Below are 85,001 nucleotides of genomic sequence, written 5' to 3' on the forward strand. Positions count from 1 at the left end.
ACCCATTTCAAATCGAAAAATCCAAAAACAAGGTATAACATCTTTAATTACAGTAGATTATATAGATATAAAAAAGCAACGTTTGGACACTAATGATTTAACTTATCAAAATTATAGTGGAGCATCCTTCCGGGCACAACCAGGCTTCAATAAAGTAGAGTTATTAAACATTTAGTTTGGACAAATTTGAGCGAACAAGTTTGTACAGGGAAGCCGGATCTGGTTCATGTTTTACCAAATTAGCAGGCGCTGTTCCAGACGAGGGAACAGCGCCTGCTTCTGTTCTTCACAAGTTTATAAGTCTGCTTCTACAACACCTCCATTTTTGTAGATGGCAAAGCAGGCAGCTCAAAGAATACTGCTTTCCTACCATCCACTTTCACATTTCTTCCTTTTACTGTTTGTGCTTTTCCGTCTACAGTCAACTTCAAACCTTTTTTAGCAGAGGCTATGGTGGCAGGTACAGTTAATGCTACAGGCGTATCGGCGGTAATGTACCAGGCGTCGTTTTCTTTGGACAGGGCTGCGGCTGTTGCTTCTTTGCTTTCCAGGCTCCAGCCTTCTTTTCCTATTCGGTTACCCTTGCCCAGGAAGAGGTAGCGCAGGCCTTCGCTGTTCTCGCTGATGATGCCATAAGTTCCCGTAAAGCGCATGTCCGCATGTACAATGGGTTTGGTGGCATCTACAGCAGAAAAAATATACTCGCGGCTGTTGTTTTTGCTTTCTACAGTCAGGCCTACAAAGTCGGCACCGACACCCTGCGGAACGAAGGAAGTAATGGCGGCTATATATTTAGGCTCTCTGGACGTAGAAGGTTCATACACGGCTACAAACGGACGGTTCCAGGCTTCGCCAGTCTGGCGGGCCACGATGGTATGCAGGGGCAGGTCAGCTATTTCAGCAGGAACCATACCACCTGTCCCGAACGATTTAGACGGCGGGGCTTTTACGGCAAAAATTTCGCGTTCCGGGGCGCCTTTCATCCACATGTTCATCAGCACCTCGTCTTTACCTGGTATGTTCAGTTTATAGGTGGCCTGGTAATCCTGCTCCAGCTTTACAGACTGCTTGTTCCAGAGGTAGTCGTAGGCAAACATATCGCCGTCGGCGAAGGCCAGTTTGCGGGTGGGTTGCAGCGGAAGCGGCTTGCCTGCGGCATCGGCCAACGTCAGCTCCTGGCCCAGGTTGTGGTAGAAGTAGTCGTGCCGTTTGTCGCCGCCTTCTTTCTTTCTGGAGCGGAAAATGTCGATGTAGTAGCCGGTAATTTCACTGGTGCGCACAATGCTCATCAGGCGGTTCTGGTCGGCGTTGGTCTCGGGCTCGCGGAAGTAAAGGTCGGAGAAGGTTACACCGGAGAAGTAGCCGGTTTTCTGCCCCGGTGCCGGGTAAGCAGCCCGTACCTCAAAGCTATGGTTGCTCTTCATAACCGGGTAAGCCGAAATGCCGTCTACCACCACGGTGTTGTGCGCAGGGAACTGCGAGTAGTACTCAGCATAGTCGGGCTGGAAGTAGCTTGTGCCGATGCCCATTTCCGGCGCCAGTACCAGTCCTTTTCCATACAATTCCATGGCAATGCCATTGGCATGGGCGTGGTTGCCCATAGAGCCCGCCTGCGAAATCATGAGGCCGTGCTGCGGGTCGAGGCCGTTGCGCTGCACGAAGTAACTTACATTGGGCGCATGAAACGTAGGTGTTAGGAACTCCTCTAGTTTACCGGCTGGTATAGTGGCATTCAGATGCATGGGTGCTGTATTGAAGAGCAGCTTGTATGAACTTCCCTGTGGTTTGCCGGCACCACCCTTGCTGCTTTCGCCTGCCACCATTTTGTACATGCGGGTAAATTGCTCCTCCTGTTCTTTTTTCTGGTGCTTCTGGGCATTCAGAATCAGCTGCTGCATGCCCGCCGTCGGCAGGCCCACGTATTTGGTATCACCAAAGCCCACCATGTAGCCATTCGGCCAGAGGTACTGCGCCGTAGCTGTTACGGCTTTGGGCACGATGGGCAGCGAAGGCAGCAGGTCAAAGTTGAGCGTTCTGTCGAAGAGGGTGACGAACTTGGAAAAGTCGTTCACTACCATGGTGGAATAGCTGGGGCTTTCGTTCCAGAAGCCGGTATTGGCATCGAAGCCTTTGTTTACCAGGTCGGTGAGCGCCCATTGGCGGAGCGTGGTGCGGTTCAGAATCTGGTCGAGGTAGAATTGGGTGCCTTTGCCATCTTTATAGGCATTATTGTCCTGTAGCACCAGGGCAATGTGCGCCACAAAGTCGGCCTGCATCAGGTTCCAGTTGTTGTGCGGCACACCGTTTTGAATGATGATGTCGGCCCATTTCTTAAAAGCTTCGTCGTAAACAGTTTGTTTGGAAGGGGCTTTGGTCAGGATGTAATCGTGCAGGAAATCGTAGGTGGCGGTAAGCTCGTTGAGGATGTCTTCATGAATCACTTCAAAAGAAGACAAGCCTACGAGTGTCTGGTGGTGCCCACGTGCCAAATCGAAGGGTTCTTTGCGGTAGTACATGCCGGTCATGTAGGTATCGAAAAGGTCGTAGGCAAAGCGGGCGTATTTTTCCTCGCCGGTGTACCAGTGCATAAAGGCAGCGTTTTCGGCAAGCTCCATAATTTCGCAGTTAATGGCCTCCACAATGCGACCGGTCTTGGACTGCTCCGCCCATTCCCACGGGTTGCCTTCTTTGGTGCCGTTCTGCAGGTACAGCCCGCGCTCATCGTCCATGTAAGGTTTTATGTCATTCAGCTTTGGCCGCTTATAGGGTGTTGTGGCGTCGCGGGTGCCGGTAAAGCGAGGAGTTGGTACGGGCGCTTTGCCAGTAGCATGTGCGTAAACGCCGCCTTTGATGAAGACATCGGTGGCGTGGCTGTTCCAGTACATCTGCAACCGAGACACTATCCACTTCGGGTCTTTCACATGCCGGTTTACATAAGGGTTAATCTTGGCTTTGGTCTGCTCGTACACCTGCTGCGCCCACGCTTCCGAGTCCAGAAGCTTATTAACAGCTGCTCTGTCGGATGCTTCGGTTCCAAGAATGCGCGGATGCGCCGCCGTGTATTTTGCAGGAATTTTGATATCCTGTGCTGAAACGTGAAAGGTAAAAATACAGGTAATGAGGAGCGTAAGTGTTGTCGTAAATCGGGAGGAGGTTTTCATCTTTATCAGTTTTCTTTTAACTCTCTGTTTATATCCTGCTAATGCGAAGGATTATAATTATTGAGCATCAAGAATTTACTTTTGGACACTATTCCTTATAATATACCTTCAGATGTTTATTGCACCAGCAACCATTGCCACTGCTTCTCATGCTGCTGAGAGAGGAACATGAGAGATGAAAGTAGAAAGGGAGGCTTAGCAATTTGAACTAATTTTCAAGAACAGTGCTGTGGTCGTCTATCCTCCCGATGCTCTCCACTTCCACCTTCTCAGTTCCCGGCAGGTAAATAACAGGGGCAGGTGTTTTATTGATTAACTTAATGTTTTTTGCACTGGGCTGGCTACCATTGCGGGGACCACCATAGCCTTTGGTGGTAGAAAGTTCGATTACCATTGGTGCCGGAATGAAAATTGGGTTTGCAGTTGTCAGCTTTATATGGTGGTTCTCCCCGTTGATTTTTGCAAGCAGATTGTTTGCTACTCCGCCCCTGCTGTCGAGAATCTCCAATTCAACTTCTGCATGCTGCGCCCGTACATAAGGCACTGAAAGCGCTTCGGCATATTTGGCATCCGCCCGGCAGTTCACCAGTTTGTCGTTGGCCCCTACATTAAAGCCCGATGCCACACAATTCGTCACCTGGCAGTTTATTACCAGGTCGCCGATAGCATTAAGGCCGGTGCAGATACCACGGCGCATATTGGTTACTGTACAATTTCTGATGGTAGCAGTTCCTGTTACCTTTCCGCCGGAAGCCTCTGGATAAATACGAATGCCGTCCTCGCTGAGCGAAACCATCTCGCCCGGCAGAATTTTACCGTCCTCTCCCACTATCACACCTTCTATATAATTTTTACCTCCGGCTTTAAAATCTCTGTCAAAAGCATATCCTGATGTTTCGGCCAATATTTCGTCGGTTTTCCGGAGCAGACCGTCTACATGGCAATCTTCTATGAGCGTATTTTCAGCGCCCTGCACAAAAATGGCATGCCCCATGGCACGCATGTGCACACGGCAGCCGATGAGCTTCACATCCTTGCCAGGCCAACCAATCCGGATGCCGTTCATTTTCCGGACATCGCCACCACTTATACCAAAGAGGCTCCCGTACCCCCAGGGATTGGAGCCTTCCGTGGTCACCTCCACATTCCGAAGCGTTACGCCGATTCCGGTAATATTGAAAATCTTGTTCCTACTCTGGATTCCGGGTTTGTTGCCGTATGTTTCTACCTGCAGCCCCTCCATGACGATGTTATTTCCTGACAATGTCATGGCACAATACATCAGGGCATCGCCACCACCCGGCGCTACTCCAAACTGACTAAACAACTTTGTATCAACCTGAAACTTCACGCCTTTCAGGTCCCAAGTAGAGTTGTTTCCGGTAAACTCGATGAAGTGGCGGAACAAAGCTTTATCAATCCTGTAAGTGCCAGGTTTCAGCCTGACTTTTACATTATCCTCACCAGCTAATCTGCGGAGTTCGTCTACATTATCAATCAGCATATAACCATCAGCTGCCAGAACAGGAGCTTGCTTGTCTTCTGTTACCTTAAGTTTACGAATGCAGTGTGACCAGTCACCGGCTGATGTTCCTGCTTTATCCTGTCTGACCTTAAATACCAGTTGTCCTCGTATTTTCAGGTTTTTGAGCTTTACCTTCTCAGGTGCTTTTTCACTGCCATCGTACTGCCACAATACATTGACTGCTGCATCGTAAAGAGTGATGGGTACCTGTACAGCCTTGCCTTCCGGCCTGTACTCAAACGACAATTCCTTAATTGGTTTATCCAGCTTAAAATGGCAAAAGACATAAACATCTTCTGCTACCGTTGCAGCTGGCTTTTTTTTTATAATTATACCATCAGATGCAGGTGCAACCTCAAAAACTTCCTGGGCAGCTGGCTGATTATACCGGATAGTCCAGGCGCCGTTGGCAAACTGGGGAATTCCCTGAATAGATGCCTGGGCGAACATTTTTGTGCTACTACTTAAAATGCTTAAAAGCAGAAAAGTCCGGAATAGCAATACAACTTTGATATTATAATTCATCTTCGTTCTGTTCTTATAATTAAATAATGCCTAACATGGTGTTGTAAAGGCGCTAACTTGAGTGTATAGGCCCAGTTATTAATAGCAAGTGCATCAGAAAGGAGAACTTTGAAAATTACCTAATGTAATCTCTAAAAATGAGCACTTTACAGAAGCCAAAGCAGAATTTCCCAAAGCAATATAAGGGAACAGGGAAGTTCACACGAATACTGCTCTGGGAAAATTATACTATTTCAGGCAAAGGTGTACTCACTACACAGTAGTACCTTTATCACACCCTTACCAGCCTGGATTGTTGGAAAGCTCACTCTGATTCGAAAGTGAGTTTAACCACGAAAGCGGAATGGGGCGCAGATTATATTTTGTAGAGTTCAGGGCAAGCTGCGTCGGTACACCGCCATTTATGTTTGTTACATCCCAGTTATATTTGAGCACTCTTTCAGCCAGCTTCTTTGTTCGCTGCAGGTCGTTCCAGCGAGGCACTTCGCCAAACAATTCCAGTGCACGCTCATCCAGAATATCATCCAGTGTTACCTGCCCTGTTTTCTGCAAAGCACCCGGTACTTTTTCCGCTCTTCTTCTTACGGCGTTCAGGTAGGTTAATGCATTCCCATTGTCCCCTTTCTTCACAGCAGCCTCCGCAGCAATGAGGTATGTTTCTGCTAAACGAAAAATATAAATATCGCGTGTTCCTGATGCCGCACCACTCTCGTTGAAGATAGTATTGGCATCCTTGAACTTCCAGACAGGCAGCCAGGCCCTGGTGGTGGCATTTGAGGTCTGGTAAGCAACTTTAAAATAGTCGTCATTCGAGAAATCCTTAGGGTCGCCTGTTGGGTAGTTATAAATGACATACTTTTTCCCACTTTTTTCAGCCTCTGTCCAGTACTTGAATTTAGAATCTGTCGGAACAGGAAAATAAATCACTGTATCGCCTACTGCAAATTTTCCGGCTACAGCTGAAGTTGCCTGAAACCAGTTCTTTCCTGTATTTCTTCCATCAATAGAGGTGGCAGGGTTGGCGTTCATAGGGCTCATAAATGTAACTTCGGCCCTTCTGTCCTTGTGCCAGTCGAACAGCAGATACAGGAATTTAGTAGGCTGGCCGAATACGTCATCGTTGCTGTAATAGGCGCTCTTTGTCAGCCCCGCCCATCCCTCACGGTAGGGAAACAAATACCATTTAGGAAAGTTGTTCACGTTGTTGTTGGCAGTTGCCGAAAAACCAACCGAAAAAATAATTTCTGCATTCGTTTCATTAGCCTGCCGGTGCACCTGCAGATAATCAGGCAACAGCGTATGCCCTGAATTCTGGATAACATCTACGGCATCATTATAGGCATTCGTAAAATCATTGGCATCAGCATAGCTTTCGTACCCTCTTGTCAGGTAAACAAGTGCTCGGAGGTGTTTTGCAGCGGAGGCTGACATTCTGCCGTAATTTGCACCTGTTTGCTTTTTAGGCAAAACAGCGATGGCATCGGTAAGGTCTTTCAAAATCTGCTCATAAAACTTGGGGCCTTCTGTTAATTCCGCTGTCGTAGTTGGAGCCATTGGTTCAGCTATCATTAGCGGTGCTTTACCCCAGTTCCGTACAAGTTCAAACAAGTAGAGCGCTCTCAGTGCCTTGGCCTCTGCTACTCGCTGCTCTAAAACAGCAGTTTCAATACCATCCGGGTCCTGGGCTTTGGTGAGTACCTGTGGCGCCCTATCTATCGCAGCATTTACGTTCTTCAATGCGTTATATAAATCGTTCCAGTAGCCCAATAGACTTCCCTGGTTAGCATCATAGGTAACGGTATACTGATTAAGAGGATTTATACTTCCTGTAAAATTCTGTGTAACAATATCGGTTCCCAGCTGCGTAACGTTCTGATAGTCCTTACTGTTGTAGATTCCCCTCAGATTTGAGTAGCACCCGACAATCAGGTTTTCAAACCCTGACCTTGTAGCAAAGAATTCTTCTGCTGACTGGCTGGAATGGTTGACCTCATCCAGAAAATCATCTGAACAGCCAGCACTCCCCATAAGTAAAGACAATGCCAGCATTCCTTTTATAAAAAATTTATTGGTTTTCATATATCTTAAAAAATTTACTTAGAATGAAGTGTTTAAACCGAAAAGAATATTGCGGGTCATGGCATCACTGGAACCGATACCCGTAGAAGGTTGCTCAGGGTCATATCCGCTGAAGTTGGTTAAAATATAAGGGTTTTGAACTGTTGCATACACGCGCAGGTTGCTCATCTTAATTTTGCTTAACAAATCGCTTCTGAAAGTGTAACCAAATGTAGCATAAGCTACTTTCAGGAAATCTGTACTGTGCATTACATGAGAAACTGAAGTTGTACTGCTATTTGCGTCTCTGTAGGGCCCCATATTGGAAGGTTGCGCCATTGTATTGGAAGGATTTTCAGGAGTCCAGTAATCTTTTTTCATGTTATTGAAATTCGGGTTATTGTTCTCCAATGCCCAGGAAACATAAAACTGGTTTCTTTCTCTTGCACCAGTTCTCCAGTAGCTATGGACAGCAAAATCAAAATTCTTGTATCGGAGAGTGTTGGTAAAGCCTCCTATCCAATCTGGCTGGCGCTTACCATCAAGGAATCTATCTTTATCAGGATGAATCGTACCATCACCATCAAAATCTTGCACTCTGAACTGACCCGGTCTTTGGCCGTATTTGGCAGCTTCTGCTTCTTCACCTAATTGCCAAACACCTATGTTCATCAGGTTCCAGTTTGAACGGATAGGCTGCCCGATAAACCACTTGTTGGTATAGTCGCCCTCCATTCCTGCCAGTTGAGGCGAATATTTGCCCAAATCTTCCTTAAACGCCAAGTCTACTATGGCATTTTTGTTATACGCTAGTGTTAATGTAGAATTCCAGCTGAAATTACCCGACTGCACATTTACAGTGTTTAAAGTTAATTCTACGCCTTTATTTCTTACTGAGCCTACATTATCGTCTATGCTAGAGTAACCTAGGTGTGTCGGAATGCTTTTTCTCATTATCAGGTCTCTGGTCAGGCGATTATAGGCTTCCACACTACCTGAAATTCGGTTCTGGATAAATCCGAAGTCCAGCCCCAGGTTATATTCTGATGTTTTTTCCCAGGTTAAAGCATCGTTACGCAGGTTGTTTGGAACGTTTCCTATCACATCTGAACCAAATGAATAATACTGTGACCCGGAAATTGTTCCGTTTGTGGAATAAGGACCTACTGCATCATTACCGGTGTTACCGTAGCTGGCACGCAACTTCATATTAGATAACCAGGTTACATCTTTCAGGAATGCTTCCTCGCTTACCCTCCAACCAATAGCAGCAGACGGGAAAAGCGCCCATTTGTGACCAGATGCCAGTTTGGATGACCCATCGTAACGTGCACTTACTGTGAGGAGGTATTTATCCAGGAATGTGTAGTTTGCACGTCCCAGGTAAGACATCAGGCTTGTTTGAGTGTAAGCAGAGTTAAAACCTGTTATTTCACCACCCTGCAGATTATACCACAGCGAATTATACTTCAGGTTGCGGGATGCAGCATACAAGTTCTCATATTGTGTCTGCTGCAGCGAGTACACACCTGTAACATCGACTTTGTGTTTGCTGTTTTCCCATTTATAATTTGCAATATTGTCCCATACCCAATCGGTGTTACTGAACCTTCTCATGTTGTTTGTTCCACCAGCTGCTGTACCTTGTAGTGCTTTCGTATACACGCCCCGGTACTGGCCGGCACGGACATCTTCCAGCGATGGCGAGAAAGTGGATTTTATCATCAGGCCCTTTAGCGGAGTTACTGCTAGGTAAGCATTTCCTAAAATATTCGTACTCTTTACATTGTTAAACTCATTTTCCTGCGTTACCAGTGGGTTGAACAAACCATTGCTGGGAAACCGCCATTGCTCTTCTCCGGTTACCAGACTATTGGGGTGCTGCGTCGGACGCATCCGGAAAGCGTCCTGTAACAAATCAGAGTTTCCCGTTTCACGATTATCATGTGACAAATAGATGCTGGCTCCAAAACTAAAAAGTTCATTGGCTTTTAAATCCAGCGTTGCTCTTAGGTTATAGCGGCGGTAATCCTGTGGGTAAAGCATACCTTCTTCACGGTAATATCCACCTGATACAGAATACCTGGCCTCTTCAGTACCACCCGAAGCAGAAAGGCTGTGATTGGTCTGCCTGGCAGTTTTAGAAACCGCTTTTATCCAATCATAATAATTACCATCCTGTACCGCTTTTAATTCCGAAGCATCTGTAAAAATCTTTTCGTCGGCTACGTATTCATTGTTGTTGGTTGCCCTCCTTGCCTCACGCGCCAACTGTACGTATTCTTCTCCGGACATCATATCCGGCAGGTTGGTGTACTGTTTAAACCCTAGGTAGTTGCTGTAACTGATTTTTGGTTTACCTACCACACCTCGCTTTGTTGTTACGATAACCACACCGTTTGCTCCACGCGACCCATAAATAGCAGTAGCAGACGCATCTTTCAGAATATCAATTTTTTCAATATCATCCGGATTGATTTTATCTATATTGGCGCCCGGAATTCCATCCACAACGATCAGGGGCGCATTACTGCTCGAAATCGAACTCAGGCCCCTGATATCGATGCTAAAGCCACCCCCTGGTTTATTGTTGGAGCGGATAATATTTACCCCAGACACATTGCCCTGAAGCGCACCAACCGGGTTAAAATTACCTCCTCTAACTAAGGTTTCGTTTGATACGCTTGATATGGCACCTGTCAGGTCAGACTTTTTCTGAGTGCCATACCCTACTACAACCACCTCCTGAAGCGCCTTCTGGTCTGTACTCAACTGCACGTTCAGCTGTGTCCTGTTACTAACAGTCACTTCCTTTGAAACATACCCCACAAAAGAAAAGATCAAGGTACTACTTCCGTCAGGTAGTGCCAATGAGAAATTCCCTTCAGAATCTGTAATTGAACCAATACCAGGTTTTCCTTTAACAGCAACACTTACACCAGGTAGTGGTGTACCGTCCTCCTGTGCCGTAACTTTGCCTTTTACAAGAACCTGCCCTTGTTTTACATTAACAAATTCAGTTATGGCAGTAGTATACAGGCCTGACCTATAAGCTGTACTACCCGCGTATACAGCACCATGTGCTTTAGGCTGCACAAGCCCAAGGCTTAGCCCCATAGCCATCAGTAGCCATTTTTTTCTCCGTAATTGTAAATCCATATTGTTTACTTTATAGGTTAGAATTGATTTATAATTGCAATAACAAGGCGCATGAAGCACCAGGAGCGGCGGAACATTTTTTCATAGCTATTTTTCGCTTATGTTGCATACCCTTATGGTATCATTTTCTGCAACCAGTCAGACCACTAAACACATATAGTGATCAAACTTATCTCCACTGACTATATGCAAAATAGAGTACAAACAGTTGTTAGTTTAGACAAAAAGAATTCAGATTTTCCAGAAAATTTGTTACAATAAAAATATTAGCAGCTACAGGTCTTTCTAAAAGAGGAAGGGTTGAAAAGCCTAATGCAGTTAAGGAAAATATTCTACGACACAGGGTATTACTTTTTTAAACACAGCTGTTGCACCAAATTTCCAGAATGACTTGGTAGGAGCATACAACAGTAGTAGATGTGGCTTTTATTGGAAGTGTTGCACAATAAGCCTGTCTCAAGGTGTACTGAATGAAATAAGGGCAGGAAAATGCTGAGATAGCTGAAAGTTAATCGTAAGCAGAAAACACTACTATGACTATGGTAAGGCTTTTAGAAAATTAGTATGTAAAAAAAATGGGCGCATTAAATTCTTATGCTTAAGAAATTAATGCGCCCATAATATATTAAATTTATTAAAGATGAGCAGCTCCGGTATTCGGATGCTCTATTCAGTGGGTATTAGTTAAGTGGGTATAGCGCTGACTCGGTGGCCGATATTAAAATTTTATTCCACAGCGCATCTACTTTAGCTGCCGGCAATTCTTCTTCAATAGTATTCATCGCCAGAACCATTTGCTTGGCCTGCTCTATTTCCTGCTGCTTCTCCGGGTACACGTTCTGCACCTGTTGCCAGAATATTTGCTGTGCTTCGTCGTTTTCCAACACCCAAAGCCAGAAACCCTCCTCATTCACAAATTCGTCAGCTGAATAATATCTATATTTCTTTAAGTCCATTTCATTTTTAATTAGGCATTCAAACCAGGAGTTCTCAGAAGGCTTCTTGCTGTTTCCTTCATATAGGTAGACCTGAACCTACCCATTTTTGGACAAAAAAAGTAATGAATCTTTACGCAGCACCTAAAATCATGTTTTAACGCAGAACCAGTAAAAGACATGCAGCGAAATAAGTTTAATGAAACAACATTTATACAACACCTGCAACTTTCACCCCTCTATTGTAAAGCGGCTCAGGTAAATATAGTAGATTTTCTGCAGTTTGTAAACAATTTATGCAGCAAAAGGAAATCGGGTAATGCTACTTTAGCAAAAGTAAGCTAGTATCACCACTTACTTAGCATGTACCTGATTTATACCCCAAATCATCTTTACAAGCTAGCATAGAACTTCTCTTCATTTGCCAGCAGCAGTGGGAATGGTGGCAGAGGCAGTATATAAAACAGGGCGAGCCGTCTATCTCTCGCGGCTCGCTCTCCGGCCGAAGAAGCCAGAGGAGCTCAGACAACCGCTCCATCCCTCACTCTTTGACCTTTTGCTCAACCACAACCCACACCTCAGCATCGGAAGGCACTTTTTACGAGGTGGTATAATTAATCATTCCCATACCCCGAAGCTATAAAATAATAGCCTTGCCAATTGTACTGAGCACACAATACGGGCAAGGCTATAGGAAGTTAGATGCTCTGACAAGATTTACTATTGCCTGCAGCCGGTTAATTCTTCAGCAACCATGCAGCCAAAAGAAAGGGAGTTATACAGGTTCCTTTACGTGTGCCTCTTTCTGAAGAGAACGGGAATTTTCCAGGCGTGATTTCAGGGCTGCATAGAAATAAAAGGAAACGGAAGCGGGTACAGGCAAGGTCGCCCTGTTGGTCCACATCTCGACAAACAACTGCTGTATGGCGGCATCTACGAGGTCATTGGCAGCACCGAGGCTTTTTGCATACTGGTAGAGGATGCTAATGTTGCGCTGGTAAATCTGGGCGAAAGCAGCTTTATCACCTGATTGAAACTTTACCCAAAGTGCTTTTTGCTCCTGATTGTTATTTAACTGAACTACCTTCATCTGATTAAATAGAATTGTGGTCTGGTCAAACTTATAGTAAACTTACTTCGGCATCACCGCCTACCTGGACGCCGCCAGTACGGGTACAGATGAGGCTCTCTCGTACAAGGTGGTACTTAGCTCCACTTTTTTATAGTCGTTCTTTTTAGCAGCTCCCGTTAACTTATCGAGCAGGAGGCTCACAATACTTTTAGCTATTTCCTTGATAGGCTGTGCAATGGCCGTAATGGGTGGCCTGAACAGGCGGAAGAGCTTTTCGTCGTCAAACACCACCACGCCTATGTCGGCAGGCATTTCCAGCCCCAGGTTCTGTATCGCCTCCAGACCGCTGTCGGCCAGGTAGTTGGTCGCAAAGAACACGGCATCAATGTTTGGGTGCTGCTCCAGGAATGCTTGTATCTCTTTGGTTATCTTTTTAGGCTTAAGGTCGAAGGGTATCTTCTGGATGTAGTGCGCCAGGTGCTGCTCTTCCATGGCCTCTTTATATCCCTGCAAGCGGTCCTGCATCTGCACCTGCTCCGACGCTAGCGTGATAAAGGCTATCTGCTTGTACCCGTTATGTAGCAAATGGTTTGTGGCATTGTAGCTACTCCTTTGGTTTTCCACCACCACTGTGTCGGTGGCAACCTCCGGGAAGTAACGGTCGAACAGCACTACCGGCAGGTTACTCTTCTGGAGCGCCTGTATTTCTTTTTCGATGCCAGGTGGCGGTGCAATAATGAAGCCGTCTACCTGGCGGCTTTTGTATACCTCTAGCAGCTCCTTTGTTTTATCTGCATTGTTTTCGGTGCTGCAGTACACAATCTTGTAGCCTTTGCTGTTGGCTTCTTCTTCAATGCGGCGGGCGATACTCGAGAAGAAGGGGTCAGAAATATCTTCCACCAGCACTCCTATCACTTTAGTTTCGCCTGTTCGCAAGCCCCGGGCAAGTTGGTTCGGCACATAACCTACCTCCTCCACATACTTTAGGATCTTCTGCGTGAGGCTTTCGCTGATGTGGTTTTCCTTTGCTTTCCCGTTCAGCACAAATGATACCGTGGTTTTAGAAACCTCCAGCTGCTCTGCAATATCTTTTAAAGAAATCTTTTTCATTATCCTTCCGCTGTTACACTTACAAATACTTGTTAGTACGTGCCTTATGTTGTTTAGCGCCTGCCATACCTTAACTGATTCAAAGATAAGTATACTAAATCGATTTAGCAAGCATTATTTTATCTAAATCGATTTAACAAAAAGCCGTTAAAAAACCCAATACATGTTTTATTGAAGTATAGGAGCAACAGCACTGCAAACAAATTCATCCTACGGCCTTGAGTGTTCAGACAGCTGAAATTGAAGCGAGAATTGAGTCTGAAAGGGGATTATAATACGCAGGTCTATGGCAAGCTAATTTCACCCATGAGGGTAGCTGTTTACTAAAAGCAAAGAAGGTAGCTGAAAAAAATTAATAAAGGATATGCTTAGTGGTTTAACAGGTAGAACGTCCGCTCCACCTGTTCCGCCGACTGTAGCTTAGGCACCATACTGCGTCCGTACTGCCAGGCAACCACCGTTACCTTTACTGGATACTTTGCTCGGGGCGGTATTTTAGTAAATTTCAGAGTATTGCCCTCCAGCACGGCCGGGCCTTCGCGCACATAATACTGAACCGGCACGCCAGCATCAGAGGTAGCTTTCAATTCGATGGACTTTGTTTTCTTCGCCTGCTGGTTAGGGATAACAGGAAAGGTAATGTGTTGGGCTGCTCCGTCCTTGTTTTGTAACGGAAACTTCAGGTTTGCCTGCTGCACGGCACTTTTGTAGTTTTTGTCACCCGGGTGGCTCGCCAGCAGCCAGATATCATTAGACCGTTTGGGGTTATTCATCCCCATGCGGTAGAACTGAATTCGAAAGGTTTCCGGACCTGTCTGCACCAGGGGACCGGTGATGCGGGAAAGGCTGACCGGGCCTGAGGCGTGACCAATGGGAGAACCAGCTGGGAGCTTGGTCCATTTGGCCGGGTTCGGGTGGCCGGCCGGCACTGTATCCAGAAAAGTACTGCCTACCCTGAAGCTGATGCCGTCTTCCAGGGGAATAAACTGCAGGCTGACTTGGGCATGCGACTTATTTTGCGGCAACACCATTTCGTGCTGCACCAGGCCAAGCAGCTGCGGCTTTTTGCCCCGTACCCGGGCATAATGCGTTTCGGTAGCCTCCGCTAATTCTTTATCAAAATACCAGAAGGCTTCTTGTGTGTTACCAGTATATGCGGCATAAGGCGCAGCTGGCGCTTGTGGTAAGGAATCGGTACGCCAGCGGTCGGCGAGCCAACCTTTTTGTGGGTCGATGGGCTTCAGCGTGGCAGGCTTGCTGAGCGGCATTTGGGCAGGCAGGCGCTGGTGAGCGGCCTTGCGGATAAACAGCGCCAGGTATTGAACCAACTCATCTGAAATATCAAAATGGCCGCGCCCGGCATCAGTAAGTAAGGAGACTGGTGCAGCAGGATGTTTTGCGCGATAGGCCAGCGCAGGCACCATCCGTTCCGGCATCCATTCATACTCTCCTATCACCATCAGGCCCGGAACACCTGCTATGGTTCTGCTGCCCCAATCGGGGTTGGGACGTCCGCTGCCTGTCAGGTTGGAGAGCGGGGCATCTCCTTTGATGGAAATGGCTGCCAGTGTTCGGTCCGGGCTCCAGGCGGCGAAGTTCCAGGGGTAACTCGCTGCTGCGGAATGTCCGATAGGTACCACCGGAGTGAATGCCAGCTCCTGGTACCCCGACTCCTTTGCCAGAGCCTCCAGCATTCCGTTAAACTGCTCCCCTGCCCCCTTCTCAAAATCAAATACGAAGTCGATGCCAGGGGTAACCCAAACTTCAGCTATACCCAGCTTTGCCAGCTCCTGACGGAATACCGGGTGCTCCAGGATACCTTCTTCGAGCATGTTGTGCTGCCCTACCACAACTGCCCGCACCTGCCTGCAGTCAGGCGGAATCCAGAGAAAGGCACGGGGGTTATCATTGGTTTCCTGTGAAAACACACCCGGTACCTTCACCGACCATTGCCACTCCTGCGCGGTCAGTAATAGCGGACATAACAGAAAAATTAACAGCACAAGTAATCCTTTCATCTAACTTCTTGCAATTGAGCTTCAAAAGTTTATTTTCTTAGCGACTGCTGATGCCTGGTTGTACCGTCGGTTTTTCGCCGGCAGGAGCAACTTTAAGGAGTACATCATAACCAGCAGGCAATTTGCCTGTTACCGTTCTATCAGAGGCGTCTGCACTTCCGGATGCTTCGATGTAGTGCCCATCCTGCAGATAATACAGCCTAAGCTTTCTGAATTTGCCTGCGGGGTCTTTGCTGTGGTGTGGAATGGTAATTTCAACTTCTCCATCGGCAGCATAAGCCAGCCCTTCCTCCTTCCGGTTTAAACCAGCCGCAATAGCCGCTCCGGTTGTTTCAAGTTTGTATTTACCTTTCTGAAGTAGCCTTCCCTTCCCCAGGTAAAGGTACTGGAAGCCCTGCTCATTTTCAGCAGCAATGCCATACATCCCGCTGAACCGGATACCTGTTGCAGGTGCGTATACAGTCTCGTCCACAGCCTGCAGGATATACTCTTTGCGCCCCCTCAGCTCCTGGTTCAGTGGTTTACTCTCTACAAGTAAGCCAACAAAACGGTCCTCCGATGCCAAAGCCGTAATTTTCTGAACCGATTTTTCTGCTCCTTCATATGGCTCAAACACAGCTACGAAAGGAGCTTTCCAGGCATTGTTACCGTTTTGCCTGATAATAATAGTTGGGGTTATTCCGGGAGGTGTATTCACACCGTTCGGCGTAACATTTTTATTAAGGTTCGTATAGGGCGCTTCTACCTGGTATACCTCCCGGTGTTGCTGTCCTTTCATCCACATACCCATGCTGATGCTTGGAGATGTAGCCGTTATGGTCCAGGTGGCATACAGGTCGCCAGTGTAGGCTGCCTTTTGCTGATTTTTAAAGTACCTGTAGCCCTGGTGATAGCTGGTACCTAAATCGGAAGCAGGAGCCAATGGCAAATGAGTACCTGATTCGTTTTTCAGGGTCAGGGTATTGCCGAGGTTATGGAAAATATAGTCGTTGTTATCCTGGTCCGAACGAAAGACATCGACATAATAGCCGGTAGAAGGCGATGTTCTGATAATACTGATTACCCTTCGCTTTTCACCTGCCGACACATCCGAAAAAGAAGCATAGGGCGAAATAGCTTTTTCGTTTATGAAATTACCCGGTGCCGGAGCAGGTTCCATGGCATTGACGGTGACAGGCCCGGCTTCGTATCCAGGTACAATGGTGTTGCTTCCGGTAACGGTTTGGTGATAGCTGAAGTCATCGCTCCAGTAAGATTCGTACCCCGAAGCATCGGGCGCCAGTGCCCAGCCCTTGCCGTACAGCTGCATGGCCAGTCCGTTCGGGTTCAGGTGCAGCTTTTTCGGATACCCGCCATACAGCGTCGCCATCAATCCGTTTTCTATTTGGTTGCCGTTTTTCATGGTGATGTGACGGTGCACTACGGAATATGCTGTCCGGATTCCAGAGATTTCCCTATTCTCCGGCTGCGGTACTGTTGGCACATTTACACACAACCCAACCCAACCGGAGGTGCTGCGGTCGTAATGACCTGCATCCAGCCCTTTTCGGATAGCAGATGCGGCAATGGCGGCATTTTCATTATCTCCCTTCCAGGTATAGTAAGTCAGCAGTCGTTCAAACATGGCGTAATTTGCAGGGCCTCCCCTGCCGTCGCCAAACACTATGGTATTTCCACGGGCATCCAGCCACGGGAAAATAGCCAGGGCCGCTTTCTGCAGCATAGGGTTGCTTTCTATTACATCCACACCCTGTTTGTAAATCGGAATCGCCAGATCCAGCAGCATCGCAATGGTACTTAGGGCATAACCCGGCGACTCCGACCAAAGACCGGTTACTTTATCATAATCTTTAATAAAGTCGGGCAGGGCGTCGTGGTAATTCGTGGAAGTGGTAGTGAAATACTGCAGGTAATATTCTTGGCCGCGGCCATCTTTGTAATAGTCGTTTGTCTCCAGGACAAGTATCGGACGCATCGCTAAATTCCAGCCGTTTATGTTCCAGTTGCCGCTCTTGCCGCCGCGCACCATATTTATTTCGATAAAACGCTTGAATACGGTTCCTGCCAGGTCTGTTACACTTTTACCGGTTGCTTTTAAGTGCTTGTGCGGGTGCTTGTTCAGGTAGTCGTACAGGAAATCGTAGGATGCAGCCACGGCCATAGCCTGGTCATCGTGAATAACTTCGTAGTCGTAGTAACCCATAATGCCACCAGGCAAGTAGCCACCAGGCCCTCCCGAATGTTTTTCAGGGTCGAGGGGTGGGTTCATATAGTACACCCCCAACAGCCAGGCCCAGGTAATGTCGGAGGAAAACTTGGCGTATTTTTCTTCGCCGGTAAGCCAGTAAGCAAAGGCCGCTTTTTCGGCCAGGCTCAGTATTTCCGTGTTATTCAATCGTACCAGATGCCCCGACTTCCGGTAGGGAACCAGAACAGCTTCCCCCTCCGGGTTCTTCTTGCTCACTGCCAGCATGTCCCCGCTTTCATTAAAGGGGGTTCGGTTTTCGAGCGGTACGTTTATATACTCGTTCCAGGTGCGCATGCCTGGTAGCCGCACCGTTGGCACGGGTGCATTGCCTGTACCGTAGTCAAAATTTTCATTCCTAACATACCCTTGGGTGTAGTGCTCGCCTTTTTTCCAGTACATGGCCAGCCGCGAAACAATCCAGTCAGGGTCCTGCTGGTGCCGGTTCACATAAGGTTCCAGCTCCTTCTGCAGGCTTTGCCAGTTATTGGCGGCCCATGCTTCTGTGGAAATTTTCTTTTTTACCTGTTCCCTGTCTCCTGCTGACGCGTAAATGCGAGGATGTTGGCCATTGGCAATGGCCGTTACGGAGACTAAAATTGCAAAACCTGCAAGAATCAGGTGATGTAACATTATTCTGGTAGACATGCTGGAAGTGATATGTTTCTATTAGTTAAGAGATAAGAAACTATACTTATTGGACAAAATAAAACTGGTTTGTACACGCTAATACCACATCATACATTCCGTCTTAAATGCTTGGACTGCTGCCACACAAGCCTGCACTGCTTATATGCCTTGCCTTTGGAAGATGATTCTCGCAAAGATGATTATACCAGCTTAGACGATCCCGCATTTACAACCTGCCGTTATAGTGAAGGAGAGCCAGTCGCTTTGGTGGCTAGTGCAGCGCATAAAAATCTGTCAAAATAGTAGGAGCTGCAGAAATGGTAGAGCATCAGCTTCAGTTAGACTTCTAAAGTCATAGAAAAAAGACCCTTCTACCAGCCTTAGTTGCTATACAACACTACGGTAGTGCGGGGTGCCACTGGTACTGTCCTTACATCCTGCACCTGCTCTTTTGTAACAAGATTTTCTGATGCTTTAAATCCTGCGGGAACTTCCAATTCATAAGTTTGGTCTGTCGACGCATTCATTCCAATCAGGTATTGTCCAAACTGCAACTTATAAAAAGAGGCTTTACCTGCATATACATTTTCCTGCCCGATTTTATAAGGAACATCAGCAGGCACTCTGGCAATTGGAAGCTGTTCGCCGGTATGAGCGGAATGCATATTTTCCGGATATGGCAGGCCGCCTCTGGCAAAACCAAAATTGGTATAATCCGGGCGGGCAAAGAAGTGGCTGCTCGGTTCAAAGATTTCTTCGTCGAATACAGTAGCTATCTGATCGTACATTGGCGTGATATAATGCACCCGCGACAAAAAATTAACAGCATGTCGTGCCCGCCAGTACAGAGAAGCATATAGTATTTCCTGTCCGTTTTTGATTGCCACCACGCCATTCTCTTCGTCAGAAAAAATAAAATTCGGCTGGTCCCATGCCATTGGTAGCTTTTCCTGGCTGGCTGGCTGCGCTCTGATAAGGTCGTATTCGTCCGGAAGTGGCAACAATCCTGCCGTCACCCGGAAATTGTTTTTATAACTATCAATGTGATGCTTTACAGGGCCAAAGAACTGGTTCTCAGAGAACATCTGCTGTGCATAGGCTACCAAACTTGGGTGTAAAGTAGCAGCCACAACCTGGAGAGGTGTGCCATCCCAGGAAGACCGTTGCACATACGTCACATCACCGGGATAATGGGTATCCCGCCACCCTACTATGGTTTCTATGCGCATGGCTTTATTGCCTGCAGCATCCACGGTTGCATACCGGAAGGGCGTTCGGGCCAATGCAATTTTGTTTAGTTGCTCTTTTACTTTGGTATCCCCCGGCTGCTCCGGGCTTGGTCGGGTAGCATCGTAAATCTCTGCCACCCAGTCGAGCACTTCGCCATAATTGCCGACATAGCCAAGCTCTTTGGTTAAGCCTTTTTCCGTAAGCTGCATATAATTCTCACCGGCCGATTTGCTTGGCACTCCTTTTTCATCCTCGCTGCCCAGCCATGGCTGTAATCCGATTGACTCATACAAATAGCGCTTCACTTCGTTCTCAGGCATGGCTTTAACCGGATTAATGGCCGCAAGTCCTTTATTTGCATAGTAAATACCGTACAGGTCGTTGATCATGGACTGGTTGGTGTACAGGCGACGGTGCTGGCGGTGCCAGTCCCGACAAACAAGCAATATTTCGGTGTATGCGGCTCGCCGGGTTAGCTTTCCTCCTGCTCCATCTGAAATCTGCTTATCAAGAGCAGGCTTTAAGGGCTCCAGCAGCAGATGAATTACCTGGCCTGTTATACCCAGACCAAACCAATCGGCATTGTACGTGGCAGGGTCAGCTTCTGCCAACCGTGGGTTCTGGCGATAGGCTGCAAAAATGGCATCGAGGCTACGCTGCACCTGTTGCACCACTCGCGGATTCTGGTACCCTTCCGACCACTTTACCCGGTATGCCTTTGCCAGAAACTGCATTTGCACCTGGCTTAGTGGCTTTTGGGAATCCAGAAGTTTCACGATTTCCTGGTTCACCCGCCTTTTTACTTCCTCCAATACTTCGGGGCCAAATTGCTGCTGCACTGGCGGATTATCAGGTCTTACACCTTGTTTTTCGGTAGCGGGCGGCACAAAAGTGCCCTGCGTATGCGTGTATAGTTTATATATGCCGCGGGTTGGTTCTGTTATGGGATATTGGTATTTATCGAACGTTTGTCCATAAGCCCAGATAGGCCCGTTGCTTTGTATCCTCAGGTTTACCTGTTGCTTTCCTTTGGTTAAGTTCAGGGGCAGCGGCAGGGTAGTATAAAAAAAGCGGCCATTCGCAAATGGTGCATCAGTACCGATATCCAACAAGTCGATATCACCAAGGTGACGGTATCCTACCTGCATTCCCTCGCAATACAGCAACAAACGGCTTTTGTTTACATCGGAACCCCACAAACGCACCGTTATATAATTCTGCTCCACGGGGTCTACCTTCATCGTGAAGGACAAATAGCCACCCTCCCACGCACCACTGTCACCGGGAAGCAACACCCGTGCCGGCTCCCCTAAACCTCCTGTAATGGTTCGGCTTAGAGTGGCAGATAATTTATGTGCGTCTTCACTAGCAACTTCACCAAATGTGAGAACATCTGAATTAGCAGCATTACCCGCTGTTGTATCCTGCTGCCTGGAAGGCAGTTTGGTGCAGGCTATTGCTGTTGTGAGAAGAAGCAAAATGAAACTGACTGCTCTAATTTTAGGTCTGTTGATGTTCATGAGAATGATGGGTATACAGGTTTATTTACATGCCTCTACCTGCTGCCATAAAAGAAGCCGTACAGGGACTGTGGTGACAGCTGCAGTTTAGGTTTTGCCATGTGCCATGACACTGGTGGCAGGTACAGCTAAAAATTTGCTTATCTGGTCGTGCTGACAGACTTCCACCCCGGGGCGACTACATGGTCAAACTGCACGGTAGTCGTAACTGTCGGAAGTCCGGACACAGCTGCCAGACCGGCCATCAGGTTCTTCTTCAGCGGCGTGTGTACAGTTCCTACGGCAGTCCAGTTTTCGCCGTCCGCCGACGAATAGCCGGTGATAGTCCTGCCTTTGCGCTCCAGCTTTAGCCAGTAGGGGCCCGTCAGGCGGAAATGTGTTACGGTTGGCTCAGGAAGATTCAGGCTGGCAGCATGAACCGTTGCTTCTGCGCCTGCTTTATCTCGGGTAATGAGTTGCACCTGCCAGCCGGGTTCTTCTTTCTGTGTTTTATGCACCGGCACCAACAGCAGGGAAACCTGGGCAGCCTGCGGATTCAGGTCGTCCCGCAGCATCAAGCCCAATTGTGTATACTGTGAGCTTACCTGTGGCACATACTGTGCTGTCAGTACGCCATCCCCTTTCAGTGGCACATACGCAAACTGTAACTCATCGCTGGTACCGCCAATCGCTTTGCCACCGGCACCTTCAACTGTAAACTTACTGCCATTGTATTCTGTCCATCCTGCTACCACTCCCTCGCCTATACTTTGGTGTTTCCAGGGCGAAGGCAAACCGGCACTGATTCCTGTTTCATAAGCATTAGGACTCTCGCCTTTGGCATTGGAGGCTGTTACGGTATAGTAGTAAACGGTTCCGGCTTTCACGGTTTTGTCGGTATAAGCAGGTGCCGCTACATTCTTGGCGATAACAGTAAAAGGCCCGCCGCTTCTGGTGGCTCTTTTTACAGTATAGCTGTTTGCGCCTATCGGAGCTACCCAGGTGAGGCTGATATGCTGCGGGGAGCCTTTGGCAACGATGGCTCCTGGTGCTGCCGGAACAACAGCAGATGCTTTTTTAACGGCATCTTCGGCTGGCCTGGTAAAGAACAGGGTACCGTAGCCAGGATGGTCGGCTCCCGGACGTCCGGGGCCTTCCGGTCGTAATTTCTCGGCAGCTTGCTGCGTATACGGAGCATCCATGCCCATGCGGTTTACATAATGGTTATACACGTGCTCATACACTGCCCGGAGATTTCCCCTTTCTTTCTGCGATATTTCCGGATGGATGTACTTTCCGGTACGGTCTAATGCAGGTGCATACGGTACTTCATTTCCAAGATTAAATTTCGCCATGTACTCAAAGCCTTTGAGCAGGCGGTTATCGGTGTAGCTATAGAGGTCGAGTCCCTGGTGCCAAGCTATTTCGGAGCACTCCGCCAGCATCGCCACTCCGAGCTGTGTATGGGGTTGATCACGGCCGCTCTCCTGTATCTGCCCTTCTTCGTTGATGATGTAATTGGTCAGCCGTCCGTTGCCGTGGCCGTTCACGTAGTAGCGCAGCGCCCGCTCGAATATCTCCCGGTCGTTACAGAACACCCCGATGGCCATCACGGTTTTGATAGCAGCGGCATCCCAGTTACCATTGGCAAAGGGAGCAAAGTCTTTAATAACAGGATATATAACTTCTTTGAAATGTTTTTCGGTTTGCCTGATGTCGGCATCGGACCAGCCAGAGTTGGTATAGCGGAGAATTTCAGCAGCGTTCACCATCTTAAATGGCCCCAGCCCCGCCATCAGCACCGCATCGCGCCCTGTAATGGACTTGAGGGTAGATGACCAGGCATTCACAATAGCGATAGCCTTTTCGGCATAGGACTTTTCGCCGGTAATATACCACATTAGGGCATTATGGTGGGCGGCATTGGCATCGGTGTCGTAGGCGCCCTGCCCTACGGTCGGGTTGCGCCCAACCATCTCCATTGGCCCCTGCATCTGATAAGTATATTGCGAGACAGGGTTCTGCCGGAAAACTTCAAAGCCACTGTAGATAGGCTCCTGCTTTTGGGCAACTGCTTTTTTCATCCGGTCAAGGTCTTCCTGGCTGTGCAGGATTCCGGGATGGGTAAAAGATTGAGATTGTGCCCGTAAGGATGCAACTGAAGTAACCCAAAAGAAGAAGAAAAGAAGAAGGTGCTTTAGAAGGTTCATTGTATTGTTATTTGTATTCATCGAAAAATAAAGGTAGTCTTACAATTGGCTTCATTGTAAAACTACCTTCACTGGCTAGCTAGCACCAGCATTGCCTGATACCGGCACGCAAACTATTTTCTTACTTTATAAAATTTAGCTCCAAACAGGAAGATGATAAAGTAGCAGATAATAGGAAGGTAGTAAGCTGCACCCACGTCTTTGTTCGCTACCAGACCCATAATTGGTGGAAACACTGCCCCACCAACTACCCCCATTACGATGAAGGAAGAAGCCTGCTGGGTGTGCTTTCCTAAATCTTTCAAACCTAAGCTGAAGATGGTCGGGAACATGATACTGAAGAAGAAGTTAAGCATGAGCAGCGCCACAAACGAAACCATCCCCCAGCTTTGCGCAATAATCACGCACATCAGAATATTAGCCAACGCATAGGATGCCAGCAGTTTGTTAGGGGCAATAAACCGCATCAGGAAAGTTCCCACAAAGCGGCCCACCATCATCGACACCATGAATATCAACCCGAAATAATAAGCAGCCGTTTCTGCCGACAAGCCCATTTTCTCTTCGCCATAGTTGATAAAGAACGCCCAGGTACCTGCTTGTGCCGCTACGTTAAAGAACTGCGCGACTACGGCCCAAACAAAGTGGCGGTGCTGGAACAACTTTTTAGGCGGATGCAGCACTTCCGCATCCATCGGCACCTCAAAAGTGTCGGTACTAATGGCATGGGCATCGTTTACAGGAGGCACTTTTACAAACGAGAATGCAATGGCCAGCAACGTAATAACAGAACCGATGATGGCATATAAAATTTTAACAGAGTCCAGTTCTCCTGCACTACCCGTGCGAAGCAGGAAATAACCACCAATTACGGGTCCTATTACGGCTCCTAAGCCATTAAAAGCCTGGGCAAAGTTCAGGCGCTGGTCGCTGGTACGCTGGTCGCCGAGGGAGGCGATGAACGGATGCGCCACCGCTTCTAAAGTTGCCAATCCGCAACCCAGGATAAACAAGGCTATTCTGAAAAAACCGAACGATTGTGCACCTGCTGCCGGCACAAACAGAAAGGCGCCGATGGCGTACAGGAACAGCCCCAACAATACCCCTTTCTTATAGCCAAACCGCTTCATGAAAAGTCCGGCCGGAATCCCCATCAGGAAATAGGCTCCGAAAATAGAGAACTGCACCAGCCCGGATTCAGATTTAGATACAGCTAATACGTTCTGAAAGTGCTTGTTCAGTACGTCGCCCATGGTAATAGCCAACCCCCAGAGCAGAAACAGCGAGGTTACAAATATAAACGTGGTTAAGTATTTTCGCTCCGTGAACTTGGCTTGCTGAGCTATTTGTCCACTTCTGGGAGCAGTGACTGGTTGTAACATAAAAGATGAAAATTTAGCTATACTACGATTCTTTATTATCTTAATTCCTGTAATTGCATTCTTCGTTGCGGTATGCTTTGCTGAACAATAAATATAAAGTCTTTATTTATCTGGCAAAAGCTTCAACCAAAATCAAATCAAAAGAAGGCGGCGTTTTGTTTACACCTGTTCCTATTCCTGTAGAGGCTTATTTGCCTGTATTTGGACAGTTATTCAACCTTTTTTTACTTTTCAGCGGGAACTTAAAATGAATCTCGTCTGATGATGGTGAAAGGCTCCCTCACCCATTCTTGCCTACAACCATATGCGTCTGGAAAACCGACACCTTCAACTAAGCTGTTAACACCAGTTGTGATAACTGAAATGCCCAAGTATCGCTTTATGGGTGTATCGCCGAGTGAAAGGACATCAAGCTCCTCTCCGATGGTATACCCCTGGCATCTGGCTGTTTTTATCAGGTCTGCCAAATCGGCTTCTGACAGTGTGATGTAGAGTGTGCCCGGAGCAGGTTGTTCTTCTGACAAGCCATCTACTATCACACACTTCTTATGAATATGTATGCTAAAGTAGAGGAAACCCTGCAAAATAGAAATAGGATAGTGCTCCTGTTGCGGTAACACCAATACTAGCTTCTTATACTTATGCAGCACATCTTTTACAGCCACAAGTGCTTTGAAAAAAAGTAACGAAATGGTTGAGGATATGGTCTGGTGTTTCGCATCCAGTGCTGGTAATGCATCCTCTGAAATTAAAAATCTTTGTGCGGGAATTTCCATCGTCTTCATCTGCCTTCTGTTTTAAAGTTATCCTGTATCAGCTTCACTAACTAAGCTGTACTTCGTTTGATGTCTATAAGCAAAATCATGTGGAAAGGGAGTAGTGGCATGTACAGCAAACTTTTAATTCCCTAATACCTCCACCCTAACGTTTATTGCTGCCTATTTACTATTATAGAGACACTAACCTGTCTTTATTGGACAGGCAGTTGTTTCTTTATCAGGCAAAGTTTAAATCTCACCAAACCGGGTAAAGCCCTTCAAGGAAAGCAACAGGAAGAGGCACTTCAAAGCTTTGTAATGTAAGGCATGCAGGAGCAGTGGGTTTGGTGACTGCAGCAGCAACATTTTTAATGGGGTTGTATCCTTAATTTTAGCAGCAGAACCAGGTTTGGCAAACTACATAAAAAAGAGGCTGCACCGCAAAAACGGCCAGCCTCTTTCATCAATTTATTCCTTTAGCAGAAGTTATTCCAGTAACAATGATTTTGTTATAACGGTGTTTCCTATTACTGTTTTCACGCTGTATACACCTTTGCTCACCAGCAGTAAGCGGAAGGCTTTTTCATACACTGGTGTTGATTTCACATCAGAGGTACTGGTTACCAGGTTGCCATAGCTGTCATATATATAAATAGATACCGTACCTGTTTCCTCCGTACTTACCCGTACCTGAAAATCACCTTTGCTCGGATTGGGATAGACTAATACTACATCGCCATCAGCGGCAGCACTAGCATAGGCTTTGCCGTTTGCAACAATGTCTCCTTCGCTTGCTGCTGACCTGTTACCGGCTGCATCGATTGCCTTCACAGTGAAAACATACATATTATTCCCGATTGGATATTCTGTGATATAGGAGGTTTCTGTTACCGTGGCAACCAGCGTACCATCCAGATACACTTCGTAGCCTGTCACGCCTACATTATCGGTAGCGGCTTGCCAGATAAGTTCTACCGAGCGACCTTTGCGTTTAGTGGATGTTAAACCAATGGGCACTGTTGGCGGCGTAGTATCTATCACATTCAAAGTTTGAGATACGGCTGTTGCGGCATGATACGCATTGTTACCCTCCTGCGCAGCTGTAATGGTGGTTGTTCCCACTCCCACCAGATGCACCTTTCCATTCACAATTGTAGCGACTGTTGCATCAGAGCTGGTGTAGCTAACAGCCAAGCCTGAAGAAGCAGTGGCTCCTGCATCAAAATCAGCTTCGCCCAGGCTTCTGTCGGTTAAGGCTGCAAAAGTAATGGTCTGCTCTCTTTTTACGACCGTAAGTGTTCTTGAAACAGCTTCGGCTGCATAAAAAGTAGTGTTGTTGCCTACCTGCGTGACTGTTATGGTGGTAGTGCCTGCTCCTACTAAGTTAATTTTTCCGTCTACAATGGTTGCCACACCGGTATTGGAGCTGCTATATGTTACAGCTAAACCTGAACTGGCTGTTGCCGATGCAAATGGTTCATCTCCTACTTTCATCTCTGCCAAAGCAGGGAAGGTGATGTACTGGTAGCGTGGTGCAATAAAGTTCTGTAATTCTTCCACCGTTTTTACCGTCTTCACCCAGTCTACCAGATAATTTGCTTCGCCTGAGGTAATATCAGCAACTTTAAACTGGAACAAGGTTAAAGCAGTAGGGTCCGTAAGTTTAGTGCCGCCGGCACCGAAACCGGTTTTAGACATATCATAGTAATAAATATTATCCCCTACTTTGCCGGTGTGCCTGTTGCTGCCATTTCCGAATGAACCCAGGTTCGTATCGAGTGTGATGTTCACAACAGCAGGATTCTTCAGTTTGATGGCGATAATGGGGTAGTTGCCTGGATAAAGCGTCGCGCCTGCATTTCGTTTGATATCGCCCCTGCCCTTGCCGCTAGCCTGGGCCAACGTTACCTTTAGCTGTCCGTTTTCCGCAACAGCTGTGGCGCCGCTTGTAGCAGGACTCCATCCATCAGTGCTGCTTGTGAAGTTGTCATTCAGCAAACCAGTATTCGGGTCGAAAGCCAGCAGGTCGTTTAGGCTTTTTACTGTTTTCACCCAATCCACGGTATAGTTGGTTTCGCCGGAGGTGATGTCGGCAACTTTAAACTGGAAGGTTTGCAGGGTAGTGGCTATGGTGGTAGGTAGATATTTGTCTCCTCCAAAAGGCTTGGTCAAATCGTAGTAGTAAATGTCGTCGCCAATCTTGCCGGTCCACTTGTTGGCGCCGCCGCCGTAAGCTCCCAGGTTGGTATCCAGGGTCATGTTAACTACCTGCGGCTTTTTCATTTTGATGGCCAGTATCGGATAGTTGCCCGGGTGCAGCGTCGTGCCATTTTTCTGCATATCGCCTCTGCCCTTGCCGCCAACCGGAGTCACTATGGCAACTTTTAACTGCCCGTTTTCCGAAACAGCAGTTGAACCAGCTGTGACAGCTTTCCAGCCATCGGTGCCGGTGGTAAAATTGTCATCGAGCAAACCTTCGTTAGGATTTTGCGGCTCTTCGCAGGTGGGGCATTCGTATTCAGCTTCCGGGTTCAGGTAAAAGAACAGCGAACCGTAACCTGGGTTATCAGCTCCGAAAGGTGCTCCTTCCGGTCCTATTTTGCCAAGTACCTCCAGCGTGAAAGGCATTTCCTTGCTTTTTCTGAAAACATAATGATTGTAAGCGATTTCAAATACAGCCCTGAACTGGCCTCTTCCCACTGACGAAATGGCTTCCGGGTTGTAGTCCGGGAAATTCTTTTCGCAATAGTCGTAACTGGTCTGGTAAGGAACGTCGTTTCCTAAGTTGTATTTGGCAGTATACTCATAGCCACGCATAATGGCATTGTTCGACGCCTCATACAGGTCGATGCCCTGTTTTAATCCTATCTCGGCCATTTCAGCCAGAGAGCCTAATGCCAGCATGGTATGCGGCTGGTCACGGTTGCTCTCCTGAAGCTGCCCTGCTTCTGACACCACGTAATGGTCGATGCTGCCGTTACCTTCGCCGTGGTAGAAATAGTTTATCACTTTGTTGTACATCGTTTTGTCGTTGCTGAAGATGGCAATGGCCATCATGGCTTTCATCGAAATGATATCCCAGTTGCCATGCGAGCAGGGCTTAAAGTTTTGCAGTACCGGATAAAAAACCGAACGAAGCATGCTTTCGGTCTGCTGACTTTTGTCCTGCGACCAGCCGGTGTAGGTATAGCGCATCAGTTCAGCCGCATTGGCCAGCATAAAACCATAAAGACCATTCAGTTCTGCGTCGCCGTCCACTATTCTTTTCATGGTGGTTGAGTAGGCATCTATTATTTCCAAAGACTTTAAAGCATGTGCCTCGTTTCCGGTAATGTTCCACATCAGGGCATTGTAATAGGCAGCCATAAAGTCACTTTCAACACCGGTCTTCACGGTTCCATTTTGGCGGGAAAGATTTTCGAAGGGACCTTTCATCGTGTAAGTGGCCGACGACTTATCCGACAGCAGCAACAGTTCGTAGCTTTTGTAGGCCCTGCCAAATTTATTGTCTACCATATTCTTCATTCTGGCCAGGTCTGTTGTATTATGGAGCAGGCCGGGGTGGCTGAATTGTCCTGTAAACTCATAAACCGGAGGAGCTACAACGCCTGCAGCGGCCCGCAAAGCCTCCACCGAAGAAAAAGTTTTAACCCAGTCTACCTCATAGGAAATATCATTTGCTGCCAATTCTTCCTGTGTTAAGACTACATCAGCGACCTTAAACTGAAACAGGGATAGCACTGTGGGCTGGTCCAGCGGCAAAGTGGTAGTGCCTAATTTGCCTTTAGACAAATCCCAGTAGTAAATGTTACCTGTGGGCGTCTGAATAACAGTCTGGTTGTTATTGGTGTTGTTGTATGCACCCAGGCTGGTATCGAAAAAGCAATTAGAACGGGGCGGTTTATTCATTTTAACGGCAACAATAGGATAATCGCCGGCATGGAAAGTGACGCCACCTTGCTTCATAAAGTCACCTCTGTATCTTCCGGAGGTATTCGGTCCGGCCATGGTAACTACATATTGGCCATTGACTACTGCGCCTGTAGCCCCTGCGGTATTCGGTTTCCAGTTGTAGCTGTTGCCCGTTGAGAAATCATCGTTCAGGAGCCCCTCCTGAGCAAAAGCATTGCCCTGGAACAGGAGCAACGACATAAAGCAAAATAAATACGTAAAGTTGAAGTGTTTCATAATTTTGAACAACCTTGTGTTTAAATTAAAATGATAGAATCTGAAATTATTTACTTTAGAAATGAATGGCTGCGTTCACCTGTTAACTAACATTAGTAATCAGCTGACATATTCATAGAGTCTGATAAATAAAGGATTAGACAACTCCTACAAAAAAATTTAGCAGAGAGCTAAAAATAAAAACCCGGTAAGCCAACAAAGACCTACCGGGTTCAAATTACTTCCTCAACTAAGGGTTCAGTATATGACTGCAGCTGCCACCATTGCCTCTCCTCCTGATACTAGGGAGAAGAACTAATTGCGGTGCTTACAGACTTCTTACTGTATCGCCCCGCCTGCTTTTGTAAGTTTTTTAACTGTATTGTTCTTGCCCTTGTTTTCCTGCACCGGGCCGCGTGTTGCGATGGTGCTGTTGCTGGCTTTCTCGCCGATAACTACCGGCATGGTGGTTTCGTTGCAAAAGGTTAGGTTCGCGGTTTCTCCCTCACCGTAGGGCGACATAGATTCGCCGTGTTCGGGATGGGTGTAGCCAATCAGGATGGGCAGCGGCTTTTTTCGGTTCTTTCCTTTCGCAGCTTTCAGGGTTACCGTGTTATTGCTGCCCTGTATGGTCGCCAGCGCATGCACGTTCATATCCGACTCAGAAGGTACTACCTCCATCTCCACATGCACGTTGCTACCTTCTACAAACAGAAGCGGGCCGTAATTTGCATCGCCTTTGCAATTGATAACCACGGCATCGTTGCCTACCCAATAGGCACGCTCGGTGCCGATGGTGGTGCAGTTCTCCAGTCGGATGCCGCCGTTGGTTCTAAGCTCAAAACCGCCGCGGGTGTTTTTGGCCGTGCAATTTTTAAAACTGATGTTCTTGTTGTTATTATAGGTCCGGAAACCATCTTCGCACAAAGATTTCATATAGCCAGGCGTCACAATGTATTCTCCTTCGCGGTTCTTGGTCCAGGTGCGGAATTGCACGTCAACAGCCGGACCGGAGGTTTCTTTCAGAATATCATCGGTAGACCGGGACTCTCCTTCCACGTAGCAATCTTCAAAATAAATTTCTCCCGCATTTTTCTGGATATAGAAACCATGGCCAAACGATCTCATGTAAAGCTTGCAACCATTAAGCCGCGTGTTACTCCCGGTAATAAGTACGCCACTGTGTTTCTGGTGCCTGATGACGTCTGGCCCTCCCTTTCCGAACAAGTCGCCGTAGCCGTAGGGAAAGGAGCCCCGAACTAAAAAATTAGTATTTCGCAGTGTGTTTCCAGTTCCGGCTATTTCCAGCAAAGCACCGCCAGGAGAAGTTCCGTTGCCGATACAGGTAATATGAAGGCCGCTGAGTGTGTTGCTGTTGCCCGAAATAACGAACTCGCTTGTATGGATTGGTGGCTTGAGTGCTGTGCGCAGTTCCGTATCCACTTCCAGCTCCACTCCTTCCAGGTTAAACGCATTGTTACTGCCACTAAAGGTGATGAACTGGAATTCCTTCCGTTCGCGTCGTGCAGCCATGGTCTCCAGGGGCAGGTAGTCGGTGAGCTTGTACTTTCCAGGTTTCATGGTAACGGTGTTGCCGCTTTTCGCTGCATAATCTGCCAGCTCTTTCACGCTGGCAATGGTTACCTTCTCGGCCTGCGCCAGGAGCGGGAACGTTACGGCAACTATAAAGGTAATGAGGTGCAGGAAGATTCTTCTGTTTTGTTCTGTCATTTGATTATTTGATAAAAGCCATCTGTATGGCTAACTTTAAAGGATTGCAATACCGGTTATAACTAAATGAAAGTGTGGGTACAATAACACCTATCATCATAGAGTTATTGTAACCACATTTTAGACAGCCTTTAAAGATAATTTTGCAAGACGGCTGCTGCTTGCGTACCTACACCTCTTGAGATGCTCAGGAATATTTTACGAGAAGCGCGTATTCAAAGCACTGATTAGCTTTTTACTTGAGTAAGTTTTCTGTATTCCTGTTTTCAGTATTTATAAAGGAAACCTCCTCCACATGCTCGCCTACAAATAATCCTGCCATATCAGAGGTTTTATACCAGGCGGGCTTTCCATTCATTTTATCATGGATGATTTCTCCGTTTATCTTCAGGTTTTCGAAAACGATTTTCTTTATTTTTCTTTCTTCGTTGTAACCTGCTATGATAGACAAGGTAGCATTGTTACCGGTATAGGAGATGTTTTTAAACAGTAAATTTTCAATTCCTTTTCCGGGTGCCGTACAGTATTTTGGATTGTAGAAAATTCTGATGTTGACGAGCTGGCCTTGCCGGAAATTCTCTATCCGAATATCCTCGAACCGGACGTTCCGAATCAGGTTATTATCTCCCCCATTGATAGCGAGGCAACCCTGGTAATCTATCTGCGCTTCTTTGTGGTCGAGGATATCAATGTTTACATAATTCAGATTCTCGATAACATCGGGATTAACTGAGTTGCCGTGAATACCGATAAAAATAGGATGCGCCACATCGGCCCAAAGGCTGGAGTTCTGCATTGTTATATTTTTGCTGCCGCCAACAAAGCCTTTGCGGGTGGCATACACGGTAGTGCAGTCGTCGGAGTTGCGGCAAAACACACCATCCATTAGCACGTTGTTACTTGCAAATACATTCAGGCCATCGCCCCAGCCATAGTAGCTGATGCTTTTAATATTACGAAGCGTTACATTGTCGGAGCCACCTGTGGCGCATTGCGTTAAAAATATTCCCTCTACCAGCACATTTTGGGAATTGGCAATGTGCACCCCCATCTTCACCGTGTGCTCTACCATACCCCGGCCAATTACCTTCACATCCCGCGCGTCGTGAATCAGCAGCTGTCCGCGTAATACGGCATCTCCGGAAATATAAACTGTTTTGCCGGATGGGACATTAAATTTCTGGTCCTTGAATTCATGTATGCCCGGACCAAAGAAGATAACATTGGGGTCGTTCTTTTTGGGAACGAACTCCAGCATGGGGTTGGCAAACAGATGCAGGTTATGGAAAATATCTCCGTTGACTTCAACGGAAAGGTTTCGGGGCTGGTCGAGCGTGAAAGTCAGGTTGTTCTTATCCACCTGATGCTGAATGCCGTAGGACAGCGGGCGAATCCTGGCCGTTTCTATGGCACCTTTGTTATAGGTAACCATCACTTCCACTTTACCCGAAAAATCAAACGAAGCCATGGAAGCATCTTTAACAGTGTGCTTGGCATTCACTACTTCATCCACCTTTACCAGGTACTCAGGAAGGTCCTGCCATTTCTGACCAGGTATCCGCACTTTCACAGTAAAATCATCATTCAACAAAGCACCTTTGGGAGCGGTGTAGGTTTGCAGTCTGGTTTGGGCCTGCACCGGGTTAGCTTTAACCAGAACCGTGCAGAAAACGAAAAGTAGTAATAGCCGCATTGAACGCATCTGATGATTTTGAATTGATTTTGCAATAGTTTTGAAATAGGTTCCGGAACCTTCTCTCCCGCCTTCCTTACAGCGTTTGCTTGGGCAACTTCTTATACTGTTTTGCAGCATTGCCCGACACCGGCTCCAGATGGATAGCTGCTCCGCCGCTTGCTTTTAATTTAAACCGCAGTACGTCTTTTGCATCTACAAGGTATTTCTGCACCCCCACTTTTGTTTTGGTGGTAGCCTTATCGTCATCCACATAAATATGCGCCACATACTTCTGCTTCGGGTCTGCAAAGTTCAGGGGCACGCTCACCTGCCGGGCCTCGTTGTTAGTAATAGCGCCTACAAACCAGTTGTCTCCGCTGCGGCGGGCGGTAACGATATGCTCGCCAATCGCTCCGCTCAACACGCGGGTGTCGTCCCAGACGGTTTTTACCTTTTCGAAGAATTCGATTTCTGGCTCGCCGCCGTAATGCGCGGGGGTATCGTACCAGTACATGTACTGCAGCGGGCTGTAGGTCACCACCGACAGGGCCAGCTGGTGCGCACGTGTGGTTTTGATGCGGTTGTTATAGTAGCAGATGGTGTAGTCGCCGGCACCAGCTATGTAGCGGGTGAAGGGCAGGATGGTATTATGGGTTGCGTCCGGCATTTCTTCATTTCCGCGGATACCTTCCTGCGTCATCAGGTTGGGGTAGGTACGGCTGAAACCAGTAGGGCGGTACTCGTCGTGAATGTTGACCATGAGCTTGTGTTCTGCTGCTTTCTTTACAGCCTCATGCATCCAGTTCGACCAGCGGTTGGAACCAATCTGCACAAACCCAAACTTAATGCCTTTCAGCCCCCACTTCTGGTATAGCGGAAAAAGCTCATCCATTTGCTGCACGAGGGCACGCTGATTGACATAAACGATGACACCAATGTTTTTTTCAGCTGCATACTTTGTGAGCTGCTCCATATCAATATCCCTGCTTTCAATTACTTTGGTGGCATCGGAAGCTACTTTCATTTCGGGACCGTACCAGCCGGCATCCAGGTGCACGTACTGCAGGTTGCGGGCATGCGCAAAATCCACACTTGCCTGCGCCTCCTTCATGCTTAATCCGGAGCGGAACACTTTGCCCGGCTTTATCCAGGAGGTGTCTTTTAGCTTATTCTCCGGGTTCAGGTTTAAAATGAGGTAGTTATTCTGTATTAAATCGCCTGGTCTTTCAGCTGCCATAACTACACGCCACGGCGTGGAATAAGGCGTGATGGCATCCACGTTATCATACATGGAAGCCTGGAGTGTGTTGGGTTTGGTGTCGCTCAGGCGAAACTTAGTTCTGGCGTAGTCCACCATTTCGGCTTCGGTTAACGATACCGTGAGCCCGTTTTGCAACGTCATGGTTAAAGGTCGCTCGCTTTCGTCTGTCCAGCCTTTGAGCGGCAGCAGGTTGTATGGCCCCTGTGCCCAGCGTTCGTGGTAGGCCATGGTGCCTTCGGGCATCGTAAACTGGGTCTGCTCGCCGGTGATGTGCATAAAGAGCCCATTGTTATTTTCGGGGAAATGGTAGCGGTACGCCACGCCTTCGTTGTAGGCCCGCACCACTACATGCAGCTGATAGCTTCTGCGGCGGTCGTAGGAAGTACCACCGTGGCCTTCAGCGGTGGCATCTCCGGCACCAAACTTTTCAAACTCCACTACCATTTCGTTGTAGTGGTCGCGGACGGTGCTGCGCTCCCCATAAACAGGCTTCCAGGAGGTGTCGTTGGAGGAGCGGCTTACGTTTTTCAGGTCCAGGTTTTCGCCCCATAGTTGGCTGGGGTCGTTCTCGATGGCCAGTGCCGACTCGAATAGCTGATTTTCGACCAGCACACCCAGCTCCGACTCCAGAATAACGGGTTTGCCTTTATAGCTGACCTCGTAATACATTTGCTTTTTACCGGCCGGTGAGGCTTTCTGGTAAAAAGTAAACGTGTAGTTCTTATCCGGGGAGGTAAGGCTATGGCGGGTGTTATCAATTACCTGTTGTGCCGAGACTGTTCCCCAAAACAGGAATCCACATGCAAACAGCATTATTCTGTTCCATAAAGCTCTGCTGGTTTTTCTGTTACTCATAATCATCTATGTACTACTATTTTATTTAATTGTGCGCTGGCTACCAAATATGGTCTAAGCGAAAAATTCTGGACTTCTTTTCACTATAGAGCGTTTGTTCGTTTGATTTAGACAATATACTGCTCCTTATTCAGCTTTGACTACAAAAAAATCAGCCGATGCGCTGTAGCTGCACCGGCTGACCACGTTAAAATAAAATCCTCTTTAAACTACTTCTTTGAAAGCGGGCTCTTAAAGTCCCAGTACACCACGTACCGCTCGCGGTGCAGGTTATAGTAAGGTACCAGCATCACTTCTTTTCCTGTTTGAGTTGAATTGGTTTTAAAAGTTAAAGCCTGTCCTTTTACCGGCTTCAGCCAGTTATTTATTTTATCGCCGCTTGCCAGGAGCGTGTGCTCTAAGCTTTCCGGGATGTTGTAGTCGTAACCATAGTACTGGTAGGGGTCTGCAGGATTATGGTCTGGAGCTGTTCCCACCATTCCTTCTGTTCCCATTTTCGCAGCTAAAATTACTGGTCCATACGCAATTGCTGCTTTGGAAGGGTTGTCATTAGCTGCCACTAAGCGCAGCGACATCGGGTAGGTTACCTCCACTCTGTCGCCATTCTTCCAATTGCGGCTCAAGGTGATGTAGCTGCCTGGTTTTTCGCTGATACTTACTTTTTTACCGTTTACTTTTACAGTCGCGCCAGAGGTCGCCCAAGATGGGTAACGCAGGTAGAGCGGCATGTTAATGGCATCTTTTGTCCGGATAGTTAAGCGGGTTGTTTCTTCTTCAGGGTAATTTGTTTCCTGAAGAATCTTCACGCCTTTCTCCTGCCAGTTCAGCTCGGAAGGGATGAACAGGTTCACGTACACCCCTTTGTTATCGTGGTAGTAAATGCCTTCGCCGTACTTGGAGTGGCTCTCGAAACCGGAACCTACGCAGCACCAGAAGGATTGGTCGGGGGTGCTGTATAACCTGTAGGAGCCCGGCTTCATGGGTGTAAAATAAGTCACCATGCCGGTTGAGGGGTCCTGCTGTCCCAGGATGTGGTTGTAGAGGGCCTGCTCGTAATAGTCGGCATATTTTACATCGGGCGTCCAGGTGAACAGGTGGCGGGTCACCTTCAGCATGTTGTAGGTGTTGCAGGTTTCGCTTGTATTACCGGTCAGGTGCTCCGATATTTTGCCCGGCTCAAAGAAATGTTCTTTGTCGCTGTTTCCGCCATGGGCATAGGTATGGTTGCGGATAACGGTATCCCAGAAGAAGGTGGCTATAGTTTTTTGCTTCGGGTCGGCGGTGAGCTCGTAGCCGCGGGCTTCGCCTGTAATTTTTGGGATGACCGTATTGGCATGCAGTGGGTTCAGTTCATCCTTTTGGTTGGCCAGTGGGTCGAGTACTGCGTTGTGGTAGAACATTTCCGCCAGCTTTTTATGCTCCGGGTTACCGGTAATGGAGTACAGGTTATACCAGGCATCATTCATACCACCGAACTCGTTGCGGAGCATCAGGGCCAGCTGCTCTTTGGAAAGTGGCGAAAGCTTTTTGTAAGCCCAGGAGGCCATTTTGTTTTCAACATCCAAGGCTTGTTTGTTACCTATGTGCACGTATACATCCGTGAAGCCTGCAAACAGCTTGTGCAGCGTGTACCAGGGCGCCCATACCCTTTTGCCTGCAATGTTCCGGTCGATGTAGTTTTGCGGATAAGCACTCAGGTAGCCGTCCTGATTCAGCACCTCCTGCACTTCGGCCAGACCGGCCACCAGGCTGTCTGCTTTGAGTTTAAACGCTTCGTTGCCGGTAGAAGCATATTGCAGCGCCAGGCCAGACATGATATGCCCGATGCTGTGGCCACGCAATTCCATGTCCAGGGCTTCCCAACCGCCTAGCGGCTTTGGCATTTTGGTAGGACTGTTCTTCTTATCTGTAAACATCCCTGCATTCACCCGGAAGCTGTGCAGCAGGCGCTCGTTCGGCAAGGACAGCAACCATTTGCCTTCCCGCTCCATATTATCCTTAAACAGGCTGTTATGCACCCGCACATCTTTCAATTCGAAACTGTAAGCCTTTATAGGTGCCTTTACCGGAACTACCACTTTATCCTGATGCTGCCCCGGGTAGAGCGATTGGGCCACCGAATTGTCAGGCTGTAAAACCAGAAGAGATAAAACAAGGCATTTAACAGGAAGCGCTACTTTGAACAAGAATTGTTGCATGATAAAAATTTTAATGAATTTTATAGTGAAGTTGATGAACAGCTTCGAAATCGCTTCATATCTTGAAAAGAATCTGTTTTGCACCAGCCTCCACACCCTCAGCCGCCCTATACCGGGCACCGGTGAAGAGTGTTCACATTAATAGAGTTGTCCTAATATCAATTTAGACAAACAGGCTGGAATAAAAGTTGTTTAGTCCCATTTTTTCTACTTCCTGCCAACAAACAAAGCCTTCACTTCCTGGAGAAGCAAAGGCTTTGTTGAATTAAACTATCAGAGTTGTTACAGCGCTGCTACTTTCTCGCCTGCGTTAAGCCTTTTCAGGCGCAGCAGCGCTTCGATGTAGTAATAGTCCGCGTAAATAATAGGCACGTCCAGTTCCGTTTTGTTTGGCCAGTGACCGGTAGAGTGCAGCAGGAGAGCATTGTTCTGTCCTCTACTCTGGTACTTGTCTGACGAAAGGGACGCTATCATCTTTTCGGCTGCATTTCTATACTTGTCTTTTAACTGCTGATTATCACCCATAGTGGAAAGCTCGAGCAGTGCAGAGGCTGTGATGGCTGCTGCAGAAGCATCTTTTGGCTCGTTGGGAATATTGGGTGCATCAAAATCCCAATAGGGCACCATGTCCTCCGGTAGCCTTTCAAGGTAACGGTCTGCCAGTTTTTGCGCTGTTTCCAGAAAGTCTTCTCTTCCTGTTTCGCGGAAGCAAAGCGTGAAGCCATAAATGCCCCAGGTCTGCCCCCTGGCCCACATAGTGTTGTCGGCGTAGCCCTGGTGGGTGACACCTTTTATAAATTCGCCTGTTTTATCGTCGTACACCGCCACGTGGTACATGGAGTTGTCGGGGCGGATGTGGTTTTTCATGGTTACTTCTGCGTGGCGCACAGCCATGTCGTAATAGTCTTTACGCCCGTTTTTGGCGGCCCAGAACAACAGCTCCAGATTCATCATGTTGTCTGCAATGGTATTGTGGGGCCAGTTCATTTTTTGCACCATGCCCGGCCACGAAAGTATAGTACCAACTGTCGGGTTGTACAGCGTTACCAGCGAATCGGCCGCTTCGAGCAGCACCTCTTTGTAAGCAGGATTCTTGGTTAGTCTGTAGCCGTTGCCATAGCTGCAATAAAACATGAAGCCCAGGTCGTGGTCCCATTTATTCTGCACCAGTATCGGCTTTAGCGCTTCGGTAAAACCTTCGGCTTTTCCTTTAATCGTGTTGTCGTTGCTGTACTCGTAGGTATACCAGAGTATACCAGGCCAGAAACCGCTGGTCCAGTCGTTGATGGTGACGTAGTTCCACTGCTGCTGACCCGGTGTGATGTTACGTGGCACACTGTCGTATGATGGAATTACTGCCAATGCTTTTTTTACCTGTGCTTCGCAATACTCCAGGTTTTGGGTTACGATTGCCGGGTTGATGTTTTCGCTGGAGGTGGTGCCGGTGCTATTGTTACCCGAGCACGCACTAAAAAGCATACAGGCTGCTGCAAGCAGTACAGCGCCATTTCGTTTGCTGAACAATTTCATGTTTGTATAATTGTAAAAATAAATTTGCTTAATCTATAAAGATAGAGGCAAGTGAATTTAGATTTAGACAAAAGCACGGATTTTTATTGTGCAGGCGTAAGCCAGATGGCCTGTCCACCGGAAGGTTGAAACTTTACGTTCAGCTTTTTTGTAGAGGTTACATTTTGCTGTTCTACTCTTACCTTTGTACGGGTGTTAACGGTAGGGTCGTCGGAGTAGATTTTAGCTATGTATTTTTTGCCCTTTGGCAGAAAGTCCAGGGGAATGGTGAGAGTGCGAGCGTCGTTGTTGGTGAGGGTACCTACAAACCAGTCGTTGCCGCTGCGGCGGGCCATGGTAATGTACTGCCCGATTTCGCCCTGTATTACTTTTGTTTCGTCCCAGACGGTAGGCATTTTCTCAAAGAACTCAATCTCCGGCTCTCCCTGGTAATCAGAAGGTTTGTCGTACCAAAACACTGATTGCAGCGGACTGTACGAAATAACGTTCAGGGCCAGTTGGTGCGCGTGTGTGGTTTTCAGGCGTTTGTCGTAGTAACAGATGGTGTAGTCGCCTGCTCCGGCGATGTAGCGGGTGAAGGGCAGTATGGTGTTGTGTGTGGCATCCGGAAACTCCTCGTTGCCACGTATTCCTTCCATGGTCATTAGGTTCGGATAAGTGCGCTCGAAGCCAGTAGGGCGGTATTCATCGTGCACGTTCACCATGAGTTGGTGCTCGGCTGCTTTTTTGATGGCATCGTGCATCCAGGTAGTCCAGCGGTGGGCGCCTGTTTGTACAAATCCGAACTTCACGCCGGCTACACCCCATTGCTTGTACAACGGAAATATCTCGTCGGCTTGTTTTAGGAGGGCCTGTTGGTTTACATATAAAATCACACCCACGTTTTTCTCTTTGCCATAGGCAATCCATTTCTTCACATCCAGCGGCACAACCACCTTACGGGCATCAGAGGCAAAACTGAAAGCAGGCCCGTACCATTTCCAGTCGAACATAATGTATTGGAGGTTATGAGCAGCGGCAAAGTCGATACAGGCTTTTGCATTCTCGTCTGTCAGAGTTATTTCCCTGATTAACTTTCCGGGCTTAATCCAACTGGTGTTCACTATTTTATTGGGTTCATTTAGATTCAGGATGAGGTGGTTGTTTTCCAGCAGCTTACCTGGTTTTTCTGCTACCATAATTACGCGCCAGGGCGTACTGAAAGGCGAAATCATGTCAACACTTTCGTACAGGGAGGTCATGACGGTATTTAGTTTGTCGGGACGCAGCTTAAATTTGGTCATCACATAATCCACCATCTGCGCCTCGGCCAGCGACACGTACAGCCCATTTGGCAAGGTCAATGTAAGCGGACGTTCGCTCAAGTCTGGCCAGTTTTGAAGTGGAAGGAGCTGGTACGGGCCCTGCGCCCAGGTGGTCACATAGCCCTTGGTACCCTCGGGCATTGTAAACTCATTATCTTCTGAAGCAATGCGGTAGTAGATGCCCTGCGGGTGCTCCGGGAAAAAGTACTGGAAAGCAACGCCTTCGTTATAAGCGCGCAGCACCATGTGCATCCGGTAGTTTGGCGCATCGTCTTTAGCAAGTTTGACTGTTGCTTCGTTGTAATGGTCGCGAATCTGGCTCTTCTCGCCGTATACCGGTTTCCAGGTCTGGTCTTCGCTCGATTTGGTAATTTCCTTCACATCCAGGTTCTCTGTCCAGCGTTCACGCCTGTCGGCCTTCACAGCCATGGCCGATTCCATAATGCGGTTGTCAATCTGGATATCAAGTACTGATTCAAGTACAACGGGTTTGCCTTTAAATGCAACGGTATAATACATCCGCTTTTTATTGGCATCGTCCCTTTTCTGATAGAAGTTCATGACCAGATTTCCATCCGGCGACTGTACCTGCGTCTGGGTTTCTGGGATGATAGTTTCCTTGGCAAAGGATAAATGTGCGGCCAGGGCAAGCACTAATGAAAGTAAGAGTGATTTCTGGAAAGAGTAGTTCATCAGGATTTAATTGGTGCATTCATTCGAATAAACCGGATAAAAAAAGAAGGTCAAACCAACTGCTCTGATTTAACCTTCTTTTTGATTAAGAAATTATTGCCAACCAGGGTTGTTTGGCGCTAAATTAGGATTTAGTTCTATCTGCTGTGTCGGGATAGGCAACAGGTAGTTCTTGTTCGGATCAAATTGCCTTCCTGCTTCAATCACGAGTATTCCATCCGCATTTACTGGATATGGGGGAATAAAAGGAGGCCCTGGATTCGCTGATGTATTTTTGTTCCATTTAGGTTCCCAGGTAGTACCTGCCCATTTGATACCTAATGTAGGTTTAGGCAATTCTACCTCGGCTAATTTCCAGCGCATCAGATCATCTCTCCTGTAACCTTCATAGTATAATTCCACGTTTCGCTCTCTTCTGATTTCGGTGCGCATGTCCAGTCCATTCGCACTTACAAGTGCATTGCTTAGCTTCGGCATCGTTTTATTGGCTCTGTTTCTAACCAGGTTCAACGATTTGTCCAGGTCTGCATCACTTATCATTCCGTCACGCTCAAACTTTGCTTCAGCATAAGTAAGCAGCACTTCCGCATATCGAATGACTGGAAAATCATATGATTCCTCATTATCGTTTAGCCGTCTTTCTGTCCCCCATTTCTGGTTTGCATAGCCTGTACCAACAGAAGCGTTATGCCTTCCTGTGGAGTGAGCCCGCTCTGCCGCACTTCCCGTCCAGTCTATTCGGCTGCTTGGAGCTTCGTTATCCCAGTAATAACGACCGTCAATCATGAGAGAATACTGCATCCTGTTGTCGCGGTTGATATACTCAGAAACGGGTGTTCCAAAATCCTGAAAAACAGAAGACTTTTCGATAGGTAAGCCGTCCTGCGCCAGGTACATGGTAGCAATAGAACGCGTTGGCCAGTTTACTGCAGCGTTTTTAAATACGGTTTGCGTTATATTGAGTCTTATCTGCCTTAAGTTCTGATCATACCTGTTAGCCAAAATATATTCGTTATTGGCCGCTTTATTAACTCCCGCCGGATTAGATCTTTCATTCTCCAGGATGAACAGATACTTGTAGGCAGAATCACCTAAGGCAACAGAGGCACCGGCAGTTCCGAATAAGCGATACTGGTTGCTTGTAATTACAGCATCACTATTCGTGATGGCCTTATCCAGCAAATTATTGTAGCGACTGGCATTACCGTTTCTAAATTTCTGCCAGGTGCCTTCATATAAGGCCACCCGTGCTAAAAACGATTGTGCTGCACCTTTGCTTATTCTGCCTTTATCGGCTGCCGGTATGGCATTTTCTAACCGTAAAGTAGGTATAGATTCTTCAAGGTCTTTTATGATAAAGTCCACAACTTCATCTCTTGAGTTACGCGGTGCCTGCAACTCCGGAGAGGTAGTAGTAAGGGGCCTCGCTACAATGGGTACAGCTCCGTATAATTGCAACAAGTCAAAATAAATATATGCCCTGAAAAACTTTGCCTCTGCCACGTATTGCGCAATTTCGGCAGGGTTGGGATAAGTTTGTGCTCTCTCCAGCAGATAATTGATAGCCCGGAGTCGGGAATAGGAGCTGTTCCAGTTACCATCCGAAAGCGGTATTGTATTAGTACCACTGCTGAATGGGTTTAAGCTGCTCCCTGTTAAAAAGTCGGACCGTAAGTCAGAGTGCGGGCCATCAGAGATAACACCCTGAAATGTTCTTAAATAGGTATAGTATTCATTTGCCGCCAGCTTGAATTGATCTGCTGTATTCCAATAGTCGACATCTGAAATTTCATTTATGGGTTTCACATCCGTTATCTCGTTGCAGCCGGATTGAAACAAGACCAGGAATCCTGCAACAAAGGATAGGTATTTAAGATTTATCTTTTTCATCTGTTTTTTCTGAAAATTATAATGTAACGTTAACACCAAAGGTCAAGAACCGGTAGAAAGGGAAGCGCTGGCTGAATGTGCTCACATTATTGTTATCACTATCACCAGTATTAGCCACTCTACGTGGTGCTTCCGGATCCCAGCCGTCGTTGATATGGCTTACTTCCCATAGGTCGTTGCCAGAGAAGTAGAAGCGCAGGGTCTGGATATTTACCTTCTGTGTAAGCGCATTTGGCAGCGTATAGCCTACCACCAGGTTCTTCAGACGTAGATAGGCACCGTTTTCAGCCACCCAGTCAGATGGATAATAGTTATAGTTGTTGATGGTACCCGTCGTAGAGATCCTGGGTAACCTTGCATCAGTTCTTTCTGGTGTCCACCATTGGTTTTCGAAAGCAGCATTCTGTGCCTGATAAACAACGGCTGCCGGAATTCTCCAGTTTCCATCGCGGATTAACGTGCGCTTGCCAACTCCCTGGAAGATGAAGTTAAAATCAAAGCCTTTCCATTGCAAACCACCATTAAATCCGTAAATCCATCTTGGATCATCTGTTCCAAGGAACTTGGCATCTTCCGGGAAGGTAATTCTACCATCTCCATTTACATCTCTGAACATGTTATCACCCAACTGAAGCGACGTATTTGGTGTGGTACCACTTGGAATGCCAACGTTGTTATTAGCAATCAACTGCTTATAAGCATCTAAATGCTCCTGATCCTGAATACGACCGGCATACTCAAGTCCAAAATAAGAGTTAATTGGATATCCTTCTACTGCACCGTTAAGTCCACGGTTTGAACTTTGGATAAGTGTCTGACCACCAAAATCAACTAACTCATTTTTGAAGTCAGAAACATTACCGCCAATATGATAAGAAACATCCCCAAGTTGGTCCCTCCAGTTCAAGGCAAACTCCCATCCCCAAGTTTTCAACTCGCCATTGTTACCCTCAGGAGCATTTGCGCCCAACACAGATGGTAAAGTTCTGGCAATTAACATATTTTCATTTCGCTTAATGAAGTACTCCGCACTACCAGATAAGCGGTTATTCAGGAAGGAGAAATCAAGCCCTAGGTTAGAAGTATTTACTGTTTCCCAGGTTCTGTCAAATGCAACCAAGCCGGCCGGTGACACTCTTACAACCGGAGAACCTCCGATAATTGGGAAGGAATTGCTAGTCGGACCAGGCGAGAAGTTCAAATTCATGAACTGGATGTAGTCATACATGCCTATGCCGCTCTGGTTTCCTACAGATCCCCATGATGCTCTTAATTTTAGTTCACTTAAGAAGTCTACATCTCTCAAGTAGCTTTCTTCACTCAGGCGCCATCCAGCCAGAAATCCGTAAAAGAACTTCCAGCGGTCTTCAGGCCGGAACCTGGAGGAGCCATCGTAGCGGGCATTTGTTTCAAACAGATACTTATCTCTGAAAGTATAATTAATACGGCCAAAACTACCTGCCAGTGCATAGTGGTTCTGTGCCTCAGCCACTGATTTAGAGCTTGGGTCGCCTGTGCTAAGGCTCAGAGACGAAGGTACATCCGGGATTATATCCAGGGTTCTTGCCAGATAACGGTTAAATTCATTCCGCTCATACTGCCCTCCTGCCATCACGCGTACCTCATGGTCTTCACCAAATTTATTCGCGTATTCCAGGTAACCATTTAAATTATAATAATGCTCCCGGCGATTGCCCCGCTGATAAAAGCTTCTGTTTCCACCTGATGGAGCCAAACCAGCGATAAATCCACCTGAATAGTCATAAAACTGAATCACATTCTCACGGGTACGGTAGTCTGCATCGTGGAAATAATACCCGGCAGCACCTACAGCCTTCAGGTTCTTTAAAATGTCGACTGTTAGATTGAAGTTAGCATTGATTCTAGTGTTTGCTTCTCTCGAATCGCCGCCAAGCTCTGCAATGCTAACGACAGAGGCATTCCCGATACCTGACCCCCATAGATAAGCCCGGCCATCTGCTGTGGCCGCAGGCGCTCCAGGCTGGTTACCATTGTTAAGAACTGCTCCGATGTTGGCTGGCTGCGTAATATTATTCTTTTCCAGCGACACATTACTTTCCAGCTTTACTCTCGGAGAGAATTGATAATCATGTGTTAAACGAAGATTGTACCGCTTATTGGAGTTATTTCCTACCTGTAGCAGGCTTCCATCCCCCAGATAACCCAGAGAAACTCTATAGCCTGAATTATCTGTTCTACCTGAAATACTTAACTGATGTTCTGTGGAAGTAGCATCCCCCCATAGTCTATCCTGCATTGTCCCGGGAAAGAAACCAAAATCCCTTACATCGGTAAAACCCGTAAAGCCTGCTGCTAGGTATTGTTCCCGCGTCATGATGTCGATGTTATTTTGATTGGCATAAATGGCAGCTTTTGCCAGGTTTACCCAAACATCATTTGCACCAAATCCATCATTTGTTCTCGCCTCAAGGATCATTGGCCCCCACCCAGTTATATCTACAAGATCAGGCATCAAACCAATTTTCTTTAAGGAAACTGATCCATTGTAGGAAATAGTAGGTTTGTCGGTCTTTGCCCGCTTTGTGGTAATCAAGACCACACCTCCGGCAGCCCTTGCACCATAAATAGATGCAGCAGCATCCTTTAGGAAGGAGATATTTTCAATATCGGCCGGGTTAAAGGAGTTTAGTGCAGCCGTATTGGGTAACGGCACTCCGTCTACAACTATTAAAGGCTCTGTACCATTCACAGAGCTGGCACCCCTGATCATAAAGTCCCAGCTTTCACGACCGGGTTGTGCAGAGTTTCTTGTAACAGCCACTCCTGGCACTTGGCCCTGTAATGCAGCCACCGGGTTGGCTATCGGTCCTCTATCCTCAAAAACTTTTGCATCAACTGTAGAAATTGCACCCGTCGCTGTAGCTTTACGCTGCGTACCATACCCTACTACCACCACTTCATCCAAGGCTTTGGTATCAGAAGCCAGTCTTACACTTATCTGATTTCTGCTGTTTATCGGCACTTCCTGCGATACATATCCTACATAAGAAACAACCAACGTCCCAGAGCCATCCGGAACATTTAGAGAGAAATTTCCATCTATATCTGTAGTCGTTCCTACAGAGGAATTGCCTTTCAGCATGATGGTTACTCCGGGCAAACCTGTACCGTCTGCCTGGGCAGTAACTCTTCCGCGTACTGTTACCTGGTTTTGTTGAGAAGAAGACTTAATCACTTCACTTAAAGATACCACCGGAGCTTCAACTTGCTCCGTTTTGCCGTTTTGGAAATTCAGCCAGGAACTTTCTGCTTGTGCAGTTCCCGGCCAACCAGCCTGTGCCAGGCACAAAGATGCGCACAGGGCAGAAACCGGCAGTTTAATTCTTCGTAATTTTAATCGCATATTAATAATGATTAGAATGTTTTACTTTGGTTTTTGGGTTAGTATTTCAGGCTCTTCTCTTCATTTTTATGGTAGTATCCTCTTTTTAATAAACTAATGTAAGTTCCTCAATATAATTAGCCGTTTTATGTAGCACACTGTTTTTCCTTAAATAAAAATAAGGAAGGATAACTGATGTACATCAACAGGTAAATTAACTCAGGTCGTTGCTCCCATCTAATAGCATAGAGTAGCACAAAGCTGCTATTGGACATGGTTTTGAAAAAATCTTGTAATTTTATAGATGGTGCAACATTGTTCAGTTATTCCCCTGTATTTATTCACTGACCTAAAGAACATTACTTCACATGCATCCTGAGGTGTCCCATGTACTGAAAAAACTTTCCACCAAATCGTTTTAGCCTCCTGCCATTACCAAATTTCAGGCTTGGGAGAATAATTTTCTTCAAGGCTAATTTTCTTCTGCACCTGCCACTAAAGCCGCTGCTACTATTATTTGTTCGCTTATGGTAAACCACATTAAATATAAATTTCTTTAAACTTGTTCGAGTGCAAAGCTTATGTAGAATTAACCATATAAGTTATGATATTTTATCTCGGTTCTGCTCCTGAATAACAATAAGACAGCAATTGCAGCACCGGTAAAGCAGAGCTGTCCTGTATATTTTTTTCCACTCCCTTCAATATTTTTCGGGCCTTGTATCTAAAAATATAGCAATAGCAAAGTGATAACACCACAACAATAAGCCGAACCTGCATCAATAAAATGCAATAATTATTCGATTTAGTAAGGCTAATTACTAAGAAAGGTTAAATTATTTTTTATACCATCTATTGCATTAACTATTTTTTTTCTTCACCTTTACCAAACAATCGTTAGTTTCAGAACAATAGAGCCACTTTAAAGTCACGGGGTATTATCTGTTACTCTGCTTCTGAGGCAGCCTTAAATTGATATCAGAACTTAAATATCAGTTAACATGAATGTAGTTGATCAGACAAAATTAAATGAACAGGAAATGTGGCAACATTTCCAGGGTGGAGATGAAACTGCTTTTAGCCAGTTGTATCAGACATATGTACATGTAGTTTATAACTATAGCAGAAAGTTCTCTGACGATGAAGAACTGATAGAAGATTGCATTCATAACCTATTCCTGGATCTGTGGAAAAACCGGGAAAACCTGTCGGTTCCTACCTCTATCCGCTTTTACCTATTTGCTTCTGCGAAGAGAAGATTACATAAAGAAGCTAAAAAGAAAAAACATGTATGTATAGATGACTATACTATACTGGAAGCCAAGCAAGCGGAAAGATCTGTTTCCATCGAAGAACACTTGATTGAGGAGCAAAACCTTTCGCAGCAGAAAGTACTACTAAAACAAGGATTATCACTTCTCTCTGAAAACCAGCAGCAGGCCATATACTTAAAATTTTATAAAGACCTATCGTTCCAGGAAATCTCTGCTGCCATGAATATGAGCACAGACAACATTTATAAATTAGTAAGTCGGGGATTGGCTGTTCTAAAGAAGAACGTCAAGCTTGCTTATGCTGTAGCTCCTTTTGCTATACTTTTTTTATAATCCTTTACTAAATCGATTTAGTAAATCGAGTTTGATTAATAGAAAAGTTTCACTTGGCCCTTATTCTCTGCTTTATAGGTTATAGCAGGTCTTTTTAGGCAGAAAGTAAGTAGTCCAGCTACTAAATTACATTATAGGTTACTCTATTCGCCATACATTTGGTGTATTGGTCCAATAATCACTCACCTTCTTTTATCCCTAGCTTCCTTTTCAAAGCTCACCAGGTTAAACATCTCCCGCATCCGGGACCTGACCCGGCTCCCATAGGTCTTCTCCATCTCGGAGCTGGTCAGGTTGGTAGTCAGGTGCGTCTTCACTCCCTGCGACACAAACAGGTCGTAGCGACTCAGGAGAACTTCCCCCATCACATTGCACATGTTGCCGTAGTACCTGAGGCTGCTTTCGGCTCCCAAGTCATCGAAGCAGTACCCGCCTGGCTTTCTGGAGGGACTCCACACAATGCCCTGGCTGAAGCGTTGGATCACCTCGTATCCTTCCCGGTGGAATTCAAAGCTGACCTCCCGGCAGGACTTCACCCGGTAGCACTCATCGGGAGAGGTGAACAGCCTCAGCAGCGTCATCAGGCTGGTCTTACCACAACCGGTGGGGCCGATGAGCAGTATCCCCTTCCGGAGGCTCAGCCCCTGCCGCTCGGCCTGCTCCCGGTCCCCTATCATGTAGGACAGCAGCTTGCCCAGGAGCGGCTGGTCCTCCTCATGCAGCCTGAAATGCTCCCCGTACAGCTCTTTTCCTTTCCGCTCCAGCAGAGCCAGGCACCGGCCCAGGTCCCGCTGCTGATTTACTGCTGCTTCCACCACAGCCTCAGAGGGGTTCGCTGTAGTCTTTCGTTTCTCCCCTGTAGCCTGTGGCAGGCTCTGCTGCACGATTTCCCTGATAGCTTGCATAATTGTTTTCGTTTATCCCGTTGATCATCCATTTCCGAGCTGCCGCCTGCCAGTCCTGCATCGGCGTCCGCCCCAACTGCCAGCCGTTGGCGCTGTAGTGGTGGAAGAAGCGGAAGGCCTCCAGTTCCGGCCAGCCCTCCTCCAGGAAAAAAGCCTGTACCGCCTCCAGGCCCGGCAGCTCTCTTCGCCTTTCTTTCTTTTCTTTTTTGGCGCAACTTTTTTCTTTTCTTTCTTTTCCGGATTTTCCAGTGTCCCTCCCTTCCTGTTCATTTTCTGAACTGGTTGTAAAAATGGGTGCTACTCTAAAGTTTAATTTGTTTAATATGTTTTTATTGTTTATATAGTTTATAGAAGGGCCTAGCTCCCGTTCAGCGCCACTACAGCACCCCTCCACTGCCGGTTCTCCACTGGTACAGCAAATGGACAGGTATTCATCTTGCTTTTTGCCCTCCTTTTTTTCAAAACCCAGCATGTAGACCAGGCTCCCGCGGAAGTAATTGTAGGAGGGGTCGTAGTGGATATAGCCCCAGCCATGGAGCTCCTTGATGCATTTGTGGTAGGTAACACGGGAGCTGATTTTGGAGATGTCCATTACCTCCGCTCGTGAGATAGAGATGGGATTTTTGAAGCGGCACATGTTCCACTGCTGGAACAGGGCCATGTAGAGGCTCATGTGCGTGGGGTTGAGCCGGTAATCTTTCGAAGCCAGCTCAAAAAAGCCGGTCAGGTGCGTGATGTAGTTCATAGTCCTGCTGTTTGATTGTTGCTTTTGTTCCCTTCCATCAGTTTCTCGATATCCTCCTGGCGGTAGTAGATGGTGCCCCCGATCTTGCTGAAAGGCAGGGTGCCGTTAATGCGCAGGGTCTGCAGGGTGGCCGGTGAAATCTTCAGCAGCTTGCGAACTTCTGCCGACTTAAGAATTTGCTTCTGGGTTTGAGTTGGCTGCTTTTGGCTGAGCAGCTGCTGCAGTTCCTCGAGCAGTTGCCGCCGGAAGTGCTGCAGATCTTCTTTGGTAATGATCTCTACTGACATAACATTAGCTTTTGGTTAGGCCCTAAAACTGCAAAAGCCACCGCAGCATTTTTCAGTAGGTCATCCGTAGTTGGGAAAAATTCAGCTTACCCCGAAAAGGGAAGGAAAACAGGTAAAATTCAGAAGACAGGGTAACTTTAACTGCAAAAAGGGGCACAACAGAAGCCAAATACAGCCTTCACAACCACCTCGATTCACCTAAAACAGCCACAGAAAATATTCCCCAAGTTGGGGAGACCTTGTGAAAAACACCGCTACCTCCTGCCAATCTTTGGCTTTCCACCTCAAAAAGCCATGGAAAGAAAAACTACACCAACACCCCCTCCAGCCAGAGGAAAACCGGTAAAACCGGCGCTGTTACCCCTGGAAAGCAGCGGTCCTATAGGTAGCTATCCACTTCAAATCCTCAAAAGGGGCAGGTCTTCGGTAACATCCGGAGGAGGGGAAGCCTGCGGTCTGGTGCAGGCAGCAAGATGTATTTTTGTAAACAAAAAAGGCTGCCTCCCCTCCCTTTCGGTCCGTCCCGTTGCCCCTTCACCTCGGAACTCGGTTTCTGTTTTTGATGCCTAATTATGCCAAGAAAGAAGAATCCACAACCAGAGCAGCTCCTCTCCCGCCTGCTTACTATCCGGTTGACGGAACAGGAATACAGGCGGCTGGAGAGCATCCGGCTCCAAAGCGACTGCCACTCCATCGGGGAGGTAATCCGCCGCATCCTCACGCGACAGCCCATCAAGCTATTCCATCAGGACAGCACGATGGACAGTGTGGTAGAGAAACTGGCGGCCGTACGTGCCGAGCTGCGGGCCATCGGCATCAACATCAACCAGATCACCCGCCACTTTAACGGCACCACCAACAGCCATAAGCGCGTGCTGCTGGCCCACCAGGCCCTCGAGCACTACCGGAAGGTGGAGACCAAGGCCAACCTGCTGCTATCACTCATCTCTCAACTGGCCAGGAAATGGTAGCAAAGATCATCACCGGCAAAAGCATTAAAGGCGCCCTCAACTACAACGAGCACAAGGTGCGGGAGGGAAAGGCGGAGCTCATCTTTGCCAGCCGTTTCCTGCTGGAGCCGGAGGAGCTTTCGTTCCGGGATAAGCTGGCGCGCTTCGAACGGCTGCTGGAGAAAAGCCCGCAGGTCAAAACCAACACGCTCCACATCTCCCTCAACTTCGCCATTGGCGAGAAGCTCGAACTCGAGCGGCTGCAGGCCATCGCCATCCGCTACATGGACAAGATCGGCTTTGGAGAACAGCCCTACCTGGTCTACCGTCACCACGATGCGGCCCACCCCCACCTGCACATTGTCACCACCAACATCCGTTCCGACGGCAGCCGCATCGACCTCCACAATATCGGCAGGCTCCGTTCCGAGCCTGCCCGTAAAGAAATTGAACTGGAGTACGGGCTGGTGCAGGCAGAAAAGATGAAAAAGGCAGAAACACTCTCGCTGCAGCCCCTGAGGTTGGAGAAGGTAGTTTACGGCAAGTCGGAAACCAAGCGCAGCATCGCCCATATCGTCACATCCGTAACCCGCCACTACAACTACACCAGCCTGACCGAGCTCAACGCCGTGTTGCGCCATTTTGGGGTAACGGCAGACCGGGGAGGCGAAGGCACACAGATGCATCAAAAAATGGGGCTGGTCTACAGCATCGTTAGCGAAAAAGGAGAAAAGCAGGGAGTGCCCATCAAAGCCAGCGCCCTCCCTGGAAAGCCCACCCTGGCTTACCTGGAAAAGCAATTTGAAAAGAATAAACTCAGCAGGAAGCCTTACCAGCTCTCGCTACGGAGCACCATCGACAAAGTCTTCCGCAGCCACCCCACCAGCAGCCGGGAAAGTTTTGTAAAGCGGCTGAAAAAGCAGGACATCCAGGTGATCTTCCGCGAAAACAGCCAGGGTATCACCTACGGCGTGACCTACATCGACCACCGCCACCGGGCCGTGTTCAACGGTAGCGAGCTGGGCAAAGCCTACAGTGCCAAAGCATTGATGGAACGCTTCAGCCAAAGCGGGGAACTGCGGAAAATGGGAAGGAATGCAGAGCAGAAAGAAACAACAAAGCAATTAATCAAAGGCAACCGGAAAACAGGGCCGCATGAGCAGGAAACAATTCATCCGCAAAAACCAGATGCGCCCGGACTACTCGATGTGCTCCTGAAAGCAGAGCAACAGGATTACCTGCCGGATTCGCTCCGCCGGAAAAGAAAAAAGCGCCGCCGAAGACCCAGGCTCTGAGACCAGAACTTTTCACTCATAACTCTAAACTCTTAACTAGAAAAAGTGAACACCGGAGAAAACCAACAGGCCCTTCGCCAGATTATCGACTTCACCAGGCTGCTGAGCCTCGTTATCCTGCTGCTGCATTTCTACATCGCCTGCTACGCTGCCTTTGCACACTGGGAGCTGACCGCTCCTGTCGTGGACCGTATTCTGCTCAACATCCAAAAGCTCCCCTTATTCCAGGGCCTGCTGGCACCGAAAGCCGCTGCCCTGCTCCTGCTCTTTATCTCCCTGCTGGGAGCCAAAGGAAAAATAGACGAGCACATCAAACGCAGCACCATCTGGGTTTACCTCCTCCTGGGACTGCTGCTCTACTGGGGGAGCTATGTATTCCTTTTGAGCTCTGCAGAAGCCACCATAGCCACTGCTCTCTATATAGGCACCACGGCTATCGGCTACCTGCTCATCCTGTCGGGTGGAACACTGCTTTCCCGGCTGATCAAACTGCAGCTGGACAAGGACATCTTCAACCGGCTTAACGAATCTTTCCCGCAGGAAGAGCGCCTGCTGGAGAATGAATATTCCATCAACCTGCCTGCCCAATACAATCTCCAGGGCAAAAAGCGCCGCAGCTGGATCAACATCATCAATCCCTTCCGGGCCCTGCTGGTGATCGGCACGCCCGGAGCCGGCAAATCCTACTTCGTCATCCGCCACGTTATCACCCAGCATATCCAGAAAGGCTTTGCCCTCTTCCTCTATGATTTCAAGTACGATGACCTGACCCGCATCGCCTATAACACATTACTCAAGCACCAGGACAAGTACCCCGTAAAGCCACGGTTCTACGTCATCAACTTTGACGACCTCTCCAGGACCCATCGCTGCAATCCGCTCGACCCGGACACCATGAACGACATCACCGACGCCACCGAAGCCTCCCGCACCATCATGCTGGGGCTTAACCGGGAGTGGATCAAAAAGCAGGGGGATTTCTTTGTCGAGTCGCCCATCAACTTCGTCACGGCCATCATCTGGTTTCTAAAGAAATACCAGGACGGACGGTACTGCACCCTGCCGCACGTCATCGAACTCATGCAGGCGCCCTATGAGCAGCTCTTCTCCCTCCTGCGAACAGAGCCCGAAATAGAGGTGCTCATTAACCCCTTTGTTTCCGCCTTCGAGCAGGAGGCCGTGGACCAGCTCGAGGGGCAGATCGCCAGCGCCAAAATCAGCATGGCCCGGCTGGTCTCCCCGCAACTCTACTACGTGCTCTCGGGCAACGATTTCACACTCGACCTCAACAACCCTAGGGAGCCCAAGCTCATCTGCCTGGGTAATAACCCGCTTAAGCAGCAGGTGTACGGGGCGGTGCTCTCCCTCTACATTTCCAGGGCCATCAAGCTGGTCAACCAGAAGAACCGGCTCAAGAGCAGCCTCGTTTTCGATGAGTTCCCCACCATCTACTTCAACGGCATCGACAGCCTTATTGCCACGGCCCGCTCCAACAAAGTAGCCACCACCCTGGGCGTACAGGACTACAGCCAGCTCAAGAAAGACTATGGCCGCGAACAGGCCGAAGTGGTGATGAACATTGTGGGCAACGTCATCAGCGGACAGGTTACCGGGGAGACAGCCAAACAGCTTTCCGAGCGCTTCGGTAAAATCCTGCAGCGGCGGGAAAGCGTGTCCATTAACAGCAGCGACACCTCCGTGAGCCGCTCCACCCAGTTGGATGCCGCTGTTCCCCCTGCCACCATTGCCTCTCTTTCCTCGGGGGAATTTGTGGGCATGGTAGCCGATGACCCGCAGTGCCGGATAGAGCTAAAGGCCTTCCACGCCGAAATCCTTAACGACCATAAAGCCATCGCTAAAGAGGAGAAAGCCTATGTACCTATTCCCCTCATTCGAAACGTGGATGCGACGACTATTCAGGAGAATTATGAGCGGGTAAAAGCGGAGGTACAGCAGATTCTGACATCAGCACCGGCACCGGAATAACTAAACAATTAAATTAAACTATTTCGTGTCGACCACTTTAAAACCTATAAAAATAGCCTCCAAAAATCTTATAATATTTAAATATACCAATATTTAGTTATAAAATATTTATTAAATATATAATTTTAAATATGTTACGATACCATCTTACAATTCCTATTTTTTTGTACAAACAATGCTTATTTTTAATCATAGACTTTAACCTTACTTAACCCTAAAAACATGTATGAAAACAATTTAGAACAGGCACTAAAAAACACTAGCTAAAATAGTAAAAAACAAAGCAACTGCTACCCAAAACGCGTTTCCAAAGAAATAGCATAAAACAGGCGTAGCAGCATAATCATTCAGCAGCATATGTGACACTTGTAAAAAATAGAAACCATTGTTATGATACAGCAAGCCGAAACACTTTACGACCAGCTAGAGGAAAAGCTACGGGAGGTAGAAACAATGTCTTCCGTCACACCGGTACAACGCCATGAAACAAACCTGAAGCTTTTAAACGAAACCATACAGGAGCTTAAACAACTGGTTATCAGCTACAGTTTTCCTTGCGAGGAAGAAGAAATAAAATTTTTCCGCTACATCAAGCCCAGGTTCACCAGCCTCCTGATCTACCACTCCCGGATGGCCCTGCTGGAGCTCAGGCTGGCGCTTGCCAGTCCCAGAAACATTCGGGAATATTACGAAAACGAGCTCCAGCTCATACGAAATTTCATTAACGACCATAGCCAGTTCTACCATTACTTATATTCCGGCGCCACCTTCCTGGACTCGAAGTATTTTGTGCGGGGAAGTTGTGATTTTCCTTTATGCTACAGTGTCTCCATGCTCAGCACATCAACACCCGACACCGACAGCCGTTTTACCACCCATTATGATTATATTGCCGCCTGCTTCCAGGCAAACGAGAAACTTCGTGATTTTTTTCTAAAATCACTGATGTTACAGGATGCCGGAATAAGCCCCGAAAATTTACACAATCCTGAAAAAAGTAACTTTTCCTGGACGGGCTGCAAAACGCATCTGGTCGAATTGGCTTATGCCCTTTATGAATCCGGGCAGATCAACAGTGGCACCGCCGGGGTGATGGAAATCGTGGAGCGCCTGGCGCAACTGTTCCAGGTAGATCTGGGCAATAACATTTACCGCACTTTCCAGGAAATACGCCAGCGCAAGAAAGACAGTCGCACCAAACTGCTCGACCTGATGAAAGAGCGGCTCCTGCGAAGAATGGACGAACTGGATGACGCTTAAAAAAGCATTCCTTTGGAGGATACGATAGGCTAGACACAAAAAAGAGGCTGTGGAAATATGGAAAAGCTCCCAAAGGGACTTTACCACATTTCCACAGCTCAATGGTAGTTGTTGTTTTGAATTGATTATTGTTTGTATGGAAAGCTTGAAAGCTAAGTATAATCATTGCTGCTGAAGGAGAAAATCGTCAAGTATCTTGTGCAAAATACTTGACATCTTCCATGGAATGAGCAGCCCCGGTTTTCACCACTGATTAATTTTATTTTTCCCACCTACGGAACACCTTGTGAAAAACAGGCTGCAGTTCCTCCCAACTTGCCTTCAGTTTCTGTCGCACGTGGCGACAGAAGAAAAGTCAGAAGGCCATGCTTCACCATCTTACCTGGACCCAGTTCTTTCTTGCAACAGGCACCAGCCTGCTGCTCTACTACCTCATCGTGACGTTGCTCTGTTACCGCCAGGAGCTGAAAGCACTGGTAGAAAAAGCAACAGCCAGGTTGCTACCGCAAGTGTTCCTTACCTCCTCCACACCGGAAACCGCACAACCAGGCATTCTGGCGGAATCCACCCCGCCAACCATACCCACCGATTCACCCATAGGAGCTGTCTCCACACAGGATGCTCCGACTGTATCCGATGCATTCGAGCTACAAGTAGCACCCCGAACGCAAGGAGAAGAGGAAGAGGATGATATGGAAGAGACAGACAGCGCTATTCTTTCTGTAAAAACAACTTCAGCGACGGAGCCGCCTATTTTTCCCATGGGCACGCTGGCTGACCTGCTGGAGGAAATCAAGCCCCTGCTGGAGCTGGTAGCGGAGACGCAGCTGGAAAAGGTGGAATTCATTTCCCTTTTGCAGCTTATCATCTCCAGGTACAGCCGCACCGCCCAAAGCCAACACCAGGACCAGGTGCAGCAGTTCCTCCTCGAGCAAAGCCAGGTCAAGCTCCCCTACGAGCTCACCCCAGAAGACCTGCAGGTACTCTGGCCGAAAAGCTAATCCACTACACATAAATTTATTACTGCTTATTCCTAACCTCAACTAAAACCACAAAGCACATGAAAAAGCAAGCAACCCTCCCGGAGCAAAAAAAAGCCACTGCTATTGCTACGCTCCTGCTCCTTTTTGCCGTAGCGCTTACCGCCCAGGCACAATCAGCCGACGGCAACGCAGGCATCTCCCAGGCTACCCAAATGGTGCGCGGCTACTTCGATACCGGCACCAGCCTGATGTACGCCATCGGCGCCGTGGTGGGACTGGTAGGCGCTGTTAAAGTCTACCAGAAATGGAACGGTGGCGAGCCGGACACGGGCAAGGTGGCGGCCGCTTGGTTTGGCAGCTGTATTTTCCTGGTAGTCGTGGCCACGGTGCTCCGCTCCTTCTTTGGCGTCTAACCCGGTCCGGCAATGGCAAACAGCATTTACCAGGTTAACAAGGGCATTAACCGGCCCATCGAGTTCCGGGGCCTGCGGGCGCAGTACATCGGCTACCTGGCCGCAGGGCTGGTATTCCTGCTGCTGCTTTTTGCCGGCATGTACCTGGCCCGCGTGCCCCTGCTCTTGTGCCTGGTTATCATCCTGCTCTCCGGCGCGGCTTTGTTTGCAGGTGTCTACCACCTGAACAGAACCTACGGGGAGCACGGCCTGCTCAAAAAGTTTGCCAGCCGCAGCATTCCCCGCTACATCCGCCTGAGCACCCGCAGCACCTTCTGGAAACTTTATCAAACATCAATTAACCGGAATAACCATGGCACAGCCGATTGATCTGGAAAACCTGCTGCCTGTCTACAAGGTGGAGCACGGCTGCATCCTCTCCCGACAGGGCGACATCACCCTGGCTTATGAAGTAACGCTGCCGGAGATCTTTACCCTCTCCGATACTGAGTACGAGGCGCTCCACCAGGCACTCATCAAAGCCATCCGCCTGCTGCCCCGCTTTACCGTGTTCCACAAGCAGGACTGGTTCCTGGAATCCTTCTACCGGGCCGACTACAAAGACGGGCAAAGCTTCCTTTCCAGGGCCAGCGAGCGCTTCTTTCACAAGCGGCCGTACCTCGAACACCACTGCTACATCCTGATCACCAAAAAGCCCGAAGACCGCCGCCCTGCCTCTTCGCTAGTCTCCAACCTGCTGCGCAAATCGCTGGCCCCGGAGCAAACCCTGCAGCCCCGGCTCTTCCAGGACTTTGTGGACCAGGCCGGGCAGTTTGAGCGCGTGCTGCAGGACAGCGGCTTTGTGACATTGTGCAGGCTGACGGATGCGGAACTGGCCGGCACCAAAGCCAAAGCAGGCCTCATCGAGCGCTACTGCGGTCTTTTGCCCAAAGAGGAAAGGCCCTTGCTGCAGGACATGCACCTGCAGGATGGTATCCGTATTGGCGAGAAGCACTGCCAGCTTTTTGCGCTGGCCGACGCGGAGCACCTGCCTTCGCTTTGCGGCTCCCGCATCAACTACGACAAGTACTCGACCGACCGCAGCAAGTTCTCCACCGGCTTTGCCGCTCCCCTCGGTCAGCTGCTTCCCTGCAATCATATCCTCAACCAGTACATTTTCCTGGAGGATGCCCAACAGACGCTCAAGCGGCTGGAGAGCAAGCGCCTGCGTTTGCAGTCGCTCTCGGCTTACTCGCGCGAGAACGCCCTGGCCCGTGATGCCACCCACGACTTCCTCAACGAGGCCATCATTCAGCAACGCCTGCCGGTAAAGGCGCACTTCAACGTGCTGGCCTGGACGGAGCAGCCGGAAAAGCAGAAAGAGCTGCGCAACCTCGTCTCCTCGGCCATGGCCCAACTGGATGCCACGCCCAAGCTGGAAACGGACGGGGCCCCGCAGATCTTTTGGGCAGGACTGCCGGGCAATGCAGCGGATTTCCCGATGAACGACACCTTCGAAACCTTCCTGGAGCAGGCCTGCTGCTTTTTAAACCTCGAGACCGGCTACCGCTCTTCCAGCAGTCCCGTCGGCCTGCGCCTGGGCGACCGGCTTACCGGCAAGCCCGTGCACGTGGATATTTCGGACGAGCCAATAAAGCAAAACATCTGCACGAACCGCAACAAGTTCATTCTCGGCCCCTCGGGCAGCGGCAAATCCTTTTTCACCAACCACCTGGTGCGCTCCTACCACGAGCAGGACAGCCACATCGTGCTGGTGGACGTGGGCCACTCCTACAAAGGATTATGCGAGCTGGTAAACGGCTACTACTTCACCTACACGGAAACCCGGCCCATCCGCTTCAACCCTTTCTACATTAGTAAAGACGACAGCCTGGACACGGAGAAAAAGGAAAGCATCAAAACGCTCCTGCTGGCGCTCTGGAAAAAAGACAGCGAAACGTTCTCCCGCTCCGAATACGTGGCCCTCTCCAATGCACTGGAGCTGTATTATAAGCACCTGAAGAAAAACCCAACAATCTTCCCCTGCTTTAACAGCTTTTATGAGTTTGTGCAGACAGTGTTTAAAGAAAAGCTGAAAGCGGACCGGGTAAAGGAAAAGGACTTTGATATCGACAACTTCCTCTACGTGCTCCGGCCCTACTACCAAAGCGGCGAGTTTGGCTACCTGCTCAACGCCCGCGAGAACCTGGATTTGCTCTCCGAGCGCTTCATCGTCTTCGAGCTCGACAACATCAAGGACCACCCCATCCTTTTCCCGGTGGTGACCATCATCATCATGGAAGTCTTCATCTCCAAGATGCGCAAGCTCAAAGGCGTCCGCAAAATCATTCTCATCGAAGAAGCCTGGAAAGCCATCGCCCGGGAAGGTATGGCCGAATACATCAGGTACCTGTTCAAGACGGTGCGCAAGTTCTACGGCGAGGCCATCGTGGTAACCCAGGAAGTGGAGGACATCATCTCCTCACCCGTGGTCAAGCAGGCCATCATCAACAACTCGGACTGCAAAATCCTGCTCGACCAGAGCAAGTACCTCAACAAGTTCGACGGCATCCAGCAGCTGCTGGGGCTCACGGAAAAGGAAAAGGCGCTGGTGCTCTCCATCAACAAAGCCAACGACCCGGCACGCAATTACAAGGAAGTCTTCATCAGCCTTGGCGGCACCCTCTCCCGCGTCTACCGCACGGAAGTATCGCTCGAGGAATACCTGACCTATACCACCGAAGAAGCGGAGAAAGTAAAGGTGCACGCTTACGCCCGGAAACATGGCGGGGACATCTGCAAAGGTATCGAAGAGTTGGCCAATGACATTAGGACCGGTTTAACAAAAGCTTAAATCTTCATCACCATGAAAAAGTATTTACAAATCGCGCTCCTGTCCCTATTACTGTTTACTGCAGCCGGTCTTCACCAACCGGCACAGGCGCAGGACCCCATCATGGAGGCCATCAAAGCGGGCGTCACCAAAGTGATTGTGGCTCTGGACCTGCAGGTGCAGCGACTGCAGAACCAGACCATCTGGCTGCAGAACGCCCAGAAGGTGCTCGAAAACAAGCTCTCCGAGTTGCGCCTCAACGAGATAGCGGAGTGGACCGAGCGGCAGCGCCAGCTCTACGACGAGTATTACCAGGAGCTCTGGAAGGTAAAAGCCGCTATTGGGTATTACCAGCGGGTGCGCGACATCATCGAAACACAGGCAGCCCTGGTGGCCGAGTACAAACGCTCCTTTGCGCTCTTCCGCCAGGACCGGAACTTCACGCCTGCCGAGCTGGACTTTATGCAACAGGTGTACACTGGCATCCTGGAAGCGAGCGTGCAGAACCTGGACCAGGTACTGCTGCTGGTAAATGCTTTCTCCACCCAGATGAGCGATGCTGCAAGGCTGGAACTCATCGAGCAGGCGGCTGACCGGCTGGAGCAGAACTACAGCGACCTGCGGGAGTTCAACGCCCAAAACGTGCAGCTGAGCCTGCAGCGGGCCAAAGAGCGGAACAACCTGCAAACGGTCCGAAGCCTTTATGGCCTTGACTAAGCTACCATTGTCACAACTAACAAACCAGATCCAAAACGATGAAACTACTCCTCTTCAGCCTGCTTTTGCTGACCGGCCTTGGCTGCCAAGCGCAGACATTCGACGAGTGGTTCCGGCAGAAGAAAACCAAAAAAGAATACCTGGTGCAGCAGATCGCAGCCTTACAGGCATACGCCGGTACCCTGCGGCAGGGCTACGAGATAGCCCGCAATGGGATCAACACCGTGCAACAGATCAAGAACGGCGACCTCGGTCTGCACCAGGCCTTTTTTGGCTCCCTCCAAAAAGTAAATCCCGCTCTCGGTAACAGCGCCCGGGTAGCGGACATTCTTTCCCTGCAGGCAGGCATTCTCCGTGACTTTGAGCAGACGCTACAGGCAGTCCGGAAGGAGAACCATCTACTGAATACAGAGCTCGCTTACCTGGAACAGGTGAAGGCAGCGCTGCTGCAGGCTTGCCTGCAGGAACTGGAAACGCTCTGGCTGGTGCTTTCTTCCAATGAACTGGAGATGGAGGATGAGGAACGGCTCCGGAAGCTGGAGAAGCTTTACCACACCATGCGGGACAAGCACCAGTTCACGCAGGCCTTCCTCCGGGAGGCGCAGGCACTGGCACTGCAGCGGGCAAAGGAAATACGCGAAGCAAAAACAGGCAAAGCATTACACGGAATACCATAAAAATTATTGAAAAAGGAATCATGAAACGGAAGCTACTCTTTTCATTCAGCATGTTGCTGCTCTTATTGGCAGCCTTCTTTCCTCAAAAAGCACAGGCACAGGAGGCGGAGATACAGCAACTGCTGCTCAACGTGCAGAAGCTCGATCAGCTCCGGCAGATCCTTTCGGACATGAAACAGGGCTACGCGCTCATCAGCAAGGGCTACGGCACCATCGTCTCCCTCTCGGAAGGCAACTTCAGCCTGCACGAAACTTTCCTGGACGGGCTCCTGGCGGTAAACCCTGCCGTGCGGGACTACAAGCGGGTGGCCGATATCATCAGCTGCCAGAAAAGTATCCTCTCCGAATACAAAAGCGCCTACAACCGCTTTCGCCAGGAGGGCAGCTTCTCGCCGGATGAGCTCAGCTACCTCAGTTCGGTGTACGGCAGCCTCTTTCAGCAAAGCCTGCGCCTGCTCGACGAACTCACGCTCATCCTCACGGCCGGGGAGCTGCGCATGAGCGACGGGGAACGGATGCAGGCCATCGACCGCATCTATGCCGGTATGCAGGAGCGGCTCGTGTTCCTGCGCCACTTCAACCGGCAGGCTTCCCTGCTGGCCCTGCAACGGAACCGGGAACTTGAGCAGGTCCGGTCACTGCAAAAAGTGTACGGATTGGAGAAGTAACCAACAGCCAAACAACGAAACACACATGCCATGAAAAAGCAGTTACTAACTTCCTTGCCGCTGCTAGTGCTGGCGCTCCTGCTGCCCAGCCTGGTGAAGGCGCAGGGGGTGGCTAATGATATGCATAGCCTGCACGCCGTGCTCGATGGGCTCTACGAGGAGATGATTCCCCTCTGCGAGCGGCTCATCGATGTGGGCCGCGGCCTGGCAGGATTTGCCACCCTCTGGTACATCGCCTCCCGCGTCTGGCGCCACCTGGCCAATGCCGAGCCGGTGGACTTTTACCCGCTGCTACGGCCTTTTGCCCTGGGCCTGGCCATCCTGCTCTTCCCGGCGGTTCTGTCGCTGCTGAACGGGGTGCTGCAGCCAACCGTCACCGCCACCTCTGCCATGGTGGAAGGCTCCAACCAGGCCATCGCCGTGCTCCTGCAGCGGAAAGAGGCGGCCATCCAGGCTTCGGATGCCTGGCAGCTGTACATGGGGCCCGACGGCAGCGGCGACAGGGAGAAGTGGTACCAATACACGCACCCGGACGACCCTGCGGGGGCAGGGGAAGGCTTGCTCGAGAGCATCGGCAACGACATGAAGTTTGCCATGGCCAAGTTCTCCTTCAGCTTCCGCCACTCCATCAAGCAGTGGCTATCGGAGGTGCTGCAGCTGCTCTTCCAAGCCGCTTCGCTCTGCATCAACACCATCCGCACCTTTTACCTCATCGTGCTCGGCATCCTGGGGCCGCTGGTGTTCGGCTTTGCCGTCTTTGATGGCTTCCAGCACACGCTCACCGTCTGGATTGCCCGCTACGTGAACGTGTACATGTGGCTGCCGGTGGCCAACATCTTTGGCAGCATCATCGCCAAAATACAAGAAAACATGCTCCGCCTCGATATCGGCCAGGTGGAAAACAACGGCAATACCTTTTTCAGCTCCACCGACACGGCTTACCTGATTTTTATGCTCATCGGCATCGTGGGCTACTTTACCGTGCCCAATGTCGCCAACTACATCATCCATGCCGGCGGCGGCAATGCCCTGCTGATGAAGGTGACCAACCTGCTCCACACTACCAGCCAGGCCGGCCCCTCGACCGTGGGCTCCGGGCTGAGCTATGCCGCCGGAGCCATGGGGCATGGAGCCAGCAGCCTCGTGCAGGGCTTTGCCGGGCACAGCGGCGGTTATGCTGCAAACAATTCAACAGAAAGCCATAGCTCCAGTAATTCGCCGACAGACAGCTACCAGCACGGGCGTCTTTCCGGTGATTCCTGGTGATGCTGATACACAATTACTGTACAATAAAATGTAAAACCATCATGTTCAGACAACTTCAAAACATCGACCGCGCCTTCCGCCACATCCGCGCATTCAGCCTCGTTTTCCTGGTAGCCTGCACGATTGTGAGCTGCTTTGCCGTCTACCTGAGCTATGAGCAGGTGCAGGCTGTGCAGGAACGGATTTATGTGCTGGCCGGGGACAAGGCGCTGGAAGCTTTTTCCACCGGCCGCCGTGAGAATATTCCGGTGGAGGCGCGCGACCATGTACGTACTTTCCACCGCTACTTCTTCACGCTCGACCCGGACGACAAGGTAATTGAAGCCAACATGCGCAAGGCCTTGTACCTGGCCGATGCCACGGCCAAGCGGGCCTACGATAACCTGCGCGAGAGCGGCTATATCTCGGGGATTATTTCGGGCAACATCAGCCAGGAGATAACTGTGGACAGCGTGCAGGTGGACACTGGACAGTATCCCTACTACTTCCGCTGTTATGCCCATCAGAAGCTCATCCGCGCCACCTCCATCCTGCGCCGCAGCCTCGTGACCGAAGGCTACCTGCGCAGTGTTTCCCGCTCGGACAACAACCCGCACGGCTTTATACTCGAGCGGTGGACGACGCTGGAAAACAAGGACCTGCACACCCAAAACCGCTAGCCATGCTGCTGTTCCGCAAACATTCCGATAGCACAAAACAACCGGAGGAAAACAATGCCACAGATAAGGCTGCCGGTGTCATTGCCACAGCCATTGTTAAGCGGCAAAAGCAACTGGCCAGCTTCTGCAGCAGCCGGTACGAAAAGCTTTCTTTAAGCGGCAGAAAAATGCTGATGCTGCTCTTCTGTTTTCTTTTCGGCGGTGCCTGCCTCTGGCTGCTGGTAAAGGGGTTATGGCCGGAACATAAGCAGTCATTACTAAACCACATGCAAAACAACTATCCCGGCAGCCTTCCATTAACGGAGCCGGACTTCCGGGACAGCCTTAATCTTCAGCATTTTTATCCACTCCAAAAATAAAAGATCATGAAAACAAATTCAGAAGCATTTTTGCGCAAACGAAAATTTTTGATGGTGCTCCCACTGCTGGTAATCCCCTTCCTGGTCCTGGCCTTCTGGAATCTGGGCGGCGGCAAAGGCACCACCGCAGAAGCAACTGCCCAGGCCGGGCAAAAGGAACTCAACCTGCAGCTGCCCGAAGCGCAGCTCAAAAAAGAGCACCAGGACAAGCTCAGCCACTACGACCAGGCCCGGCAGAAAGCCCGGCAACTCTCCGATGCCGGCACTTCCCTGCTGTTGCAACGGATGGGGTTTAATCCGGACGGAGCAGAAAGCCAACTCCAGCTGACAGCGGATACAACAGCCACTGCCACCATTGCCTTTGCTGACCCGCAGGAAGAAAAAATAAACCAGAAGCTGGCCCAGCTGGAAAAAGCTATTCAGCCAAGGCCTCTCCATCATGAAACAAGGCAACGAAAGCCTCCTGCTCCTGCCAGTCTTGCTGCTTCAGGAAACGACCGCTTTAAAGAAGATGTGGACCGCCTGGAGGCGATGATGCAACGCATGGGCAGCAACGGTACCGCTGGAAATGACCCGGAGATGCAGCAACTGGAAAATATGCTCGAGCGCATCCTCGACATCCAGCACCCGGAGCGGGTAGAGAAGCGGATGGCAAACCAGGCCCCGGAAAAGCAGCAGCAGACTTTTGCGCTGCAGGCTTCGCCCGGACAGGCTGACATCACCTTGCTAGAGACTTCTTACACAAGCCAAGCCCCTCCGGAAGCCGGTGTCCAACCTGATAATAGATACTGCTGGCGAATTAAAAACAGCGGAACCAAAGGCCTGGGAAAGCACAAGAAACCATAGCCAATTAGTAGACATAAAGCGTTCAATAAGCTGGCTCTTGTTGTAAATAAAAAATTAGGCCTTATGTCACTACATCCACAAACTATTCCGGCCATTCCCTCAGAAACTGTTCGTGTCGCCCAGGCGGCCTTTCCTCATGGCAATATCTATATGCAACTTAAAGATGAGTTGGGAAGCATTTATCAGGATGAAGCTTTTGCCTCCCTGTTCCCGCAGCGGGGCCAACCGGCGGCTTCTCCCTGGCAATTAGCTATGGTTACCGTCATGCAGTACATAGAGAACTTATCTGACAGACAAGCGGCTGATGCAGTTCGGAGCCGGATAGATTGGAAGTATGCCCTGAGTTTAGAGCTGACAGATGCCGGCTTCGACAGTAGTGTCTTATCCGAGTTTAGAAGCCGTCTGGTGCGCGGTTCAGGCGAGGATATACTGCTCAACCTACTCTTAGATAAGTGTCGGGAGCGGAACTGGATAAAAGCCAAAGGACGGCAGCGCACGGATTCTACCCATGTGTTAGGGTGGATACGGGCCACCAGTAGGCTGGTATGTGCCGGGGAAACACTTCGGGCTGCTTTAAATAGCTTAGCTATTGTTGCGCCGCAGTGGCTCAGGCAACATAGCCCGCCGGAATGGCTAAAACGCTATGCCAGACGCGTAGAAGATTCCCGCTTACCGGAAGGCAAGGAAAAACAAGCTGCCTATGCGCTACAGGTGGGCATGGATGGACATGCTTTGCTGGAGGCCGTATATGAGCAGGAGGCAGGGCAGTGGCTGGCTTCCATCCCCGCTGTTGAGGTGCTGCGGCAAGTGTGGCTACAGCAGTTTGGAATAGAAAACGGGGGAATATTCTGGCGTAGCCAACAGCAGGAAGGTATTCCTCCTGCCGCTCGTTTCATCAGTTCGCCTTATGATTTGCAGGCACATTATGCCCGTAAGAACACCACCTCCTGGATTGGCTATAAGGTGCACCTGACCGAAACCTGTGAGGAGGATCTGCCTCATCTGATTACCAACGTTGCCACTACCGCTGGCCCCATCCCCGACATGGACATGACGCAGCCTATTCATCAATCCCTGAAAGAGAAGGAGCTCTTACCGGAAATTCACCTGGTAGATACCGGCTATTTGGATACTCCGTTACTTGCCACTAGCAGGCAGGACTTTGGCGTAGATTTACTTGGCCCTTCCCGGGCGAACTATCAGTGGCAGGCACAGACGAAGGAAGGCTTTGCCGCGGCTAGTTTTCAACTGGATTGGCAGAACCAGGAGGCTATTTGTCCCTTGGGCAAGCATAGTGTAAGCTGGTCAGCCTATACGACTCCTAACGGTATTGAAACAGTGAAAATCAAGTTTTCCCAGAAGGATTGTAGCGCTTGCCCGGGTAGGTCAAAATGCACGAAGGCAAAGCGGCGTAGCATCACCGTACATAAAGAAGAACACTACCTGGCTTTACAGGCCGCTCGGGAAAGAGAAAACACGGAGGCCTGGAAAAAGGAGTACAACAAACGGGCTGGTATTGAAGGTACCATCTCTCAAGGTGTCCGTGCCTTTGGCTTAAGACGCGCCAAGTATGTTGGTCTAGCTAAAACTCATCTGCAACACGTGCTTACGGCAACGGCAATAAACTTTGGTCGGATCGCTAACTGGCTGGCAGATGTCCCTTGGGAGAAGACCCGAATATCGGCTTTTGAGAAGCTGATGCTACCGCTAAAAACTACTTTATGAATTCGCCAGCAGTATCATAATACTGGAAACACCACTCCCGTGTCCACCATTACAGCCAATGGTTTCTATGGTCTGCAAGACAACTCTACGCAAGACGGTGCGGGTGAAAAGGGAAATGTAGTGGAAGCAGCCATTCACGAAACGAAGATTTTAATAGCAGGAGCCACCGTAAAGATGCGCCTGCTCCAGGATGTGTACCTCAGCGGAAGGCGGGTAGCCAAAGGGAATCTTGTCTTTGGCACCTGCCGCATAAGCGGAGAGCGTTTGCACATTGAGGTATCGTCGGTGCTCATAGGAAATGTTGTCCTCCCGGTTGCCCTGGCTGCTTATGACCTGGACGGGCAGGAAGGGCTCTACATTCCCGGCGCCCTCACGCGCGAAGCCGCCAAACAGGGAGCTGACCGTGTCGTCAACCAAAGCCTGCAGCTTTCTACGCTCTCACCTTCCATCGGTGCCCAGGCAGCCAGTGCCGGTATCGAAGCTGCCAAAGGCCTGCTGAGCAGGAAGGCCCGGCAACTAAAAGTCACGGTCAATGCCGGGCACCGCCTCCTGCTCCGCGACCAGAGCATCCGCCGGTAATCTCTATTTATTTCACACTAAACTCATCATATCATGAAAAAGAACATCTTCCTTTCTTTCCTGTGCCTGCTTTTGCTGCAGCTAAACATAGTCGCACAGGACTTACACCCCAAAGCACTCGAGCTAACTTACCAGAAGACCACCACCCTGGTCTTTCCGCATGCCATCCAAAGCGTGGACCGTGGCAGCCGGGACATCCTGGCGCAGGTGCCCGAAAAAGTAGAGAATGTGCTCCAGCTGAAAGCAGCCCGGAAGGGATTCGGAGAAACAAATCTGACTGTCATCACCGCGGACGGCAGGGTCTACAGCTTTGAAGTAAGCTATGCCGACATTCCCGCCACTACCTTTGTTAAACTTGACCCTCCCACCACTACCGCTGCTCCCGTTGTATTTGCCAATACGGACCTGAACTCAGAGCAACTGAAAACTATTACGAATCTGCTGGCCGGGGATCCCAGGTTCTGCTACGGCATCAAAGACAAGGCAGGGAAAGTGAAGGCTACGCTGGAAGGCATCTACGTGCAGGGCAACACCTTCTTTTACCGGCTGGTGCTCTCCAACAAATCCCCCGTCCCCTACGAGCTGGATTTTATCCGCTTCAGCCTCCGGGACCGCAAACAGGTAAAGCGCATGGCCACGCAGGAAGAAGAGCGGGTGCCGCTCTACGCCTATGGCTACGACGAGAAAACCGTGGAAGCCGGAAGCCAGAAAGTACTCGTCTTTGCCCTGGAGAAAGTCCCCATCACCAAAGGAAAGGAGCTGGTCGTGGAACTCTTCGAACAGAACGGCGGCAGGCACCTCCAGCTCCGGATCCGCAGCAAAGACCTGGTGCAGGCGTGTGCCCTGCTACTCTAACCACGCCTTAAAAACTATCACCATCACAACGATTAACAGCTATTTCAACCACTTAAATTCTTACTCTTATGAACCAGAACAACTTGGATTACCTGAAAGAAGGCCTCAAGTACATGGGCTTTGGCACCAACTTAAATGAAGAACTGGAAAAGAACGTGCGGGAGCAAAAGCCGGAGTTCGAGCTGCAGATGCAGAAGCCTTACTTCAACAGCACCATGGATTACACGCTGCACTTCCGCAGGTCGGACCAGAGCGACATGTACTTTTTCAACAAGTACGACGCCACTCTTAAACCCGACACTTCCGCCGAAAAGCTATCGCAGACCTTTTACATCAACAAGAACAGCGGCATCACCTCCCGCGAAGCCTACAACCTTTTAAGTGGCCGGTCGGTGCACAAAGAACTGGTGAATGTCGAAGGGCAGCCCTACAAAGCCTGGCTCCAGCTGGATATGGGCGAGAAAGACCAGCACGGCAACCACAAGGTAAAGCAGTACCACGAGAACTACGGCTTCGACCTGGAGAAAACACTCAATCAGTATAACATCAAAGAACTCCAGGACCCGGAACAGAAAGAGCAGATGATGCGCTACCTGCAAAAAGGAAACACGCTGCAGGTAACGGCCCTGCAGGAGGGACAGGCAGTGAAGCGCTTTATCGAAGCCAGCCCACAGTACAAAACCATCAACGTGTACGACGAGCATCTAAAGCCGGTGAAACGGGAAACCATTCAGCAGAAGCAGGAAGCTACACCGGCGGAATCGGTAAAGCAGCAGGCTTCCACAAAAAAGGCCCAGCAACAGGATGTGGTTTCGGAAGAAAAGCAGGAGATGAAAAAGTCCCACAAGAAGGGCATGTCCATCTAATAGAAGTTTCTTCTTCCCATTGCGCATACCCGCACCCGCAAAATGTTATCATAAAAATGCCTCTGCCCCAAATGCAGGGGCATTTTTATGAATAGCTAGAGGCACTGCTGTACCTGCCACTATTCCTGCTGCTCCTGCTTAGGCATTACATCTGTTCTGAAACAGATGAAAACGATACTACTGAATTGTATTTACAGGCTTTTCTAAAACTTCGCTTCATTGACCAGCAGCAGTGGGTTTGGTGGCAGGTGCAGTATAAAAAAGAGGGCGTGCCGGCAAAGCCGTCGGGCTCTCGCGGCTCGCTCTCCGGCTACTGCGTATGCCGGAGGAGCTCAAACAACCGCTCCATCCCTCACGCTTTTCTGCTAAGTAAGCTACAGCTAAAACCTCCACAACGAAAGGCACTTTCCCGATTTGATATAACCGGAAACAGGTACTTTCTGCAAAGACGGTCAAATTTTTACAACCACCAACACACCAAAAGAGGCGCAAAGCCACTGCTATGCAAAAGTCCATAGGTATTCATTCTGCTGCAAAGGTAGCCTGTTCGTCCGGACATGGGACAAGGTAGTACGAAAAAAAGGGGTATCCCTGAAGGGAAGCCCTCCGCATTTTTTCCGTCTCCACCTTGCCCTTAGTCCGTCCGCCAGGCAGGGAGGGCACCATAATTAATTCCTTAAACCTTAAAAGAACAAGATTATGGAAAAGCTCACGAAAAAATCCGGACAAACTGCTTATCAGAAATTCTATCAACTGGCTGAGCAGGTGACAAACGAGGTCATTTCGCAACTCGAACAAGGAAACGTCCTCTGGCAAAAGCCTTGGAGCTCCTTTGGCCTTCCGAAAAACTATCAATCCGGCCGACACTACGAAGGCTTCAATGCCTTCTACCTCCACTACATCACTGAAAAGCGCCACTTCACAGCCCCCTATTTCCTCACCTTCAAGCAGGCACAGGAGCTGGGTGGCCACATCCGGAAGGGCGAGAAGGGAACTCAAGTGATTTATTGGAAAGTGTATGGACCGCAAACCAACCGGAAGGACGAGGTGGAGGAAGAAGAGATGCCACAGTCCATCAGATTTGTCCCTTTCCTCTGGACGGTGTTCAACATAGACCAGGTGGATGGCATTGACTTTACATTACCCGCAACCTTTGAACTGACTGACCAGCAAATTATTGAAGAATGCCAGCGGGTAGTGGACCAATATCCCCAACCTGCCCCACGCATCCAGCACGGCGGTTCACAAGCCTATTATGCACCCGCCAGCGACACGGTACAGGTGCCGGATATTAAAAACTTCGTCTCCGCCCAGGCCTATCACGCCACACTCTTCCACGAACTGATCCACGCTACAGGCCACCCCGACAGGCTCAACCGCTTTACAGAGCAGGAAAGCCGCTTTGGGGATGAAAACTACAGCAAGGAGGAGCTTATAGCTGAGATGGGAGCAAGCTTCCTCTGTGCCTTCACCGGCATAAAGGAAGCGGTATTCCAGAACTCGGTGGCATACCTGCAAGGGTGGGCCAGCAGGTTCAAAGATGATAAGACCATGCTTATCCACGCCAGCACCAAGGCATTTAAAGCAGCCAGCTACCTGCTGGACCTAAAAGCGGAGATGGACCAGGAAACAGCACCTGCCGTCCAATCGGCCGCTTAAAAAAGGGTGGCTGCCTCGTCCCGGCAGCCCACCCCTTCTCTCATGTTTTTTTTGTTACCTGATGTTGTACTGCTATGAAAGCACAGGCAAGCAAGGTCGGACTACCCGCTCCTGCCAGGGCTTGCATTTATAGCAGTCTGCTTAAGATTGCCTTTGGGCAGACCTTTTCAATATCCAACCTAAAGCCAATTTAAAAGCCTTCCCGAAGCCACTACCATGCAAAAGTCCATAGGCATTCATTCTGCTGCAAAGGTAGCCTGGCGGCTGGACACGGGACAAGGTAGTACGAAAAAAATGGGTATCCCTAAAGGGACGCCCTCCGCATTTTTTTCGTCTCCACCTTGCCCTTAGTCCGTCCGCCAGGCAGGGAGGGCACCATAATCAATTCCTCAAACCTTAAAAAAACAAGATTATGGAAAAGCTGACTAAAAAATCCGGAATGAACAGAGTAGCAGAAATCAAACTGACTTACCGTTCCAAAGTAAAACCATCCGAGCGACCACAGGTTACCAGCTCCACCGACTGCGCCGAAGTACTCCGAAAAAGCTGGGATGCAGGTAAGATAGAGTTTGTAGAACAATTCAAAGTGATGCTGCTCAACAGGGCCAACCGGGTGCTCGGCATTTACGAATTATCCACCGGTGGCGTAGCAGGCACCGTAGCCGACCCAAAGCTTATCTTCGCTGCAGCCATTAAAGCCTGCGCCAGCTCCATCGTCCTCTGCCATAACCACCCTTCCGGCAACACCAAACCAAGTGCAGCAGACCAGCAACTGACTAAGAAGCTAAAACAAGGCGGGGAGCTGCTCGACATTGTTGTACTTGATCACATCATCCTGACCTGCGAGAGTTATTACTCTTTCGCAGACGAAGGGCTCTTGTAGCCCTTTTTTTGGTCATAGCAGGTTAGTTACGTCTCTACTCTTAACTAAGGGAATTTCAGCCACAATGTCTGTTTTAGCTTAAATTAAATTATTTCATTCTGTTGCAACTGAAAGAATAATGTTTTTTATATTGTTTTAACATTATTCAATAATTAATCCTAATTTTAAATGAGCTCAAAAATGTAAATCAAATGGCACCAATAGAAGTTGAATTCATCCACTCGCCCTCTATCAATTTTTCTATGCAGCAAAATCATGTATCGGTGGTGCGGAAATTATTATTAAAAAACACAGGTGACCATGATTTACAGGATCTAACTATTGAGCTAACCAGTGAGCCTGACTTTGCCATAAGCTGGTCACATCAGCTGGAAATACTAAAGACTGGTGAGCCCTTTGAGCTAAATGCAATTCATCTAAAAATATCATCCGCTTATTTATCCAATCTCTCCGAAAGGATAGCCGGTTCTTTAACCCTTCGGGTTTCCACAGATAATAAAACTCTTTTTACAGGCAATTATCCAGTATCGCTTTTGGCCTATGACCAGTGGAGTGGAGCAGCCATTCTACCTGAAATGATAGCTGCTTTCATCACGCCTAATCATGCGGAGGTGCTGAAAATAATCAGAAAAGCAGCTCCCATCCTGGAGAGGTGGACGGGTAATCCTTCTTTTGATGAGTACCAGAGTCGGAATCCGGACCGGGTCAGAAAGCAGATGGCTGCCCTTTATGAGGCTATTGCATCACTGGAGTTAGTATACTGCAGTGTACCTGCCAGCTTTGAAGAAAACGGTCAGCGCATCAGAATGTGTGATACCATCTTCACGCATAAACTGGCAAACTGCCTGGATATCTCTTTGCTCTATGCCGCTTGTTTAGAGGCAGTGGGCATTCATCCGCTTTTGGTTTTCACCAAGGGCCATGCATTTGTTGGCGGTTGGCTCATAGACGAATCGTTTGCGGACCCTGTAAATGATGACGCTTCTCTCCTGACTAAAAGAACAGCCGACGGTATAAACGAAATTGTTTTGGTGGAAGCAACCTGCATGAATGCCGGAAGCCAGAAGTCTTTTGACGAGGCAGTGGCTGCCGCCAACCAAAACATGAAGAAGGAAGATCAGTTCGGCCTCTTCCTGGATATTAAGCGCACCCGCTTTAGTGGCATCAGGCCGCTTCCGCTCAGAGTACACACGGCTAATGGTTGGAAAATTGTAGAGGAAGCTCCCGTTAAAGAACGGAAAAATGTTGCACCTGAAGCCATTACGTCAGGTGTGCAGGTAACGGATGTAGAGCAGATTAAGGTTTCTAAACAAAGGCTCTGGGAACGTAAACTGCTGGACCTTACCCTCCGGAACAGCCTGCTGAACATAAGGCTTACCAAAAGTACGCTCCAGCTGATTTCTATTAACCTTGGCCAATTAGAAGACAGCTTGGCAAACGGGCAGGAATTCCAGGTGCTTCCTAAGCCCGCTGACTGGGACAACCCGCTCCGTGATACAGGCATTTACCAGTCACTTAACCAGTCCGATCCAATTGTTGACCTGGTGAAGCATGAATTTACCCAAAGAAGATTGCGCTCTTACCTTTCTGAAACTGAATTACAGCACAACCTAACGCACATTTACCGTAGTTCCAGACAGGCCATAGAGGAGAATGGAGCCAATACGCTCTACATTGCCCTGGGCTTGCTTAAATGGTATGAAACGCCTGCCAGTGAACGCCCCCGCTATGCTCCCATTTTGCTGGTGCCTGTTGAAATTGTCCGTAAATCAGCTGCAAAAGGCTACGTCATCCGGAGCCGGGAAGAAGAGACGCTGATGAACATCACCTTGCTGGAGATGCTGCGCCAGGATTTTGGCATCAACATCGGCGGTCTTGAAACGCTCCCTAAAGATGAAAGCGGCATTGATGTAAAACTGGTCTTTAATATCGTCCGCAAAGGGATTATGTCCCACTCCCGCTGGGATGTGGAAGAGCAGGCGCTTTTAGGCACTTTCTCCTTCAGTAAGTTTATTCTCTGGAATGATATACATAGCAATGCCGAGCAACTTAGTCGGAATAAGATTGTAAAGAGCCTTATTTCGGGCATGCTGGAATGGCAACCGGAGCCTCTGCCGGAAGTGGAAGCATTGGATTCCTGCTTCCATCCTACTCAAATTGCCTTGCCAATCAGCACGGATTCTTCTCAGTTTGCGGCAATACTGAGTTCATCAGAAGATAAAAGCTTTGTTTTGCACGGTCCTCCAGGCACCGGAAAGTCTCAGACCATCACTAACATTATCGCCAACGCGCTTTATGCGGGCAAAAAAGTATTATTCGTTTCCGCCAAAAAAGCAGCGCTGGAGGTTGTAGAAAGCAGGTTAGAATCTATAGGAATCGGTTCATTCTGCCTGGAGCTCCACTCCAATAAATCTAAAAAATCGGCGGTGCTGGAGCAACTCAAACGTGCAGCAGAAGTTGCCAGGATATCATCGCCACAGCATTTTGAATCAGAAGCGGAACGGCTTTTGGCTACTCGCACTGAACTAAACGGTTACGTACAAGCGCTTCACCAGAAGTATAGCTTTGGATTCTCGCTATTCGATGCCTTCACCCACTACAGCCAATTGGCTAACCTGCCAGACAGCGTTACTTTTACCGCAACTGCTTTAGAGCAGCTGACTACCAACCAGGTAACAGAGTGGCAGGATATAGCAGAGCAAATACAGGTAATAGGTTCTGTTATCGGGCATCCCTTCCAGCATCCCCTGGAAGCGGTGCGCGTAAAGCAGTATGCCCAACAACTTAAATCAGATGCCCGCCAATTACTTATCAGTTATCAAAGCCTTCTCACCCAATACCAGCAGGATGTAACTACTGTTTGCCGGACTCTTAAAATTGAAACGCTACCGGCTAGCCGGGAACAGGCCGAGGCACTGGCCCAGCTTATTACACTAATGCAACACTTACCAGATGTGCCTGCCTCCCTTTTCAATGTGGAGCATGTAGAGCAAACCTTGTCGCAGGTAATGGGTTTAGCAGCGCATGGCAAAAAACGAGACGCACTCAGTAAAGAACTGCTGCTGAAGTTCAATAAAGCTGTTTTAACCTATCCTGCAGAGCAGGCATTGCAGGAATGGAACATAGCAGACCAGAAATGGTTTCTGCCTAAGTTCTTAAAGCAAAATACTGTTGTAAAAGGACTGAAAAAATTAAGTTTAACCGGCAGCCTTACCAAACAGGAGACTCCGGCATCTCTGCAACAAATCATTGATTACCAGGCAGAACAGGAGCCACTGGAGAAAGCAACGCACCTGCCCCAGCTTTTGGGCTTCCTGTGGCGGAACGGTACCTGTGATTGGGACGTCCTGCTTCAAATTTGCGCTACACTTATTGACATCAATCACCAGGGGATAACCCTGAATACCGCTGCCAAAACAAAAGCTTGGCGCAACGCTTTGGCGCAGGAATTTGCCGAGGGAAGCAAGGCTTTTCTTCAATCGCACAAGCAAACCTTGTCTAACTTCCTCCTATTGTCACAGGAAATAAAACAAAAGGAAAAGGACCTGCAGCAGCTCCTGGCTATTGATTTTGCCTCTCTTAAAGTAGAAGACGCGAATTGGATAAACAACAGCCTTTTCTATGCAAAAAAATGGCTTAATGCCATTGATGACGTCCGGGATTGGATTAGCTGGTTGCAGATAAGAGACAAAGCTCTGCAGGCAGGCTTGCAGCCCCTGGTTTCCGCGTATGAAACTGGTGGCATCAGTAGTGCGCAAGTGGTGCAATGCTTCCAAAAAGGACTTTACCGCTCCTGCGCCGAGTACATCATAGACAAGGAACCGCAATTGTCCGCTTTTAACGGAAAGCTGTTCGAGGAGAAAATCAAGAAGTTCAGGGAGTTGAGCAAAAGCTTTGAGCAACTGACCAAAGAAGAGCTTTATGCCCGCTTAGCTTCCAAGATACCGTCGTTTGCACAGGAGGCTTCCCAAAGCTCCGAAATTGGCATTTTGCAACGCAACATCCGGAATAATGGCAGAGCCACCTCTATTCGCAAACTATTCGACTCTATCCCGAATCTTTTGTCGCGCCTTTGCCCATGCATGCTCATGAGCCCGATCTCGGTGGCGCAATACTTTGATGCCAATTCCGCTAAGTTCGATTTAGTGGTTTTTGACGAAGCGTCGCAAATGCCGACCTGTGAGGCAGTAGGCGCCATTGCCCGGGGTACCAATGTGATAGTAGTAGGCGACCCGAAACAAATGCCGCCGACGAGCTTCTTCGGTTCCAATGCAGTTGATGATGATAACATAGAGCTGGAAGATTTGGAAAGTATACTCGATGATTGTCTGGCGCTCTCTATGCCCTCCCATTACCTGCTTTGGCACTACAGAAGCAAGCATGAAAGCCTTATCGCTTTCAGCAATGCTAAATATTACGACAACCAGTTGCTCACTTTCCCTTCTACGGATGACATCACGACCAAAGTACAGCATGTTCCCGTGGAAGGCTTTTATGACAAAGGGAAAACCCGCCAGAACCAGGCTGAGGCCAAAGCCATTGTGGAAGAAGTTATCCAGCGCCTCTCCCACCCGGTCTCGTCTAAGAGAAGCATTGGTATTGTCACGTTTAGCGTGGTGCAGCAAAACCTGATTGAGGATTTGCTCAACGAAGTTTATAAAGCCAGACCGGAACTTGAAAAAATCGCACTCGAGGCGGAAGAGCCGTTGTTTATTAAGAACCTGGAGAATGTACAGGGCGATGAGCGGGATGTTATTTTATTCTCTATCGGCTATGGCCCTGATAAAGACGGAAAAGTAAGTCTAAATTTTGGTCCTATTAACCGGGAAGGCGGTTGGAGGCGCCTGAATGTAGCCGTATCCAGAGCACGTTATGAAATGAAGGTTTTCTCTACTTTGCGGTCCGACCAGATTGACATCACCCGCACAGCTTCTGAAGGCGTGGCGGGTTTAAAAGCCTTTCTGGCCTACGCTGAAAAAGGTAAATCGGCTCTTCCTGGACGTGCAGTTATCTCGTCGAGCAAAGAAGTTTCTTTCGAAAACACCTTAGCCGAAGAAATCAGGAAGCACGGCTACGAGGTGCATACAAACATAGGGTGCTCTGATTACAAAATAGACATTGGGGTAGTGAACCCGGCCAATCCAACTGAATACCTCCTGGGCATTCTGGGCGATGGCCACAGCTACTACAGCGCCAAAACTTCCAGAGACCGCGAAATTGTGCAGGCCGATGTGCTTCGTCTTCTGGGCTGGAACATCCATAAAGTTTGGTCGCTGGATTGGTGGGAGAATCCGGATAGAACTGTCAACGATATTCTAAGTGCTATTAAGCAGGCTGAGGAGCAGAAATCATTTGTTCCAGAACCGCCGGCAGAAGAGTTGACAACTACTTTTGATTCTAAAGATATTGATGATGTTGTGCTTATGGATTCTCCGGTTGCTTATGCTACGGAAGTAGCAACAGAAACCACCATTGTAGCACCAACTCAAACGGCTTTGGTTTATGAAGTTTGCCAACTAGACCCGGTCCTGGCCAACTCCTCTGAAGACTTTCTGCTACCCAGCAACCGAAACAAAATTGCCCGGCAAATGATGCAGATAGTGAATACTGAATCACCAATCAGTCAAAATCTGTTGTGCAAGCGGGTATTAGGCGCATGGGGCATCTCCCGGAATGGGTCCAGGTTGAACAATCATCTTGAAAGTATCATTTCCACGCTTCCTATCCAAAGGTCTCAGTTAGGAAAAAGTATTATTGTCTGGAAAGAAGAACATAATCCGGAATCCTATACTGCTTACAGGGTTAGTGAATCAGAGAATGGCAAACGCGAAGCCGACGACTTACCGCCCGAGGAAATCGCAAACGGCGTTAGGGAAATATTAAATAACCAGATAAGCCTCCCTATAAGTGAATTGGTTCGGGAGGCTTCCCGACTGTTTGGCTATGCCCGTCTTGGCGCAAACGTTGAAGCCGCCATGATTTCTGGCATTACCCATGCTGTCAGGAAAGGATATGCTTTTGAGGAAAATGATAGGCTAATTCTGTCAGAGTAATTTTGTTATTCAATCACATAAATACCAGCGTCACCGGAACTTCCATTAGGATGCCGCTAGTATTTGTGTTTCCAATAATTAGATTTACAATTACGGGAAGAAGTACCAATAGCTAATACAGAACAGCATTTTTTGTTCAGGCTTTACTTTATTTCGATACTACAATATTTAAACACAGACAAACCAATGCAACTTTTTCGTTGCATTTTCAGTTAATAAATAATAGCTTTGGCAACTTATAAACTTAAACAACCATCGTTAGAAGATGTAGAGGTTTTCTTAAAGGAGCTCCATTTCAAAGTCAGCTTTCAGGAGAATGTTTTCTTTGAAGATAGCAGAATGAAGAACCGCTTGGCGCTTGCTGATTTAAGGGAATTAGGTTATAAATCAAATGATAGAATTAAGTTTATACAGCAACTCACAGCTGCAAATTATTTCAAAGGGCCAACCGAGGATAAGCAAAACATTCCTGAACAGGGAGACCTTTGGGAGTTTGGTATGATTATCAGTTCAAGTATCAAAAAGAAGAAAAAGGGAATCGAATACTATATCAAAGTTCAGCTCGGCACTCCCGATTCTAATGTTATTTGCATTTCTTTTCACCCTGCAGAATTTAAGATTATCTACCCAAAGCTTCATTCAACAAAAGAAGGATCATTATGAAAAGTCCATATACAGGTGGTGAAGTACGATTGATTACAGAACACCAGGTTGTACCTTTTAAGCAAGAGACATTTGAGATGGATGTCAAGACGCTGGAATGTGTAGATACCGGCAAGCGATTTACCACAGGAGAAATGGATGATGCATTTGTGGATGAGCTCCATAACTTATGGAGAGCACGCCACAATATGCCTACAACAGAACAACTGCGTGCTGTACGGGAACAGCTTGGCCTTAGCTTACGGCAAATGTCTAAGCTGCTGGGGCTCGGCATTAACCAGTATAGACATTATGAAGCAGGTGAGCTGCCTACAGGGTCTAATTTACTCTTGCTGAGAATGCTGTTTAACCCGGTAACCTTACCTCAGATCATAGCGATGCAGGCACACCTGTTGCCTGCAAAAACTATTAAAGCACTTGAAAAATGGATTCAGGGAGAGCACCATACCGTTTCGGTTTCGCATACTCCCCTCATTAATGAACAATCGGTGCGGGAAAAACCTACCCTTGCAGCGGGCTCAACCCGAAACTCTTCCACCTATTACGAAGGAGCAGGTAATACTTGTATTGCTTAACAAGCATTGGTACCAAAATGGATTTTTCTAAAGTAATTTTAAAAGAGGCGCTGTTTATTGATGCTTCCATCAAACGGGAACGTGCTGATGCTGCCAATGAGGTCAGAGGGTTTAGCAGCCAGGTATCTGTAAATCCCAGTTTTGTTGTTTCTGAAAAAAAAATCAAGATAGATGTTCATGTAACCTGCGAGGCAGTAGACGATGCTATAAAATCAGTGGGGATAAATGGGTTCTTCCACCTGGAGTTTATTTTTATCGTGGACAACATCGAAGAACATCTTATCACAGCAGCGGAAGGTGATAAAGTTCTACCCTCCCCTGCTCTTATGGTTCCTTTGATCGGAGCTGCCTACTCCACGGCACGCGGCATGATTATCGTTAAAGCACTAGGCACTTCGCTACAAGGCTTTACCCTGCCTATTGTTAATGTTCAGGATTTATTGCAGCCAGCAAAATCTACCCCAACTAAAAGAAAACCGAAAAAGTCTTCGGAACAACAGTAGCAGTTGTGGTATATTAAAAATCATTCGGTTTTAGCTTGAGAATTTTTTCTATCAAAAAAGGCCCTGCCTCCCCAGGCAAGGCCCCTACCCCACATTCAAACAAACTAAATTATGATGAACAGCAAAGTTCATTTGCTATCACAGAGCATCTAAAAGAACGTCGCTGTTCAGATTGTTGGAACTACTCCTTACTTCTCCAGGGCTGCTAATATCGTCCGGAAGCTCTCCAGTCCTGCCTCCAGGTTCTCGATGATATCCTCCGCCAGCTCATCCGGGTTGGGCAGGTTGTCGAGGTCGGCCAGCGACTTGTCTTTGAGCCAGGTAATGTCGAGGCTGGTTTTGTCGCGGGCCAGGATTTCTTCGTAGCTAAACTTGCGCCAGCGGCCTTCGGGGTTGCTATCGGCATTGTAAGTTTCGGTGCGCTTGTGGCGGTTCTGCGGGTTGTAGAGCGTGATAAAGTCGCGCAGGTCTTCGAGCTTGAGCGGGTTCTTTTTAAGAGTGTGGTGGATGTTGGTGCGGTAATCGTACACCCAGATTTCTTTCGTCCAGGGGTCTCTGCTGCTGGGTTTGTTGTCGAAGAACACCACGTTGGCTTTTACACCCTGGGCGTAGAAGATGCCGGTTGGCAGGCGCAGAATGGTATGCACCTCCGTTGTTTCCAGCAGCTTTTTGCGCACGGTTTCGCCGGCGCCGCCTTCGAAGAGCACGTTGTCGGGTAGCACGACTGCTGCCTGGCCTGTTGTTTTGAGCATGCTGCGGATGTGCTGCACAAAGTTGAGCTGCTTGTTGCTGGTGGTGGCCCAGAAGTCCTGACGGTTGTAGGTGAGGTCTTCTTTCTCCTGTTCGCCTTCGGCATTCGTAAAAGTCTGGCTGCTTTTCTTGCCGAAGGGCGGGTTGGCCAGCACGTAATCGTGCAGCATACCGGACGGAGCAATGAGGGCATCGGCAGGAGAAATAAAGTTGTCGCTGTCGATGTCGCCGATATTGTGCAGGAACAGGTTCATGAGCGCCAGTCGGCGGGTGCTGGCTACGATCTCGTTGCCGAAAAAGGTGTTGTACTTCAGGAAAGCTCGCTCTTCTTTATCCAGGTCGTGCTGGTCTACCAGGTAATCGTAAGCTGCCAGGAAGAAGCCGCCGGTACCGCAGGCGGGGTCGGCTATGGTGCGCATGGGTTGCGGATTTACGCACTCTACCATGGCCTTGATTAAGGGCCGCGGCGTGAAGTACTGACCGGCACCGCTCTTGGTGTCTTCGGCGTTTTTCTCCAGCAGGCCTTCGTAGATGTCACCTTTGTCTTTCACGCCCATCAGCAGCCAGTTCTCGTTGTCGATCATGCTGATGATTTTGGAGAGCTTGGCGGGGTCCTGGATTTTGTTCTGGCTCTTGGTGAAGATTTGCCCGAGGATGCCTTTCTCCTTGCCCAGTTCCCGGAGCAGAATGGTGTAATGTGCTTCGAGCTCGGCTCCTTTCAGATCGACGAGGCTTTGCCAGTTGTACTCCTGCGGAATAGGCATCTGGCGGTTGTAAGGCGGACGCGTATATTCGTCGGCCATTTTCAGGAACAGCAGGTAGGTGAGCTGTTCCAGGTAATCGCCGTAACCCACGCCATCGTCGCGGAGGGTGTTGCAGAAGGACCAGACTTTACTAACTATAGCGGAGTTGTTGTTGCTCATTTGTTTGGTTTGTAATTAAATTAATTCATACCGCAAGTTTAGCGCTAGCGTAACTTGTGGTTTTTCATGACGCCAGTTTGCAACTGGCATACATTCCACGATCCTTTTTACGCCTTTACAAACTGGCTCCATGATTTACCACCAGTTACCGCTGCGCTCAAACTGGCGGTATGAAATGATTTATTTATAGGGACATTTATCAGGGACATCGTTAATTGTATAGGGACATTTATCGGGACATTGAAGCTTTTGCTTTTTCTGTGATAAAGTAACCTCCTGTTTTTGGTGCGCCTTTAAAAACCAGCACCTCTCTTTCTTTCAACTGGTTTAAGTCTCTTTCAATCGTTCTCTGCGGAAATCCCGTTTCTTCAGCAATCTTGCTGGCCTTAAGGCCTTCCTGTTTCAAAAGCAAGTGTAGTATAGTTTCCCACCTGATTTTTGTGACATCATTTACTCCGCCAAATACTCCGCCACTTACACCGCCAGATACTCCGCCATTTACAGCATCATTGCCCTTTACACCATTATTTACTCCGCCACTTCCTGAATTTACACCCTCACTTACACCGCCAACAGGCGGTACCTCCAATGGAATTGTCATTTTAAACACATCGCCTTCTTCAAATACAGGTGCTTTGCCGGGGGTGTAGTGCGGCAGGTATTTGTTCACGTTCAGGATACCGGAGCCTAGTTCGTCTACATGGCCCAGCTGGGTGAAGAACTTGGCGATGACCGGGTTTTTGGAAAAAGGACTGAAGTTTTCCGGTAGCAAACGGCCGTAGGTGTGGGGGCGGTTGGCATTTTCGGTGACTACTTTGTCGGCGTAAATGACCAGGCGGGCCGGATAGCCGCTGGTAAACTCCCGGTGCACCAGCAGGTTGGCCACCACCTCCCGGAATATTTTGCTGCGCAGGCTGATGCGCACGGCTCCTTCCAGGAAGAACTTGTCGGGCAGGTGTTTGGCGATGAAATCCATCAGCTGCTCGTAGGCTTCGATGAGGTTGGTTTGCACGTACAGGCGGTCGTCGTAGCGGTCCAGGTTCTGGCGGCGGAGGAGCGCATCGGTTTTGTAGTGCGGCAGCACGCTCAGGATAACTTCGTCGTGGCCCAGCAGCAGGGCGGCGGCGAGGGTGTAGCCTTCCAGACCGGTTTGCGGATCGCGACGGTAGAGCCCGGCTTTGCGGAGCAGCTGCTCGTCGTCGAGGGAGAGCCAGGGGTGGTCGTAGTCGCGGCTGCGGATCAGGTTCCGGATTTTGGGGAACAGCTCCGGCTTGAAATCGGAGAAGCGCAGGGCGGCGTAGATGGTGTTTTCGGAATAGCTGGCGCTTTTGCGGGTGTAGAGTTCGGCAATGGCGGTGTGGTTGGTGAGTTTGTAGTCGCCGTCTTCGCTGCGGTCGTACACCACGCCTTTGCTTTTATGCACCTGCGAACTTTCCGGCACCTGTATGTGGATGAGCTTTTTTCCTTCGGCCTCTGTTACCTGCGGCAGCAGGATAAAAGGCGGGTCGAGCTTCTGCGGGTTGTTCGAAAGATTCACGATTTCTTTTACCAGTTGCGCCACCCGAACTTCGTTTACGCCCAGCACCCTGCCATCGTCGGCTACGCCTAACAGAATATCGCCGCCTGCCCGGTTCAGGAAAGCACATACCGTCTCGAAAAGGGTAGCGGGGAGTTCAGAAACTGCTTCCTTAAACTCCAGCCGCAAGCCTTCGCGTTGTTGTAGTAGGTGGTTTATCCGGGGGATGGTCATGGAATAGTGAGTAATTAGCAAGTTGTTTTAGTCTCTCATTTTCAGAAAAAGCAGTTAGGTGTTCTGCTTAATTATTCGCCTTAGCCACGCCTTTGTCGCGGAGAGTATTACAGAAGGACCAGACACTACTTACTACAAAATAATTAAAGAGAAAATAATATTTAAATTTAATCTAAGATCTCAGCTCTTATTCCAAACAGTGTAAAACAAAGTTTAACTTTTCGCCTCTCGCCATCCTCTAATTTTGATAAATCCATTTTTACAGGTATAAAGCGCTGCTGTAGAATTGGCACTTTAACTTTAATATTTCCTCGAACTTCCTTTTGAATTAATCCATCAAATACTTCTTCCTCACCAGTTTCTGAATCTAGCCACATGTAACGAAAGTCAGGATTCATATAAGAAAAACTTCGCTTAATATTTTTTAAATAATCATTAGCGCTTATGAAATGATTACTGTAGGCATCTGCTATAAATCTAAAGTAGTTAAATCTAAGTTCATTATTTGTTTCTAACTGTGGATGATTTTTGATTAATGAAAAGAACTTCATCCGAATGTTGGCATTATGTAATCTCCGACCATAATGTTTAAATAGAAATTTCGAAACTTCAAAGTTGAGTTCAAAGCCTTCCAATTCTTCCAATATCTCATTACAGCGAGTGGTACCATTTTTACTTTCATAATAATTGTACATGAGTATTAAAATGTAAGGCCTCATTTTTTCATCATTATAACCTTCTTCTAAATATTGAAGGTAATGTGCATCGCTTTGAAAGCTATTTTTTTCAATATATTCTTTTTTCAATTCATAAATTCTGTCTAAATTATCAGATACTAGTCTTTCTGCTAAATCGAAAAGTTCTTCAATTTGAATTCTTGTTCTGGCTGTCTCCACATTTGTCAATTTCATTTTATCCAAAGACCAGAATAGGAGGCGCAAAAAATCTGTATAACTGTAGGAGCTAAATTGGTCAACTAGTTGTTTAACTATGAATAGTTCCTTTGCCTCTTCAAAATATCTGTAGGTTTTATTAAGCTCAGATTCTATTTCGAAAAATAATCTAGCTAGTTCAAAATTTAAAACAGCACGTCTATGTATAAACCTATGATTTCTCCTATCCATCAATGATTCTGCATACAGAAGTAAGTCAATGCCTTTTTTAAGCTTTTTAACATCTCTACTTCCTTGAAGATTAATTACATAATGAAGGAGGAATTGGGGATCATCAGATAGTCGATCATAACAAATCTCATAGAGTTGATCAATCTTCACCTTGGGTAAAGCGTCTGATTGTTTCAGTGATTTAAGTAAATCGGTTGCAAGTCTGGAAAACCTTTCTCCTGTAAGCATATGAGAAAATATCTTCTTATATTTGTCAAACTTATCATCTTCTTTACTTAAGAATTGATTAACTAATTTTTCCGCAATTACAGGATGCTTAGTTCTAAAGTAAAGATCTGGATCTACTCCATGGCTTTTTGATTCAACTTGAATTAATAACCCTTTTCCTTCAACCCTAATAACTTCATCCCTAAAAACCTCCCAATCTTTTGCAACCAAAGAGCACAGAAGGCTTGCAGGAGTCAGTATCTTAAACTGGTGCAATAAACTTGTATATAAAAATGCGCTTTGAGCCACCTTTCCTAATGAACGATAGGAATCATATATATCATGTTCATGAGATCCATCTTGAATAAGATTTATTAATGAAATAAATGAATCTCCATCGTATTCTTTCCTTATTACTTTAGCTAAATCGTTCTTTTCTTGTTGGTCCCGAAACTTAATTAAATCAACGTTTCTAAGTTTTTCTAACAAATCATTAATCTCAGGATCTGTTAATTTTGCATCTACTTCAATTTCTAGACTACTATTAATTGTTTTGCTAATTTTTAGTCTTTCAAGAATATTTTCTCTTACAGTAGTAACAAAAACAACTTTCGTTTTCGAAAGTTGTTCTGAACTTAACTGCAACCTAAAGTCCAACATGAATTTAAATATGCTGTTTCTTTCAATATTATTAAATAAGATGAATACATAATTTGCACCAATTTTATTAATTAGTTCAACAATAGCATTGGCCTCTAATCTTAGATGGTCTAAAACCTCAAATGCAACAGCATTTAAATCTTTTTGAATAATAATATCCTTTATAAGGCGGTAACAAAAAGTCGATTTACCAATTCCAAATGTACCTTTAAGAAAAACAATTGGTACAATTGTGCTTTGGTTATCATCCATAAATTTGTACAGATCTTTTTTTACTTTGCTTAAAAGGTCTCCTCTTAATACATCTATCTGTTTAAGAATAGTCTCAAACGAAGGTTCATCCCCTTTATAAAATTCTTTGATATTTGTACCTGAAACTCTATACTGTGAATTGAGTTGAACTAAACTATGACCAAGCCTTGCTTGAACTTTTGCCGGAATAGTTACTTTAACTTCCTCACTATTGGTGTAGGAAATTCTCTGACTTTGAACTATTGCTTTACTATTTTCCTCAATCCACACTTCATACAAATTAAAAAACTCTTTAAAAGAAGATTTGATAACGTTGATTCTGTTTGCTGTGAAATAGTCTAATTGTGGTTCTTT

At 48.3% G+C, this 85,001-nt stretch carries 54 protein-coding genes; 26 read left to right on the forward strand and 28 right to left on the reverse strand.

Features of this window, described 5'->3' with window-relative positions:
• Positions 1–308 precede the first annotated feature (308 nt).
• The 22 genes from DCW36_RS04310 to DCW36_RS04415 form a co-directional block, all read right to left on the reverse strand.
• Positions 309–3,161, reverse strand: a complete 2,853-nt coding sequence (locus tag DCW36_RS04310) for a heparinase II/III domain-containing protein (protein WP_114782951.1) — start codon at positions 3,159–3,161, stop codon at positions 309–311.
• A 208-nt stretch (positions 3,162–3,369) separates the two neighbouring features.
• Positions 3,370–5,136, reverse strand: coding sequence for a right-handed parallel beta-helix repeat-containing protein (locus DCW36_RS04315; RefSeq protein ID WP_164891029.1), 1,767 nt, complete (start codon positions 5,134–5,136; stop codon positions 3,370–3,372).
• 354 nt (positions 5,137–5,490) lie between these two features.
• Positions 5,491–7,290, reverse strand: a complete 1,800-nt coding sequence (locus DCW36_RS04320) for a RagB/SusD family nutrient uptake outer membrane protein (protein WP_114782953.1) — start codon at positions 7,288–7,290, stop codon at positions 5,491–5,493.
• A gap of 18 nt (positions 7,291–7,308) precedes the next feature.
• Positions 7,309–10,428: a SusC/RagA family TonB-linked outer membrane protein gene (locus tag DCW36_RS04325; protein WP_205702869.1), complete on the reverse strand. Its 3,120-nt coding sequence runs from the start codon at positions 10,426–10,428 to the stop codon at positions 7,309–7,311.
• Between the two features lie 680 nt (positions 10,429–11,108).
• The gene (locus tag DCW36_RS04330; protein WP_114782955.1) at positions 11,109–11,384 is read right to left on the reverse strand and encodes a hypothetical protein; all 276 of its coding nucleotides are present in this window, start codon (positions 11,382–11,384) and stop codon (positions 11,109–11,111) included.
• Between the two features lie 754 nt (positions 11,385–12,138).
• Positions 12,139–12,453 (reverse strand): RNA polymerase sigma factor, encoded by a 315-nt coding sequence (locus DCW36_RS04335; RefSeq protein ID WP_114782956.1) that lies wholly within the window; start codon positions 12,451–12,453, stop codon positions 12,139–12,141.
• Positions 12,454–12,513: 60 nt separating this feature from the next.
• Positions 12,514–13,545: a LacI family DNA-binding transcriptional regulator gene (locus DCW36_RS04340; RefSeq protein ID WP_114782957.1), complete on the reverse strand. Its 1,032-nt coding sequence runs from the start codon at positions 13,543–13,545 to the stop codon at positions 12,514–12,516.
• Positions 13,546–13,913: 368 nt separating this feature from the next.
• The gene (locus DCW36_RS04345) at positions 13,914–15,563 is read right to left on the reverse strand and encodes a hypothetical protein (protein WP_114782958.1); all 1,650 of its coding nucleotides are present in this window, start codon (positions 15,561–15,563) and stop codon (positions 13,914–13,916) included.
• 37 nt (positions 15,564–15,600) lie between these two features.
• Positions 15,601–18,456: a hypothetical protein gene (locus DCW36_RS04350; protein WP_205702870.1), complete on the reverse strand. Its 2,856-nt coding sequence runs from the start codon at positions 18,454–18,456 to the stop codon at positions 15,601–15,603.
• A gap of 362 nt (positions 18,457–18,818) precedes the next feature.
• A complete protein-coding gene (locus DCW36_RS04355; protein WP_128396941.1) occupies positions 18,819–20,909 on the reverse strand; it encodes a hypothetical protein in 2,091 nt (696 codons plus the stop codon).
• A 419-nt stretch (positions 20,910–21,328) separates the two neighbouring features.
• The gene (locus DCW36_RS04360) at positions 21,329–23,251 is read right to left on the reverse strand and encodes an alginate lyase family protein (RefSeq protein ID WP_205702871.1); all 1,923 of its coding nucleotides are present in this window, start codon (positions 23,249–23,251) and stop codon (positions 21,329–21,331) included.
• A gap of 239 nt (positions 23,252–23,490) precedes the next feature.
• A complete protein-coding gene (locus DCW36_RS04365) occupies positions 23,491–24,759 on the reverse strand; it encodes a sugar MFS transporter (RefSeq protein ID WP_114782961.1) in 1,269 nt (422 codons plus the stop codon).
• A 242-nt stretch (positions 24,760–25,001) separates the two neighbouring features.
• Positions 25,002–25,544 carry a hypothetical protein gene (locus tag DCW36_RS04370; RefSeq protein WP_114782962.1) on the reverse strand — a complete coding sequence of 181 codons (543 nt, stop codon included), beginning with the start codon at positions 25,542–25,544 and terminating at the stop codon, positions 25,002–25,004.
• A 459-nt stretch (positions 25,545–26,003) separates the two neighbouring features.
• Positions 26,004–29,705: a DUF4979 domain-containing protein gene (locus DCW36_RS04375; protein WP_125185444.1), complete on the reverse strand. Its 3,702-nt coding sequence runs from the start codon at positions 29,703–29,705 to the stop codon at positions 26,004–26,006.
• Positions 29,706–30,023: 318 nt separating this feature from the next.
• A complete protein-coding gene (locus DCW36_RS04380) occupies positions 30,024–31,415 on the reverse strand; it encodes a hypothetical protein (RefSeq protein ID WP_114782964.1) in 1,392 nt (463 codons plus the stop codon).
• A gap of 235 nt (positions 31,416–31,650) precedes the next feature.
• Complete coding sequence (locus tag DCW36_RS04385) at positions 31,651–33,108, reverse strand: glycosyl hydrolase family 28 protein (protein ID WP_205702872.1); 1,458 nt, start codon at positions 33,106–33,108, stop codon at positions 31,651–31,653.
• A 76-nt stretch (positions 33,109–33,184) separates the two neighbouring features.
• Entirely contained in the window at positions 33,185–35,206 is a 2,022-nt protein-coding gene (locus DCW36_RS04390; RefSeq protein WP_240676046.1) for a glycoside hydrolase family 97 protein, read from the reverse strand.
• 209 nt (positions 35,207–35,415) lie between these two features.
• Positions 35,416–37,404, reverse strand: coding sequence for a glycoside hydrolase family 127 protein (locus tag DCW36_RS04395; protein WP_114783000.1), 1,989 nt, complete (start codon positions 37,402–37,404; stop codon positions 35,416–35,418).
• 282 nt (positions 37,405–37,686) lie between these two features.
• Positions 37,687–38,934 carry a glycoside hydrolase family 88 protein gene (locus DCW36_RS04400; protein ID WP_114782967.1) on the reverse strand — a complete coding sequence of 416 codons (1,248 nt, stop codon included), beginning with the start codon at positions 38,932–38,934 and terminating at the stop codon, positions 37,687–37,689.
• 83 nt (positions 38,935–39,017) lie between these two features.
• Entirely contained in the window at positions 39,018–40,931 is a 1,914-nt protein-coding gene (locus tag DCW36_RS04405; RefSeq protein ID WP_114782968.1) for a glycoside hydrolase family 97 protein, read from the reverse strand.
• A 93-nt stretch (positions 40,932–41,024) separates the two neighbouring features.
• Positions 41,025–42,821: a RagB/SusD family nutrient uptake outer membrane protein gene (locus DCW36_RS04410; RefSeq protein WP_114782969.1), complete on the reverse strand. Its 1,797-nt coding sequence runs from the start codon at positions 42,819–42,821 to the stop codon at positions 41,025–41,027.
• Between the two features lie 16 nt (positions 42,822–42,837).
• Positions 42,838–46,206, reverse strand: a complete 3,369-nt coding sequence (locus DCW36_RS04415) for a SusC/RagA family TonB-linked outer membrane protein (protein ID WP_114782970.1) — start codon at positions 46,204–46,206, stop codon at positions 42,838–42,840.
• Positions 46,207–47,186: 980 nt separating this feature from the next.
• Between DCW36_RS04415 and DCW36_RS04420 the strand changes: the two genes are divergently transcribed.
• A complete protein-coding gene (locus DCW36_RS04420) occupies positions 47,187–47,792 on the forward strand; it encodes an RNA polymerase sigma factor (protein ID WP_114782971.1) in 606 nt (201 codons plus the stop codon).
• Between the two features lie 182 nt (positions 47,793–47,974).
• On the opposite strand, the gene DCW36_RS04425 is transcribed toward DCW36_RS04420, so the two are convergent.
• Genes DCW36_RS04425 through DCW36_RS04435 form a run of 3 tightly spaced genes read right to left on the reverse strand, consistent with a single transcriptional unit; the run spans position 47,975 to position 49,729 of the window.
• Positions 47,975–48,697 (reverse strand): P-loop NTPase family protein, encoded by a 723-nt coding sequence (locus DCW36_RS04425; RefSeq protein ID WP_240676047.1) that lies wholly within the window; start codon positions 48,695–48,697, stop codon positions 47,975–47,977.
• Positions 48,615–49,442: a transcriptional regulator gene (locus DCW36_RS04430; protein WP_114782972.1), complete on the reverse strand. Its 828-nt coding sequence runs from the start codon at positions 49,440–49,442 to the stop codon at positions 48,615–48,617. The genes DCW36_RS04425 and DCW36_RS04430 overlap by 83 nt, the downstream gene beginning before the upstream one ends.
• Positions 49,439–49,729 (reverse strand): helix-turn-helix domain-containing protein, encoded by a 291-nt coding sequence (locus DCW36_RS04435; RefSeq protein ID WP_114782973.1) that lies wholly within the window; start codon positions 49,727–49,729, stop codon positions 49,439–49,441. Before DCW36_RS04435 ends, DCW36_RS04430 begins: the two co-directional genes overlap by 4 nt.
• Before the next feature lie 572 nt (positions 49,730–50,301).
• Between DCW36_RS04435 and DCW36_RS04440 the strand changes: the two genes are divergently transcribed.
• From DCW36_RS04440 to DCW36_RS04560, 25 genes are all read left to right on the forward strand, one after another.
• Positions 50,302–50,700, forward strand: a complete 399-nt coding sequence (locus tag DCW36_RS04440; protein ID WP_114782974.1) for a plasmid mobilization protein — start codon at positions 50,302–50,304, stop codon at positions 50,698–50,700.
• Positions 50,694–51,974: a relaxase/mobilization nuclease domain-containing protein gene (locus tag DCW36_RS04445; protein ID WP_114782975.1), complete on the forward strand. Its 1,281-nt coding sequence runs from the start codon at positions 50,694–50,696 to the stop codon at positions 51,972–51,974. Before DCW36_RS04440 ends, DCW36_RS04445 begins: the two co-directional genes overlap by 7 nt.
• A gap of 45 nt (positions 51,975–52,019) precedes the next feature.
• On the forward strand, positions 52,020–53,960 hold the full coding sequence (mobC, locus tag DCW36_RS04450) for a conjugal transfer protein MobC (RefSeq protein ID WP_114782976.1): 1,941 nt from the start codon (positions 52,020–52,022) through the stop codon (positions 53,958–53,960).
• 390 nt (positions 53,961–54,350) lie between these two features.
• Complete coding sequence (locus DCW36_RS04455; protein ID WP_114782977.1) at positions 54,351–55,220, forward strand: RteC domain-containing protein; 870 nt, start codon at positions 54,351–54,353, stop codon at positions 55,218–55,220.
• Positions 55,221–55,585: 365 nt separating this feature from the next.
• Positions 55,586–56,221 (forward strand): hypothetical protein, encoded by a 636-nt coding sequence (locus DCW36_RS04460; RefSeq protein WP_114782978.1) that lies wholly within the window; start codon positions 55,586–55,588, stop codon positions 56,219–56,221.
• A gap of 59 nt (positions 56,222–56,280) precedes the next feature.
• On the forward strand, positions 56,281–56,616 hold the full coding sequence (locus DCW36_RS04465; protein WP_114782979.1) for a DUF4134 domain-containing protein: 336 nt from the start codon (positions 56,281–56,283) through the stop codon (positions 56,614–56,616).
• Positions 56,617–56,628: 12 nt separating this feature from the next.
• A complete protein-coding gene (locus DCW36_RS04470; RefSeq protein WP_114782980.1) occupies positions 56,629–56,985 on the forward strand; it encodes a DUF4133 domain-containing protein in 357 nt (118 codons plus the stop codon).
• Positions 56,969–59,449, forward strand: a complete 2,481-nt coding sequence (locus DCW36_RS04475; protein WP_114782981.1) for a TraG family conjugative transposon ATPase — start codon at positions 56,969–56,971, stop codon at positions 59,447–59,449. Before DCW36_RS04470 ends, DCW36_RS04475 begins: the two co-directional genes overlap by 17 nt.
• A gap of 12 nt (positions 59,450–59,461) precedes the next feature.
• On the forward strand, positions 59,462–60,145 hold the full coding sequence (locus tag DCW36_RS04480) for a conjugal transfer protein TraI (RefSeq protein ID WP_114782982.1): 684 nt from the start codon (positions 59,462–59,464) through the stop codon (positions 60,143–60,145).
• 38 nt (positions 60,146–60,183) lie between these two features.
• Positions 60,184–60,822, forward strand: coding sequence for a hypothetical protein (locus DCW36_RS04485; protein WP_114782983.1), 639 nt, complete (start codon positions 60,184–60,186; stop codon positions 60,820–60,822).
• A 20-nt stretch (positions 60,823–60,842) separates the two neighbouring features.
• Positions 60,843–61,490 (forward strand): TerB family tellurite resistance protein, encoded by a 648-nt coding sequence (locus DCW36_RS04490; RefSeq protein ID WP_240676048.1) that lies wholly within the window; start codon positions 60,843–60,845, stop codon positions 61,488–61,490.
• Positions 61,491–61,520: 30 nt separating this feature from the next.
• Complete coding sequence (gene traJ / locus DCW36_RS04495) at positions 61,521–62,756, forward strand: conjugative transposon protein TraJ (RefSeq protein WP_114782985.1); 1,236 nt, start codon at positions 61,521–61,523, stop codon at positions 62,754–62,756.
• 41 nt (positions 62,757–62,797) lie between these two features.
• Positions 62,798–63,415, forward strand: coding sequence for a conjugative transposon protein TraK (gene traK, locus DCW36_RS04500; RefSeq protein ID WP_114783002.1), 618 nt, complete (start codon positions 62,798–62,800; stop codon positions 63,413–63,415).
• A gap of 2 nt (positions 63,416–63,417) precedes the next feature.
• Positions 63,418–63,774, forward strand: a complete 357-nt coding sequence (locus tag DCW36_RS04505; protein ID WP_114782986.1) for a hypothetical protein — start codon at positions 63,418–63,420, stop codon at positions 63,772–63,774.
• Between the two features lie 6 nt (positions 63,775–63,780).
• The gene (locus DCW36_RS04510; protein ID WP_128396942.1) at positions 63,781–64,620 is read left to right on the forward strand and encodes a hypothetical protein; all 840 of its coding nucleotides are present in this window, start codon (positions 63,781–63,783) and stop codon (positions 64,618–64,620) included.
• A gap of 63 nt (positions 64,621–64,683) precedes the next feature.
• Complete coding sequence (locus tag DCW36_RS04515) at positions 64,684–66,345, forward strand: IS1182 family transposase (RefSeq protein WP_114782988.1); 1,662 nt, start codon at positions 64,684–64,686, stop codon at positions 66,343–66,345.
• Between the two features lie 39 nt (positions 66,346–66,384).
• A complete protein-coding gene (gene traM, locus DCW36_RS04520; protein ID WP_164891030.1) occupies positions 66,385–66,924 on the forward strand; it encodes a conjugative transposon protein TraM in 540 nt (179 codons plus the stop codon).
• A 33-nt stretch (positions 66,925–66,957) separates the two neighbouring features.
• Complete coding sequence (gene traN, locus DCW36_RS04525) at positions 66,958–67,779, forward strand: conjugative transposon protein TraN (RefSeq protein ID WP_114782990.1); 822 nt, start codon at positions 66,958–66,960, stop codon at positions 67,777–67,779.
• A 68-nt stretch (positions 67,780–67,847) separates the two neighbouring features.
• Entirely contained in the window at positions 67,848–68,645 is a 798-nt protein-coding gene (locus tag DCW36_RS04530; protein WP_114782991.1) for a hypothetical protein, read from the forward strand.
• Between the two features lie 699 nt (positions 68,646–69,344).
• Positions 69,345–70,304: an ArdC family protein gene (locus tag DCW36_RS04535; RefSeq protein ID WP_114782992.1), complete on the forward strand. Its 960-nt coding sequence runs from the start codon at positions 69,345–69,347 to the stop codon at positions 70,302–70,304.
• A gap of 412 nt (positions 70,305–70,716) precedes the next feature.
• Entirely contained in the window at positions 70,717–71,187 is a 471-nt protein-coding gene (locus DCW36_RS04540) for a JAB domain-containing protein (protein WP_114782993.1), read from the forward strand.
• Positions 71,188–71,720: 533 nt separating this feature from the next.
• Positions 71,721–77,240, forward strand: a complete 5,520-nt coding sequence (locus tag DCW36_RS04545; protein ID WP_205702873.1) for a DUF3320 domain-containing protein — start codon at positions 71,721–71,723, stop codon at positions 77,238–77,240.
• A 228-nt stretch (positions 77,241–77,468) separates the two neighbouring features.
• Positions 77,469–77,903 (forward strand): type II toxin-antitoxin system MqsR family toxin, encoded by a 435-nt coding sequence (locus DCW36_RS04550; protein ID WP_114782995.1) that lies wholly within the window; start codon positions 77,469–77,471, stop codon positions 77,901–77,903.
• Positions 77,900–78,478 (forward strand): type II toxin-antitoxin system MqsA family antitoxin, encoded by a 579-nt coding sequence (locus tag DCW36_RS04555; protein WP_114782996.1) that lies wholly within the window; start codon positions 77,900–77,902, stop codon positions 78,476–78,478. Before DCW36_RS04550 ends, DCW36_RS04555 begins: the two co-directional genes overlap by 4 nt.
• A gap of 17 nt (positions 78,479–78,495) precedes the next feature.
• Positions 78,496–78,981, forward strand: a complete 486-nt coding sequence (locus DCW36_RS04560) for a hypothetical protein (protein WP_114782997.1) — start codon at positions 78,496–78,498, stop codon at positions 78,979–78,981.
• Between the two features lie 188 nt (positions 78,982–79,169).
• Here DCW36_RS04560 and DCW36_RS04565 read toward each other — a convergent pair whose 3' ends face one another.
• The 3 genes from DCW36_RS04565 to DCW36_RS22470 all read right to left on the reverse strand — a co-directional run.
• Positions 79,170–80,654, reverse strand: a complete 1,485-nt coding sequence (locus DCW36_RS04565) for a class I SAM-dependent DNA methyltransferase (protein WP_114782998.1) — start codon at positions 80,652–80,654, stop codon at positions 79,170–79,172.
• 229 nt (positions 80,655–80,883) lie between these two features.
• Entirely contained in the window at positions 80,884–82,404 is a 1,521-nt protein-coding gene (locus DCW36_RS04570; RefSeq protein ID WP_114782999.1) for an RNA-binding domain-containing protein, read from the reverse strand.
• Positions 82,405–82,571: 167 nt separating this feature from the next.
• On the reverse strand, positions 82,572–85,001 hold a 2,430-nt coding region (locus DCW36_RS22470; protein WP_164891031.1), incomplete at its 5' end, for a P-loop NTPase family protein.

This window comes from Botryobacter ruber, assembly GCF_003347595.2.
Lineage (GTDB): Bacteria > Bacteroidota > Bacteroidia > Cytophagales > Hymenobacteraceae > Pontibacter > Pontibacter ruber_A.

Bases quoted from the DNA above. Each gene is read 5' to 3' on its own strand.
- traK (WP_114783002.1), top strand. From the start codon at position 62,798: ATGTTCAGACAACTTCAAAACATCGACCGCGCCTTCCGCCACATCCGC.
- DCW36_RS04480 (WP_114782982.1), top strand. From the start codon at position 59,462: ATGAAAAAGTATTTACAAATCGCGCTCCTGTCCCTATTACTGTTTACT.
- DCW36_RS04410 (WP_114782969.1), bottom strand. From the start codon at position 42,821: ATGAAAAAGATAAATCTTAAATACCTATCCTTTGTTGCAGGATTCCTG.
- DCW36_RS04310 (WP_114782951.1), bottom strand. From the start codon at position 3,161: ATGAAAACCTCCTCCCGATTTACGACAACACTTACGCTCCTCATTACC.
- DCW36_RS04395 (WP_114783000.1), bottom strand. From the start codon at position 37,404: ATGCAACAATTCTTGTTCAAAGTAGCGCTTCCTGTTAAATGCCTTGTT.
- DCW36_RS04420 (WP_114782971.1), top strand. From the start codon at position 47,187: ATGAATGTAGTTGATCAGACAAAATTAAATGAACAGGAAATGTGGCAA.
- DCW36_RS04360 (WP_205702871.1), bottom strand. From the start codon at position 23,251: ATGAAAAAAGCAGTTGCCCAAAAGCAGGAGCCTATCTACAGTGGCTTT.
- DCW36_RS04350 (WP_205702870.1), bottom strand. From the start codon at position 18,456: ATGTCTACCAGAATAATGTTACATCACCTGATTCTTGCAGGTTTTGCA.
- DCW36_RS04490 (WP_240676048.1), top strand. From the start codon at position 60,843: ATGAAACGGAAGCTACTCTTTTCATTCAGCATGTTGCTGCTCTTATTG.
- DCW36_RS04470 (WP_114782980.1), top strand. From the start codon at position 56,629: ATGGCAAACAGCATTTACCAGGTTAACAAGGGCATTAACCGGCCCATC.
- traJ (WP_114782985.1), top strand. From the start codon at position 61,521: ATGAAAAAGCAGTTACTAACTTCCTTGCCGCTGCTAGTGCTGGCGCTC.
- DCW36_RS04455 (WP_114782977.1), top strand. From the start codon at position 54,351: ATGATACAGCAAGCCGAAACACTTTACGACCAGCTAGAGGAAAAGCTA.
- DCW36_RS04535 (WP_114782992.1), top strand. From the start codon at position 69,345: ATGGAAAAGCTCACGAAAAAATCCGGACAAACTGCTTATCAGAAATTC.
- DCW36_RS04425 (WP_240676047.1), bottom strand. From the start codon at position 48,697: ATGCAAGCTATCAGGGAAATCGTGCAGCAGAGCCTGCCACAGGCTACA.
- DCW36_RS04460 (WP_114782978.1), top strand. From the start codon at position 55,586: ATGCTTCACCATCTTACCTGGACCCAGTTCTTTCTTGCAACAGGCACC.
- DCW36_RS04440 (WP_114782974.1), top strand. From the start codon at position 50,302: ATGCCAAGAAAGAAGAATCCACAACCAGAGCAGCTCCTCTCCCGCCTG.
- DCW36_RS04380 (WP_114782964.1), bottom strand. From the start codon at position 31,415: ATGACAGAACAAAACAGAAGAATCTTCCTGCACCTCATTACCTTTATA.
- DCW36_RS04340 (WP_114782957.1), bottom strand. From the start codon at position 13,545: ATGAAAAAGATTTCTTTAAAAGATATTGCAGAGCAGCTGGAGGTTTCT.
- DCW36_RS04390 (WP_240676046.1), bottom strand. From the start codon at position 35,206: ATGAGTAACAGAAAAACCAGCAGAGCTTTATGGAACAGAATAATGCTG.
- DCW36_RS04565 (WP_114782998.1), bottom strand. From the start codon at position 80,654: ATGAGCAACAACAACTCCGCTATAGTTAGTAAAGTCTGGTCCTTCTGC.
- DCW36_RS04505 (WP_114782986.1), top strand. From the start codon at position 63,418: ATGCTGCTGTTCCGCAAACATTCCGATAGCACAAAACAACCGGAGGAA.
- DCW36_RS04445 (WP_114782975.1), top strand. From the start codon at position 50,694: ATGGTAGCAAAGATCATCACCGGCAAAAGCATTAAAGGCGCCCTCAAC.
- DCW36_RS04385 (WP_205702872.1), bottom strand. From the start codon at position 33,108: ATGCGGCTATTACTACTTTTCGTTTTCTGCACGGTTCTGGTTAAAGCT.
- DCW36_RS04510 (WP_128396942.1), top strand. From the start codon at position 63,781: ATGAAAACAAATTCAGAAGCATTTTTGCGCAAACGAAAATTTTTGATG.
- DCW36_RS04515 (WP_114782988.1), top strand. From the start codon at position 64,684: ATGTCACTACATCCACAAACTATTCCGGCCATTCCCTCAGAAACTGTT.
- DCW36_RS04315 (WP_164891029.1), bottom strand. From the start codon at position 5,136: ATGTTCGCCCAGGCATCTATTCAGGGAATTCCCCAGTTTGCCAACGGC.
- DCW36_RS04415 (WP_114782970.1), bottom strand. From the start codon at position 46,206: ATGCGATTAAAATTACGAAGAATTAAACTGCCGGTTTCTGCCCTGTGC.
- DCW36_RS04405 (WP_114782968.1), bottom strand. From the start codon at position 40,931: ATGAACTACTCTTTCCAGAAATCACTCTTACTTTCATTAGTGCTTGCC.
- DCW36_RS04330 (WP_114782955.1), bottom strand. From the start codon at position 11,384: ATGGACTTAAAGAAATATAGATATTATTCAGCTGACGAATTTGTGAAT.
- DCW36_RS04355 (WP_128396941.1), bottom strand. From the start codon at position 20,909: ATGAAGGTAGACCCCGTGGAGCAGAATTATATAACGGTGCGTTTGTGG.
- DCW36_RS04540 (WP_114782993.1), top strand. From the start codon at position 70,717: ATGGAAAAGCTGACTAAAAAATCCGGAATGAACAGAGTAGCAGAAATC.
- DCW36_RS04570 (WP_114782999.1), bottom strand. From the start codon at position 82,404: ATGACCATCCCCCGGATAAACCACCTACTACAACAACGCGAAGGCTTG.
- DCW36_RS04345 (WP_114782958.1), bottom strand. From the start codon at position 15,563: ATGAAAGGATTACTTGTGCTGTTAATTTTTCTGTTATGTCCGCTATTA.
- DCW36_RS04435 (WP_114782973.1), bottom strand. From the start codon at position 49,729: ATGTCAGTAGAGATCATTACCAAAGAAGATCTGCAGCACTTCCGGCGG.
- DCW36_RS04365 (WP_114782961.1), bottom strand. From the start codon at position 24,759: ATGTTACAACCAGTCACTGCTCCCAGAAGTGGACAAATAGCTCAGCAA.
- DCW36_RS04335 (WP_114782956.1), bottom strand. From the start codon at position 12,453: ATGAAGGTAGTTCAGTTAAATAACAATCAGGAGCAAAAAGCACTTTGG.
- DCW36_RS04530 (WP_114782991.1), top strand. From the start codon at position 67,848: ATGAACCAGAACAACTTGGATTACCTGAAAGAAGGCCTCAAGTACATG.
- DCW36_RS04465 (WP_114782979.1), top strand. From the start codon at position 56,281: ATGAAAAAGCAAGCAACCCTCCCGGAGCAAAAAAAAGCCACTGCTATT.
- DCW36_RS04555 (WP_114782996.1), top strand. From the start codon at position 77,900: ATGAAAAGTCCATATACAGGTGGTGAAGTACGATTGATTACAGAACAC.
- DCW36_RS04485 (WP_114782983.1), top strand. From the start codon at position 60,184: ATGAAACTACTCCTCTTCAGCCTGCTTTTGCTGACCGGCCTTGGCTGC.
- DCW36_RS04325 (WP_205702869.1), bottom strand. From the start codon at position 10,428: ATGGATTTACAATTACGGAGAAAAAAATGGCTACTGATGGCTATGGGG.
- traN (WP_114782990.1), top strand. From the start codon at position 66,958: ATGAAAAAGAACATCTTCCTTTCTTTCCTGTGCCTGCTTTTGCTGCAG.
- DCW36_RS04375 (WP_125185444.1), bottom strand. From the start codon at position 29,705: ATGAAACACTTCAACTTTACGTATTTATTTTGCTTTATGTCGTTGCTC.
- DCW36_RS04400 (WP_114782967.1), bottom strand. From the start codon at position 38,934: ATGAAATTGTTCAGCAAACGAAATGGCGCTGTACTGCTTGCAGCAGCC.
- DCW36_RS04475 (WP_114782981.1), top strand. From the start codon at position 56,969: ATGGCACAGCCGATTGATCTGGAAAACCTGCTGCCTGTCTACAAGGTG.
- DCW36_RS04370 (WP_114782962.1), bottom strand. From the start codon at position 25,544: ATGAAGACGATGGAAATTCCCGCACAAAGATTTTTAATTTCAGAGGAT.
- DCW36_RS04430 (WP_114782972.1), bottom strand. From the start codon at position 49,442: ATGAACTACATCACGCACCTGACCGGCTTTTTTGAGCTGGCTTCGAAA.
- DCW36_RS04320 (WP_114782953.1), bottom strand. From the start codon at position 7,290: ATGAAAACCAATAAATTTTTTATAAAAGGAATGCTGGCATTGTCTTTA.
- DCW36_RS04560 (WP_114782997.1), top strand. From the start codon at position 78,496: ATGGATTTTTCTAAAGTAATTTTAAAAGAGGCGCTGTTTATTGATGCT.